Annotated in this window: 107 protein-coding genes and 1 tRNA gene (2 of these 108 running past the window's edge); 67 read left to right on the forward strand and 41 right to left on the reverse strand. The window is 63.8% G+C overall.

The features are described 5' to 3' along the window. Nucleotides 1-1699, forward strand: the 3' portion of a protein-coding gene (locus tag HELO_RS08015; protein ID WP_013332217.1) for a formate--tetrahydrofolate ligase. 56 nt of this gene lie to the left of the window's left edge; the window shows 1699 of its 1755 coding nt (coding positions 57-1755); its start codon lies off the left edge, out of view; the stop codon is at nucleotides 1697-1699. 43 nt (nucleotides 1700-1742) lie between these two features. Here the strand turns inward: HELO_RS08015 and HELO_RS08020 are convergent, their stop codons facing one another. From HELO_RS08020 to xdhA, 5 genes are all read right to left on the reverse strand, one after another. Continuing rightward, nucleotides 1743-2585 (reverse strand): EamA family transporter, encoded by an 843-nt coding sequence (locus tag HELO_RS08020; protein ID WP_013332218.1) that lies wholly within the window; start codon nucleotides 2583-2585, stop codon nucleotides 1743-1745. A gap of 224 nt (nucleotides 2586-2809) precedes the next feature. Beyond that, nucleotides 2810-4162, reverse strand: coding sequence for a guanine deaminase (gene guaD / locus HELO_RS08025; RefSeq protein WP_013332219.1), 1353 nt, complete (start codon nucleotides 4160-4162; stop codon nucleotides 2810-2812). Between the two features lie 155 nt (nucleotides 4163-4317). Beyond that, nucleotides 4318-5199 carry a xanthine dehydrogenase accessory protein XdhC gene (gene xdhC / locus HELO_RS08030; protein ID WP_013332220.1) on the reverse strand — a complete coding sequence of 294 codons (882 nt, stop codon included), beginning with the start codon at nucleotides 5197-5199 and terminating at the stop codon, nucleotides 4318-4320. Beyond that, nucleotides 5186-7615, reverse strand: coding sequence for a xanthine dehydrogenase molybdopterin binding subunit (gene xdhB, locus HELO_RS08035; RefSeq protein WP_013332221.1), 2430 nt, complete (start codon nucleotides 7613-7615; stop codon nucleotides 5186-5188). Before xdhB ends, xdhC begins: the two co-directional genes overlap by 14 nt. Next, nucleotides 7599-9104: a xanthine dehydrogenase small subunit gene (gene xdhA, locus HELO_RS08040; protein ID WP_013332222.1), complete on the reverse strand. Its 1506-nt coding sequence runs from the start codon at nucleotides 9102-9104 to the stop codon at nucleotides 7599-7601. The genes xdhB and xdhA overlap by 17 nt, the downstream gene beginning before the upstream one ends. Nucleotides 9105-9300: 196 nt before the next feature. Here xdhA and HELO_RS08045 point away from each other — a divergent pair, with 196 nt between their 5' ends. Next, nucleotides 9301-9957, forward strand: coding sequence for a TetR/AcrR family transcriptional regulator (locus HELO_RS08045; protein ID WP_013332223.1), 657 nt, complete (start codon nucleotides 9301-9303; stop codon nucleotides 9955-9957). A 210-nt stretch (nucleotides 9958-10167) separates the two neighbouring features. Here the strand turns inward: HELO_RS08045 and HELO_RS08050 are convergent, their stop codons facing one another. Continuing rightward, entirely contained in the window at nucleotides 10168-11541 is a 1374-nt protein-coding gene (locus HELO_RS08050) for an NCS2 family permease (protein WP_013332224.1), read from the reverse strand. A gap of 159 nt (nucleotides 11542-11700) precedes the next feature. On the opposite strand from HELO_RS08050, the gene hrpB reads away from it, so the two are divergent. The 5 genes from hrpB to HELO_RS08075 all read left to right on the forward strand — a co-directional run bounded on the left by hrpB (nucleotide 11701) and on the right by HELO_RS08075 (nucleotide 16379). Beyond that, the gene (gene hrpB / locus HELO_RS08055) at nucleotides 11701-14175 is read left to right on the forward strand and encodes an ATP-dependent helicase HrpB (RefSeq protein WP_013332225.1); all 2475 of its coding nucleotides are present in this window, start codon (nucleotides 11701-11703) and stop codon (nucleotides 14173-14175) included. Nucleotides 14176-14232: 57 nt separating this feature from the next. After that, on the forward strand, nucleotides 14233-14685 hold the full coding sequence (locus HELO_RS08060; RefSeq protein ID WP_013332226.1) for a YchJ family protein: 453 nt from the start codon (nucleotides 14233-14235) through the stop codon (nucleotides 14683-14685). Between the two features lie 55 nt (nucleotides 14686-14740). Continuing rightward, on the forward strand, nucleotides 14741-15088 hold the full coding sequence (locus HELO_RS08065) for a hypothetical protein (protein WP_013332227.1): 348 nt from the start codon (nucleotides 14741-14743) through the stop codon (nucleotides 15086-15088). A 218-nt stretch (nucleotides 15089-15306) separates the two neighbouring features. After that, a complete protein-coding gene (locus HELO_RS08070; RefSeq protein ID WP_013332228.1) occupies nucleotides 15307-15774 on the forward strand; it encodes a copper chaperone PCu(A)C in 468 nt (155 codons plus the stop codon). Between the two features lie 26 nt (nucleotides 15775-15800). Beyond that, nucleotides 15801-16379 (forward strand): SCO family protein, encoded by a 579-nt coding sequence (locus tag HELO_RS08075; protein ID WP_013332229.1) that lies wholly within the window; start codon nucleotides 15801-15803, stop codon nucleotides 16377-16379. 130 nt (nucleotides 16380-16509) lie between these two features. Here HELO_RS08075 and HELO_RS08080 read toward each other — a convergent pair whose 3' ends face one another. From HELO_RS08080 to hutI, 5 genes are all read right to left on the reverse strand, one after another. Further along, entirely contained in the window at nucleotides 16510-17844 is a 1335-nt protein-coding gene (locus tag HELO_RS08080; RefSeq protein WP_013332230.1) for a Na+/H+ antiporter family protein, read from the reverse strand. Nucleotides 17845-17930: 86 nt separating this feature from the next. Then, nucleotides 17931-19469 carry a histidine ammonia-lyase gene (gene hutH / locus HELO_RS08085; protein WP_041602009.1) on the reverse strand — a complete coding sequence of 513 codons (1539 nt, stop codon included), beginning with the start codon at nucleotides 19467-19469 and terminating at the stop codon, nucleotides 17931-17933. A 170-nt stretch (nucleotides 19470-19639) separates the two neighbouring features. Then, a complete protein-coding gene (gene hutU / locus HELO_RS08090; RefSeq protein WP_013332232.1) occupies nucleotides 19640-21319 on the reverse strand; it encodes a urocanate hydratase in 1680 nt (559 codons plus the stop codon). A gap of 44 nt (nucleotides 21320-21363) precedes the next feature. Further along, entirely contained in the window at nucleotides 21364-22305 is a 942-nt protein-coding gene (hutG, locus tag HELO_RS08095; protein WP_013332233.1) for a formimidoylglutamase, read from the reverse strand. Then, the gene (hutI, locus tag HELO_RS08100; protein ID WP_013332234.1) at nucleotides 22295-23521 is read right to left on the reverse strand and encodes an imidazolonepropionase; all 1227 of its coding nucleotides are present in this window, start codon (nucleotides 23519-23521) and stop codon (nucleotides 22295-22297) included. Before hutI ends, hutG begins: the two co-directional genes overlap by 11 nt. 345 nt (nucleotides 23522-23866) lie before the next feature. Here hutI and HELO_RS08105 point away from each other — a divergent pair, with 345 nt between their 5' ends. Next, a complete protein-coding gene (locus HELO_RS08105; RefSeq protein WP_013332235.1) occupies nucleotides 23867-25195 on the forward strand; it encodes a YjiH family protein in 1329 nt (442 codons plus the stop codon). Between the two features lie 17 nt (nucleotides 25196-25212). Here the strand turns inward: HELO_RS08105 and hutC are convergent, their stop codons facing one another. Continuing rightward, nucleotides 25213-25923, reverse strand: a complete 711-nt coding sequence (hutC, locus tag HELO_RS08110; RefSeq protein ID WP_013332236.1) for a histidine utilization repressor — start codon at nucleotides 25921-25923, stop codon at nucleotides 25213-25215. Nucleotides 25924-26032: 109 nt separating this feature from the next. Here hutC and HELO_RS08115 point away from each other — a divergent pair, with 109 nt between their 5' ends. The 3 genes from HELO_RS08115 to HELO_RS08125 all read left to right on the forward strand — a co-directional run bounded on the left by HELO_RS08115 (nucleotide 26033) and on the right by HELO_RS08125 (nucleotide 28483). Beyond that, a complete protein-coding gene (locus tag HELO_RS08115; protein ID WP_041602011.1) occupies nucleotides 26033-26656 on the forward strand; it encodes a DUF938 domain-containing protein in 624 nt (207 codons plus the stop codon). A gap of 70 nt (nucleotides 26657-26726) precedes the next feature. Then, on the forward strand, nucleotides 26727-27677 hold the full coding sequence (locus HELO_RS08120) for a sugar-binding transcriptional regulator (RefSeq protein ID WP_013332238.1): 951 nt from the start codon (nucleotides 26727-26729) through the stop codon (nucleotides 27675-27677). 431 nt (nucleotides 27678-28108) lie between these two features. Continuing rightward, entirely contained in the window at nucleotides 28109-28483 is a 375-nt protein-coding gene (locus HELO_RS08125) for a hypothetical protein (RefSeq protein ID WP_157953408.1), read from the forward strand. A gap of 54 nt (nucleotides 28484-28537) precedes the next feature. Here HELO_RS08125 and HELO_RS08130 read toward each other — a convergent pair whose 3' ends face one another. Continuing rightward, complete coding sequence (locus tag HELO_RS08130) at nucleotides 28538-28858, reverse strand: YrhK family protein (RefSeq protein WP_041602013.1); 321 nt, start codon at nucleotides 28856-28858, stop codon at nucleotides 28538-28540. Nucleotides 28859-28918: 60 nt separating this feature from the next. After that, nucleotides 28919-31198: an FdhF/YdeP family oxidoreductase gene (locus tag HELO_RS08135; protein ID WP_109637405.1), complete on the reverse strand. Its 2280-nt coding sequence runs from the start codon at nucleotides 31196-31198 to the stop codon at nucleotides 28919-28921. Nucleotides 31199-32001: 803 nt separating this feature from the next. Between HELO_RS08135 and HELO_RS08140 the strand changes: the two genes are divergently transcribed. The 10 genes from HELO_RS08140 (at nucleotide 32002) to tal (ending at nucleotide 42659) form a co-directional block, all read left to right on the forward strand. Continuing rightward, entirely contained in the window at nucleotides 32002-33312 is a 1311-nt protein-coding gene (locus HELO_RS08140) for an ABC transporter substrate-binding protein (RefSeq protein WP_013332239.1), read from the forward strand. Nucleotides 33313-33396: 84 nt separating this feature from the next. Beyond that, complete coding sequence (locus HELO_RS08145) at nucleotides 33397-34287, forward strand: carbohydrate ABC transporter permease (RefSeq protein ID WP_013332240.1); 891 nt, start codon at nucleotides 33397-33399, stop codon at nucleotides 34285-34287. Nucleotides 34288-34404: 117 nt separating this feature from the next. Continuing rightward, nucleotides 34405-35193 carry a carbohydrate ABC transporter permease gene (locus HELO_RS08150; protein ID WP_109637630.1) on the forward strand — a complete coding sequence of 263 codons (789 nt, stop codon included), beginning with the start codon at nucleotides 34405-34407 and terminating at the stop codon, nucleotides 35191-35193. A gap of 13 nt (nucleotides 35194-35206) precedes the next feature. After that, nucleotides 35207-36349: an ABC transporter ATP-binding protein gene (locus HELO_RS08155; protein ID WP_013332242.1), complete on the forward strand. Its 1143-nt coding sequence runs from the start codon at nucleotides 35207-35209 to the stop codon at nucleotides 36347-36349. Nucleotides 36350-36358: 9 nt separating this feature from the next. Further along, nucleotides 36359-37036, forward strand: coding sequence for an HAD family hydrolase (locus tag HELO_RS08160; protein WP_013332243.1), 678 nt, complete (start codon nucleotides 36359-36361; stop codon nucleotides 37034-37036). A gap of 22 nt (nucleotides 37037-37058) precedes the next feature. Then, entirely contained in the window at nucleotides 37059-37835 is a 777-nt protein-coding gene (locus tag HELO_RS08165) for an L-iditol 2-dehydrogenase (protein ID WP_013332244.1), read from the forward strand. 181 nt (nucleotides 37836-38016) lie between these two features. Continuing rightward, entirely contained in the window at nucleotides 38017-38649 is a 633-nt protein-coding gene (locus HELO_RS08170) for a nucleoside triphosphate hydrolase (RefSeq protein ID WP_013332245.1), read from the forward strand. Nucleotides 38650-38699: 50 nt separating this feature from the next. Continuing rightward, complete coding sequence (locus HELO_RS08175) at nucleotides 38700-40175, forward strand: mannitol dehydrogenase family protein (RefSeq protein WP_013332246.1); 1476 nt, start codon at nucleotides 38700-38702, stop codon at nucleotides 40173-40175. An 11-nt stretch (nucleotides 40176-40186) separates the two neighbouring features. Continuing rightward, nucleotides 40187-41680, forward strand: a complete 1494-nt coding sequence (gene xylB, locus HELO_RS08180; RefSeq protein WP_013332247.1) for a xylulokinase — start codon at nucleotides 40187-40189, stop codon at nucleotides 41678-41680. 28 nt (nucleotides 41681-41708) lie between these two features. Then, nucleotides 41709-42659 carry a transaldolase gene (gene tal, locus HELO_RS08185; protein ID WP_013332248.1) on the forward strand — a complete coding sequence of 317 codons (951 nt, stop codon included), beginning with the start codon at nucleotides 41709-41711 and terminating at the stop codon, nucleotides 42657-42659. A 36-nt stretch (nucleotides 42660-42695) separates the two neighbouring features. On the opposite strand, the gene HELO_RS08190 is transcribed toward tal, so the two are convergent. After that, nucleotides 42696-42905: a hypothetical protein gene (locus HELO_RS08190; protein WP_013332249.1), complete on the reverse strand. Its 210-nt coding sequence runs from the start codon at nucleotides 42903-42905 to the stop codon at nucleotides 42696-42698. 208 nt (nucleotides 42906-43113) lie between these two features. On the opposite strand from HELO_RS08190, the gene HELO_RS08195 reads away from it, so the two are divergent. The 3 genes from HELO_RS08195 to HELO_RS08205 all read left to right on the forward strand — a co-directional run bounded on the left by HELO_RS08195 (nucleotide 43114) and on the right by HELO_RS08205 (nucleotide 45765). After that, entirely contained in the window at nucleotides 43114-44175 is a 1062-nt protein-coding gene (locus tag HELO_RS08195; RefSeq protein WP_013332250.1) for an HlyD family secretion protein, read from the forward strand. After that, complete coding sequence (locus HELO_RS08200) at nucleotides 44165-45304, forward strand: DUF2955 domain-containing protein (protein ID WP_013332251.1); 1140 nt, start codon at nucleotides 44165-44167, stop codon at nucleotides 45302-45304. The genes HELO_RS08195 and HELO_RS08200 overlap by 11 nt, the downstream gene beginning before the upstream one ends. Before the next feature lie 155 nt (nucleotides 45305-45459). Further along, on the forward strand, nucleotides 45460-45765 hold the full coding sequence (locus HELO_RS08205; protein WP_013332252.1) for a hypothetical protein: 306 nt from the start codon (nucleotides 45460-45462) through the stop codon (nucleotides 45763-45765). Nucleotides 45766-45913: 148 nt separating this feature from the next. On the opposite strand, the gene HELO_RS19140 is transcribed toward HELO_RS08205, so the two are convergent. The 3 genes from HELO_RS19140 to HELO_RS08220 form a co-directional block, all read right to left on the reverse strand. After that, nucleotides 45914-46078, reverse strand: coding sequence for a hypothetical protein (locus tag HELO_RS19140; protein WP_157953409.1), 165 nt, complete (start codon nucleotides 46076-46078; stop codon nucleotides 45914-45916). Nucleotides 46079-46107: 29 nt separating this feature from the next. Further along, entirely contained in the window at nucleotides 46108-46611 is a 504-nt protein-coding gene (locus tag HELO_RS08215; protein WP_157953410.1) for an AAA family ATPase, read from the reverse strand. 160 nt (nucleotides 46612-46771) lie between these two features. After that, nucleotides 46772-49450: a bifunctional acetate--CoA ligase family protein/GNAT family N-acetyltransferase gene (locus tag HELO_RS08220; RefSeq protein ID WP_013332254.1), complete on the reverse strand. Its 2679-nt coding sequence runs from the start codon at nucleotides 49448-49450 to the stop codon at nucleotides 46772-46774. 271 nt (nucleotides 49451-49721) lie between these two features. Between HELO_RS08220 and HELO_RS08225 the strand changes: the two genes are divergently transcribed. After that, nucleotides 49722-50753 (forward strand): zinc-dependent alcohol dehydrogenase family protein, encoded by a 1032-nt coding sequence (locus tag HELO_RS08225; RefSeq protein ID WP_013332255.1) that lies wholly within the window; start codon nucleotides 49722-49724, stop codon nucleotides 50751-50753. A gap of 103 nt (nucleotides 50754-50856) precedes the next feature. On the opposite strand, the gene HELO_RS08230 is transcribed toward HELO_RS08225, so the two are convergent. Continuing rightward, nucleotides 50857-50933, reverse strand: a tRNA-Pro gene (locus HELO_RS08230). Nucleotides 50934-51136: 203 nt separating this feature from the next. Between HELO_RS08230 and HELO_RS08235 the strand changes: the two genes are divergently transcribed. The 7 genes from HELO_RS08235 (at nucleotide 51137) to HELO_RS08265 (ending at nucleotide 56884) form a co-directional block, all read left to right on the forward strand. After that, nucleotides 51137-51511: a CidA/LrgA family protein gene (locus HELO_RS08235; protein ID WP_013332256.1), complete on the forward strand. Its 375-nt coding sequence runs from the start codon at nucleotides 51137-51139 to the stop codon at nucleotides 51509-51511. Continuing rightward, a complete protein-coding gene (locus HELO_RS08240) occupies nucleotides 51508-52239 on the forward strand; it encodes an LrgB family protein (protein WP_013332257.1) in 732 nt (243 codons plus the stop codon). Before HELO_RS08235 ends, HELO_RS08240 begins: the two co-directional genes overlap by 4 nt. Before the next feature lie 83 nt (nucleotides 52240-52322). Further along, entirely contained in the window at nucleotides 52323-52496 is a 174-nt protein-coding gene (locus HELO_RS08245) for a DUF2970 domain-containing protein (protein WP_082995119.1), read from the forward strand. A gap of 120 nt (nucleotides 52497-52616) precedes the next feature. Continuing rightward, nucleotides 52617-53735, forward strand: a complete 1119-nt coding sequence (gene coxB, locus HELO_RS08250; RefSeq protein ID WP_013332258.1) for a cytochrome c oxidase subunit II — start codon at nucleotides 52617-52619, stop codon at nucleotides 53733-53735. Between the two features lie 42 nt (nucleotides 53736-53777). Further along, nucleotides 53778-55415, forward strand: coding sequence for a cytochrome c oxidase subunit I (gene ctaD, locus HELO_RS08255; RefSeq protein WP_013332259.1), 1638 nt, complete (start codon nucleotides 53778-53780; stop codon nucleotides 55413-55415). A gap of 21 nt (nucleotides 55416-55436) precedes the next feature. Continuing rightward, a complete protein-coding gene (locus HELO_RS08260) occupies nucleotides 55437-56024 on the forward strand; it encodes a cytochrome c oxidase assembly protein (protein WP_013332260.1) in 588 nt (195 codons plus the stop codon). Next, nucleotides 56021-56884, forward strand: a complete 864-nt coding sequence (locus HELO_RS08265; RefSeq protein WP_013332261.1) for a cytochrome c oxidase subunit 3 — start codon at nucleotides 56021-56023, stop codon at nucleotides 56882-56884. The genes HELO_RS08260 and HELO_RS08265 overlap by 4 nt, the downstream gene beginning before the upstream one ends. A gap of 22 nt (nucleotides 56885-56906) precedes the next feature. Here the strand turns inward: HELO_RS08265 and HELO_RS08270 are convergent, their stop codons facing one another. Further along, nucleotides 56907-57101, reverse strand: a complete 195-nt coding sequence (locus HELO_RS08270; protein WP_013332262.1) for a DUF2909 domain-containing protein — start codon at nucleotides 57099-57101, stop codon at nucleotides 56907-56909. Between the two features lie 31 nt (nucleotides 57102-57132). Between HELO_RS08270 and HELO_RS08275 the strand changes: the two genes are divergently transcribed. Genes HELO_RS08275 through cyoE form a run of 4 tightly spaced genes read left to right on the forward strand, consistent with a single transcriptional unit; the run spans nucleotide 57133 to nucleotide 60345 of the window. Beyond that, nucleotides 57133-57837, forward strand: coding sequence for an SURF1 family protein (locus HELO_RS08275; protein ID WP_013332263.1), 705 nt, complete (start codon nucleotides 57133-57135; stop codon nucleotides 57835-57837). After that, nucleotides 57834-58370 (forward strand): hypothetical protein, encoded by a 537-nt coding sequence (locus HELO_RS08280; protein ID WP_013332264.1) that lies wholly within the window; start codon nucleotides 57834-57836, stop codon nucleotides 58368-58370. Before HELO_RS08275 ends, HELO_RS08280 begins: the two co-directional genes overlap by 4 nt. Nucleotides 58371-58385: 15 nt before the next feature. Then, complete coding sequence (locus HELO_RS08285; protein WP_013332265.1) at nucleotides 58386-59447, forward strand: COX15/CtaA family protein; 1062 nt, start codon at nucleotides 58386-58388, stop codon at nucleotides 59445-59447. Beyond that, nucleotides 59440-60345 carry a heme o synthase gene (cyoE, locus tag HELO_RS08290; RefSeq protein ID WP_013332266.1) on the forward strand — a complete coding sequence of 302 codons (906 nt, stop codon included), beginning with the start codon at nucleotides 59440-59442 and terminating at the stop codon, nucleotides 60343-60345. The genes HELO_RS08285 and cyoE overlap by 8 nt, the downstream gene beginning before the upstream one ends. A 39-nt stretch (nucleotides 60346-60384) precedes the next feature. Here the strand turns inward: cyoE and HELO_RS08295 are convergent, their stop codons facing one another. Beyond that, nucleotides 60385-61830: an SLC13 family permease gene (locus HELO_RS08295; RefSeq protein WP_013332267.1), complete on the reverse strand. Its 1446-nt coding sequence runs from the start codon at nucleotides 61828-61830 to the stop codon at nucleotides 60385-60387. Nucleotides 61831-62031: 201 nt separating this feature from the next. Here HELO_RS08295 and HELO_RS08300 point away from each other — a divergent pair, with 201 nt between their 5' ends. The 9 genes from HELO_RS08300 (at nucleotide 62032) to ihfA (ending at nucleotide 71067) form a co-directional block, all read left to right on the forward strand. Beyond that, the gene (locus tag HELO_RS08300; RefSeq protein ID WP_013332268.1) at nucleotides 62032-62499 is read left to right on the forward strand and encodes a DUF2489 domain-containing protein; all 468 of its coding nucleotides are present in this window, start codon (nucleotides 62032-62034) and stop codon (nucleotides 62497-62499) included. Nucleotides 62500-62780: 281 nt separating this feature from the next. Beyond that, the gene (locus tag HELO_RS08305; protein WP_013332269.1) at nucleotides 62781-63593 is read left to right on the forward strand and encodes an OmpA family protein; all 813 of its coding nucleotides are present in this window, start codon (nucleotides 62781-62783) and stop codon (nucleotides 63591-63593) included. A gap of 219 nt (nucleotides 63594-63812) precedes the next feature. Next, nucleotides 63813-65711, forward strand: coding sequence for a threonine--tRNA ligase (thrS, locus tag HELO_RS08310; RefSeq protein WP_013332270.1), 1899 nt, complete (start codon nucleotides 63813-63815; stop codon nucleotides 65709-65711). Nucleotides 65712-65745: 34 nt separating this feature from the next. Further along, entirely contained in the window at nucleotides 65746-66285 is a 540-nt protein-coding gene (gene infC, locus HELO_RS08315) for a translation initiation factor IF-3 (protein WP_262982767.1), read from the forward strand. Nucleotides 66286-66370: 85 nt separating this feature from the next. Further along, nucleotides 66371-66565: a 50S ribosomal protein L35 gene (gene rpmI, locus HELO_RS08320; RefSeq protein WP_013332272.1), complete on the forward strand. Its 195-nt coding sequence runs from the start codon at nucleotides 66371-66373 to the stop codon at nucleotides 66563-66565. Between the two features lie 36 nt (nucleotides 66566-66601). Next, the gene (rplT, locus tag HELO_RS08325; RefSeq protein WP_013332273.1) at nucleotides 66602-66955 is read left to right on the forward strand and encodes a 50S ribosomal protein L20; all 354 of its coding nucleotides are present in this window, start codon (nucleotides 66602-66604) and stop codon (nucleotides 66953-66955) included. Between the two features lie 181 nt (nucleotides 66956-67136). After that, a complete protein-coding gene (gene pheS, locus HELO_RS08330) occupies nucleotides 67137-68156 on the forward strand; it encodes a phenylalanine--tRNA ligase subunit alpha (RefSeq protein WP_013332274.1) in 1020 nt (339 codons plus the stop codon). A 167-nt stretch (nucleotides 68157-68323) separates the two neighbouring features. Next, entirely contained in the window at nucleotides 68324-70702 is a 2379-nt protein-coding gene (pheT, locus tag HELO_RS08335; protein WP_013332275.1) for a phenylalanine--tRNA ligase subunit beta, read from the forward strand. A gap of 62 nt (nucleotides 70703-70764) precedes the next feature. Continuing rightward, complete coding sequence (ihfA, locus tag HELO_RS08340) at nucleotides 70765-71067, forward strand: integration host factor subunit alpha (protein WP_041602015.1); 303 nt, start codon at nucleotides 70765-70767, stop codon at nucleotides 71065-71067. A gap of 79 nt (nucleotides 71068-71146) precedes the next feature. Here ihfA and HELO_RS08345 read toward each other — a convergent pair whose 3' ends face one another. Then, entirely contained in the window at nucleotides 71147-71353 is a 207-nt protein-coding gene (locus tag HELO_RS08345) for a DUF2788 domain-containing protein (protein ID WP_013332277.1), read from the reverse strand. Between the two features lie 117 nt (nucleotides 71354-71470). Here HELO_RS08345 and HELO_RS08350 point away from each other — a divergent pair, with 117 nt between their 5' ends. Next, on the forward strand, nucleotides 71471-71935 hold the full coding sequence (locus HELO_RS08350) for a flavodoxin domain-containing protein (protein ID WP_041602016.1): 465 nt from the start codon (nucleotides 71471-71473) through the stop codon (nucleotides 71933-71935). Nucleotides 71936-71937: 2 nt separating this feature from the next. Beyond that, complete coding sequence (locus tag HELO_RS08355) at nucleotides 71938-72312, forward strand: hypothetical protein (protein WP_013332279.1); 375 nt, start codon at nucleotides 71938-71940, stop codon at nucleotides 72310-72312. 81 nt (nucleotides 72313-72393) lie between these two features. Here HELO_RS08355 and ppnN read toward each other — a convergent pair whose 3' ends face one another. Beyond that, nucleotides 72394-73755: a nucleotide 5'-monophosphate nucleosidase PpnN gene (gene ppnN, locus HELO_RS08360; RefSeq protein WP_041602017.1), complete on the reverse strand. Its 1362-nt coding sequence runs from the start codon at nucleotides 73753-73755 to the stop codon at nucleotides 72394-72396. 191 nt (nucleotides 73756-73946) lie between these two features. Between ppnN and HELO_RS08365 the strand changes: the two genes are divergently transcribed. Next, a complete protein-coding gene (locus HELO_RS08365) occupies nucleotides 73947-74894 on the forward strand; it encodes a LysR family transcriptional regulator (protein ID WP_041602018.1) in 948 nt (315 codons plus the stop codon). A gap of 89 nt (nucleotides 74895-74983) precedes the next feature. On the opposite strand, the gene gcvP is transcribed toward HELO_RS08365, so the two are convergent. Continuing rightward, entirely contained in the window at nucleotides 74984-77878 is a 2895-nt protein-coding gene (gcvP, locus tag HELO_RS08370; RefSeq protein WP_013332282.1) for an aminomethyl-transferring glycine dehydrogenase, read from the reverse strand. A 132-nt stretch (nucleotides 77879-78010) separates the two neighbouring features. Beyond that, entirely contained in the window at nucleotides 78011-78403 is a 393-nt protein-coding gene (gene gcvH / locus HELO_RS08375) for a glycine cleavage system protein GcvH (RefSeq protein WP_013332283.1), read from the reverse strand. A gap of 588 nt (nucleotides 78404-78991) precedes the next feature. Here gcvH and HELO_RS08380 point away from each other — a divergent pair. Both HELO_RS08380 and gcvT read left to right on the forward strand, forming a co-directional pair. Beyond that, the gene (locus HELO_RS08380) at nucleotides 78992-80368 is read left to right on the forward strand and encodes an alanine/glycine:cation symporter family protein (RefSeq protein ID WP_013332284.1); all 1377 of its coding nucleotides are present in this window, start codon (nucleotides 78992-78994) and stop codon (nucleotides 80366-80368) included. Between the two features lie 130 nt (nucleotides 80369-80498). Further along, nucleotides 80499-81608 (forward strand): glycine cleavage system aminomethyltransferase GcvT, encoded by a 1110-nt coding sequence (gene gcvT, locus HELO_RS08385; RefSeq protein ID WP_013332285.1) that lies wholly within the window; start codon nucleotides 80499-80501, stop codon nucleotides 81606-81608. Nucleotides 81609-81689: 81 nt separating this feature from the next. Here gcvT and HELO_RS08390 read toward each other — a convergent pair whose 3' ends face one another. From HELO_RS08390 to HELO_RS08420, 7 genes are all read right to left on the reverse strand, one after another. Continuing rightward, nucleotides 81690-82313 carry an alpha-ketoglutarate-dependent dioxygenase AlkB family protein gene (locus HELO_RS08390; protein ID WP_013332286.1) on the reverse strand — a complete coding sequence of 208 codons (624 nt, stop codon included), beginning with the start codon at nucleotides 82311-82313 and terminating at the stop codon, nucleotides 81690-81692. Between the two features lie 24 nt (nucleotides 82314-82337). Continuing rightward, the gene (locus HELO_RS08395) at nucleotides 82338-82880 is read right to left on the reverse strand and encodes a phosphatase PAP2 family protein (RefSeq protein ID WP_013332287.1); all 543 of its coding nucleotides are present in this window, start codon (nucleotides 82878-82880) and stop codon (nucleotides 82338-82340) included. Further along, the gene (locus tag HELO_RS08400) at nucleotides 82852-84009 is read right to left on the reverse strand and encodes a glycosyltransferase family 4 protein (protein ID WP_013332288.1); all 1158 of its coding nucleotides are present in this window, start codon (nucleotides 84007-84009) and stop codon (nucleotides 82852-82854) included. Before HELO_RS08400 ends, HELO_RS08395 begins: the two co-directional genes overlap by 29 nt. Nucleotides 84010-84120: 111 nt before the next feature. Next, nucleotides 84121-85032, reverse strand: a complete 912-nt coding sequence (locus HELO_RS08405) for a LysM peptidoglycan-binding domain-containing protein (protein ID WP_013332289.1) — start codon at nucleotides 85030-85032, stop codon at nucleotides 84121-84123. Beyond that, on the reverse strand, nucleotides 84981-85850 hold the full coding sequence (locus HELO_RS08410) for an acetyltransferase (protein ID WP_041602019.1): 870 nt from the start codon (nucleotides 85848-85850) through the stop codon (nucleotides 84981-84983). The genes HELO_RS08405 and HELO_RS08410 overlap by 52 nt, the downstream gene beginning before the upstream one ends. A gap of 93 nt (nucleotides 85851-85943) precedes the next feature. Continuing rightward, a complete protein-coding gene (locus HELO_RS08415; RefSeq protein ID WP_013332291.1) occupies nucleotides 85944-87893 on the reverse strand; it encodes an acetoacetate--CoA ligase in 1950 nt (649 codons plus the stop codon). Between the two features lie 53 nt (nucleotides 87894-87946). After that, entirely contained in the window at nucleotides 87947-88861 is a 915-nt protein-coding gene (locus tag HELO_RS08420) for a LysR family transcriptional regulator (RefSeq protein ID WP_013332292.1), read from the reverse strand. Between the two features lie 159 nt (nucleotides 88862-89020). On the opposite strand from HELO_RS08420, the gene HELO_RS08425 reads away from it, so the two are divergent. Next, entirely contained in the window at nucleotides 89021-89722 is a 702-nt protein-coding gene (locus tag HELO_RS08425) for a CoA transferase subunit A (RefSeq protein WP_013332293.1), read from the forward strand. Nucleotides 89723-89912: 190 nt separating this feature from the next. Beyond that, nucleotides 89913-90575, forward strand: a complete 663-nt coding sequence (locus HELO_RS08430; protein ID WP_013332294.1) for a CoA transferase subunit B — start codon at nucleotides 89913-89915, stop codon at nucleotides 90573-90575. Between the two features lie 154 nt (nucleotides 90576-90729). Here the strand turns inward: HELO_RS08430 and HELO_RS08435 are convergent, their stop codons facing one another. The 3 genes from HELO_RS08435 to HELO_RS08445 all read right to left on the reverse strand — a co-directional run bounded on the left by HELO_RS08435 (nucleotide 90730) and on the right by HELO_RS08445 (nucleotide 93010). Further along, on the reverse strand, nucleotides 90730-91491 hold the full coding sequence (locus HELO_RS08435) for a VOC family protein (protein WP_013332295.1): 762 nt from the start codon (nucleotides 91489-91491) through the stop codon (nucleotides 90730-90732). A gap of 249 nt (nucleotides 91492-91740) precedes the next feature. Continuing rightward, nucleotides 91741-92013 carry a GrxA family glutaredoxin gene (locus HELO_RS08440; RefSeq protein ID WP_013332296.1) on the reverse strand — a complete coding sequence of 91 codons (273 nt, stop codon included), beginning with the start codon at nucleotides 92011-92013 and terminating at the stop codon, nucleotides 91741-91743. Nucleotides 92014-92188: 175 nt separating this feature from the next. Further along, entirely contained in the window at nucleotides 92189-93010 is an 822-nt protein-coding gene (locus HELO_RS08445; protein WP_013332297.1) for an inositol monophosphatase family protein, read from the reverse strand. Nucleotides 93011-93229: 219 nt separating this feature from the next. On the opposite strand from HELO_RS08445, the gene HELO_RS08450 reads away from it, so the two are divergent. Both HELO_RS08450 and HELO_RS08455 read left to right on the forward strand, forming a co-directional pair. Beyond that, nucleotides 93230-94000, forward strand: a complete 771-nt coding sequence (locus HELO_RS08450; protein WP_013332298.1) for a 3-hydroxybutyrate dehydrogenase — start codon at nucleotides 93230-93232, stop codon at nucleotides 93998-94000. Nucleotides 94001-94006: 6 nt separating this feature from the next. Next, the gene (locus HELO_RS08455; RefSeq protein ID WP_013332299.1) at nucleotides 94007-94768 is read left to right on the forward strand and encodes a TatD family hydrolase; all 762 of its coding nucleotides are present in this window, start codon (nucleotides 94007-94009) and stop codon (nucleotides 94766-94768) included. A gap of 15 nt (nucleotides 94769-94783) precedes the next feature. Here HELO_RS08455 and ygfZ read toward each other — a convergent pair whose 3' ends face one another. Next, nucleotides 94784-95821, reverse strand: a complete 1038-nt coding sequence (gene ygfZ, locus HELO_RS08460; RefSeq protein WP_109637407.1) for a CAF17-like 4Fe-4S cluster assembly/insertion protein YgfZ — start codon at nucleotides 95819-95821, stop codon at nucleotides 94784-94786. A gap of 144 nt (nucleotides 95822-95965) precedes the next feature. Between ygfZ and HELO_RS08465 the strand changes: the two genes are divergently transcribed. The 6 genes from HELO_RS08465 to HELO_RS08490 all read left to right on the forward strand — a co-directional run bounded on the left by HELO_RS08465 (nucleotide 95966) and on the right by HELO_RS08490 (nucleotide 102842). Beyond that, nucleotides 95966-96163, forward strand: coding sequence for a hypothetical protein (locus HELO_RS08465; RefSeq protein WP_041602020.1), 198 nt, complete (start codon nucleotides 95966-95968; stop codon nucleotides 96161-96163). Continuing rightward, nucleotides 96164-96568 (forward strand): OsmC family protein, encoded by a 405-nt coding sequence (locus tag HELO_RS08470; RefSeq protein ID WP_013332301.1) that lies wholly within the window; start codon nucleotides 96164-96166, stop codon nucleotides 96566-96568. 28 nt (nucleotides 96569-96596) lie between these two features. Continuing rightward, a complete protein-coding gene (uvrB, locus tag HELO_RS08475) occupies nucleotides 96597-98618 on the forward strand; it encodes an excinuclease ABC subunit UvrB (protein ID WP_013332302.1) in 2022 nt (673 codons plus the stop codon). 148 nt (nucleotides 98619-98766) lie between these two features. After that, entirely contained in the window at nucleotides 98767-100272 is a 1506-nt protein-coding gene (locus tag HELO_RS08480) for a fumarate hydratase (RefSeq protein WP_013332303.1), read from the forward strand. Between the two features lie 132 nt (nucleotides 100273-100404). Further along, on the forward strand, nucleotides 100405-101823 hold the full coding sequence (gene cls / locus HELO_RS08485; RefSeq protein WP_013332304.1) for a cardiolipin synthase: 1419 nt from the start codon (nucleotides 100405-100407) through the stop codon (nucleotides 101821-101823). 101 nt (nucleotides 101824-101924) lie between these two features. Further along, complete coding sequence (locus HELO_RS08490) at nucleotides 101925-102842, forward strand: LysR substrate-binding domain-containing protein (RefSeq protein WP_013332305.1); 918 nt, start codon at nucleotides 101925-101927, stop codon at nucleotides 102840-102842. Nucleotides 102843-102907: 65 nt separating this feature from the next. Here HELO_RS08490 and HELO_RS08495 read toward each other — a convergent pair whose 3' ends face one another. Then, nucleotides 102908-104002 carry a bifunctional nicotinamide-nucleotide adenylyltransferase/Nudix hydroxylase gene (locus HELO_RS08495; RefSeq protein ID WP_013332306.1) on the reverse strand — a complete coding sequence of 365 codons (1095 nt, stop codon included), beginning with the start codon at nucleotides 104000-104002 and terminating at the stop codon, nucleotides 102908-102910. 144 nt (nucleotides 104003-104146) lie between these two features. Between HELO_RS08495 and HELO_RS08500 the strand changes: the two genes are divergently transcribed. After that, a complete protein-coding gene (locus HELO_RS08500) occupies nucleotides 104147-105229 on the forward strand; it encodes a YihY/virulence factor BrkB family protein (protein WP_013332307.1) in 1083 nt (360 codons plus the stop codon). Between the two features lie 21 nt (nucleotides 105230-105250). Here the strand turns inward: HELO_RS08500 and HELO_RS08505 are convergent, their stop codons facing one another. After that, nucleotides 105251-106288, reverse strand: a complete 1038-nt coding sequence (locus tag HELO_RS08505; RefSeq protein WP_013332308.1) for a Glu/Leu/Phe/Val family dehydrogenase — start codon at nucleotides 106286-106288, stop codon at nucleotides 105251-105253. Between the two features lie 158 nt (nucleotides 106289-106446). Here HELO_RS08505 and HELO_RS08510 point away from each other — a divergent pair, with 158 nt between their 5' ends. Continuing rightward, entirely contained in the window at nucleotides 106447-106719 is a 273-nt protein-coding gene (locus tag HELO_RS08510; protein ID WP_013332309.1) for an acylphosphatase, read from the forward strand. Nucleotides 106720-106725: 6 nt separating this feature from the next. Here HELO_RS08510 and HELO_RS08515 read toward each other — a convergent pair whose 3' ends face one another. The 3 genes from HELO_RS08515 to HELO_RS08525 form a co-directional block, all read right to left on the reverse strand. Further along, entirely contained in the window at nucleotides 106726-107667 is a 942-nt protein-coding gene (locus HELO_RS08515) for a nucleoside hydrolase (RefSeq protein WP_013332310.1), read from the reverse strand. A 171-nt stretch (nucleotides 107668-107838) separates the two neighbouring features. Next, entirely contained in the window at nucleotides 107839-108738 is a 900-nt protein-coding gene (locus HELO_RS08520; RefSeq protein WP_013332311.1) for a ribokinase, read from the reverse strand. A gap of 200 nt (nucleotides 108739-108938) precedes the next feature. Continuing rightward, nucleotides 108939-109865, reverse strand: coding sequence for a D-2-hydroxyacid dehydrogenase (locus HELO_RS08525; RefSeq protein WP_013332312.1), 927 nt, complete (start codon nucleotides 109863-109865; stop codon nucleotides 108939-108941). 205 nt (nucleotides 109866-110070) lie between these two features. Here HELO_RS08525 and HELO_RS08530 point away from each other — a divergent pair, with 205 nt between their 5' ends. The 5 genes from HELO_RS08530 to ruvA all read left to right on the forward strand — a co-directional run. Continuing rightward, a complete protein-coding gene (locus tag HELO_RS08530; RefSeq protein ID WP_041602489.1) occupies nucleotides 110071-110331 on the forward strand; it encodes an FmdB family zinc ribbon protein in 261 nt (86 codons plus the stop codon). A gap of 56 nt (nucleotides 110332-110387) precedes the next feature. After that, the gene (gene aspS, locus HELO_RS08535) at nucleotides 110388-112169 is read left to right on the forward strand and encodes an aspartate--tRNA ligase (RefSeq protein WP_013332314.1); all 1782 of its coding nucleotides are present in this window, start codon (nucleotides 110388-110390) and stop codon (nucleotides 112167-112169) included. Nucleotides 112170-112270: 101 nt separating this feature from the next. Continuing rightward, complete coding sequence (locus tag HELO_RS08540; RefSeq protein WP_013332315.1) at nucleotides 112271-113023, forward strand: YebC/PmpR family DNA-binding transcriptional regulator; 753 nt, start codon at nucleotides 112271-112273, stop codon at nucleotides 113021-113023. A gap of 164 nt (nucleotides 113024-113187) precedes the next feature. After that, on the forward strand, nucleotides 113188-113730 hold the full coding sequence (ruvC, locus tag HELO_RS08545) for a crossover junction endodeoxyribonuclease RuvC (RefSeq protein ID WP_013332316.1): 543 nt from the start codon (nucleotides 113188-113190) through the stop codon (nucleotides 113728-113730). Nucleotides 113731-113864: 134 nt separating this feature from the next. Next, nucleotides 113865-114039, forward strand: the beginning of a protein-coding gene (gene ruvA, locus HELO_RS08550; RefSeq protein ID WP_013332317.1) for a Holliday junction branch migration protein RuvA. It continues 437 nt past the right edge of the window; only the first 175 of its 612 coding nucleotides appear in the window; the start codon lies at nucleotides 113865-113867; its stop codon lies beyond the right edge, outside the window.

Consider the following 114039-nt stretch of genomic DNA (forward strand, 5'->3'; position numbering starts at 1 on the left):
GCTGGAGACATCTTCCCCCGATTGGCCGCCTCCCGGCTCGCCGGATATCGTCATCGCCCGTGCGGTGACACCGCGGCCCATCACCGAGGTGGCCGCTCGGCTCGGCATCGCGCCCTCGGATCTGCTGCCCTATGGCCATACCAAGGCCAAGCTGCCTCACGCCTTCACCGACGACCTGGCCGAGCGCCCCCGGGGCAAGCTGGTGCTGGTCACGTCCATCACCCCGACGCCTGCCGGAGAAGGCAAGACCACCGCTACCGTCGGGCTCGGCGACGGCCTGAACCGGCTTGGTCATCGCGCCGCCATCTGCCTGCGTGAACCCTCTTTGGGCCCCTGTTTCGGCATGAAGGGCGGTGCCGCCGGCGGCGGTCGTTCGCAGGTGATTCCCATGGAGGATATCAACCTGCACTTCACCGGCGATTTCCACGCCATCACCAGCGCCCACAATCTGCTGGCCGCCCTGATCGACAACCACCTCCACTGGGGCAACGAGCTGAACCTGGATCCCGAGCGCATCACCTGGAAGCGGGCGATGGACATGAACGACCGGGCGCTGCGTCACCTGACCGTCGGCCAGGGCGGGCAAAGCGTGCCGCGCAGCGATGGTTTCGACATCACGGCGGCCTCCGAGATCATGGCGATCCTCTGCCTGGCGCATGATCTCGACGATTTGCAGCGGCGCCTCGGCGAGATCGTGGTGGCACGCACCCGCGACGGCGCGCCGGTCCTGGCCCGCGATCTCAAGGCCGACGGCGCCATGGCGGCACTGCTCCGGCAGGCTCTGGCGCCCAACCTGGTGCAGACTCTCGAGCACAACCCGGCCTTCGTCCATGGCGGGCCTTTCGCCAACATCGCCCACGGCTGCAATTCGGTGATGGCCACCCGCTCGGCGCTGGCCCTGGCCGACGTAGTGGTGACCGAGGCCGGTTTCGGAGCCGACCTGGGCGCCGAGAAGTTCTTCAACATCAAGTGTCGCCAGGCCGGCCTGGCGCCCAATGCCGTGGTGGTGGTGGCCACCCTGCGTGCCCTCAAGATGCACGGTGGCGTCGACAAGGAGGCGCTGGATCAGCCCGATCCGCAGGCGGTGCGTCGTGGCACCGCCAATCTGGCCCGTCACGTCGAGAATATTCGCAGCTTTGGCGTGCCGCTGGTCGTGGCGGTCAACCAGTACGATCAGGATTCGGACGAGGAGCACGCCGTGCTGCGCGAGGCCTGCGAGGCGATGGGGGTGGAAATGACGGTCAGCAGCCATTGGCGGGATGGCTCGGCCGGCAGCGAGGCGCTGGCCGAGCGGGTGGCTGCGTTGCTCGATGCGCCGACGACGGCGCCGACACTGACCTATGCGGACGAAACTTCCCTGGTGGACAAGGTGCGCAGCATTGCCACCCGGCTCTATGGGGCCGCGGACATCAGCCTGGAGGACCGGGCTCGCCGCCAGCTCGAGGAATACGAGGCGCTGGGCTACGGCCACCTGCCGGTATGCATCGCCAAGACGCAGTACAGCTTTGCCGCCGACCCCGAACTACGAGGTTTGGTCGAGGGACATGTGCTGCCGATCCGCGAGGCCGAACTGGCTGCCGGGGCCGGTTTCGTGGTGATACTGTGCGGGGCCATCATGCGTATGCCGGGCATGCCGCGCCACCCGGCCAGCGATGGCATGCGGCTGGACGAAGCCGGCGAGATCGAAGGACTTTCCTGATGCGTTCGGCGACTCGATCGCCTCGGGTCGCCGAACGCGCTACTCACCCCCAATGGGTCAGCACCACGCCGGCCAGGATCAACCCTCCGGCCAGCAGGCGTTCCCGGCGCAATGGCTCCTTGAGCCAGATCATTCCGATGGCAATGGCGAACAAAACGCTGGTCTCGCGCAGCGCGGCCACCAGCGCAATCGGCGCCTGGGTCATGGCCCAGATGGTGACGCCATAGGCGCCGAGGGAGAGGGCGCCTCCGATCAGCCCGACCCGCCAGTGGCGACCGAGTTGCGGCAGTGTTCGAGTGCCGTGAAGAGCGACCAGAACCAGCAGCATGCCAAAACCGTCGAGCAGGAACAGCCAGATGACATAGCCGGTAGCATCACCGTTGGCTCGCGCGCCACTGCCATCGGCCAGGGTATAGCCGGCGATGAATGCGGATGTGATCAAGGCATTGACCAGCGAGGCATGCTCGAGCCGGTAGCGGCGCCCTCCAGGGAATGCCATGCACAGGATGCCGAGCACCAGCAGGCCGATGCCGGCATAGCCAAGAGCGGAGGGCTGGTCGCTGAGCAGGCCGATGCCGATCAGCGTGACCAGCAGTGGCGCACAGCCGCGCGCGATGGGGTAGATCTGGCCCAGGTCGCCGACCCGGTAGGAACGGGCGAGAAAGATGTTGTAGCCGATATGCAGGATCACCGAGGCCAGCAGCCAGGGCCAGGCGGCGGCGTTGGGCAGCGGCACGAAGGCTACACCGAACAGCGCGATGATGCCGCAGCCGACCTGGATCAACGAGATGCTCAGCAGGCGGTCCAGCCCGACCTTGACCAATGCATTCCAGCTGGCATGCATCAAGGCGCTGGCCAGCACGGCGAGAAAGACGGGCGTCGTCAATGCATGTCCCTTGCGTCAATGAAGCGGTAATCCCTGGTGCCGGACAACGCGTGCGAAGACGCCATCATCCTTTGCCTCGTTCTACCATGTCACAGAGTCGACACAAAGGTCGATGTCACGCCCTGGATCATCGCGACGGCGAAGCCGCACGAGAGCGAAGGACGCCTGGGGCATCGACGCGCCCTGCAGGACCACCCCGATGTTTCGGGGTGGCTGCGAGTGGGTCAGCTGGCCACCGCTGCTGCCTGGCTGGCGGTGTCGCGTTGGTGAACGCATGCGCCGTTGGCCCAGGTGGCGTGAACGGCACGGTCGTCGCCCAGCATCATCAGTGCGAAGAGACGTTCGGCGAGCGTCCGGCAGCGGGCGGTACGCCGTGCCAGCAGCGGGGTGGCCTCGGGGTCGAGCACCACGATATCGGCTTCGCCGCCTTCGCGCAGCCGGCCGATGTGTTCGTCAAGGTGAAGGGCGCGGGCGTTGCCCAGGGTCAGTCGATAGAAACCCTGCCAGGCGGTCAGCGGTTGATCGAGCAACTGGCCGACCTGATAGGCGGCCTTGAGGGTGCCGAGACCCGAAAGATCGGTGCCGCCACCCACGTCGCTGGCCAGGCTGGTGGCCAGGCCGGCCTCCTGACAGGCCTGACGGTCGAAGAGACCGCTGCCCAGGAAGAGGTTGGAGGTGGGGCAGAAGGCGATATTGGCCCCGGCGTCGGCCAGTCGGCGACGCATCGGCTGGGTAAGGTGGATGCCATGGGCGAAGGTGCTGCGCGGCCCGACCAGGCCGAAACGTTCGTAGACGCCCAGGTAATCCTCACACTCGGGGAAGAGTTCGGCGACCCAGTCGATCTCGCCGAGATTCTCCGAGAGATGTGTCTGCAGGTGCAGGTCGGGGGCATTCCTCAGCACCGCGCCGGTGGCGTCGAGCTGTTCGCGGGTGGAGGTCGGGGCGAAGCGCGGCGTCAGGGTATAACCCAGCCGGTCCCGTCCGTGCCAGTCGGCGATCAGGCGCTCGCTGTCGGCGAGACCGCCGAGGGTATCGTCGAGCAGGCCGTCCGGTGCGTGGCGATCCATCAGCACTTTGCCGGCCAGCATGCGCAGGCCACGGCGACGGGCGGCATGGAAGAAGGCATCGACGGAGCCGGGGTGGGAGGTGCAGAACACCTGGGCGGTGGTGGTGCCGACCCGCAAGGATTCGTCGAGAAAGGCGTCGGCGACGCTCTCGGCGTGGGCGCGTTCGGCGAAGCGGCATTCTTCCGGGAAGGTGTATTCGTTGAGCCAGTCGAGCAGTTGCCGGCCGTAGGAGGCCATGATGTCGAGCTGGACGTAATGCACATGGGTGTCGATGAAGCCCGGCATCATCAGCTTGCCGCTATAGTCGACCACTTCGATGCCGGCGGGCAGTCGAGGGGCCAGCTCGGTGTAGTCGGCGACGGCGCGAATGCGGCCCTCGTCGAGCCAGAGGGCGCCGTCCTCGAGATAGCGTACGCTGCCGGACGCGGGACTGTCGCCATCGCCGGGATCGGCGTCGAAGCTCAGCAGGGGGCCGCGCAGAACGCGCATGGCGGGTCGGGGGTTGGTCATAGAATTCTCCAATCTTCTTGGCATCCGGCAAACGGGGTCTGGCCACCGTCGACAAGCTTTCGCGAGGGCGCTACATCCACCTTCATGGCGGATGAACTTCGCTTCACCTTGTCGCCGGGAAAGCTCATCTTCGCGGATCCGTCTGGGCAATCTGTCTAGTCGCGTGGTGGCGTAAAGGCATCACGCAGCACTTCGGGGGCCACGCCGAGCCGGTCCGGTCGCTGGGTATCCGGCTTGAGCGTGAGCAATTCGGTGGCGGTCGCCAGGGCGATCTCGTAGGGGCGCTTGCCCTTGGCGCCGGGAACGCCGATGGGACAGCGCACGGTGCCAAGGGCCGCGGCATCGTGGCCGGCGTCGGCCAGCCGTCGACGAAAGCTCGCCCACTTGGAGGCCGAGCCGATCAGGCCAAGCGAGGCGCAATCGCCGCGACGCAGCAGCGCATCGACCAGGGCGCGATCCTCGGCGTGATCATGGGTCATCACCAGGGCATGGCAGCCGGAGGGCAACGAGTCCACGGCGCTGGCCACGTCGGGGCCCTCGGAGCCGGCGGCGATGCGTCGGCAACTCAGGCGCTCATGGGACTCGACCCCGCTCGGGAAGGCATCGTCCCGGCTGTCGAACCACAGGACGCGCCAGGGCAGCGGGGCGAGTATCTCGACCAGCGCCCGGCCCACATGCCCGGCGCCGAACAGCGCCACTGTCATCTCGGCGCCGGTGAAGACCTCGATCAGCACGTGCACGTAGCCCCCGCAGCACTGGCCGGAGCGACCACCCAGCGGGAAAGCTTCGAGATGGCTGCCACCCTCGCCGGCGGCCAGGGCGGCGCGGGCGACATCGATCACCTGGAACTCGAAGCTGCCGCCGCCGAGGGTATCGTGGACGGCATCGGGGGTGATCACCATCTTGGCGCCGGGTTCCCGGGGCGTGGAGCCCGCCGTGCCCACCACGCTGGCCAGAGCGTGGGGGCGGGCCTGCCGCTGCAGCCGGTCGAGGGCCGAGTGCCAGGTTCCGGAGGCCTTGGTGTCATGCCGGGGCATGATCGGATCTCCTCGGGCTGGTGGCATCCTCGGCGTGCTGACGTCGCAGGGCCTCGGCGACCATCAGCACGCGCTCGGGCGTGGCCGGGGTGTCCAGCGCCGGGCTTTCACGGTAGTCGACCAGACTGGCCAGGGCGTCGCGCAGCGCCGACCAGACCGAGATGCCGAGCATGAAGGGTGGCTCGCCCACCGCCTTGGAACGATAGATGCTGGCCTGGGAATTGGGATGCCCCTGCAGCAGTTCGACGTTGAAGGTCGGCGGCAGGTCACCGAAGGCCGGGATCTTGTAGGTGGAAGGGCCGTCGGAGACCAGTCGTCCGGCGTCGTTCCACTTGAGCTCCTCGCTGGTCAGCCAACCCATGCCCTGGATGAAGGCGCCTTCGACCTGGCCGATGTCGATGGCCGGGTTAAGCGAGTCGCCGACGTCGTGGAGGATGTCGGCACGGCTCAGTCGATACTCGCCGGAGAGGGTGTCGACCTCGACCTCGGCCACGGCGGCACCATGGGCGAAGTAGTAGAAGGGGCGGCCACGGCCGCTGGCACGGTCATAGTGGATCAGTGGCGTGGCGTAGAAGCCCTTCTCGGAGAGCGAGACGCGGCCCATGTAGGCGGCCTGGATCAATTCGCCCCAGGGAATGCGCTGTTCGCTCTCGCCAATGCCGGCCACCAGGTGACCGTCCTCCAGGCGCATGGCCTCGCGGTCGAGGCCACCGTTTTCACGGTCGAAATGCTCGGCGGCGAAATCGAACAGTCGCTCGCGCAGCTTGCTCGCCGCATCGCGGGCGGCCTGGCCATTGAGATCGGCGCCGCTGGAGGCGGCGGTGGGCGAGGTATTGGGCACCTTGTCGGTGCGCGTGGCGCTGATGCGCACACGTTCCAGGTCGAGTCCGAGTTCCCGGGCCACCACCTGGCAGACCTTGGTGTGCAGGCCCTGGCCCATCTCGGTGCCACCATGGTTGATCATCACGCTGCCGTCGGTATAGACGAGCAACAGGGCACCGGCCTGGTTGAGATGCTGCACGGTGAAGGAGATGCCGAACTTCACCGGGGTCAGCGCCAGGCCTTTCTTGATGATCGGGCTGGTCGCATTGAAGGCGGTGATCTCGCGCCGGCGTTGCCAGTAGTCGCTGCTCGTTTCGAGCTGGTCGATGATGTCGTGCAGCAGGCTCAACTGCTCGACGCGTTGCCCGTAGTGGGTCACATCGCGGGCCGCTCCGCCGTCGTCCGCGGCGCGATAGAGATTGCGCTTGCGGATGGTCAGCGGGTCCTCGCCGAGGTGACGGGCGATGTCGTCCATGGCCCGCTCGATGATCATCATGCCCTGGGGACCACCGAACCCCCGGAAGGCGGTGTTGGAGGCGGTGTTGGTCCGCGCTCGGTGGCCCGTGACCCGGGCATCGCCCAGCGAGTAGGCGTTGTCGGCATGGAACATGGCACGGTCGACCACGGCATCCGAGAGATCCGGCGAATAACCGCAGTCGCCGATGACGGTGATCTCGCCGCCGGCCAGCACGCCACGTTCGTCGAAACCGAGGCGATAGCGGTTGTGAAAGGGGTGGCGCTTGCCGGTGGCGCGGGTGTCCTCGGCGCGAGGCAGGCGCAGTTTGGCGGCTCGTCCGGTGCGCCGGGCGATGATGGCGGCGATGCAGGCCCAGGGCGAGGCCTGGGTTTCCTTGCCGCCGAAGCCGCCGCCCATGCGACGCATCTCCATGGTGACGGCGTGGAAGGGGATGCCGAGCACCTCGGCGACCAGCTTCTGCGTCTCGCTGGGGTGCTGGTTGGAGGTGTAGACCATCACGCCTTCGTCTTCGCTTGGCACCACCAGGCAGGCCTGCCCCTCGAGATAGAAGTGCTCCTGTCCGCCGACGAACTGCTCGCCCTCGAGTCGGTGGGGCGCATCCGCCAGGGCATGCTGCCAGTCGCCGCGCTCCTGGACATGGGTGGGCCGCACGAATTCCTCGCGCTCGGTGGCCGCCACCGGGTCGAGGCAGGCCGGGCGCTCGTCGATCTCGACCACCGCCTCCTTGACGGCCAGTCGCGCGGCCTTGTGGCTCTCGGCGGCGACCGCGAACAGACACTGGCCGACATAGCTGATCTCGTCGCTGGCGAAGATCGGATCGCCAGGGAACACCGGGCCGATGTCGGTATGGCCGGGTACGTCCGCCAGGGTGATGACGTCGACCACGCCGGGAGCGGACCTGACCTTCTCCAGATCCAGGCGATTGAGCCAGCCATGGGCCACCGGCGACAGGCCGAGGGCAACGTGCAGGGTATCGGCCGGCGCCGGCTGGTCGTCGATATAGGCGGCCCGCCCGGTCACGTGCTTGATGGCGCTCTCATGGGCACGGGGCGCGCCGGCCGAGCCCTGGCGCTCGGTGGTGTCGGGTGAGGGGGAAAGCCTAGTGAGCGTACGCATCGAGAGTCACCTTGGTCGCAGGATTGTTGTTGTCACTGTCGTGGTTCGGTGTCGCCTCGGCGGCGTGCATGTCGGCCTCGATCATCAGGCGCAGGCGTTCGAGCATGTTGCCGGCGGCGGTGCGGCGGTATTCGGCACTGCCGCGTACATCGCTCATCGGTGTCAACTCCTCGCCCAGCACCGCGCGGGCGGCGGCGAAGACGGCGGGCTCGGGCGCTCGCCCTTCCAGGGCGGCCTCGGTCTCGGTGGCGCGTCGCGGGATGGCGGCCATGCCACCGAAACCCAGGCGGACGTCACGCATCACGCCATCCTCGAGCCGCCAGGCGAAGGCGGCGAGCACCGCCGAGATGTCGTCCTCTCGGCGTTTGGACAACTTCCATACCTTGAGATTCTGCGCCGGTGTCGGGCGCGGGAGGAAGATGGCGGCGATGAACTCGTTTTCGCCCAGGGCCGTCTTGCGGTAATCGAGGAAGAAATCCGACAGCGGCAGCTCGCGAGCGCCATCCGGGCCGTCCAGGCGCAGCCGGGCATCCAGGGCCAGCAGTACCGGCGGGGTGTCGCCGATGGGGGAGGCGTTGGCGATGTTGCCGCCCAGGGTGCCGCGGTTGCGGATCTGCGACGAGGCGAAGCGGTGCATCAAGTGCTCGAAGGCCGGATAGTGCTCGGCGAGCAGCGGGGTCATGTCGGCGAGGGTCACCGCCGCGCCGATCCACCAGCCGTCCGGGGTCTCGTCGATGGTGGTGAGTTCGGCCACCTGTCGCACATCGATGATGTCGTCGAGTGGCTTGAGCTGCTGCGTGGTTTCCAGCCACAGGTCGGTACCGCCGGCCACCAGGCGTGCCTTCGGGCGTCGACGCTTCAGGTCGCGCAGGGCGGCGATATCCTGGGGTGCGACGTAGTGACCGGCGGTGGTCGGCTCGCCGCCGTCGGGGCGGCGCAGCCAGGCGACATTGCTGCCCAGATGGGGCTCGTCGGCCCAGGCGGGGCGGACGTCGGGATAGTCGGCCATGCTGAGCGCGGCATCGCGGATCGGACGATAGCCGGTGCAGCGACACAGGTTGCCACCCAGCGCCGCCTCGAGGCGCTCCTGGGTCAGCGGGGCGGGGGCGCGGCGCTGTTCTTCATGCAGGGTGAACAGCGACATCACGATGCCCGGCGTGCAGAATCCGCACTGGCTGCCGTGGTGGTCGACCATGGCGGCCTGGGCCGGATGCAACTCGTCGCCTCGCGCCAGCCCTTCCACGGTGACCAGATGGCAGCCGTCGATCTGGTGGGCGGGCAGGATGCAGGCGTTGGCGTTGCGATAGACCAGCTCGCCCAGGGCGTCCGGCTCGCCGATGGCCACGGTGCAGGCGCCGCAGTCACCGGAGGCGCAGCCTTCCTTGGTCCCGGTTCGCCCGAGATGCACGCGCAGCAATTCGAGCAGGCTGGTGTCGGCGGCGACGTCGCTGCAGCGGCGTCGCTCGCCATTCAGGTAGAAGTCGATCATGGCCGGCTCCGTTTGTCGTTGTATCGGATAAAGCACGTGATACTTCAATTCTTGACCATGTGGTCAGCTTTGGCAAGTCCCAGTTCGCTTTTTTCGAGTCTCCCGTTGCGTTTTCCACCCAGGGCGAATTGCCTGCGCTGCGGCTGTCAGGCAAGCTCATGGCCCCAAACACCTGTCGTCGAGCTGATGAGACTTCATGGCCAAGGCAATGCAGTACAGCGAACAAGAGGGCGGCGCCATCCGCCAACGCAACGAGAAGGCGATCATGGCGGCGGCGGAACGCGTTTTCGCGCGGCATGGTTATCGCGGCGCCAGCCTGCAGGAAATCGCCGAGCAGGCCGAGCTTCCCAAGTCCAACGTCCTCTATTACATGGGCAGCAAGCGCAAGCTTTACGTGCGCCTGCTTGAACGCATGATGGCGCGCTGGAACGCCATGCTCGATGACATCTCGGCCGAGGACGATCCCGCCGAGGTGCTCTCTGCCTTCATTCGCTCCAAGATGCAGATGTCGCGGCGTCACCCGGAAGGGTCGCGGCTGTTCGCCAGCGAGATTCTCGGCGGCGCGCCTTTCCTCCAGGAGTACCTGCGTGGCGAGCTGCGCGAATGGGTGCAGAGCCGCGCGGCGGTGTTCCGGGAGTGGGCCGAGCGGGGCCTGATGGACCCGGTCGACCCGGTCTGGCTGATCTTCTTGATCTGGTCGTCCACCCAGCACTACGCGGACTTCGAGGCCCAGGTGCTTGGCATCACCGGGCGCGAGGCGCTGGGTGACGACGATCTCGAGGAGATCACGCGTTTTCTGACCCGGGTGGTTCTGAAGGGCTGTGGGGTGCGCCACCCTGAACCCGTCACTTAGAGGGTGTTTACAAATTACTGCGCTCGACCATACAGCGTTGAAATCCGGCTCGAAGTGCTCATTTAGTGCGGCTAAACTCCGCATTCTCGCCGAATTTCGCCTTGTGACCCACATGGATGTGGGAAATGCGTTGGCCCGCCGGGAGCGGGCCTAGCCCTGGCCATCGCTCGTGACTTTTGTAAACCCCTCTTCGTCAGATGGTTTCTTCGTTTACTGGGTGGTCAGCAGCATCAACACGGCCAGGGCCGCCGTGACCCACATGGCCGGCTTGATCTCGCGCACCTTGCCGGTCAGCGCCTTGATCAGCACGAAGCTCATGAAGCCGAAGGCGATACCCAGGGTGATCGAGTAGGTCAACGGCATCAGGATGATGGCCAGAAAGGCCGGGAAGGCCTGGTCGAAATGGCTCCAGTCGATCTTGCTGATCGGCGTCATCATGAATAGCCCGACCAGCACCAGTGCCGGGGCGGTGGCGATGCCGGGCACCAGCGACAGCAGCGGCGAGAGGAACAGGAAGGGCAGGAAGAGGATCGCGATCACCACCGCCACCAGGCCGGTGCGCCCGCCCTGGGCGACCCCCGCGCCGGATTCGATGAAGGTCTGGGCGGCGCTGGTACCGAGCGGTGCCGCGATCATCGAGGCGAAGGCATCCACGGTCATCGAGCGCTTGAGATTGCGCGGGTTGCCTTCTTCGTCCTTGAGATCGGCGGATTCGGAAAGCGCCATGAAGCAGGACAGGGCATCGAAGAAGTTGGTGAACAGCATCACGAAGATAAACGGCAGGTAAGCGACCTTCAGTGCGCCGATGACGTCGACCTTGAGGACCGCGCCAAAGTCGGGCCAGGCGGCCAGGCCGTTCCAGGCCACCATCACCTCGTCGCCCCAGAACCGGCCCATGGGGGCGGCCATCAGGGTGGTCAGGGCGATGCCCATGATCAGGGCGCCGTTGAAGCGCAGGATCACGAAAATGGCCGTGGCCACCAGGCCGAGGAAGAAGGTGACCAGGCTGGCGTCGATGGTGCCAAGCGATACCAGGGTGGCATCGCTGCCGACGATGAAGCCGGCGTTCTTCAGCCCGATGAAGGTGATGAACAGGCCGATGCCGCAGGTGATGGCGTAACGCAGCGACAGCGGGATGGCCTCGATGACCGCCCGGCGCACGTTGAACAGTGCCAGAGTGGCGAACAGCACCCCGGACCAGAACACGCAGCCCAGCGCCACCTCCCAGGACAGGCCGGCGCCCATCACCAGCGTATAGGTGAACAGCGCATTCATGCCCATGCCCGGTGCCACCAGGATCGGGTTGCGCGCATAGAGGCCCATGGCCAGGCTGCTCATGAAGCTGATCAGCACTGTCGCCGAGAGGGCGGAGGCAAAGGGAATGCCGGCATCGGAAAGGATCGCCGGATTGACCACGATGATATACATGCCGGCCAGGAAGGTGGCGATGCCGGCGAGGATCTCGGTCTTCAGGTTGGAGCCTCGGCGGCTGACGCCGAACCAGCGGTCGAGGGGAGGCAGGTCCTCCCGGTGGGACACGGTCGAGCGCGAGCCCCCGATGGGGCGGGTGGTGGACTGTTGCATACCATTGAACCCTGTTTGTTGTTGTGGGCTGAATGCCAGACTGTCATTTCCTGACCTTTTGGTCAGGATGCCGACAGCCAAGCCTAGAACTGCTGACGCAGCTTGGCAAGTGTGCTTTGCTCGCTCGCCGATTCGTTCAGCGCATCCCAAGGACACGATATGCCGAACACGACGCGCAACGACGCCGACGAATCCACCGCGATGACGCTGCCCATCGAGGCACGGTTGGAAGCGATTCGTGAGGCGTTGCATGACCACCCGAGCGCCATGCTGGTGGCCGAGCCCGGTGCCGGCAAGACCACGCGAGTGCCGCTGGCATTGCTCGATGCAAAATGGTGTCGTGGACAGCGCCTGCTGCTGCTCGAGCCGCGTCGTGTCGCTGCGCGTCTGGCCGCTGCCCGCATGGCCGAGACCCTGTCCGAGCCGGTGGGGCAGACGGTGGGCGTGCGCATGCGCGGCGAATCACGGGTCAGCGAACGGACGCGACTCGAGGTGGTCACCCAGGGCGTGTTGACGCGCATGTTGCAGGAAGATCCGCTCCTGGAAGGTGTTGCAGGCATCATCTTCGACGAATTTCATGAGCGAAGTCTCGATGCCGACCTGGGATTGGCCCTGGCGCTGGATGCCCAGACCGTGCGCGATGACCTGCGCCTGCTGGTGATGTCGGCCACGCTTGACGTCGAGGCGCTGACGGCGGCCCTGGGGGCCGGGACACCGGTGATCGATTGCCCCGGACGCCAGTATCCGGTCGTCACGCGTTATCGGCCGCCCGGCGCCCGCCTCGAGGCGGAGCGTCATCAGGCGGCGGTCGTCGAGGAAGCCCTGGCCAGTGAGGACGGCGACATTCTGGTGATTCTGCCGGGCGTCGGCGAGATTCGGCGTCTGGGACGACGGCTCGCCGAACGCCTGGCGTCGTCGGTCGTGATCCACGAACTGCATGGCCGAATGCCGCTGGCGGCGCAGCGTCAGGCGCTGGTGCCGGATGCCGAAGGGCGTCGCCGGGTGGTGCTGGCCACCGCCATTGCCGAATCCAGCGTGACCGTCGACGGTGTGCGTCAGATCATCGATGCCGGTCGCGAGCGACTGCCGGTTCATCAAGTGCGTACTGGCCTCACGCGACTCGAGACGCGGCGGGTCAATCGAGCCAGCGCCGATCAACGCCGCGGTCGCGCCGGCCGCCAGGCTCCTGGCGTCTGCTATCGCCTGTGGTCGGAAGAACAGCCCCTGGCAGCGGATCGCGAGCCGGAGATTCGCCAGAGCGACCTGATGCCGCTGGCCTTCGAGCTGGCTCGCTGGGGCATCACCGAACCGGCGGCTCTGACCTGGGTGACACCGCCGGCCCCGGCGGCGTTGGCAGCGGGGCGCGCTGGCCTGGTACGGCTCGGCGTGCTGGATGACGCGCATCGCCTGACCCGCTTCGGCAACGCCTGCGCACGCTGGCCGGTGCATCCGCGCATGGCGGTGATGCTGGAAAGGGCCGGGCAACTCGAGGCCAGTGCCCTGGCCTGTGGCCTGGTGGCCCTGCTAGAGGGCGGCGCTGGCGACGACGAACGCGATCTCGGCGAGGCCCTGCAACGCCGCTTCGCCTCGTCGGGAGACCATCGCCGTTGGCGACGCGATGTCGAGCGGCTGGCAACCATCGCCAGGGTGGGCCTGGAGACGCCGGACATGGCAGCGCTCGGCGAGCTGCTGGCCCTGGCCTGGCCGGAACGTATCGCCCAGTGCATCGAACCGGGGCGCTTCCGGTTGGCATCGGGCGGTCAGGCGCGATTGCCCGAGACGCACGCCCTGGCCCACGCGCCGCTGCTGGTGGCGGCGGAACTCGACGGCGAGCAGGGCGGTGGCCGCATCTTCCGCGCCGCCGAGCTCTCGGTTGCCGGCCTCGAGTCGCTATACCCCGAGGCACGGCAATGGCGGGATCACCTGGAATGGTCCGATGCCCGGGGCGAACTCGTTGGAGAGCGTCGTCGCGGCCTGGGAGCCGTGATACTCGAGCGTGGTCCCCTGCATGACAAGCCGCCGGAGGCGGTGCGCCGTGCCTTGCTGGAGGCCCTGGCGCGGCGCGGCGAGCTGCCGTTCGGTGACGAGGCCGAACAGCTGCGCGGCCGGGTGGCGCTGCTGCGTCGTCATCTCGGCGATGCCTGGCCGGATTGGTCCGACGAGACTCTGCTGGCGACGCTGGATACCTGGCTCGGGCCTTACCTGGACGGCATCAAGCGGCTCGATGAGGTGGCGCGGCTGCCGTTCGAGCGGATCCTGCTGGATCGCCTCGACTGGTCGTTGCGGGCCCGGCTGGACGAACTGGCTCCCAGCCGGCTCGAGGTGCCCAGCGGATCACGGATTCGGCTGGATTATCGCGGCGAGACACCGGTTCTGGCGGTGAAGCTGCAGGAAGTGTTCGGCTGGCAGCAGACACCACGACTGGTGGAGGGCCGGGTCGCGCCACGTCTGCATCTGCTGTCGCCGGCGCGGCGTCCCCTGCAGGTGACCGAGGACCTGGCCAGCTTCTGGGCCAATGGTTACCCCGAGGTACGCAAGGAAATGCGCGGTCGCTATCCCAAGCATCCTTGGCCGGAGGATCCGCTGACATCACCCGCCACGGCGCGGACCAAGCGGCACGGCTCCGGACGGTGAGAAAATGAAGCTCGATGGGTATGATGACGCCCTCGATACGAACCGGGAGGCCCGACGATGAACGATTCCCGCTGTCCCTGCGGCACCGGCCGCGCGCTCGCCGAATGCTGCGGGCACTATCATGAGGGCGCTTTGGCGCCGACGCCGGAGGCGCTGATGCGCGCCCGGTTCAGCGCCTTCGCGCTGGGCCGCAACGACTACCTGCTGGCCACCTGGCACCCGGATTTTCGGCCGGCGAGCCTGCCCGATGAAGACCCGACTGAGTGGGTACGCCTGGAGATCGTCGACACCGCGACGCAGGACGATCAGGGGCGCGTGCACTTCCGCGCCACCTTCCGCGAAGGGCGCCGCTGGGGTGTGCTGCAGGAAGATTCCAATTTCAGCCGGCACGAAGGGCAGTGGTGCTATGTCGATGGTGAGCCACGCGTCATGCGTCTCAAACCCGGCCGCAACGATCCCTGTCCCTGTGGCAGCGGGAAGAAGGGCAAACAGTGCTGCATTCGGGGCTGAGTCAATCCGGTGGATGGCGCTTGAGCGGTTCTTCAAGGCGGTTTAGTATCCGCGCATGCCTTATCATCGTGGTTTGATCATCTGCCTTGGCGTTCCGATTGTTTTCCTGCTGCTCCTCGGCGGGCTGATTTTCGGAGGACAAGCCATCTCCGCCGTCAAGCTCGACGGCGAGATCCAGCGTGCGCTGTCGACGACGCTGCCCAACGCGGGGAGTGCGGGGGATATCGAGCTGAAGAACCTGCAAAGGGTCAATAATGGCTACGGCTATTGTGGCCTGTACAAGACCGCATCCTCAGAAAATGGCTACGCCTCGTTTTTCTATAACAAGATCAATGGGCGCGTGACGCTGGATATCGCTTCGGATCGCTATGAATCGAACTGCGGATTGTCGTCGTTCTGCTGATCCTGGCGTGCCTTTCCTTGTGATCCAACCTTCTGCGGAGCCCTTGCCTGGCTCTCATCTTCCCTGAGCAACCCTGCCTTTCCCGCCGCGCCGAGAGCGGACACATTGTCGCAGTGGGTAGGGCGAATGGCGGTGCGCAGGTATTTTGGACGGGTACCGGCTCGAGCGGACAGGGTGTTACCTGGGACATGGGCGTATTCTGGACGGGAGAAGGACTCATGACGAATATCAAGCGGGAACTCAAGCGCCGGATCTCGGCGGTATCGCTGGGCAGCCTTGCGGCATGCTTGCTGTTGGCTCCCTTGGGGGCAAGCGCCGAAGATCTGGAAGTCACGGATGCGCGAATGCGACTGCTGCCCGGGGACATGCCGGCGGCGGGATATTTTCGGCTGCACAATCGGAGCGAGCAGCCCGTGGTGCTGGTCGGAGCGCAGAGCGACGCCTTCGGCAGCATCGAGATGCATCGCAGCATGAATCACGATGGCATGGCCAGCATGGAGGCGGTCCCGCGGCTCGAGCTGTCGCCGGACGAGCACATCGAGTTCGCTCCCCAGGGGTATCATCTGATGCTCATGGATCAGGTGGGCTCGCTTTCCGTCGGCGATTCGGTCGATATCACTCTGGAATTCGAACAGCGAGACCCGCTCACCGTGGGCTTCAAGGCCGTGTCCCCGACCTCCATGTAGGAGGTCAGTCGTTGCAGGAGAGAAGCATGTTGCGCTGGATGTTCCCGCTGGCCCTGTCAGTGATGCTGGCAGGGTGTGTCGATCATAACTGGCAGACCAATGATATTACCGGTGTCATGCCGGCTCTCGAGTTCGACCTCGTCGACGAGAATGGCGAAGACGTGCAGGCCGAGGCGTTCATCGGCAAGCCGACATTGCTGTTCTTTGGCTTCACGCACTGCCCGGATGTTTGCCCGACGACGCTGGCCAAGCTCTCGGCGGCCATCAAGCAGCTCGATGAGTCCTGGCAGGACGACGTACAGGTGCTGTTCGTCTCGGTCGACCCCGCCCGTGATACCCCGGATGTGATGAAGCAATACACCGAGGCATTCGGGCCACAGTTCATCGGCCTGAGTGGCGATCTGGCGAAGATCGATGCCCTGACCAACCGCTACCGGGTGACCTACGAGTACGGGGAGAAAGACGCCCGAGGCCATTACAACGTCTCGCACTCGAGCAGTGTCTTCGCCTTCGACCGCCAGGGTGAGGCCCGTTTCATGTTCAGCGACATCAATTCCCTGGAAGCGCTCGTGGGTGATCTGTCGTATCTCATGGAACACGGCTAGCTGTCTGGCGGCTCCTGTCCATGCGCAGGGCTGAGGTAAACGTCCTGACGCACCTGACGCAAAAGCCCCGCTCGGCTCATCATGCCGGCGGGGCTTTTGTCTTTCACGGCGCGGTCGGCCGTCGGGCGGATCAGAGCGTCATGGCGGCGATCCAGCCGAATGCTACCAGCGGGATGTTGTAGTGCAGGAAGGTCGGCACCACGCTGTCCCAGATGTGGTCGTGCTGGCCGTCGGCATTGAGGCCGGCGGTGGGGCCGAGGGTCGAGTCGGAGGCCGGTGAGCCGGCATCCCCGAGGGCGGCCGCGGCACCCACCAGGGCGATGGTCGCCATGGGCGAGAAACCGAAGTTCAGCGCCAGGGGCACGTAGAGCGAGGCGATGATCGGAATGGTCGAGAACGACGAGCCGATCCCCATGGTGATGAACAGCCCCACCAGCAGCATGATCAGGGCGGCCAGGCCCTTGTTGTCGCCGATCATCTCGGTGGAACTGGTAACCAGCGCCTCGACTTCACCACTGGCCTGCATCACGCTGGCGAAGCCTGCCGCCGAGATCATGATGAAGCCGACCAGCGCCATCATGCGCATGCCTTCGGTGAAGATGTCGTCCTGTTCATGCCAGCGGAACACACCGCTCACCGAGAGCAGGGCGAAGCCGAAGAGCCCGCCGATCACCATCGAACCGGTGAACAGCTGGACCGTGACGGTACCCACCAGCGCCACTGCCAGAACCACCATCTGCCAGGGCTTGAGGTGCTGGGCGGCCTGGCTGGGCGTCTCGTCGCCATGGGCCAGGTCGATGTCCTGGTAGCTACGCTTGCGACGGTAGCTGAACAGCAAGGCGACCACGAGCCCCAGGGCCATGCCGCCGATGGGCACGATCATGGCCATCGGCACCATGCCGGCGGTCACGTCCAGGCCATTCTCGTTGAGGTTGGTCAGCAGGATGTCGTGAAGGAAGATCGAGCCGAACCCGACCGGCAGCAGCATATAGGGCGCGGTGATGCCGAAAGTGATTACGCAGGCAACGGCCCGGCGATCGAGCTGCAGGTGGTTCATCAGCTTGAGCAGCGGTGGCACCAGCACCGGGATGAAGGCGATATGCACCGGAATCAGGTTCTGGGAGCTCACTGCCGCGGCCAGCAGCACGCCGAGCAGGGTGAAGACGATCAACTGGCGGTTGGGAATCCCGTCGTCCAGTCCCAGCCTGGCGATGGCCTTGTTGGAGAGCAGCTGGGTGATGCCCGAACGTGACAGGGCCACGGCGAAGGCGCCCAGCACGGCGTAGGAGATGGCTACCTTGGCGCCGTTGCCCAGCCCGTCGTTGAAGGCGGAGAGGATCTCGCCCAGCGGCATTCCCGCGTAAAGACCGCCGACCAGGGCGGCGGCGATCAGCGCGAACACGACGGACACGCGCATCAGGCTGAGGGTGACCATGACCAGGATGGCCAGGACGACTGCGTTCATGTCTTGCCCCTTGTAGAAGGTCGATTGTTGTTGGTGTCGCCCCTGCTGGTTCGGGCCGGCAGGGGCGACGAGGTTGCGTTGCCTGGTCAGTTCACCTGGCTGGGCAACAGGTCGGCGGGCGCCAGACGACTGAGGTGGCGTTTCGAGAGGAGTTCGCTGGCGGCGTCGATGTCCGGCGCGAAGAAACGGTCCTTGTCGTAGTAGGCGACACGCTCGCGCAGTACCCGGCGAGCCTCTTCCAGGGTGTCGGTGGTCTTGAGGCCTTCGCGGAAATCCAGCCCCTGACAGGCAGCCAGCCACTCGATGGCGAGGATGCCTCGTACGTTATCGGCCATTTCCCATAGCCGCTTGCCGGCGGCCGGCGCCATGGAGACATGGTCCTCCTGGTTGGCCGAGGTCGGCAGGCTGTCGACGCTGTGCGGATGCGCGAGCGCCTTGTTCTCGCTGGCGAGCCCGGCCGCCGTCACCTGCGCGATCATGAAGCCCGAGTTGACGCCGCCATGCTCCACCAGGAAGGGCGGGAGCTGGGACATGTGCTTGTCCATCATCAAGGAAACGCGGCGCTCGGTGAGCGAGCCGATCTCGGCGATGGCCAGCGCCAGATTGTCGGCCGCCATGGCCACCGGCTCGGCATGGAAATTGCCGCCGGAGATGATATCACCCTGTTCGGCGAACACCAGGGGATTGTCCGAGACGGCATTGATCTCGATGCCCAGGACCTCGGCGGCCTGGCGAAGCTGGGTGAGGGCGGCGCCCATCACCTGGGGCTGGCAGCGCAGGGAATAGGGATCCTGGACCTTGCCGCAATCGACGTGGGAGTCGCTGATCTCGCTGCGCTCGCCGAGCAGGTGCCGATAGGCAGCGGCGGCATCGATCTGGCCACGCTGGCCGCGCACCTCATGGATGCGGGGATCGAAGGGGGAGCGCGAGCTCAGGGTGGCTTCCACGGTGAGCGAGCCGCAGACCGTGGCGGCGGCGAACAGGTCCTCGGCCTCGAACAGTCCCTTGAGGGCGTAGGCGGTGGAGACCTGGGTACCGTTGAGCAGGGCCAGGCCTTCCTTGGGTGCCAGAGAGAGCGGCTCGAGGCCGGCGATCTCGAGGGCCTTGGCGGCCGGCAGCCATTCGCCCCGGTAGCGGGCCTGGCCTTCGCCGAGCAGCACCACGCTCATGTGCGCCAGCGGGGCCAGGTCACCGGAGGCTCCCACCGAGCCCTTGAGCGGGATCTGCGGATAGACTTCGGCGTTGATCAGCGCCACCAGGGCATCCAGGACCTCGCGGCGAATGCCGGAATAGCCCCGGGCCAGGCTGTTGACCTTGAGCACCATGATCAGGCGTACCAGGGCGTCCTCCATGGCACCGCCGACGCCGGTGGCGTGGGACAGCACCAGGGAGCGCTGCAGGTCTTCGAGCTGGTCCTTCTCGATGCGGGTCTGGGCCAGCAGGCCGAAGCCGGTGTTGACGCCATAGACGGTACGATCTTCCTCGACCACGCGATTGACGCAGTCGACACCGGCACCGATATCGGCATCGGCGCTCGCCGGCAGAGTGACTTGCAGAGGGGCCTCGAAGACCCGGCGCGCCTGCGCCAGGCTCATCTTGCCGGGTTGGATTTCGAGATGGTTCATGAAATGGCTCTCCTGAGAGGGCGGCGAAGAGCGATGAGCTATCCCGGCGACAAGTCTCCACGAGGGCGCTGTGAACCCATCCCTGGGCGCTACCTTTGCCATTCATGGCAAAGGACCCTCGCTTCGACTTGTCCCCGGCGTACATCGCGCCGGACGTTTGTTGAGGCGTTCTACTCGTTAATCATCGGCAGGTCGAGGCCGTTCTCTCGGGCGCACTCCTTGGCGATGTCATAGCCGGCATCGGCATGGCGCATCACCCCGGTGCCCGGGTCGTTGCGCAGCACGCGTCCCAGACGCACATGGGCATCCTCGCTGCCGTCGCAGACGATCACCACGCCGGCGTGCTGGGAATAGCCCATGCCCACGCCGCCGCCATGGTGCAGCGAGACCCAGCTGGCACCGCCGGCGGTGTTGAGCAGGGCGTTGAGCAGCGGCCAGTCGGAAACGGCATCGGAGCCATCCATCATCGACTCGGTCTCGCGATTGGGGCTGGCCACCGAGCCGGAGTCCAGATGATCGCGACCGATGACCACCGGCGCCTTGAGTTCGCCGTTTCTGACCATCTCGTTGAAGGCCTGGCCGAGGCGGGCGCGGTCCTTGAGGCCGACCCAGCAGATGCGCGCCGGCAGGCCCTGGAAAGCGATACGTTCGCGGGCCATGTCCAGCCAGTTGTGCAGGTGCGGATCGTCCGGGATCAGTTCCTTGACCTTCTGGTCGGTCTTGTAGATGTCCTCGGGGTCGCCGGACAACGCCGCCCAGCGGAAGGGGCCGATGCCCTGGCAGAACAGCGGGCGGATATAGGCCGGCACGAAGCCAGGGAAGTCGAAGGCATTGTCGACGCCTTCTTCCTGGGCCATCTGGCGGATGTTGTTGCCGTAGTCGAAGGTCGGGATGCCTTGCTGCTGGAAGTCGAGCATGGCGCGCACGTGCACCGCCATGGACTGCTTGGCCGCCTTGACGACTGCCTCGGGCTCGGTCTTGCCACGTGCGACATACTTATCCCAGCTCCAGCCGGCCGGCAGGTAGCCATGCAACGGATCGTGGGCGCTGGTCTGGTCGGTGACCATGTCCGGGCGCACACCGCGCTCGACCAGTGCCGGCAGTACATCGGCGGCGTTGGCGCACAGGCCGATGGATACCGCCTTGCCTTCGCTGGTGTAACGTTCGATACGTGCCAGGGCGTCGTCCAGGTCCTCGGCCTGTTCGTCGAGGTAGCGCGTGCGCAGGCGGAAGTCGAGGCGCGACTGCTGGCATTCGATGTTGAGCGAGCAGGCGCCGGCCAGGGTGGCGGCCAGCGGCTGGGCTCCACCCATGCCGCCGAGGCCGGCGGTCAGGATCCAGCGTCCCTTGAGATCGCCGTCGTAGTGCTGGCGGCCGGCTTCGACGAAGGTTTCGTAGGTACCCTGGACGATGCCCTGGGAGCCGATGTAGATCCAGGACCCGGCGGTCATCTGGCCGTACATCATCAGGCCCTTCTTATCGAGCTCGTTGAAGTGCTCCCAGTTGGCCCAGGCCGGCACCAGGTTGGAGTTGGCGATCAGCACCCGGGGAGCGTCCTTGTGGGTCTCGAACACGCCGACCGGCTTGCCGGACTGGATCAGCAGCGACTGGTTGTCCTCCAGGCGCTGCAGGGTCTCGACGATCTTGTCGAAGCATTCCCAGTCGCGGGCGGCACGGCCGATACCGCCGTAGACCACCAGGTCCTCGGGGCGCTCGGCGACATCCGGGTGCAGGTTGTTCATCAGCATGCGCAGCGGTGCTTCGGTGAGCCAGCTCTTGCAGGTCAGCTCGGTACCGGTGGGGGCGCCGATACGGCGGCTGGGGTCGTGACGCTTGTCGGTCTGGGACATGGGGTACTTCCTCATGGTCAAGAGTCTGATGGCCGATGTGCGGGTCAGCCGTTCAGGGTCAGTAGATGGACGAGGCGCGCGGCCACTCGGGCGGTGCGGCCATCGATGTCATGGTCGGGGTTCAGCTCGGCGATATCGGCCAGGCACAGCTTGCCGCTGTCGCGTACCGCCTCGATCAAGGGCTCGAGCAGCGCCATGGGTACGCCGCGTGCCGCCGGTGCACTGACGCCGGGGGCCTCGGATGCCGGCAGCACGTCGAGATCGATGGTCAGGTAGAGCCGGTCGCAGCGGGCGATGAAGCGCTCGAGGTCACGCTGGACGCCATCGAGTTCCGTGTGCGTGATGTCGCGGTCCTCGCGGAACAGCACGCCGAGTTCGTTGGCACGTCGGAACAGGGCGCGGGTGTTGGCGGCACGGCTGACGCCAAGGCAGGCGTAGCGGAATGGCCAGCCCCGGGCGTGGCAGTCCTCGGCAATCTGTGCGAAGGGAGTACCGGAGGAGCGCACGTGACGCGGGTCGCGCAGGTCGAAATGGGCATCGAGGTTGATGATGCCGACGCGCGGTCGCGTCTCGCGAGGGGCGAGGTGGCGGGCGAGTCCGCACCAACTGGCGTAGGCGATCTCATGGCCGCCGCCGAGCACGATGGGCAGGTGGCCGGCGTCGAGCAACGGTGCCAGGCGCTCGGCCAGTGCCTGCTGGGCGGCTTCCAGGGCGTCTGCCTCGCAGGTCACGTCGCCGGCGTCGAAGGCGGGCGCCTCGCGGTGCCAGGCGAGCGGGGCGAGGGCACGTCGGATCGCTGCCGGGCCGGCCGCGGCACCGACCCGCCCCTGGTTGCGCGCCACGCCGGCATCGCTGGCGAAACCGAGCAGGGCGCACCCGGGCGGCGCTTTCTCGGAGAGGGGGGCGATGCGCTGGTGCCAGCGGTCGCTATCGGGTTCCGGGTCGCGGCGACCCTGCCAGAGGCGCATGTCGATCTCATTGGCCATGGGCGAGCTCCTCCACGGGTTGGCCGGCGACGACGCGTTGACGCAGCCGCCCGGGCTGGACGGCATAGGCGAGTTCCGCCGGGGAGTCGATGTTCCAGAGGCACAGGTCGGCGGGTGCGCCTTCATGCAGCCTGCCGAGTTCGGGCATTCCCAGAGCGCGTGCGCCATGTGCGGTCATTCCGGTCAGCGCCTCCCGAGGGGTGAGACGGAACAGGGTGCAGGCCAGATTGAGCATCAGGGTCGGCATGAACAGCGGCGAACTGCCGGGATTGGCGTCGGTGGCGACGGCCATCGGCACGCCGGCCTCGCGCAGCCCGGCGATGGGGGGGCGCTGTGTCTCGCGCAGCGTGTGGAAGGCGCCCGGCAGGATCACCGCCACGCTGCCGGCATCGCGCATGGCAGCGATTCCCGCGTCGTCGAGGTACTCGATATGGTCAGCCGACAAGGCGCCGTGGCGGGCGGCCATGGCAGAGCCCCCAAGATTGGAGAGCTGCTCGGCATGGGCCTTGATCGGCAGGCCGTGGGCCTGGGCCGCCTCGAAGACGCGTTCGCACTGGGCCACCGAGAAGGCGATCTTCTCGCAGAAGACGTCGACGGCGTCGGCCAGGCCCTCGGCGGCGGCAGCGGGGATCATCGCCTGACAGACCAGGTCGATGTAGCCATCGCTGTCGTCCCGGTATTCCGGCGGCAGGGCGTGGGCGCCAAGGAGGGACGTGACGACGCGCACCGGCCGGGCCTCGCCGAGGCGACGGGCGACACGCAGCATCTTGAGTTCGTTTTCCACGTCGAGGCCATAGCCTGACTTGATCTCGACGGTGGTCACGCCATCGGCGAGCAGGGCATCGAGACGCGGCAGGGCGGCGGCGAACAACTCCTCCTCGCTGGCTTCGCGTGTGTCGCGCACGGTGCTGATGATGCCACCACCACGGCGGGCGATCTCTTCGTAGCTTGCGCCTTCCAGGCGTGCCTCGAATTCGTCGGCGCGACCGCCCCCGAACACCAGATGGGTATGGCAATCGACCAGCCCGGGGGTCATCACCCCGCCGCTGCCCATGAGCCGGCAGGTCTCGGCATGCTCGGACGAGAGTTCCCGCATCGGTATCAGGGACTGGATGCGGTCGTCCTCGACGATCACCGCCATGGCGTCGGGCAGGGTCTCCTGGCCGTCGAAGACGGTAACGTCCTGCCAGAGTAGGCGAGTCCGGGGATGGGTCATGCTGACGCCTCCTGATATCTTTGTATATACAAATAAGTTAGCGCATTCCTGTGTTGCCGTCACCCCGTCGGTCGTGCCTTCGGCGAGGCCTTTATATTCGATCTCTGGCCCAGGGGATCTCTTATTTTGTGCTTATTTATTAAATAGATACTCTCGTATTTCTTTTGCTGACGAATAAGCTTGGATGAATGTTTTAGACCAAAGTATCAGAGGTGTGTCCGAGATGTGCGTGGCATGGATACTTTGCGTGTTGTATATACAAAGTGTGCTGTTTCCAGGGTGACGTACCGGCAACACCTTCGTAACGGCAATTCCATTCTCACAATGACAATCCAGGAGCCTCTCATGGCGAACTCCCCATCCGACGCGTCCCGACGTCGGGGGCCTTCGGCGACCACCGTATTCAAGCTATTCGTGCCCAGCCTCGTCGGGGTGTTGATCTTCTTCGTGCCCATTACCCTCGGTGGCAAGACGACCATACCGCTGGATCACATGGTGACCGCGGCCCGGAGCCTGCTGGGCGAGGGCAGTGGCTTTTATGCCCTGGCGTTGATCGTCGCCGGGGCGCTCTATCCCCTGGTCAGGGGGACCTGGCGGCGCAGCCTGACGGAGCGTGTGTTCAGCGTGCTCAAGCTGGCCGGTGTGGCGGCGGCGGTGATGGCGTTGACCGGCTGGGGGCCGGCCTTCCTGCATGAGCCGGACATGCTGCCCTTTCTGTTCGACAAGCTGGTGATTCCGGTAGGGCTGATCGTACCGATCGGGGCCATCTTCCTGGCACTGTTGATCAGCTTCGGCCTGCTCGAGCTGATCGGCGTGCTGGTTCAGCCGGTGATGCGGCCGGTGTGGCGTACGCCGGGGCGCAGCGCGATCGATGCCGTGGCGTCCTTCGTCGGCAGCTATTCCATCGGTTTGTTAATCACCAACCGGGTCTACCAGGCAGGGCAGTATTCGGCCCGGGAAGCGGCGATCATCGCCACCGGCTTCTCCACGGTGTCGGCGACCTTCATGATCATCGTCGCCAAGACACTGGAGCTGATGGCGTTCTGGAATCTCTATTTCTGGCTGACGCTGGTCATCACCTTCGTGGTGACGGCAATCACGGTGCGGATTCCGCCTCTGTCGAGCATGGATGACAGCAAGCGGGATGGTGAACCGGAGGCCGTACCGGGGCGCCGCCTGGCCACGGCCTGGCGTACCGGACTCGAGGTGGCGGAGCGGGCGCCGAGCCTGCCGTCCAGTGTGGCGCTGAATTTCCGCGAGGGATTGCTGATGGCGATCAGCATCCTGCCGTCGATCATGTCGGTCGGACTGGCCGGGTTGCTGCTGGCCAAGTACACGCCGCTGTTCGAATGGCTCGGTTGGGCCTTCTATCCCTTCGTGGCCGTCTGGGGACTGGACGAGGCCGCCGCTCTGGCCCAGGCCTCGGCAGCGGGGCTCGCCGAGATGTTCCTGCCGGCACTGCTGATGGGCGATGCCGGACTGGCGGCGCGCTTCGCCGCCGGGGTGGTGTCGGTCTCCGCAGTACTGTTCTTCTCGGCCTCGATTCCCTGCATCCTGTCGACCAGCATTCCGTTGTCGGTCGGACGCATCGTGGTCGTATGGTTCCTGCGGGTGGCCTTGAGCCTGCTGCTGGCGGTACCGGCGGGTTACCTGGTGCAAGCTCTGGCCGGTTGATCGGCGTCAGGGCCGCGTCAGTTGGTATGCAACGAGGAGCGTAGCTTGTAGCGGTCGCCGGGGTGGATCAGGCGGGCGTAGCTGATCAGGTGATCTCCCGACCAGGTGCGCCGGATCATTCGCAGGCAGGGTTCGTGGGGGGCGATGTCGAGGCGTTGCGCGGTGTCGGCGTCGACCAGCACGGCCTCGACCACGTGCTCCACGTCGTTGATCGGGCAGGCTGCCACCAGAACCTCGTTGGGCGTGTGCTGCGTGAAGTCCGTCTCGAGGTAGTGGGGTACCCGGCTGGGGTTGACGTAGCGATCCTCAAGCTGGATGGGCACGCCGTCTTCGCGATGCACGATCAGGGTGTGAAAGACCCGGGCACCGTTGCGGACCCCCAGATACACCGAGATCTCGTCGTCGGCTTCCAGCGCTTCGGCACGCAGGACTTCGCTGGTATAGGCGTGGTCACGGCTGCGGACTTCCTCGGCGATATTGTGCACCTCGATCAACGAGGACTCGGCCTTGCGGTCGGTGACGAAGGTGCCGACCCCCGGCTGGCGTGTCAGATACCCTTTCTGTACCAGGTCGCGGATGGCCTTGTTGGCGGTCATGCGGCTGACGCCGAACTCCTCGGCCAGACGTTCCTCGGGGGGAATCCGATATTGCGGTGGCCAGTCGCCGCCATGAATCTTCTCCAGCAGGTGCCGTTGTATCTTGAGGTAGAGAGGCAGGGAGCCGGCCATGCGTTATCCTGTGTGTCCATTCCGGTGGAAACGGGAAAACCAAGAGGGGGCGGCGACACCCGCCGACCCGCCGTTCCAGGCACTTTCGGACAATGCCCAGGAGACCATGATGTCACGAACCGATCACCGGGGCACATCCCCGGCGTGTCTCAAGAGCCCTGCTGCCGCGCGCAATCGCGAGCCGATCCTCGCGGTGCTCGAGGAGGTATTGCCGGCGCGAGCCCGGGTGCTCGAGCTGGCCAGCGGCAGTGGGGAGCATGCGCTCCACTTTGCCACGGCAATGCCGGGCTGGCAGTGGCAGCCAAGTGACGTCGATTCGCACTCCCTGGCGTCGATCGAGGCCTGGCGCGAGGCGTCGGGCCCGGACAATCTGCTGGCGCCGATACGTCTCGATGCCACGGCTGCCTGGCCTGACGGGACGTTCGATGCCATCGTTGCCATTAACCTGATACACATTTCGCCCTGGGAAGTGACCGAAGCGCTGATGGCCCTGGCCGGCGAGCGTCTGGCGGCCGGGGGAGTGCTTTATCTGTATGGCCCCTATCGGCGCGAGGGTCGACATACGGCGCCGAGCAACGCCGCCTTCGATGAGGACCTGAAGCGACGCGATGCACGCTGGGGCGTGCGCGACCTGGAAACGGTGGTCGAGGCGGCCAATTCCCGTGGGTTGGTGCTCGAGACGGTCGTCGAGATGCCGGCCAACAATCTCAGCGTGGTGCTGCGCCGCCAATGAACGGAGATTGTGCAACCCCGGCAGCCTTGCGATGATGCCGGGCATGTCGATCAGCCAGTGAGTCGAGAGAGTGGACAAGTTCGAGGTGAAACTGGACCAGGCGGCGCGGGCGGCCTGGCTCTCCCATGTCGGAGGCTGTACCCAGGACGAGATCGCCGCCCAGCTGGGGGTCTCCCGCCCCGGCGTGCAGCGCCTGCTGGCGCTGGCGCGCCAGGAGGGCCTGGTCAAGGTCCACATCGATCATCCCATCGCGCAGTGCACGGCGTTGTCCCAGGCGATTCGTGATGCCTTCGACCTGGCGTTCTGCGATGTGGTGCCGGCCGATGCCGAGGCAGGGGAGGACAGTGCCCACTATCTGGCGGTGGCCGGCGCCGAACGACTCGCGCGCCTGCTCGAACGTTCCGAACCGTTGACTCTGTCGCTAGGTACGGGACGCTCGGTGCGGGCCACGGTGGAGGCGCTGAGACGATTCGATCGTCCGCAGCATCGCATCGTCTCGCTGGTGGGCAATATTGCCCGGGATGGCTCTGCCAACCGTTATGACGGTGTCATGGTGCTCGCCGACAAGACCGGCAGTGAACGCTTCCTGCTGCCCGCGCCTGTGGTGGCGGGCTCGGTGTCCGAAAAGGAGGCGCTGCTGGGACAGCCCCTGTTCCAGGCCATTGCCGAGGTGGCGCGTCAGGCCCAGGCGGCGTTCATCGGTGTGGGGCGTATCGATCGCCAGGCGACCCTGTTTCGGGATCACTTCATCAGCGAAGCCGAGCTGGATGAGCTGCTGTCACGGGAGGCGGTCGGCGAGTTGCTCGGCTGGCCGATGAATGCCGAGGGCGAACTGATCGATTGCTCGACCAGCCGGCGCGTCACAAGCCTGCCGTTGTCGATGTTCCGCGACCAGGAAATGGTGGCCCTGGCCGGAGGGCGGGGCAAGGCGCCGGCGATTCTCGCGGCCTTGCGTGGAGGCTGGTTGAAGAGTCTGGTGACCGACGAACAAGCCGCAAAATATATCGTCGAACACTTGTAGAGTGGCGAGCTACGAGATGCGAAACCCAAGTCTGTCCTTGACCTGGATCTCCGGCTCGACGTCACACTCCCGCATCCCACTGACCTTCTCCCCAGAAACCGGTCCACCCCAATATCGCCATACCGAAGAGCAGATCCACTGCCAGACCGCACAGTTCGCTGAGCTATATTCCACCTATAGCGTATGCCGAGCAGTGCACATGGAAAAGCGGTGTCTCACATTGAAAACGGGTTTAAATCGAGGGGGAAGATCAACTCGAAGAGCCTTTTGGCAGTGATGAAAATGATCGTCCAATAAATGCTCTGGTGAGAGCAATAGGGTGCAATATATTGTTCTCTCTTGGAGAGGGCAGCTTAACCCCTGTAAATGATATACTGTATTATAAATGATCAGCTAGCCCATCATGCATCTCAAGAAGATGGAGGAATGCAATGGCAGGCCTGAAAGGTGAAATATGGGACGTAATGCGTGCAGCAAGTGCAACACACCATCATCTGAGGAGCCGGTTGATGGCGGTCATGCAGGCCACCATTGTTGTCGATATCGCTGCCAGCATTGCCTTCTTCTTTCTAGAAAGAAACATGCCTAACACAGGCATACATAGCTTATGGGATGCTTTTTACTGGACAACCTCTCAGCTTTTGACCATCTCATCCACCATGCCTAATCCGGTCACTACCACAGGTGAGATCATATGTTTGATACTGGACATATATGCCATTACAGTAGTGTCAACGCTAGCCGGAATGTTTAGTGCATTCTTCTACCGCAGAGGAGAAGAGAGAGACCCATTGCACAAGAAATAAATGTTTGACATTGGGCGGAAAGCGGGTCTCCCTCTACGTTAATGCCTCTTGATATCAATAATCATAGCCTTCATCCACGACATCATGGCTGTTAACACTAGGGCGATAACGTGACAAATGAACTTTCCGAGTTAATCTGATGACTGGGCGAATCATCATCTCAATGCTGCCGATCAAAAATAGCCATGTTGCTGTGAAAGTTAGGGAAGGGTAGAAGAAGAATATGCTGCCAATAATAAACCACGTCCCTATCAGGATGTCATTGGCAATGCTTAATACTTCATATCGCTGCCTTATTATCAGCTCATCATGACCAATGTGAAATATCGCGACATCCGACTTTTGTTTGGAATCTTGATTGATTTTGCTGCTCATAAACACCTCGTTATTTCATGTAATATGTAGTCTCAAGCATGATAGGATAAGGCTGAGATATCATGCTGGAGATTCCCCGGCACGACGTACTCGAACAGGAATTGATTTATAAGACGGTGTTCCGCTGTCCTTGTCAATATAGTCAAGTGGGACAAGTCTGTTAGCTTCTGGGTAATAAGCAGCAATTGTTCCAGGAGCAATGCTATATTCAATCGCTGTCAGCCCATCATAATGAAGGGCTTCCCCATCCGATACAGTTTCGATGTTAACTAGATCACCTTGCTGGAGCCCTCTGTCCTGCAAGTCACTTTTGCTCATGAACAATACATCTCGCCGTCCAAATACGCCTCTGTATCGATCATCCATCGCATATATGGTCGTGTTGTACTGATCATGACTACGTATCGTTACTAATCGAAGGACATCATCTCCATGAACCTTTTTGTCAGCTCGTAAGCCATCGAATACATAAAATTCGGCCTTTCCAGAAGGAGTCTCCCACTTACGTTCAGTAGGTGGTAGGGGCATACGAAATCCGCCGGGAACACGGATGCGATCATTGTAATCATCAAACCCTGGAATTGTCTTTTCAATCAGGTCACGAATGTTATCGTAATCCGCCACCAGATCATTCCAAGGAACGTTACTTTCCGGTAAGGCATTAGCTGCTATTCCGGCCACAATAGCGGGTTCCGATTTCAAGTGCTCTGATGCAGGCTGAAGTTTTCCCGCTGAGGCATGTACCATTGACATCGAGTCCTCAACAGTGACGGACTGCGGGCCGGATCTCTGAATATCCTGCTCCGTTCTCCCCAAGCAAGGGAAAAGGTATGTCTCTTTGCCCACTAACAAGTGAGAACGATTGAGTTTCGTCGCAACATGTACGCTCAGATCAAGCGCCCTCATAGCTTGATAACTTTGAGCGGGGTCTGGTAAAGCAACAGCGAAGTTTCCCCCTAAACAGAAAAGGGCTTTTGAGTCTCTACGCACCATAGACTGCATAGCCTGGACAGCATCATGGCCCTGTTTTTTGGGTGCTTCAAAACCAAAGACGTGCTCAAGATTTTCAAGAAAAGATGCATCGGGCCTTTCCGTAATGCCGACTGTTCTATTTCCCTGAACATTCGAGTGTCCACGTAAAGGACAAATGCCCGCACCGGGTTTTCCAAAATTTCCCCGCAACATCAGCAAATCACAAATCAATCTGACATTGGCAGTCCCTTGATTATGCTGTGTTACCCCCATACCATAGCTCACAATAGTAGCGGACGACTTGGCATAAGCGGCTGCTACCATCTCAAGATCACTGCGACCTATACCGCTGACCGCTTCAATGTCAGACCATTTGGTAGCAGCTAGGTCGTCAACCAGTTCATCGAAACCTACAGTATGCCTATTAATAAAGTCATGATCGAGAACATCACCAACGGACTCCTCCATCTCCAGAAGAGATTTCATGATACCTTTGATAGCCGCAGCGTCACCTCCCGCCTTTACCTGAAAGTATGATGACGCTATGCGGGTCGATCCGTATGTAGCCATCTCAATCATGTTTTGAGGATCGGCGAACCGCTCAAGTGCACGCTCTCGAAGCGGGTTAAAGACCATTATCGGAACTTTGCGTCTTGATGCTTCATGAAGAGTCCCCATCATTCGGGGATGATTGGTTCCAGGGTTGTGGCCTATGGCAATGATAAGTTCACACTCATCAAAGTCATCTAATGATACGGTCCCTTTACCTATACCAATAGAGCGAGGCAAGCCAACGCTGGTTGCTTCATGGCACATGTTGGAGCAATCAGGGAAGTTGTTTGTTCCGTATTCCCTGGCAAACAGTTGGTAGAGGAAGGCCGCCTCATTCGAGGCTCTGCCAGACGTATAAAACTCTACGGCATCGGGAGGAAGTTTACGAAGTATTTCCCCAATCCTGTGAAAAGCATCTTGCCATTCAATGGCACGAAAGGTATCCGTTTCTTTATCATAAGCTAATGGATGTGTGAGTCTCCCCAAGTTTTCAAGCTCATAGTCAGAATACTCTAAGAGAGAAGTCACTGTATGAGATTCAAAGAAGTCCGGGCGAACTCGTTTTGATGTCGCTTCCCAAGTAACTGCTTTTGCGCCATTCTCGCAAAATTGGAAGGTCGACCGATGCTCTTTATCTGGCCATGCGCAACCGGGACAATCAAATCCATCTGGCTGATTCGTGCGTAGCAAAGTTAGGGGAGGTTTAATGGTCTCCATTTGCTCACGAACTGCAGTTGCTGTAGCTTTTAGTGCCCCCCAGCCCCCGGCCGGCCCTCTATAGTTTTTAATTCCTGGAATTTTTCGCTTGCCAACCATGATTTCTCCTCCTATATAATTCTATATAGCACTAGCAGGCTTAGAATATATATCCGGCTGTCGGTCAGCATTTTTTCTTATATTGTCGCCTTCATAACCCCAGTGCATCATGCTTTCCTGGCGGTCTTTATACCCATCAGCCTGGATAAGGGTAGTTGCCTTATGCGATGGGGTTCGACGCATTTGTTTAACGACATATGAATATAGATTCATATTTTTGGCTTGGGTGTGCCTTTATCCCATTGATAAAATAGCAGGATCTCATGGAATTATAAATATGATTATATTTTCATATTTATAATATTTTTCTTTTTGTTATGAAATTACATCGAGTATTCAGTCAGTTGCATCCATTTTATGGAGTCATCTCCATTACCCGCTTTCCCCTATTCATTCCTATCGGAACCTTCACGCTCCGTGATCTTCTCCCCAGAAACCGGCCCACCCCAATATCGCCATACCGCAGAGCAGATCTACTGCCAGGCCGCACAGCTCGTTGGGCTATATGCCACCCTGTAGCGTATGCCGAGCAGGGCGCATGAAGCAGCGGTGGCTAAATTGATAACGGACCCAAATTAGGAAAAAATCCTCGCATCCCGCATCCCGCATCCCGCATCCCGCATCCCGCATCTCGCCTAAAGTCTAAGCCTCCAGGCTTTGCGTTTTTGTCGACGCTATCCGATCATTTGATCAGTCGTTGATTTCATTGATCGGCAGTAAGCGGAAGGGCATCGGGGCTTCCCGTCGCCCGGAGACAACAACAATTCCTCCCCCGGGAGGCATCAACGCAACAGGAGCACGCCATGCAGCGTCATCGTCTACTTCCCCTGGCCGCCGTCGCGGCGCTGGGTGCCACGGCAGCCCAGGCCGAGACCATCACGGTGGCCACCGTCAACAACAACGACATGGTCATCATGCAAGGGCTGACCGAGGCCTTCGAGAAGTCGCATCCCGATATCACCCTGGACTGGGTGGTGCTCGAAGAGAACGTGCTGCGTCAGCGCATGACCACCGATATCGCCACCAACGGCGGCCAGTTCGACGTCATGACCATCGGCAGCTACGAGGTACCGATCTGGGCCGAGCGCGGCTGGCTCGAGCCCCTCGATGATCTGCCCGAGTCCTACCATGCCGAAGACCTGCTCAAGCCGGTTCGCGATGGCCTCAGCCATGACGGTACTCTCCATGCGCTGCCGTTCTACGCCGAGAGCTCGATGATGTATTACCGCAAGGACCTGTTCGAGCAGGCCGGCATCGAGATGAGTGAGCAGCCGACCTGGAGCGAGGTGCGGGAATGGGCCGGCAAGCTCCATGATCCCGACAACGAAGTGGCCGGCATCTGCCTGCGCGGCAAGCCGGGGTGGGGCGAGAACATGGCTTTCGTCTCGACCCTGGTGAATACCTACGGGGGCCGTTGGTTCGACATGGACTGGAATCCCGAGATCGACAGCCAGGCCTGGCAGAAGGCGATCTCCTTCTACGTCGATCTGCTCAATGATTACGGCCCCTCCGGGGCGAGTTCCAACGGCTTCAACGAGAACCTTGCGCTCTTCTCGCGGGGCAACTGTGCCATGTGGGTCGATGCCACCTCGGCGGCCGGCAAGCTGTTCAATGCCGATGAGTCCCAAGTTGCCGACCAGCTCGGCTTCGCGCCTGCACCGGTGGCCGAGACGCCGAAGGGCTCGCATTGGCTGTGGTCCTGGGCGCTGGCGATTCCGAGCTCTTCCGAGTCTCCGGAAGCGGCCAAGACCTTCATTCAATGGGCGACCTCGCAGGAATACGTCGAGCTGGTCGGCGAGCGCGAAGGCTGGACCAGCGTACCGCCTGGCACTCGCGAATCCACCTATGCCGATGAACGCTACCAGCAGGCAGCGCCCTTCGCCGACTTCGTGGTCGATGCGATTCGCGACGCCGATCCCCTGGATTCCACCCTCGAACCCAATCCCTATGTGGGCGTGCAGTTCGTCGGCATTCCCGAGTTCCAGTCGATCGGCACCCAGGTTGGGCAGATGATTGCGTCGGCCCTGACCGGGGAAACCAGTGTCGAGCAGGCGCTTCAAGCCGCACAACGTGCCACCGAACGCACCATGCAGCGTTCCGGCTATCTCGACTGACGCACCGGCACCATCCATGGCGGCGCACTCGCGCCGCCTCGGTCCAGTGCCGTTTGCGGTGTTCCAACCGACGAGTGACGACCCATGAACAAGACCCGAGCCTCCGGCCGCACTGTCGGGGGGCTGCGCACGCTGTCGCTGCAGGCTCCCGCGGTGACCCTGCTGTTGCTGTGGATGCTGGTGCCGCTGGGCATGACCCTGTGGTTCTCCTTCCAGCGCTACAACCTGCTGATGCCTGGCATGAAAGGTTTTGCCGGCTTCGAGAATTACCAATATCTGCTGACCGATCCCGCCTTGTGGTCGGCCATGGGGACGACCTTGCTGCTGGTGGGCTGGGTCCTGGCGATCACCGTGGTAGGTGGCACCCTGCTGGCGGTGCTGTTCCAGCAGGATTTCTTCGGGCGCGGCATCGCCCGTGTGCTGGCCATCTCGCCGTTCTTCGTCATGCCCACGGTCAGCGCCCTGGTGTGGAAGAACATGATGATGCACCCGGCCAACGGCGTGCTGGCCTGGCTCGCTGAGTCCCTGGGCCTGCCGGCGCTGGACTGGTTCTCCAGCCTGCCCTTGACCTCGATCATCATCATCGTCTCCTGGCAGTGGCTGCCGTTCGCGCTGCTGATCCTGCTGACCGCCATGCAGTCGCTGGACGACGATCAGGTCGAGGCTGCGCGCATGGATGGGGCCGGGCCGGTGGCAATCTTCTTCTTCATCACGCTGCCGCACCTCAAGAGGGCGATCAGTGTGGTGATCATGATCGAGATGATCTTCCTGCTGACCGTCTTCGCCGAGATCTTCGTCACGACCTCCGGCGGGCCAGGGCTGGCCACTACCAACCTGGCTTACCTGATCTATATCCGTGCCCTGCTCGACTTCGATGTCGGCACGGCGTCCGCCGGCGGGGTGATCGCCATCATCCTGGCCAACATCGTTGCCATCTTCCTGGTCCGCATGGTGGCCAAGAACCTGGAAGAGTAAGCCAGGCACGCTGAGGAGACGATTCCCATGACGACGACTCTGTCGACCAAAGACACGCCGGTGACCTCGGCCCGGGGGGATGCCGCGGCCCGAGCCAGGCGACTGCGCGGCTTCGGCATGGCGGTGCTCGGCTGGACGGTGGCCCTGGTCATCTTCTTCCCGATCTTCTGGATGATCCTGACCGGCTTCAAGACCGAGGCCGAGGCCATTGCCGAGCCGAGCCTGATTTTCACGCCGACCCTGGACAGCTATGTCGAGGTGCAGAACCGGGCCGACTACTTCAAGTTTGCCTGGAACAGCGTGGTGGTCGCCTTCGGCTCGACCCTGCTGGCGCTGCTGATCGCCATTCCATCGGCCTATTCGATGGCGTTTCTGCCGACCAAGCGTACCAAGGGCACGCTGCTGTGGATGCTGTCGACCAAGATGCTGCCGCCGGTCGGCGTTCTGGTGCCGATCTATCTGCTGTTCCGCGACATGGGGCTGCTGGACACCCTGACCGGCCTGACCATCGTCTACATGCTGATGAACCTGCCGATCGTGGTGTGGATGCTCTACACCTTCTTCAAGGATCTGCCCCGGGACATTCTCGAGGCGGGGCGCATGGACGGGGCGAGCACCCTGCAGGAGATCGCTTACCTGCTGTTGCCGCTGACGTTGCCGGGGATCGCTTCCACCGGCTTGCTGTCGGTAATCCTGAGCTGGAACGAGTCCTTCTGGAGCCTCAACCTGACAACCTCCCAGGCGGCGCCGCTGACCGCCTACATTGCCTCCTTCTCGAGCCCCGAGGGCCTGTTCTGGGCCAAGCTGTCCGCCGCCTCGACCATGGCCATCGCGCCGATCCTGGTGTTCGGCTGGCTCACCCAAAAACAAATGGTTCGTGGCCTGACCTTCGGCGCCGTCAAATAAAGAGGACAACGACATGGCAACCCTGCAACTCAACAGCGTCGTCAAGCGCTTCGATGAAACCCAGGTCATCCAGGGCGTCGACCTGGAGGTCAAGGACCAGGAGTTCGTGGTCTTCGTCGGTCCGTCCGGCTGCGGCAAGTCGACCCTGCTGCGCATGATCGCCGGACTCGAGAGCACCACCTCCGGGGATATCGTCATCGAAGGCCAGCGGGTCAACGACCTGGGGCCGGCGGAACGCGGCCTGGCCATGGTGTTCCAGAGCTATGCCCTCTATCCGCACATGACGGTGGAGGACAACATGGGCTTCAGCCTGCGCCTGGCCGGCGTGGACAAGGAGCAACGGCACCAGAAAGTGCTCGAGGCGGCCCGTATCCTGCAACTGGAACCGCTGCTGGACCGCAAGCCGAAGGCCCTGTCCGGCGGCCAGCGCCAGCGGGTGGCGATCGGCCGGGCCATCGTGCGCAATCCCAGCATCTTCCTGTTCGATGAGCCGCTGTCGAACCTGGACGCGGCCCTGCGCGTGCAGATGCGCATCGAACTGGCGCGTCTGCACGAGGAACTCAAGGCGACCATGATCTATGTCACCCACGACCAGATCGAGGCCATGACCATGGCCGACAAGATCGTGGTACTGCAGGGCGGGGTGGTGGAGCAGGTCGGCTCGCCCATGGAGCTCTATCACCATCCCCGCAACCGCTTCGTGGCCGGTTTCATCGGCTCGCCGAAAATGAACTTCCTGCCGGTGAGCGTGGTATCGGCGGGCAGCGATGGCGTGGAAGTCCGCCTGCCCGGCGGTGACACCACCCGAGTGCCGGTCGATGGGCGGACCTGCGGAGCGGATCAGGCGCTGACGCTCGGGATTCGCCCGGAACACCTGACGCTGGATGAAACGGGGCCCCTGCGGGGGCGCATCCAGGTCATCGAGCGCCTCGGCGGACAGACCTCGCTCTACGTGGAAATGGGCGATGACCTTCTGACGCTGATGGTGGATGGCGACGTGACCCATGGCGTGGGCGATGAGATCCGCTTCAACTTCGAGCCGCGGCGAGGGCACCTGTTCACCGATGACGATCTCGCGCTCGAGAGTCTCGAGCGCCATCCGCTGGCCTATCTGACGCGCCGGGACAATCGCGCCGCCAGTGATGCCGAGGCTTGAGGAGAGGATATGGAACGACTGATCTTCGATTGCGACGGTGTGCTGGTCGACAGCGAGGCGATCGCCGAGGCGACGCTGGTCGAGCGGTTGTCGGCATGGCTGCCCGACATCGATATCCAGGCGCGGCTCAGTGAAGCCCTCGGCTTGACCACCGAGGCGATTCTCGAGCGTCTCGAAACGCTCAGTCGCCATGCGTTGCCGGGGGATGCCCTGGGAGCCATCGACCAGGAGATCGAGCGGCGTCTGGCGAAGGAACTGCATGCCATCGATGGCGTCGCCGAGGTCATCGAGCGGTTGGGCATGCCGATGGCGGTGGTATCCAACAGTCACCGCGGGCGGGTACGTGACTCGCTGGCACATACCGGGCTGGATGCCCTGCTGGACGGGGCGCCGATCTTCTGTGCCGAGCAGGTGGCGCACCCCAAGCCGGATCCGGCCATCTATCGACTGGCCGCCGAGACGCTGGAGGCTTCAGCGGAGCACTGCCTGGTGGTGGAGGACAGTGTGGCCGGTGCCAGTGCCGCTCGGGCGGCGGGCATGACCGTGATCGGCTTCACCGGCGCCAGTCATGTGCCACCGGGCCAGGCCAAGCGTCTGCTCGACGCCGGTGCCTGGCGCGTGATGGGGCATATGCATGAATTGCCGTCGCTGGTGACGGCCTGGCGCAAGCAACGCCTTTCCGGTTGAACGAACACAAGGAGACAGCGTGATGAAGCTCGCCGACAAAGTGGCGGTGGTGACCGGTGGGGCGCGAGGCATTGGCCTGGCGATCGCCCGGCGTTACGTGGAGGAAGGTGCTCGGGTTGTAGTTGCCGATGTCGATGACAAGGCCATCGACGCAGGGCTGGCATCGCTGGATGCCGGGGAAAGGACCATCGGGCTGCGGCTGGATGTACGCGACAGGGCATCGATCGATGCCATGGTCGCGACGGTCATGGAGCGCTTCGGTGGCATCGACATCCTGGTCAACAACGCCGCGGTCTTCGATATGGCGCCGGTGCTGGAGGTGACCGAGGAAAGCTTCGACCGGCAGTTCGAGGTCAACGTCAAGGGGCTTTTCTTCACGCTCCAGGCGGTGGCGGCGGCGATGGTCGAACAGGGCCGGGGCGAAGCCATCATCAACATGACCTCCCAGGCCGGTCGACGTGGCGAGGCGCTTGTCAGTACCTACTGTGCCACCAAGGCGGCGGTGATCAGCCTGACGCAATCCTGCGGGCTGGATCTGGTCCGGTACGGCATTCGGGTCAACGCCATCGCTCCGGGGGTGGTCGATACGCCGATGTGGGAAGAAGTGGATGCCTTGTTCGCGCGTTACGAAGGACGGCCGCTCGGCGAGAAGAAACGGCTGGTCGGCGAGGCGGTGCCGATGGGGCGCATGGGCCGCCCGGAGGACTATGCCGGGGCGGCGGTCTTTCTGGCCAGTGAGGATAGCGATTATGTCCTGGCTCAGACGTTGAATGTGGATGGCGGTAACTGGATGAGCTGAAGACTTACCCGAAAACTGGCTGCGCTTGTCCATACGGCGTTAAAAATCGACTCAAACTGCTCATTTACAACACGTAAACTCCGCTTTTTCGTCGATTTTTGCCTTGTCTGGCCATCGCTCGCCGAGTTTTCGGACAAGTCTTGCTACTAGCTACACGAAGGTAGGTAGGAGACAAGCCGAAATGACTCCCAACATCCATGAGGTGACGACACGGGTGCTGGAGGCGGCGGGGGAGAGCCGGCGCTTCATCGTGGCCCTGGCGGGGCCGCCTGCCGCTGGAAAGTCCTTCCTGTCGGGCTGGCTGTGCCGCGAGCTGAATGCCCGTCAGGCGGGCTGTGCGGCGGTGGTGCCCATGGACGGTTATCACTACGACAACGCCGTGCTCGAGCCCCGGGGGCTGGTTCCCGTTAAAGGCGCGCCGGAGACCTTCGATTGCGCGGGGCTCAAGCACGATCTGCAGCGTATCCGTCGAACCGATGGCAGCGTCGCCGTGCCGGTGTTCGACCGTGCCCTGGACCTGGCGCGGGCCGGTGGTCGGTTGATCACGCTCGAGCACCGCATCGTCATCGTCGAGGGCAACTATCTGCTGCTCGACGAAGGTCCCTGGCCGGCGCTGCGTGATGACTTCGATTTCAGCCTGTTTCTCGAGGTGCCCGACGAGGTGCTAGAGGCCCGCCTGATCGAGCGCTGGCTGGGCATGGGGCAGGACCAGGCCGGTGCCGTCGAACGCGCGCGGCACAAGGACATGCTCAATGCCCATCTGATCAAGTCGCGCTCGGTGGCCGCCGATCTGCACTGGGCCGCGAGCGACTGAGCCCTCTTTTTTTACACGATGCCACCGTCAAGAGCGGCAGGAGACCCTTCATGACACGACTCAACAATGCCAACCTGGACCGGCTGGATGCCGGGATCGATATACCCGACTATGCGCGTGAGCGGGTCACGCCGGGTATCGTGCATATCGGCGTGGGGGGCTTTCATCGTGCCCATCAGGCGATGTATCTGGACGCCTTGATGCGGCGTGGCGAGGCGCTGGACTGGGGAATCATCGGCGTTGGCGTGATGCCCGGCGACCGCCGCATGCAGCAGGCGCTGGCCGCTCAGGATCATCTGTATACCCTGGTGGTGAAACATCCCGACGGTAGCCTCGAGCCGCGGGTTATCGGTTCGATGATCGATTATCGGTTCGCGCCGGAGGATCCGGCGGCAGTGGTCGAGGCCATGGCCGATCCGGCCATTCGCATCGTCTCGCTGACGGTGACCGAGGGCGGTTACAACGTCCATCCGGTGAGCGGCGATTTCGACCTCGATGATCCCGACGTACGCCATGACCTGGCCGAGCCCGAAGCGCCACGTACCGCCTTCGGCCTGGTGGTCGAGGCCCTCTATCGGCGTCGGCAGCGGGGCCTGGCGCCGTTCACGGTCATGTCCTGCGACAACATTCAGGGCAATGGCGATGTGGCACGGCGCATGTTCGGGGCCTTCGCGAAAGCTCGCGACCCCGGGCTGGGTGCCTGGGTCGAGGCCGAGGTGCCATTTCCCAACTCCATGGTCGATCGCATCACGCCGGTGACCACGCCGGCCGACATCGAGGAGTTGTCGAGCCGTTTCGCGCTCGAGGATGCCTGGCCGGTGGTCTGCGAGCCTTTCACCCAATGGGTGCTGGAGGATCGCTTCGCGGTGGGGCGGCCGAGTGTCGATCGGGTCGGTGTGCAACTGGTCGAAGATGTCGAGCCCTATGAGTTGATGAAGCTGCGCTTGCTCAACGCCAGCCATCAGGCGCTGTGCTACTTCGGCTATCTGGCCGGTTACCGCTATGCCCACGAGGTCTGCCGGGATCCGTTGTTCGTCGACTTCCTGCTGGATTACATGGTGAACGAGGCCACGCCGACACTGGCGCCATTGCCCGGCGTCGACCTGGAAACGTACCGGCGGACCCTGATCGAGCGTTTTGCCAATCCCGAGATCAAGGACACCCTGGCACGCCTGTGCGCCGAGAGCTCCGATCGCATTCCCAAATGGCTGTTGCCGGTCATTCGCGAACAGCTGGATCGGGGTGGTGACGTGCATCGGGCAGCGGCGGTCGTCGCCAGCTGGGCACGTTATGCCGAGGGGGTGGACGAGAGCGGCGAACCCATCGAGGTGGTGGATCGTCTCAAGGACTCTCTGATGGCAGTGGCCGAGGCGAATCGCGAATGCCCGACGGCCTTTATCGAACAGCGCGAGCTGTTCGGCGAGCTGGCCGATCAGCCACGCTTTCGTGATGCCTATCGGCGAGCGCTCGAGAGTCTGCACGAGCGGGGCGCACGCGCTACCCTTGAGGCGCTGGTTCGAGCTTGAGGGAGAACGGGATGTACATCGGCGTGGATTGCGGTACCCAGAGTACCAAGGTAGTGGTGGTGGACGTGGAGGCCGGGCGCCTGCTCGGCGAGGCGAGTCGTCCCCATCGACTCGACGAGGGCGAGAACGGTCGCCGTGAGCAGCGCCCCGAAGACTGGATCGCCGCTTTCCGCGGTGCCTTCCAGGCCGCCGTGGCCGAGGCGCGCATCGACCCCCGTGACGTTCGCGCCATCGGTGTTTCCGGACAGCAGCACGGCATGGTGGCGCTGGACGATACCGGCGAGCCGCTGTACCCGGCCAAACTGTGGTGCGACACCGAAACCGCCGCTCAGAATGATGCCCTGATCGAGCGGCTCGGCGGCGAGGCCGGTTGCCTGGACAAGCTCGGTCTGGTGCTGCAGACCGGCTATACCGCCTCCAAGGTGGCCTGGCTGCGTGAAACCCGGCCGGAGGTCTACCGTCGTATTGCCACCCTGTTGTTGCCCCATGACTATCTCAACTTCTGGCTCACCGGTGAACGGGTGGCCGAAGCAGGAGATGCCTCGGGGACCGGCTATTTCGATACTCACCGCCGGTGCTGGCGACATGACGTCTTCGCCGAGATCGCCCCGGAGCTCGATGCCGAGCGAGTGCTGCCGCGGCTGATCGAGTCCGACGAACCGGCCGGCGTGGTGCGACCGGCATTGGCCCGTGAGCTGGGGCTTTCCGAGGGTGTGCTGGTAGCCAGTGGGGGAGGCGACAACATGCTCGGCGCCATCGGCACCGGCAATATCGCCCCGGGCCTGGTGACCCTGAGCCTGGGCACGTCCGGTACGGTATGCGCCTATTCGGATGAACCCGTGCCCGTGGAAGATGCCATGGTGGCCAACTTCTGTGCCAGCAGCGGTGGCTGGTTGCCGTTGATCTGCACCATGAACGTGACCTCGGCGACCAATCGGGTGCGCGAACTCTTCGGGCTCGATCTGGTGGGGTTCAATGACCAGCTCCATCGGGCGCCGATCGGCGCCGAAGGCGTGACGACCCTGCCGTTCTTCAACGGCGAACGGGTGCCGCCGTTGCCCCAGGCGTCGGCCAGTTTCCTGGGGTTGACCAGCGTCAATACCACGCCGGCCAACCTCTGTCGGGCAGTGGTCGAGAGCGCCACCTTCGGTATGCGCTATGGCCTCGAGCGGCTCGGCAAGCTGGCGGCGGGGGCCAGTCAGATCCGCCTGATCGGCGGTGGCGCACGGAGCCCCGTGTGGCGACAGATCGTCGCCGATGTGACGGGCACGCCGGTGGTCTGTCCGCAGGTGACCGACGCGGCGGCGCTGGGGGCGGCATTGCAGGCGGCCTGGTGCGACCGACGGCAGACGACCAGTCTCGCCTCCCTGTGCGAGCGGCTGGTGCACCTCGATCAGGCGGCGGCCGCCGAGCCGCGGCCGGCGAACGTCGAGGCCTATCATCAGGCGTATGGTCGCTACCGCGAGGCCCTGCAGCGGCACCACGGCATTCCCGCTACTCCCTGATTCCCGATATCTCATGAGGAGAAACGACATGACCTCGCGACTCGATGCCCTGAAAGAACACTCCCTGGTGGTGGCCGATACCGGCGACCTCGAGGCGATTCGTCGCTATCGCCCTCAGGATGCGACCACCAATCCCTCACTGTTGCTCAAGGCGTTCGACATGGACGCCTACCAGTCGTTGATCGATGAGGAGCTGGCTGCCATCGAGGGCCGCGACGACGCGGCCGTGGCGCGGGCGGTGGATCGGCTCGCCGTGGCCAAGGGCTGCGAGATCGCCAGACTGATTCCGGGGCGCGTTTCCACCGAGGTGCCGGCGTCCTTGTCCTTCGATACCGAGGCCAGCGTGCGCAAGGCGCATGAGCTGATCGAGGCCTACGACGCGCGTGGAGTGGGTCGCGAACGCATCCTCATCAAGCTGGCCTCGACCTGGGAAGGCATTCGTGCCGCCGAGCGCCTGGAGCGGGAGGGCATCAACTGCAACCTGACCCTGCTGTTCAGCGATGCCCAGGCGCGGGCCTGCTTCGATGCCGGCGTGACGCTGGTCTCGCCCTTCGTGGGGCGCGTCACCGACTGGTACAAGCAGGCGACCGGTCGCGATTATGGGCCCGAGGAAGATCCCGGCGTGCGATTCGTGCGCGGTGTCTGTCGCCGCGTGGTGGAAGGCGGCTTCGATACCGTGGTGATGGGGGCGAGTTTCCGCACCGTCGACCAGGTGCTGGCACTGGCCGGTTGCCCGCGTCTGACCATCTCGCCGGCATTGCTCGAGGAACTGGCATCGAGCGAGGGCGAGGTGGAACCGGCGGTCACGATGGATGGCGAGGCCGGTGCTCGCCCGACGCCGATCGACGAACCGAGGTTCCGCTGGGAACACAACGCCGACGCCATGGCCAACGACAAGCTGGCCGAGGGCATCCGCCGTTTCGCCGAGGACCACGATGCCCTGGCGAAGCGTATCGCCGAGCGGCTTAACGCTGCGTGACATCCTGTCGAGCCGGAGAGCTCCGGCTCCCTCATCTCAATCCCGACGGTCTTCGGGCACCTCGCCGGGTACGCGATAGCGCGGCCCTTCCTGCTGGCGTTCCTGTTCGGTCTTGGTTTCGTCCTCGGCGGGCACGCCCCACACCGTTTCGCGGCTGCCGTCCGGCCAGGAATAGGTAGTGCAGCCGCTCACCAGCACGGTTGCCAGCATGAGCGAGGCGAGCAGTGAGGATTTCGCGAGTTTCATGGGAGTCTCCTGAAGACGGCCCCGGAGGGGCGAGACAAGGCGTATATCGTCGATCTTAAAGGACACTAACGCTGGCGAATACTGTTCCGCGATGATATCGATGGCAAAGATGTTTTTAGCAGGCTAATAAATCTGCTAGCATTACCGCCCTTTAAAACGCCGGTGGTTCTGACCGACCGGGGTAGCTAGTGCTTACAGGAATCCATTGATGTCTCCAGATCAGCGTTTTGCACGCTGGGTCCGCGCCGCGGTCGTGGCCTTTTGCGTGCTGTTCGTCTATTTCGTGCTCGCCGACACCTACATGCCGATGACCCCTGAAGCGCGGGTGTTGCGTCCGGTGGTGCAGGTCGCTCCCGAGGTTGGAGGTCGCGTTCAAGCCGTGGCCGTGGAGAACAACCAGCGTGTCGAACAGGGCGATGTGCTGTTCGGAATCGATCGCGATCCTTATGAGCTGGCGCTGCATGAGGCGCGCCTGGCGCGGGAAGCGGCCAGGCGCGACAATGCCTTGATCGAGGCCGATCTGGCTGAGGCCCGGGCCAACCTCGAGTCGGCCCAGTCGACCGCCGAGGAATTGACTTCCGAACGCAAGCGAGCCGAGTCGCTGCTCGAGCGACATGGCATTTCGCGCCAGGAGTTCGATCGTATCGCCGCCGATGAGCGCGAAGCCCGGGCCTCGGTGAAGGCGGCACAGGCCCGTATCCGTTATCTGACGGTGCAGCTCGGTGATCGTGGCGCGGGGAACCTGCAACTGCGCCAGGCGGATAATGCCATCGAGCAGGCCGAACTCGACTTGTCGCGTACCCTGGTGCGTGCCGAAAGAGGTGGGGTGGTGTCCAACCTGCAGTTGCGCGAAGGCGACTATGCCACTCAGGGGCAGCCGGCGCTGGCGCTGGTGGGGGAGCAGCTCGACCTGGTCGCCGATCTCCGCGAGAAGAGCCTGCGCCATGTGCGGGAAGGTGAGCCGGCGCGGGTGGTGTTCGATGCCTTGCCGGGCAAAGTCTTCAAGGCGCGGGTGGCGTCCAGGGATGCGGGGGTGAAAGCAGGGCAGCTCGCGGCTGACGGCAGCCTGGCGGATATGCCGGCCACGGATCGCTGGGTGCGTGATGCCCAACGGGTGCGCCTGCACCTGGAGGTCGAAGACCCGCCCGAGCCCCTGCCGGTCAGCGGCGCCCGGGCCACGGTGCAGCTGTTGCCTGAGGCCAACCCCCTGGCGGGCCTGCTCGGCGGGTTGCAGATTCGTCTGATGTCCTGGTTGCATCATGTCTACTGAGCCGCGGCCAGGCACGACCCTCGCAGGGCTCGGCCATGGCGTGCGTCGCCTGTTGGCTCGCTCGGTGGGACTGGTGATGCCGCATCGCGGCGATGGGCCGGGCCTTGAGCAGGGGGAATCGCGCTTCAGCGCCAATGATCTGCGTCAATGCCTGCGCATCGCCTGCGGCGGGGCCATCGGCTTTGTGATCAGCCATCTGATGGACTGGAACTACGGGGTCTTCTTCACCGTCTTTCCGATGTTCATGCTGGGCATCATTCCGGCGTTCAATGCGCATGTCGTGCGTCAGTTCCTCGGCAATGCCTGTCTCAACGTGGTCGAAGTGAGCCTGGTGGTCGGGCTGACGCAGCATATGCCCGTGGTCATGACGGGGATCGTGTTCCTGCTGTTCTATGCGCGTTTCCGGCTGATGGCCAAGGGGCCGCTGTTCGTGTTCGGCGCCAACGGCGTTCTGACCCTGAGCGTGCTGATGCACTTCGCCAGCTATCCGACGCTCGATCTTGCCGATCTGCTGGCCAGCAATCTGGTGGCCAGCGTGCTGGCCGTGCTGATTGCCGCCGTGATGTACTGGGTGTTTCCCGACGTCGCGCCGCGCCAACGGCCAACGGCGGTCGAGAAGTCGGCGGCTCTGGTGCGCCACCAGACGTTGATCGGTGCGATCACGGCAACGCTTTCCTTCGTGGTATTCCAGACGTTCGATCTGCGCGACTCCCTGTCGGCGCAGATGGCAACCATCCTGATCCTGTTCTCGCTGGGCTATCACGGTGCGCGGGTGTCCGCCGTCAAGCGCGCCGTGGGCACCCTGCTGGGCTGCAACATGGCGATCATCCTGCAACTGGTGCTGTTCACCCAGAGCGATCATCTGCTGCTGGTGCTGGTCAGTTACTGGATCGGCCTGATGCTTTTCGCCCGGGTGCACCTGCTCGAGGGCGGAGGTTCCGGGGTAGGCTTCGGCGGCCTGACGACGCTGGGCATTCTCTATGGCCAATACCTGGGACCCAACCAGGACTTTTTCTACGATGCCCTGTACCGCTTCAGTTCGATGAGCGTGGCACTGGTCGCCACCCTGGTGGTAATGGCGGCGCTGCATCGCCTGCTGAATGCGTCGTCACTGACCCGGGCGCACTGAGCGTCAGCCGGATACGGCCAGCCAGAGCGGCACATGGACCACCATAGACGGCTCGATGAGAATGGCGAGTGGGACGGACGCGGGCCATCGCGGGCTTATCCTTCATCATGTCCTGGAATGGCCCGGGATCATGGAATGACAGAAGGAATCATGGAATGGATATGACGCTCGTCGAGCACATGTGGATCGCCGTCGTCGTACAGCTTGGGCTGGCGTTTTTTCTAGGGCTTAGAGGGGCGGGAGTGGCGGCCGTGATGGTGTTTCTCGGCAGGGAAATCGCCCAGAACGAATATGAGGCCTTGCGGCTTCCCGAGTTCGCCGACATGAACCTGGCCACTCTGCCCTGGTGGGCGGGACTACGGCATGGCTGGGGGCTGGGATCGGTGCTGGACGTCGCCGCCCCGGCGCTGGCCTGTAGCCTGGTGCTCGTTCTGTGGCGTGCATGGCGGAAGTGGCGCTAGGTGGCGCTCGGAGGGGCCTTCCTACGACGGATATTCCACGACTTTGTCACCAGGTGTCGCTATCTTGCCACAGGGCACGGGCCTTTCGACTTGCTACCATGGGGGCATCATCCTCTGTTGGAGACCCCTTATGCGCGCATTGTCACTGTTATTCGGCGCTATCGTCATCGCCGGCCTGGCGGGTTGTAGTTATCAGCCCGCCCGCCTTACCCCGGAACCCCTGATAGAGATTGGGGATGGCGGCCACCACCATGGTGGCCATGGTCGAGGTTTCTGTCCTCCTGGCCAGGCCAAGAAAGGACGTTGCTGACACGCCAGGGCGCCAAGCACGATACGATCGATTTACCCTTGAGCCAGGCCCAGCGAGTCGCAGACTTGCTGGGCAAGCATGTCAGGTTCCTGTATAGACTCGATTGCTAGAACTGGACATGAGCGTTCGGCCAGCCAGGCGTTGTGCCGAGCCAGGCTCCTGCCCTCCATTCCACCGTCATCATACTGGGCGGCCCATTCGAGAAATGCTGGATCGACAGCTCCGAATTGCTGGATGTCCCGGTGCTTGATGCGCTCCAGACGTGTCCGGGCAGGAGCGGTGAGAAAGACGATCGCATCAAAGGCGTCCTCGATGTCTTCTCCCCAGGACATGACCGATCCTGCAACGACGAGAAAATTGGCATCGCGGATAGTCTCGCTCATCATTTCCCGACGTTTTTCCTCCGAGCGCTTTTTTTGAAAAGGGGGAGTCGTGTCGAGCCAGTAGATGTCGTCGGCTTCCTGAAACACAGCGCCAAGTCGGGTCGCGAGCAATCTTCCCAGTGTCGAAGTTCCGGACCCGGCGGCACCGGTCACGAGTATCCTCATGGCTATTGCCCTATAACGTGGTCAAGATGTGGCCTTTCTGGCGCCAGTCCCGAGACAGCATTCGAGTGATGCACTCATCAATATGCCGGGTCTATACGATTCCGGCCGGGAATCTATCGGGAGAGTCGCCAGGTTGTATGGATGAGTTTTATTCGGCGAGATCCAGCGTCATGGTGACCATGGGGGGATCGCTGGAGTTGTCCTTTGGCTCGATCGCAAAGCCCAGCTCCTCGGCCATTTTGACCATCCGGTGATTTTCACGCAGCACATCGGCAAAGACATGCCGGATACCTGTACTGCGGGCATAGTCAAGGATCTTCTCCATCAGGCAATAGCCCAGACCACTCCCTTTCATGTCACTGCGCACCATAATGGCCAACTCGGCATCTTCCTTGTCGGGGGTGGCTAACAGGCGAACGACTCCGACGATACTTGCTTCACCGGGTGGCATCGCGACAAAAGCCATCTCTCTGTCATAGTCGATCTGGGTCAGGCGGGCCGCAAAGGCATGGTCGAAGTTCTGGATGGTGTTGAAGAAGCGTAGTCGTACATCCTCCTTGGATGATCGACGAAGCATATCGACCAGAGCGTTTTCATCCTCGGGCCGAATAGGCCGCAAGTCGTAGCGCCCGCCATGCTGGGTCTCGATTTCTTGTTCCAGCTGATATGGGTAGGGGCGAATGGCAAGTGGGCGTCGATGGGCGCGCTCGGCCCGCACGACAATACGGGCATCCAGGGCAATGACCCCAGAGGGATCGGCGAGAAGCGGATTGATGTCCAGTTCGACGACCCGTTCTAGCCCACATACCAGATGAGACAGCTTGATGAGCGTCAGTGTGATCGCCTCGAGGTCGGCCGCCGGACGATCCCGATAGCCACGCAGCAGGCGTGAGATCCGCGATTCCTGGATCATCTCGCGCGCCAGCAGTTGGTTGAGCGGTGGCAGGCCGACAACGCGATCACCGATGACCTCGACAGCCGTGCCACCTTGCCCGAACAGGATGAGCGGCCCGAACACACTGTCTTCGGCGACGCCCACGATCAGTTCATGCGCGTCCGGACGGTGAATCATCGACTGTACGTTGAAGCCATCGATGCGCGCTTTGGGGGCGATGCTCTGGATGCTGGCGAGCATATCCTCGGCTGCCTGGAGCACGGCACCGGGGGAGGCCAGATTCAACTGCACTCCGCCCACATCGGACTTGTGGGAAATATCGCGGGACAGGATCTTCACCACGACCGGAAAGCCCAATTGCTGCGCCGCCTGGCTGGCTTCTTCTGGTGTCCGTGCCGTAATGGCCGGGGCTGTCGGGATGTCGTAAGCGGCGAGTATCGCGGTGGCCTCGGGTTCCGTCAGGACGCTGCGCCCATCTTCCAGGACTCCGTCGATGATCGACTCCGCCTTGGCCTGATCGATCGTGATGGCATCGGAAACCGCCGGCGGTGTTTCCATCAACGACTGTTGATTTCGCCAATAACTGGATAAGTGTCGAAGGGCCCGGATGGCCTGTTCCGGGGTCTCGTAGGTTGGAATTCGCCGGGAGGCAAACAAACGACGCGCCTCGGTAGGCGACTTTTCACCCAGCCAGCAAGTCAGCACGGGAGGTCGTCGCGAACCGAGGGTTTCGACGACAGCCTGGGCGGCATCCAGACTGTCGGCGACCGCCACGGGACAGTTCATGACAAAGATGGCGTCGATATCGGGTTCATCGAGCAGTGCATCGAGTGCTCCCGCGTAACGTTGTCCCGGCGCATCACCGAGGATGTCCACGGGGTTCGCGTGTGACCAGTCCTTCGGCAGCAAGGCATCCAGGCGCTTCAACGTCGCCTCGGAAAGCTCGGCTAATTGACCGTGCATGTCGGCCAGCTCATCGACAGCGAGAACGCCGACTCCTCCACCGTTGGTGAGGATGGCGAGTCGATCCCCCTTGACGCGAATGCCGGTCGCCAGTGTTCCTGCCGCTTGAAAGAGCTCATCGAGTGTGCGGACTCGCAACATCCCCGCGCGACGGAAGGCTGCGTCGTAGACGGCATCGGCGCCGGCAAGCGCTCCGGTATGCGACAGCGCAGCTTTGGCACCGGCAGTGCTGCGTCCCGCCTTGACGACCACGACAGGCTTGTTGCGTGACGCCATCCGGGCTGCCGAGAGAAACTTGCGTGCTTCAGTAACAGCTTCGGCGTAGAGCAGAATGGAATGTGTCTTGGGATCGAGCGCCAGATAATCGAGCATATCGCCGAAGTCGACATCGCTCATGGAGCCGAGAGAGGCGACATGAGAGAAGCCGATACCTCGGGCCGAGGCCCAATCGAGGATCGATGTCGCCACCGCACCCGATTGGGTGACGAAAGCGATATCGCCCTTCGCTGGGGTGAGGTGCGCAAAGCTGGCATTGATGCCCACGTGTGGTGACAGAATGCCCAGACAATTGGGACCGACAATTCTCATTAGAAAAGGCTTGGCGGCCTCCAGCATTGCTTTCTTCAGTGCATCGCCATCTTCATTCTCGCCCTCGCCAAAGCCAGCCGAGATCACGACCGCGGCGCGACAGCCTCGCGTACCGAGCTCATGAATCAACTCCGGCACGGTAGCGGCAGGGGTGGCAATGATCGCCAGGTCGGGGGCTAGCGGTAGTTCGCTTATTGTTTGGTAGTTCAGGGTCGAGCGGATAGCTCGTTCCCTGGGGTTTACGGTGAGAATCGGACCGGCGAAGCCTGCTCCGTAGAGATTTCTGGCCAGCACTGCCCCCACCGATCCAGGGCGATTGCTGGCACCGATCAGGGCAATCGTGGAGGGTGAGAACAATGCATCAAGATTGCGAATCGACATCAATGCCCTCCAAAAGCATTGCCGCCTTGAGTTGTCCCGTCAGAGCCCCTGCAACCTGCTGTCATCATACGTCTAAATGGACGGGTCGGGCATTACCTTCTGCCATCAGGGTCTTGACCTTGATCATGTTGCAGGTTCAGGCATCTGCTATGCTGCTTTTGCCTATCATGAGGCGTAGCTGCGAGAAGAGGCTTCTCGGTCGGCCGGGCTAAGCATAGCAGCTAATTTAGTATGGTCCCGTGGGTAGTGACTCTCGTGGAGTACGACAACGATGAAAGCGCTTGTATATGAAGGGGTGGGTCAACGTGCCTGGAAAGACAAGCCGAAGCCGGCGATCGAGGCCCCTACTGATGCTGTGGTAAGGATTACCCATACCACGATCTGCGGTACAGACCTGCATATCCTGAAAGGGGATGTCCCTGCTGTGGAGTCCGGCAGGACCCTGGGGCACGAAGGCATAGGCGTCGTCGAAGAAATAGGCGAGGGCGTGGCCAATCTGAAGAAAGGCGATCAGGTTCTCATTTCCTGTATCACGTCCTGCGGTCGTTGCGATTACTGCAAACAGGCAATGTATTCCCACTGTCGTGATGGAGGCTGGATCCTCGGCCATTTGATCGATGGTACGCAGGCCGAATATGTCCGCATTCCACATGCCGACAATAGTCTCTATCGCTTACCGTCCGGACTCGAGCCTGCGGCGGCGCTCATGCTGAGTGATATCCTGCCTACCGGACATGAAATCGGTGCGCTCAATGGCGAGGTCCACCTGGGGGATACCATCGCTATCATTGGGGCTGGCCCCATAGGCCTGGCTGCCTTGCTGACGTCTCGCTTCTATTCGCCGGCACGCATCATCGTGATCGATCCCGACGAGAACCGCCTGGCCGTGGCACGCCAGTTCGGAGCTACCGATACCATTGCCGTTGACCCCGTGGAAACCGTATTGAAGATGACCGACGGCGAGGGTGTGGATGTCGCCATGGAAGCGGTGGGTATCCCGGAGACCTTCGATGTGTGTCAGCGAATCCTGCGCCCCGGCGGCCGCCTCGCCAACATGGGGGTCCACGGCCACAGTGTCGAGTTTCATCTCGAGGATCTTTGGATAAAGAACGTCACCATCCGTACGGGACTGGTGAATACCAATACCATCCCTGTGCTGATGCGTTTCCTGGAATCCGGCGGCATCGATGCCGAAGGCTTGGTCACCCACCGGTTTGCGCTCGACGACATCGAGCAGGCCTATGACGTGTTCTCGCGAGCGGCGTCTGAAAAAGCCATCAAGATGCTGCTCACCGCCGAATAGGGGGCCTCGGCGCGCGGGTTCTGACGTGATGTTGGCATTTTTTTAACGCAACGAAAAACCGTCACCCGGCATGACCCGTGAGTGGCGGTTTCTCTGATGTTTCTGGTCGGAGCGACTGGATTCGAACCAGCGACCTTTGCAACCCCATTGCAACGCGCTACCAAGCTGCGCCACGCTCCGACTCCATTCCCTGGTCGACCCTTGTGCGTCTTAGGCCTCCCCGAGAACGAGGCGTATACTAGCGCGTTCGTGAGCAAATGAAAAGCCCCTTTTGCGCTTTTGTTTCAATTGCTTGGCCAATGAAGCCAGTGATGGTGTCCGGCTGCCGGGCTTTGCCACAATACCGCATGTCGAAAAGGGCGATGAGATGAACGGGGGGCGAGATGCCATTGATCATGGGGATGAGCATGCTGCTGGCATGCCAGATGCTGGGCGAGCTGGTGACACGGGGGCTGACGTTGCCGGTACCTGGGCCGGTGATCGGCATGGTGATCCTGCTGGCGGCCTTGATAGTGCGGGGCAAGGTGCCGTCGAGCCTCAGGATGACCGGTGAGGGGCTGCTGCGTTACTTGACGTTGCTGTTTGTGCCGGCGGGTGTCGGCTTGATGGTCCATGGTGCCCTGATCGGTGCCGATCTGCTGTCGATCGCCGTGACGCTGGTGGGCTCCACGGCCATGACCCTGGCGGTGACCGCTTGGGTGTTGTCATATCTGCAACGACGAGGCGAGGGCAAGGCTGACGGCGAGGATGGCGCATGAATGTAGCGGCTCTTGATCAGTTGTGGGTCTATCTTTCCGGTAACCCATTGCTGTCGTTGTTGGTGACACTGCTGGCCTTCATGATCGCGGTACGCCTCAATCGCGCCCTGGGCGGTACGCCGCTGCTGCACCCGGTCACCCTGTCCATCGCCATCCTGATCGGCTTCCTGCTGCTGGTCGACATGGATTACGCCACCTATTTCGAAGGGGCGCAGTTCATCCACTTCCTGCTGGGACCGGCCACGGTCGCCCTGGCGATTCCCCTATATGACCATCGCGAGCGCGTCCGGCGCCTGCTGGGGCCGCTGCTGTTGGCCTGTATCGCGGGCATCCTGACCGCGGTGACCAGCACCGTCGGCCTGGCGCTGCTGTTCGGGGTGCGCCAGGAAACCTTGCTGTCGTTGGCGCCGCGCTCGGTCACCTCGCCCATTGCCATGGGCATCGCCGAGCAGATCGGGGGGATTCCCTCGCTGGCGGCGGGGCTGGTGCTGCTGACGGGTTCCATCGGCTGTGCCCTCGGTCCTGCCATCTTCCGCCTGCTGAAGATCACCGATCCGGCGGTACAAGGCTTCACCATGGGGCTGTCGGCCCATGGGTTCGGTACGGCTCATTCCTTCGCTCGCCTGGGGGCAGTGGCGGGGGCCTTTTCGGGCCTTTCGATGGGGCTGACGGGCCTGCTGACCGCCTTCCTCCTGCCGCTGATCACGCGGCTTCTTGGCCTGAGTTGACGCCTGCCGCTTTGACATCATCGGGGCTTCGGCGCGTGCATGGTCTAGGTTCAAGGAACAGGATGCGTCGAAGGAGCATGGCAATGTGGCGAGTGATCAAGTCGGTTCTGGCGGCCTTCTTCGGGGTGCAGAAGGAGAGCCGTCGACACGAGGATTTTTCTCGCGGGCGGGCTTCGCACTTCATCATTGCCGGCATCCTGATGGGGGCAGGGCTGGTGCTGTTGATTGCTTTGGTCGCCTCGTTGGCCGCGCGTTAGTGCCGATCGTTGAGAGTGGCGTTTATGAACCTGCGGCCGGTCAGGCCGTGACGAATGGCGAGGCTCTTCTATACTCGATCAAGTAGCGGCTAATACAACAACAATGTTCAGGAGGAGGCGATGCGCAAACGGCTCGTGCGGACAGCGGGATTGGTCGCCTGCTCGGGGCTGTCGGGAAGTGCGCTGGCCAATGGCTGGAACATGCCGGTCGGTGTCACCGATGTCAGTCGCGAGATCCATTCCCTGCACATGATCATCTTCTGGATATGCGTGGCCATCGGCGTCGTCGTCTTCGGCGTGATGTTCTACTCGCTGTTCCGCTATCGCCGTTCGCGTGGCGCCAAGGCCGCCAACTTCCATGAACACACCGCCGTGGAAGTCATTTGGACCCTGATCCCGCTCCTGATTCTGGTCGCCATGGCGATCCCCGCCACCGCAACGCTCAAGACGATGTACGACGCCTCCGAGGCCGACCTGGATGTCATGATCACCGGTCAGCAGTGGCGCTGGCGCTATTCCTATCTCGGCGAGGAGGTGGCTTTCACCTCCAACCTGGCGACATCGCGTTCCCAGGTCAGCGGGGAGAGCGAGAAAGGCGAGAACTACCTGCTCGAGGTCGATGAACCCCTGGTGTTGCCGGTGGATCGCAAGGTACGCCTGCTGATGACTTCGGACGACGTCATTCACTCCTGGTGGGTGCCGGACCTGGCCGTCAAGCAGGATGCCGTGCCGGGCTTCGTCAACGAGAACTGGGTGCGCATCAACGAGCCGGGGATCTATCGCGGTCAGTGCGCCGAGCTGTGCGGGCGTGATCATGCCTTCATGCCGGTGGTGGTGAAGGCCGTGGAACCCGAACGATTCGATGCCTGGCTGGCCGAGCGCAAGGAAGCCGCCGCCCAGGAAGCGCTGGGCGTGGACCGCGAGTGGGAGCTGGGCGAATTGATGGAGCGCGGCGAGCAGGTCTACGGCAGTATCTGCGCTTCCTGCCACCAGCCCGATGGTTCGGGCAGTCCGCCGGCCTTCCCGGCATTGGCCGGCAATCAAAAGATACTGGACGATCCCGACTATCACATCGACACCGTGGTCAACGGCGTGTCCGGCACGGCGATGCCGGCCTTCCGCAGTACGCTGAATCCTGTGGAGCTGGCCGCGGTGATCACCTATGAGCGCAATGCCTGGGGCAACGAGACCGGCGATGCCGTACAGCCGGCCGATATTGCCGAGCTACTGGACGAGTAGGACACAGCGCTTTTCGACGACGGATACCGAGGGGGATAGATCATGGCTTCGCACCTGCCTCCCAGACCCACCGCCCAGCAGAGTCAGGCCGACGCCGGCGGCATGGCGGCGGACGAGCACCATCATTATGGGCCGCGGGGCCTTAAGCGCTGGTTGCTGACCACCAATCACAAGGAGATCGGTACCCTGTATCTGATCTTCTCGCTGACGATGTTCTTCATTGGCGGCATCTTCGCCATGGTGGTCCGGGCGGAACTGTTCCAGCCGGGCCTGCAACTGGTCCAGCCCGAATTCTTCAATCAGATGACCACCATGCATGGCCTGATCATGGTGTTCGGGGCGGTCATGCCGGCTTTCGTCGGTCTGGCCAACTGGATGGTGCCGCTGCAGATCGGTGCCCCCGACATGGCGCTGCCGCGCCTCAACAACTTCAGTTTCTGGCTGCTGCCGGTGGCCTTCGCCTTGCTGCTTTCCACCCTGGTGATGCCGGGGGGCGCGCCCAATTTCGGCTGGACCTTCTATGCGCCGCTCTCGACCACCTATGCACCGCCTTCCACGACCTTTTTCATCTTCTCGCTGCACCTGGCGGGCATCAGTTCGATCCTCGGCGCGATCAACATCATCGCAACCATCCTCAACCTGCGGACACCGGGCATGCGCCTGATGGACATGTCGCTGTTCGTCTGGACCTGGTTGATCACCGCCTTCCTGCTGATTGCCGTGATGCCGGTACTGGCCGGGGTGATCACCATGATGCTGCTGGACATCAACTTCGGTACCAGTTTCTTCAATGCCGCCGGTGGCGGGGATCCCGTGCTTTTCCAGCACCTGTTCTGGTTCTTCGGGCATCCCGAGGTCTACATCATGATCCTGCCGGCCTTCGGCATCGTCTCGGTGATCATTCCGACCTTCGCCCGCAAGCGCCTGTTCGGCTATGCCTCCATGGTGTATGCCACGGCATCCATCGCGATCCTCTCGTTTCTGGTCTGGGCTCACCACATGTTCGTCGTCGGCCTGCCGTTGGTGGCGGAGCTGTTCTTCATGTACAGCACCATGCTGATCGCGGTGCCCACCGGGGTGAAGGTCTTCAACTGGATCACCACTCTATTCCGCGGTTCTCTCACCTTCGAACCGCCGATGCTGTTTGCCCTGGCCTTCGTGGTGCTGTTCACCATCGGGGGCTTCTCGGGCCTGATGCTGGCCATCTCGCCGGCTGACTTTCAGTACCACGATACCTATTTCGTGGTCGCGCATTTCCACTATGTGCTGGTGCCCGGGGCGGTGTTCGCCATCATGGCGGCCGTCTACTACTGGTTGCCCAAGTGGACCGGCCACTACCCGCATACACGGCTTTCACAGTGGCATTTCTGGCTGTCGGTGATCGGGGTGAACCTGACCTTCTTCCCCATGCACTTTGCCGGGCTGGCCGGCATGCCGAGGCGGATTCCGGATTACGCCCTGCAGTTCGCCGACTTCAACATGGTCACCAGCATCGGGGCGTTCATGTTCGGCGCCTCGCAGTTGCTCTTCGTGGCCGTGGTGGTGCTCTGTGTGCGCGGCGGCGAGAAGGCGCCGGCCAAGGCCTGGGATGGTGCCGAGGATCTCGAGTGGACGGTTCCCAGCCCGGCGCCGCTGCACACCTTCGAGACACCACCGCACTTCGAGCCGCATCGGCATTGATGGCGAAGCCGGGAGGCAGGCATGACAGAGCGGCATACCGACGACACACGCAGGGGCGTCAGACGTACCGTGGCCAGGACCCTGGTGGCGCTGGCCGGGATGTTCGTCTTCGCTTTCGCCCTGGTGCCGCTGTACGACGTGTTCTGTCAGGTCACCGGGCTCAACGGCAAGACCTCTAACCAGGCTCAGGCCTTGGTTCACGAGGACGCCGACGAAGGCCGGGTGGTGACCATGCAGTTCATCACCCGGGGCAGCCCCGGCTTGCCCTGGTCGCTGGAAGCGCATACCCGGCAGGTTCGCGTGCATCCAGGGCAGAGCGCCGAGGTCGAGTTTACCTTCGAGAACATGGGTGATGAGGTCAGCGTGGCCCGGGCCGTACCCAGCGTGACGCCTTCGCAGGCCTCGCTGCATCTTCGCAAGCTGGCATGTTTCTGCTTTCAGAATCAACGCCTGGCGCCGGGCGAGCGTTTCGAGGCCCCCCTGGTCTTTCAGTTGACGCGCGACCTGCCGGAGGACATCCAGACGGTCACGCTGGTTTATACCCTGTACCGGCAGGACGCGGCACCGTCCCCGGGGAGCGGGGATCAGGTGCGAGGAGGTGACGCATGAGTGGTGGCAGCTATTACGTACCCGCATCGAGCAAGTGGCCGGCGCTGGGATCCCTGGCACTGGGGATCATGATGGTCGGTACCGGCATGGTGCTGGTGCACGGCAATTCGGGCGCGCCGATCATGGTGATAGGTCTGGTCGGGATACTGGCGGTGATGGCGTTGTGGTTCCGCGATGTCATCCATGAGTCCCGCAAGGGGCTCTACGATGACCAGATGGACCGCTCCTTCCGCTGGGGGATGGGCTGGTTCATCTTCTCCGAGGTCATGTTCTTCGCCGCCTTCTTCGGTGCACTGTTCTATATCCGCACCTTCGCGCTGCCGTGGCTGGATGGTGAAGGCGCCAAGGGCGTGGCCGCGCTGCTGTGGCCCGACTTCACGGCTTCCTGGCCGTTGCTGGAACCGCCGGATGCGGCCATTCAGGGGCCGCATCAGACCTTCAGCCCCTGGCACTTGCCGCTGGTCAACACCCTGATCCTGGTGGGCTCGAGCATCACGCTGACGGTGGCGCACGAGGGCCTGAAGGAAGGGCGGCGCACCACGGCGCGCCACTGGTTGACGCTTACCGTGCTGCTGGGGCTGTGCTTCATCGCGATTCAGGGTATCGAGTATCGGGAGGCCTATGTCCATTACGGCATCACCCTGCAGGCGGGTATCTACGGTGCGACCTTCTTCCTGTTGACGGGCTTTCACGGCGCCCATGTGATCGTCGGCACCCTGATCCTGATCGCCATCCTGGCGCGGGTCTGGAAAGGGCATTTCTCCGCAGACGATCATTTTGGATTCGAGGCGGCGGCCTGGTACTGGCACTTCGTCGACGTGGTGTGGATCGGGCTTTTCACCTTCGTCTATGTCTTCTGAGCCAGATGGAGCTCGTTCGGCCTCAGCCGCCGAGGCCGCCGGCATAAAAGCCGTACAGGAGCAGTATCAGCAGCAGGGCGGCCAGGCAGACGCGCAGCTTGAGGGAAATGAGCACACGTCGCGAGCGGCCGCCATCCTTGAGCAAAAAGCCGGCGCCAGCGGCGAGGCTTGCGACCATGGCAATGAAGACGAGGGCAATCAGGACCTTGAGAAGCATGTCGGACTCCATGACGAGGTTTGCCACACGGATGCGGTCCAGCCGTCGCCTGATGCTGTGGTTCGGGTTCTGGGCCTGCCTGGTGGTTCTCGGACTCGGACTTGGACTATGGCAGTGGGAACGTGCCGCCGACAAGCGCGAGTTGCTGGCGCGTTACGACTCAGCTCCTCGGCTGGTGGCCCCCGAGTCCGCACCGCCCGACGGCGCGCGGATCAGCGTGTCGGGAGAGTTCCTGGCGAAAGAAACCCTGTTTCTCGACAACCGCATTCATGGAGAGCGGCTCGGCGTGGCGGCCCTGACCCCGCTGCGTGGTGATGACGGTCGTCTGTGGCTGGTGGAACGGGGGTTCCTGCCCACCGGACCGAGCCGAGACACGCCGCGGGTGTCGACGCCGGAGGGCCGGGTGAGCGTGGCGGGACGTTGGCAGGTGGCCGGAGACTCGGCACCACTCTTCGGCCCCAATCGCGAAGGCAAGCGCCTGCAGCACATCGCGCTCGACGCCTGGGAGGGCCTGGGGGGATTCGCCCATGCTGGCTGGTTGCACCAGGAGGAAGGGGGCGGCCACTTGGCTTCCTGGTGGCAGCCCAATGTGTTGCCGCCGTCGCGTCATCTCGGCTATGCCGCCCAGTGGTGGGGACTGGCGCTGACGGCGCTGGTGGTGATGATTGTCGGTGCCCGCCGCCTGAGCCGTGATCGATCTCGGCATACGCCCAATGACAAGGAGACACGTCCATGACCGATGCCCGTATCGCCCGTTCGCGGTTCAAGCTGCTGGCGTTGTTCGCCGTGTTCGCCCTGCCCATGGTGATGGCCTGGGGCATGGTCGAGTGGCGATTGGGCATTCCCGATGAGCGTACCGCCCATGGCACGCTGGAACCCGAGCTTCCGCAGCTGGCCGACTGGCCGCTGGGCGAGGTGTCCAAGGAGGGGGCCGACGATTGGCTGATGGCCTTCGACTGCACGGATGACTGTGCCGAGTCGGCGGACCGCTGGTGGCGGGTGCACCGTGCCCTGGGACGTGACGCCCACCGGGTCAGCAGGCTGCGCATCGGCGGGACGCAGAGCGAGGCTCTGCCCGGCGAAGCGGTCGTGACATGGCAAGGTGCGCCGGAGTGGCGGGAACCCGGCACTCTCTGGATCATCGACCCCGAGGGGCGGGCGGTGCTGAGCTACGGCGAGGGCGTCGAAGCGTCGAACGTGCTGGAGGACATCGAACGCTTGCTGGAGCTGAATCCCGAGCCACCTCTGGCGCGCCTGCACGACGAGTGATGGGAGGGCTGGCGGATGCATATGCGAGATCGGCAATACCGGGCCAGGTTGAACGGACTGCGCTGGTTGAGTCTGCTGGGGGGGCTGCTTGCCGCTCTGGTGGTGCTGGCCGGTGCCTGGACCCGGCTGGTGGATGCCGGCCTGGGATGCCCGGACTGGCCCGGGTGCTATGGGCAATGGGTGGTGCCGGACTCGACCCGCGCCCTGATGCATTCGCCTGATGTGCCACTCGATGCATCCAAGGCGTGGATGGAAATGCTGCATCGCTATCTGGCCTCGTCACTGGGATTGCTGGCCATTGCCGTGGTGGTGCTGGGCCGACGTCTTAGGCACCACGAAGGGTACCCATGGCGATTCTCCCTGGGACTGCTGACGCTGATCCTGGTACAGGGCGCCTTCGGTGCCTTCACCGTGACGCTGCGTCTATGGCCTCAGGTGGTGACCCTGCATCTGCTGGGTGGCATGGCCGTGATGGGTAGCTTCCTGTGGTTGTATCTACGATTCCGGCGCCTGGCGGTGCCGGGAGTGGCGCGCCGGCGGCCGCGCCGTTTGACACCGCTATGGGGACTGGCGCTGGTCCTGCTGGTGCTGCAGCTGGGGCTGGGGGGCTGGACCTCGAGCAATTATGCCGGCCTCGCCTGTCAGGGATTTCCCACCTGCAATGCCCAGTGGTGGCCGAACATGGATTGGGGGGAAGGCTTCCACCTGACCCAGACGGTGGGGCCCAACTATCTGCATGGGCAACTGCACGGCGAGGCGCGCAGTGCAATCCAGATGGGGCATCGTCTGGGTGGGGTAGCACTGTTCCTGTGCCTGCTGGGACTCGGTCTGCGTCATCGTCGGGATCGCGGCGTGTCGCCCTGGCTCGGAGCGATGGGGGGCGCCTGCCTGCTGCAGGCGGCTCTGGGTATTGCCAATGTCCTGTTCTGGCTGCCGCTCTGGCTGGCCTTGTTGCATACGGCGGGCGCGGCCGTACTGGTGACGGCGACGCTGCTGGCGGTCTGGCACTGGCGATGGGGAGACACTGTGGCCCGCTCATCGCCATCGGTGGCGGCAAGGGAGTTGATGCATGCATGATGCTCGGTCGATGGCTCAGCAAGCCGTCATGCCGCTATGGCGCGATCTCGTGACCCTCGGCAAGCCGCGGGTGGTGGCAGTGATGCTGGTCTGCAGCCTGGTGGGTATGCTGCTGGCCCGGCCGGTACCACCGTTCGACAAGCTGGTGCTGGGGCTGGTGGGCATCGGGCTGGCCGCCAGCGGAGCCGCGGCGTTCAATCATGTCGTGGATCGTCGGCTGGATGCGATGATGCTGCGCACGGCGTCGCGCCCCCTGGCGACGAGGCGACTGTCGATACCGCTGGCCCTGGGCTGGGCAAGCCTGTTGTCGGTGATGGGAATCGGCCTGTTGTACGTTGGGGTCAACGCCTTGACGGCCTGGCTCACCTTCGGCTCGCTGATCGGCTATGCCCTGATCTACACCGCCTTTCTCAAGCGAGCCACACCCCAGAACATCGTGATCGGCGGTGTGGCTGGCGCCGCTCCGCCACTGCTGGGCTGGACGTCGGTGAGTGACCAGCTCGGGCCCGAGCCGTTGCTGTTGGTGTTGATCGTCTTCGCCTGGACGCCGCCGCATTTCTGGGCCCTGGCGATCCACAAGCGCGAGGAATACGAACGGGCTGAAGTCCCGATGCTGCCGGTGACCCACGGCGAAGCCTTCACGCGCCTGCAGGTATGGCTCTATGGCTGGTTGACGGTTGCGGTGACGCTGCTGCCCTTTGTCATCGGCATGAGCGGCTGGCTCTACCTGGCGGGCGTGACGGCGCTGAACGTACGCTTCATGTGGTGGAACGGGAAGGTCTGGCGGGGGCGGGACCCGAAGGCGCCGCTTGCGGCCTTCTGGTTTTCCATTCGTTATATTCTGGGTGTTTTCGTCGTCCTGCTGCTGGACAGCTATGCCACGCTCTGGTGGTCTTGAGTGGCGGCGGTGGCATCCCATTACCACCGCCGCCCGGGATCACCAGAACAGCATCAGCAGCGGATAGGCCAGCAGCGTGACCAGCACGGTGCTGATCAGGTTGAGCACGAAGCCGGCGCGGATCATAGACTGGATCTTCATGTGTCCGGTGGCGAACACGATGGCATTGGGCGGCGTGGCGACCGGCATCATGAAGGCACAGCTCGCGGCGATGGCCGCCGGTACGGTGACCAACAGCGGCGAGATGTCCAGAGACAGCGCCAGGGCGCCGAGCAGTGGCAGGAAAGCAGCGGCCGTGGCGGTGTTGGAGGTCACCTCGGTGAGGAAGATGATCACCAGGACCACGACGCCGATCAGCGCCAGCACCGGGAAGGCGCCGAAGATACCGAGGTGTTGGGCGATCCACTCGGCGAGGCCCGAGCGGCTGATGCCGCCGGCCAGCGCCAGGCCGCCTCCGAACAACAGCAGAATGCCCCATGGCAGGTTCTGGGCATCCTCCCAGCGCATCAGGCGCTGGCCCCGTTCGTTACCGGAGGGGAGCAGGAACAGGAGGATGCCGGCGGCGATGGCGATGCCCGTATCCGACAGCCAGTCGAGTCCGTGCTGGTTGAGCAACGGGCGAACGACCCAGGCCAGGGCGGCCAGCAGGAATATCACGCCGACCCGGCGTTCGGCGGACGACATCGTGCCGAGCCGAGCTAATTCGCGATCGACCATGGCAGCGCCATCCTCGCCGGTATCGAGGGCGAAGCCACGGCGCGTCAACCACCACCAGGCGCAGACCATCATGGCGAGACTGATCGGCAAGCCCACCAGCATCCATTGCGCGAAGCCGAGGTCAATGCCACGACTGTCGGCCAGGTAGCCGGCCAACAGGGCGTTGGGAGGCGTGCCGATCAAGGTGGCAACGCCACCGATGCTGGCGGAATAGGCGATGGCCAGCAGCAGGGCGGTCGCGTAGCGACGTAATTCCTCGGGATCGCTGTCGTCGAGCAGGCTGACCACCGACATGCCGATGGGGAGCATCATGATGGCGGTGGCGGTATTCGACACCCACATGCTGAGAAAACCGGTGGCGATCATGAAGCCACCGATCTGTCGCCGCGGACGCTGGCCGACGACCTTCAGGACATGCAGGGCGATGCGTCGGTGCAGATTCCACCGCTGCATGGCGATGCCCAGCAGAAAGCCGCCCAGGAAGAGATAGATGATGGGATTGGCGTAGCTCACCGCGGTATCGCCCATGCCTTCGATACCAAGTGCCGGCATCAGCACCAGCGGTAACAGGGACGTGGCGGGAATGGGAATGGCCTCGGTCGACCACCAGGTGGCCATCAGCAACGCCAGCCCGACGCAGGCCCAGGCGGATTCCGGCATGCCGGCCGGAGCGGGCGACAGCCAGGTCAAGACCAGCCAGAGTGGCCCGAGCCACAAGCCGATACGTGCAGCGAGAGCAGGAGGTGGGGAGGCAGGGCTCGAAGACATGATCTCTCCTTGGACATCGTGACAGGTGTCGAATGATGCGACGTTCGGAGGGGGATTCTATCCGAGCGAGCGCCAGCGTGCAGCGAGAGCTAATACTTGTTCTCGTGTCCCGCTGGCGGAGATCGATGACTTGGGCCGGCCACCTTGACCGGTATAGAATGCAGCCCGCTCCAAGTCACTCGTCGACAGGAATCCAGATTGATGTCCACCACTATCGCCTTGATCCTGCTGGGCCTTGGCCTGGCCATCGTGGCAGGCCTCGGCGTTTATGCCTATGTGTTATGGCGGGAAGTCCGTCGTCGGCAGGCATTTCGCGAGGAGGAATTACGTCGGGCACACGATAACTGCCTGGAGAATCTCGAGCTGGTGGCCAATGCCTTGCAGCAGGGGCAAGTCGATATTACCGAAGGCGCCTGGCGCTGCAAGACGCTTCTGGACATCCTCGATCCATCATTGGTTTCGCGGCCGGAATTCCTCGCATTTGCCGAGGTTCATGAGCGAACTCGTCATCTGCATACGCATTCGGCGCGGCAGGCTCTGACCCCCAGGGCGCGCTTCCAGGAGGATCGTGAACGCTTGAAAGTAGAGGACGAATGGCGTGACGAGGTCATCAAAGCAGCCTCGCATGCCCTGGTGTTTCGACGCGGCTGGCCGGATTCTTTGCATTGATTTGAATGACCTAAACAAAACAATGTATTACACTTTTCAGTGCGTTTTTCGATTGAAAGGTGACTCAGTCTCCGGCAAGCTGCTAATCGCGACGTAGATGACTGATAAGTGGATGGAGTCCCGGTCATTACGTGCCGTTGATTGGCCGAGATCGCGATTTCGTGCTTTCTTGGTCGGTGTGGGCGGACAAGATCCGTCTCCGGTTGGCCATACCATCGGACTCGCTGGATGGCTAAGCCCTATGCTGGCCCCGCTAGATTTGTGTCAAGAAGGAGTCTTACATGAAAAAATCAACGACTGGCTTGTTGCTCGGTTCCGCGCTGGTGGTCGGTCTTTCCGGCTGCGCCAGTTCGGCGTCTCAATCCTCCGGCATGGGCGACAGCTCGACGTCTGATCGTGCCTGGTACAAGCATCCTGCTGTGTGCAGCGTTGCAGGCGGCCTGATCGGTGCCGGTATCGGCTACGGTGTCTCCGATGACGACGACGAGGACACTGGCGCCTATGTCGGCGGTACTGTCGGTGCCACGGCGGCCGCGCTGCTGTGCGCCGAGCCGAACAAGGGTCCGGCCCCTGTCGGCGACAGCGATGGCGATGGCGTGCCGGACGACAAGGACCAGTGCCCGGGTACCCCGGCCGGTGTCGCCGTTGACGCCGTCGGCTGCCCGCTGGATTCCGATGGTGACGGCGTGCCGGACTATCAGGACCAGTGCCCGGGTACCCCGGCCGGTGCCGAGGTCAATGCCCTGGGTTGTGTCGAGGACCTGGTGCTGCAGGACGTCAACTTCGAGTTTGACTCCGCTCAGCTGACTATGGGCGCCGAGTCCGTGCTGACTGATGTGGCTTCCAAGCTGCGCGCCAACGAGAACGTCCGTGTGCGTATCGAAGGTCACACCGACTCCGTCGGTCCGGCCCAGTACAACAAGGACCTGTCTCAGCGTCGTGCCGATTCCGTGGCAAGCTTCCTGGCCAGCCAGGGCATTGCCGCCAATCGCATGACCACCATCGGTTATGGCGAAGAGCAGCCGGTGGCCAGCAACGACACCAAGGCGGGTCGTGCCGAGAACCGTCGTGTCGAGCTTGGCGAGTGGGAGTGATCCTCTCCTGAGTCGACCTCACAGCGCCCCGGCCTTGCGTCGGGGCGCCGAATAGAGTCGGAAAGGCGCCTTCGGGCGCCTTTTTCATTGTTGATTCGGCCTGACCATGGCGCTGTCGGTAGGGCGTCTGGTAGGCTAATGCCGCTCAAGGCAACCCATCTTCTCGCGACATGTGATCCTTGGTATGGATCACCACTGTGCACAAGGAATCGCTTCATCATGCCCATCGTGACCCTGCCGGACGGCAGTCAGAGATCCTTCGACGAGCCCCTCTCCATCATGCAACTGGCCGAGAGCATCGGTACCGGCCTGGCCAAGGCCTGTGTGGCCGGTCGTATCGATGGCGAGCTGGTGGACGCAGCGGACATCATCGATCATGACGCCGAAGTGGCGATCATCACTGCCCGTGACCCCGAGGGGCTGGACATCATTCGTCACTCCTGCGCCCACTTGATCGGTCATGCGGTCAAGCAACTCTACCCGGATGCCAAGATGGCCATTGGCCCGGTGATCGAAGACGGGTTCTACTACGATATCGACTTCGGTCGCTCGATCACTCCCGAGGATCTCGAGGCGATCGAAGCACGCATGAAGTCGCTGATCGAGACCGGTTACGATGTCGTGCGCGAATACGTCGACCGCGACCGCGCCATGCTGACCTTCCTGCATCGCGACGAGCCCTACAAGCAGGAGATCGTGCGCGAGATCCCCGAAGGGGAGACGATCCGCCTCTATCATCACCAGGAATACACCGACATGTGTCGGGGGCCTCACGTCCCCAATACCCGTCATCTCAAGGCCTTCAAGCTGACCAAGCTGGCCGGCGCCTACTGGCGCGGGGATGCCGAACGGCCCATGCTGACGCGCATCTACGGCACCGCCTGGGGCGACAAGAAGCAGCTCAAGGCCTACCTCAAGCGTCTCGAGGAGGCCGAGAAGCGGGACCATCGCAAACTGGCGCGCAAGCTCGATCTCTTCCATATGCAGGAGGAAGCGCCGGGCATGGTGTTCTGGCATCCGCGTGGCTGGACACTGTGGCAGGTTGTCGAGCAGTACATGCGCCAAGTGTACAAGGATGGCGGTTATCAGGAGATCCGCTGTCCGCAGGTGATGGATGTGTCGCTGTGGAAGAAATCAGGTCACTGGGACAACTATGCCGACGGCATGTTCTTCACCGAGTCGGAGAAGCGTGAATACGCGCTCAAGCCGATGAACTGCCCGGGGCACGTGCAGGTCTTCAACTCGGGCCTGCGCAGCTACCGCGAACTGCCGGTGCGTTATGGCGAGTTCGGCGGCTGCCACCGCAACGAGCCTTCCGGTGCCCTGCATGGCATCATGCGCGTGCGTGCCTTTACCCAGGACGACGGCCACGTCTTCTGCACTGAAGAGCAGATCGAGCCCGAGGTCACCAGCTTTCACCGCCAGGCCCTGCAGGTCTATCGTGACTTCGGCTTCGAGGACATTGCCGTCAAGATCGCCCTGCGTCCTGAAAAGCGCCTCGGCGACGACGCCGTCTGGGACCGTGCCGAAGAAGCGCTGCGTGGCGCTCTGCGGACCTGCGACGTCGACTGGGATGAATTGCCGGGCGAGGGCGCCTTCTATGGTCCCAAGATCGAATACCATATGAAGGACTGCCTGGGCCGCGAGTGGCAGGTGGGCACCATGCAGGTCGACTTCATGATGCCGGTGCGCCTCGGCGCCCAGTATGTGGCCGAGGACGGGGAGCGACGCTCGCCGGTGATGCTGCACCGGGCCATCGTCGGCTCGATGGAACGCTTCATCGGTATCCTCATCGAGCACTATGCCGGCGCCATGCCGCTGTGGCTGGCACCGCAGCAGGCTGTGGTGTTGACGATCACCGATGCACAGCGCGATTATGCCACTTACCTCGAGCAGCGCTTGCAGAAAAAGGGCTTGCGAGTCAAGGCGGACTTGAGGAATGAGAAGATCGGCTTTAAAATCCGCGAGCATACGTTGCAGAAGGTCCCCTATCTCCTGGTGGTGGGAGATAAGGAAGTCGAAGCCGACTCGGTGGCCGTGCGCTCGCGCAGTGGCGAGGATCTCGGCACCATGACGGTGGATGCCTTCATTGACCGGATTCAGGCCGAGCGGCGCTAGCGACATCTTCCAAGACTAAAGTGGAGACGGAACCATCAAGAGAAGCAACCCCAGAGGACGCCCGCAGGAAAAGCGTCCCCCGATGAACGAGAGAATCACCGACGAGCAGGTGCGCCTGATCGATAGCGACGGCGAGCAGCTGGGCATCATGCCCACTCGCGATGCGCTGGAGCGCGCCGAGGCGGCGGGGATGGATCTCGTGCAGATTTCCAATGCCGATCCGATCGTCTGCAAGATCATGGATTACGGCAAGTTCGTCTTCGAGCAGAAGAAGCAGAAGGCGGCACAGAAGAAAAAGCAGAAGCAGATCCAGGTCAAGGAAGTCAAGTTCCGGCCTGGCACTGACGAGGGCGACTATCAGGTCAAGATGAAGAACCTGACGCGCTTCCTCGAAAGTGGCGACAAGGGCAAGGTCACGTTGCGTTTCCGCGGTCGCGAGATGGCCCACCAGGACATCGGCCGCAAGCTGATGGAGCGCATCGCCGCCGATCTCGAAGAGATCGGTACTGTCGAGTCCTTCCCCAAGATGGAAGGTCGTCAGATGATCATGATCATTGCCCCCAAGAAGAAGTGATCCGGCGGCCAGTCAAACGGGTGGCGGGTGTGATGCCCGCCATCGGCCCCGGGTTTTCTCAAAAACCTCGAGCGGAGTTCAACTCATGCCGAAAATCAAGAGCAACAGCGGCGCTGCCAAGCGCTTCAAGAAGACGGCCAACGGCTTCAAGCACAAGCAGTCGTTTCGTAGCCACATCCTGACCAAGAAGTCCACCAAGCGTAAGCGTCACCTGCGTGGTATGAAGCAGATTCACGACGCCGACAAGCCGCTCGTGCAGCGTATGCTGCCGAACCTGTAACCCTTGGTTGTCATTCTTCAACGTCAGGAGTAAGCCATGACTCGTGTCAAGCGTGGTGTCGTCGCACGTCGTCGTCACAAGAAAATCCTCAAGCAGGCCAAGGGTTACTACGGTGCCCGTTCGCGCGTCTTTCGCGTGGCCAAGCAGGCTGTCATCAAGGCCGGTCAGTATGCCTATCGTGACCGTCGCCAGCGTAAGCGCCAGTTCCGCGCCCTGTGGATCCAGCGCATCAACGCCGGTGCCCGTCAGCACGGCCTGTCCTACAGCCGCTTCGTCGGTGGCCTGAAGAAGGCCGGGATCGAGATCGACCGCAAGGTGCTGGCCGACCTGGCCGTCAACGAGAAGGCAGCGTTTGCCGCTATCGTCGAGAAGGCCAAGGCTGCCCAGTAACGGGGATCGAGAGGGTGCGGTGCCCGCCGAGCGCGAAGCGCCGCCCCGATGATCGTCACAGGGGAAGAGCAGCCGCTCTTCCCCTGTTTTTTTTGCATGCGACACCCGATCGCGTCGACGAAAACCGCCTGGCGGAATATCGATCGGCGATGACCGGACCAAGAATTCGGAGCATCAACGGATGGACCACCTTCCCACTCTGGTCGCCGAGGCCCGCGATGCCATCCAGGCCGCTGAAAGCATGGCCGCATTGGATGAGCTGCGCGTGCGCTACCTCGGCAAGAAGGGCGAGATCACCGCGCTGCTCAAGGGCCTGGGCCAGCTACCGGCGGAAGAGCGTCCGGCCGCAGGGGAGCGAATCAACCAGGCCAAGCAGGCGTTGTCCGCCGATCTCGAAGAGCGCAAGCAGGCGCTCGAGAAGGCCGACCTCGAAGCGCGGCTGGCCGCCGAAACACTGGATGTGACACTGCCGGGGCGCGGCCAGCCCAGCGGCGGCCTGCATCCGGTGACCCGGACCCTGGAGCGCATCGAGGGGCTGTTCACCCATGTCGGGTTCGACGTGGCGGTCGGGCCCGAGATCGAGGACGACTACCATAACTTCGAGGCCCTCAACATTCCCGCTCATCATCCGGCGCGGGGCATGGCCGACACCTTTTACTTCGACGCCACCCGGCTGCTGCGTACCCACACCTCGCCGGTACAGGTGCGCACCATGAAGAGCACCGAGCCGCCGATCCGCATCGTCTGCCCGGGGCGTGTCTACCGTAGCGATTCCGACCTGACGCATACACCGATGTTCCACCAGGTGGAAGGGCTGCTGGTTGACGAGGACGTGCGCTTCTCCGACCTGAAGGGCACCATTCAGGACTTCCTGCATGCCTTCTTCGAGCGGGACGATCTGGCCGTGCGCTTTCGTCCCTCCTATTTCCCCTTCACCGAGCCCTCGGCGGAGGTCGATATCCAGTGCGTGATGTGCGACGGGGCAGGGTGCCGGGTCTGCTCACACAGCGGTTGGCTGGAAGTCATGGGCTGCGGCATGGTGCATCCGGAAGTATTCCGCCACTCGGGTATCGACAGCGAGCGCTATACCGGCTTCGCTTTCGGCATGGGGGCCGAGCGGTTGGCCATGCTGCGTTATGGCGTCAACGACCTGCGGCTGTTCTTCGATAATGACCTGCGCTTCCTGCAGCAGTTTGCCTGATTGTCACCAGTACACAGCCAGGGAGTATTGTCGTCAGGCTTGATGCACGGGGCGGGGGCAGGTAGCGCCCGGGGAAGGGGCTCAGCGCTTCCTCGTAGACCTGTCGACGACCCGTCTCCGTGTCGCCGACTGCGATACTCCTAGAGAGCACAGCGATAGGATTTGTCATGAAATTTTCCGAACAGTGGCTGCGTGAATGGGTCTCTCCGGCGTTGGCGACTCAGGCGCTGGCCGATCAGATCACCATGGCCGGCCTCGAGGTGGATGGCATCGAGCCCGTGGCCGCGGCCTTCGATGGCGTGGTAGTGGCCGAGGTGATCGAGCGGGCGCCGCATCCCGATGCCGACAAGCTCAACGTCTGCCAGGTCGACGACGGTGTCGAGCGGCTGCAGGTCGTCTGCGGTGCCCCCAATGTCGCCGAGGGCCAGAAAGTGGCCTTCGCCCGGGTCGGTGCCGTGCTGCCCGGTGACTTCAAGATCAAGAAGGCCAAGCTGCGCGGCGTCGAATCCCGCGGCATGATCTGCTCCGCCTCCGAGCTGGGGCTGGAAGAGGAAACCTCCGCCGGTATCCTCGAGCTGCCGTCGGCGGCGCCGGTCGGCGAGGACTTCCGCACCTACATGACCCTCGACGACAGCACCATCGAGGTGGACCTGACGCCCAACCGGGGCGACTGCCTGAGCATCAAGGGCATGGCGCGCGAGGTCGGCGTGCTCAATCGCCTGCCCGTCGAGGGGCCGAGTGTTGCCCCGGTGGCATCCGTGCACGAGGAAACCTTCCCGGTGCGGGTCGAGGACACCGAGGGCTGTCCGCGCTACCTGGGGCGGGTGATCAAGGGCGTCGACGTGACGGCCGAGACGCCGCTGTGGATGGTCGAGCGCCTGCGCCGCAGTGGCATTCGCTCCATCGATCCGGTAGTCGATATCACCAACTACGTGATGCTCGAACTCGGCCAGCCCCTGCACGCCTTCGATCGGGCCAATCTCGACGGTGCCGTGGTAGTGCGTCGGGCCCGCCAGGGCGAACAGCTGGTGCTGCTCGATGGCCAGACCATCACGCTGAACGGCGATACCCTGATCATCGCCGACGAGCGTGGTCCTCTGGCCATCGGCGGTGTCATGGGGGGAGAGCACTCGGGAGTGAGTGTCGACACCCGCGACATCTTCCTCGAAGCCGCGCACTTCTCGCCGCTGGCCGTGGCCGGCCAGGCTCGCGCCTACGGCCTGCACACCGATGCGTCGCACCGTTTCGAGCGTGGCGTCGACCCGCGGCTCGCCCGGGAGGCCGCTGAGCGTGCCACCGCCTTGCTGCTGGAGATCACCGGCGGCGAAGCCGGTCCGCTGATCGAAGCGGCCGACGAATCTAAGCTGCCCGACGACCGTGAGGTGGTGCTGCGGCGCACGCGGCTCGACCAGGCCCTGGACAAGGTGTTGCCTGACGACGAGGTCGGCGAGATTCTCGAACGCCTGGGCATGAGTGTCGAGCGCGTCGATGAAGGCTGGCGGGCCAGGGTGCCGAGCTGGCGGTTCGATATCGCCATCGAGGAAGACCTGATCGAGGAAGTGGCGCGCATCCACGGCTACAACCAGTTGCCGGCGCGTCATCCTCGGGCTCTTCTTGGTCCGCGTCCGGATAACGAAGCGCGCACGCCGCTTTCCGCCCTGCGTCAGCGCATGGTCTCGCGGGGTTACTTCGAAGCGGTGACCTACAGCTTCGTGGCGCCTGACCTGCAGGAGACGTTGCTGCCCGAAGCCGTGTCGCCGGTGCTGGCCAACCCCATTTCCAGCGATCTGTCGGTGATGCGTGCCAGTCTTTTCCCCGGCCTGGTGCGGGCGCTCGAGCACAACCTCAACCGTCAGCAGAATCGCGTCCGGCTGTTCGAGACAGGCCTGGTATTCCGCGGCGAGCTCGACGATCTCGACCAGGTGCCGATGCTCGGCGCGCTGATCTGTGGCAGTCGCGAGCCGGAGGGCTGGAGCGGCGGCAAGGAGCAGGTCGACTTCTTCGATCTCAAGGGCGATCTCGAGAGCCTGATCGAGATGGGCGGCGAGGCCGAGGCCTGGCGCTTCGAGCCTGGTGCACATCCTGCCTTGCATCCCGGGCAGTGCGCGCGGGTGATGTATCGTGGTCAGGAAGCCGGCTGGATCGGCACCCTGCATCCGGCGGTACGTGCCCGGCTGGGCCTCAAGACCGACGCCTTGCTCTTCGAGGTTCGCCTGGATGCTCTGACCCATGGCCGGGTGCCGGCGTTCAAGCCCTTGTCGCGTTATCCGGAGGTGCGACGCGACCTGGCCTTCCTGGTCGACGCGGAACAACCGGTGCAGGCCCTGCTGGATACCCTGAGAGCCCAGGCCGGTGAATGGCTGGTCGAGGCGCACCTGTTCGATGTCTATCAAGGCAAGGGCGTACCGGAAGGGCGAAAGAGCGTAGCCTTGGGCTTGACCTGGCAGCATCCTTCGCGCACGCTAAATGACGATGAAATCAATCAGTTGGTCGATGCCATCGTCGAGGAATCGCGTTTGCACCTGGGTGCCGAGTTGCGCGCATGAAGCCCTCGGGACGGCTCTGGAGGCAAGAATTGGCTCGACCACCACAGCGTGAGGAAAGCGACATGGGGGCGTTGACCAAGGCCGAGCTGGCCGAACACCTGCACGCCGAGCTTGGCCTCTCCAAGCGCGAGGCCAAGTCCATGGTGGAGTCCTTCTTCGAGGAGATCCGGGGCTGCCTGCGCGAGAACGAGCAGGTCAAGCTGTCTGGATTCGGCAATTTCGACCTGCGCGACAAGCGTGAGCGACCGGGGCGCAACCCCAAGACGGGTGAGGAGATTCCGATTTCCGCCCGTCGGGTCGTGACCTTTCGTCCTGGCCAGAAGCTCAAGTCGCAGGTCGAGGCATACACCGGCGACCAGAGCTGAATCTCCACCACGCCGCATCGAGCCACGAGACAGGCGCCGCCATTTCCCCGGGAAGTGGCGGCGTCGTCGTATTCGAGACTCAGAGTACGCCGTGCTCCAGTGACCAGCCGATCACGACCTTGATCAGGTAGGCCAGCATGCCGGCGCCAAGCACCACGAACAGCATGACGGTGCCGAAGCGTCCCGCGCCGGACTTGCGTGCCAGGTCCCAGATGATGAACCCCATGAACAGCATCAAGCCGCCGATCATGAAAGGGGTGATCCAGGTGTCGATGGCGTCTTGCATGTCTCCTCCTTTGAGTCGCGGGCCCGGTGCATCTCGGTGATCCCCGGGCGCCGGGATGTGCGGCGGCGGGGCGCACGTGTTAATATCCGACTGAATTTCTCAGGCAATATCCGCGACATGCCCATGCTCAAGATCTTCGTAGGAACCGTATATGGCGGTGCCCTTGATGTGGCCGAACAGGTTGCGCCACTGTTCGAACAGGCCGGTTACGAGGTATCGATCTTCGATCAGCCGACGCTGGATGACCTGATCGGCTCGCCGACCGATCTGGCCTTATTTTGCACCTCGACCACCGGCAGTGGCGACTATCCCGGCAATCTCGTTGCTTTCGTGCGCGAGCTGGAAGCGAAGAGCCCGGGGCTCGTCGGCCTGAAGTACGGCCTGATCGCCATGGGCGACAGCTCCTACGTGGATTCCTTCTGTGGCGCCGGTCGCAGCCTCGACGAGGTGTTGCAGGGGCAGGGGGCCGAGCGTCTCGGCGAGCGCCTCGAGGTGGACGCCATGGAAACCTTCATGGCCGACGATGCAGCCTTGCCCTGGGTCGACGACTGGATCGAGTCCCAGCAGCTCAAGGTGGCCTGAGCGTGGCCGCCTCATCTGAGCGTTGCAGCCTGCTGGCCGGGCTGTTGATTCTGATGGCGGCCAGCGTGCCGCGTTACCTGGCCGGTGGCCATGATACCCATCTGGCCCTGCTGGCGATTGCCGGCGTGGCCGTGGCGGCGCTCGCCGTTTTCCAGTGGTGGCTGTTGCCCGTTGCGTCGCGTGCCGCGCTGCCTGCCCTGATGCGCCGTCTCGTCGCTTGCCTGGTGATCGGGCTGCTGGCCACGGGGATCTGGCATGCACTGTTCGGTGCCTGGAGTGGCTGGCCGCTGCTGGTGTCGCATGGTGCAGCCCTGGGGTTGCTGTTGCACGCCCTGGGCTTGTGGTGGAAACCCGCCGCGAAGAAGGGCAAGGAATAACACCTGAGGCTCCAGGCCAGACCCTGGAGCCAGCTTGTCTTTCCTTCCCTTTCCCCCTCGTTTCTTTCCTCTTGTTCCTTCTTATTCCAAGGTGTAACAGGGCTCGTATTTGCCGGTGAGCTTCATGCGGCCCTGGGCGACGAAGGAATTCAGCAAGTCATCGAGACGGGCCATCAGCTCGGGTTCCGCATTGAGGCGGAAGGGGCCGTTGGCTTCGATGAGGCGGATGCCGCGTTCCTTGACGTTGCCGGCGACGATGCCGGAAAAGGCTCGTCGAAGGTTGGCCGCCAGTTCATGCACCGGCTGGTGTCGGTGCAGGGCCAGGGCCGCCATGGCTTCGTGAGTGGGATCGAAGGGTTCCTGGAAATCCCGGGCCACGGTGAGCCGCCAGTTGAAATAGAAGGCATCCTGCCGCGCACGACGATACTCGCCGACATTGTCGATGCCCTTGCGCATGACCCGGGCGACCTCGACGGGGTCGTCGATGATGATGCGGTAGAGCTGCCGTACCGATTCGCCGAGGGTATAGACCAGAAATTCGTCGATGCGCTTGAAGTAGTCGGCAGAGTCGGCGGGGCCGGTGAGGATGACCGGCAGCTCCATGTCGTCATTGTCCGGGTGCAGCAGGATGCCGAGCAGATAGAGGATCTCCTCGGCGGTGCCGACGCCGCCGGGGAAGACGATGATGCCGTGTCCCAGGCGGACGAAGGCCTCCAGACGCTTCTCGATGTCGGGCATCACCACCAGTTCGTTGACGATCGGATTGGGCGCTTCGGCGGCGATGATACCGGGCTCGGAAATGCCGAGATAGCGGCCCTCGCTGCGACGCTGCTTGGCGTGGGCGACGTTGGCGCCCTTCATCGGCCCCTTCATGGCGCCCGGACCGCAGCCGGTGCAGATATCGAGTTCACGCAGCCCCAGGTGGTAGCCCACGTGCTTGGTGTAGTCGTACTCCTCGCGCGAAATCGAGTGGCCGCCCCAGCAGACCACGATGCTCGGATCGCGGCTGGGCTTGAGAGTGCCGGCCTTGCGCAGAATGTGGAAGACGGCGTTGGTGGTGCCGTCGGCGCTGTCCAGATCGAAGCGCCGGCGCGTCTGGATTTCGTTGTAGACATAGACGATGTCGCGCAGCACCGAGGAAAGGTGCTCGCGAATGCCGCGAATCATGCGGCCATCGACGAAGGCCTCGGCGGGCGCATTGGTCAATTTCAGGCGTACGCCGCGATCCTGCTGGATGACTTCGATATCGAAATCCGGATAGGTTTCCATCAACGCCAGGCCGTCGTCGGTGGGATTGCCGGAGTTGAGGACGGCCAGCGCACAGCTGCGCAACAGCTCGTGCAGTCCGCTGCGCGAGGTGTCGTGCAGGCGGTTGACTTCCTGCTGGGAGAGGATTTCCAGGCTGCCTTCCGGCGAGATGGTGCTGGAGATGGTATCGGCCATTCGGAGCGTCCGTGTCGCGGAGATGAAAGAGGGAGTCTGCCGGGGCATCTCCCCGGCTTCGCCGGTCGTGGCGAAGCCAGACTGCATGCCATGGATGCTACCACGGCCGTGCGGGATGCGCAGCGCTGCGGGCATGTCCGCCAACTGGTAGAATGGGCTCGCCGGTTCCCTGTACAGCGATGCGACGCGCCATGTTCAACGCCCAATATTTCCGCACCTTCATCACCTTGGTCGAGACGGGCAGTTTCACGCGGACGGCGCGTCGCCTGGAAATGACCCAGCCTGGGGTCAGCCAGCATGTACGCAAGCTCGAGCAGTACCTGGGACGCTCCCTGCTCGAGCGCCAGGGGCGACGTTTCGCGCTGACCGAGGCCGGTCGGCGAGCCTATGACTATGCCCTCAAGCTGTTTGCCGAGCACGAGCAGTTCCGCCACTCCCTGGACGACGAGAGCCTCGACAGCGGCGAGTGCCGACTGGCTTCGCCCGGCAGCGTCGGTTTGATGCTCTATCCCTTCATCCTCGGCCAGCAGCAGATGCACACGGGATTGACGGTCAGCTACAGCTTCGCCTTCAACCACGAGATCGTCAGTGACGTACTCGCCGGGCGTCACGACCTCGGAATCGTCACCGAGGCGGTGCGCCACCCCGAGGTGGACTGCGAGGTCTGGCATCAGGAACCGTTGTGCCTGGTGGTGCCGGCGGATTTCGCCGGTACCGGCCTGGCGGATCTGATGGGCATCGGCTTCATCAGCTATTCGGACGGCGTCAACCACGCCGACACTCTGCTGCGCTGCAACTTCCCGCAGGAATTCCGCTCCATGAGCCACTTCCCGCGTCAGGGCTTCACCAATGAGGTGAGCATGGTGTTGGATGCCGTGGCACGTGGCCTGGGCTTCACCGTGGTGTCGCGGCTGGTACTCGAGACGTCGCCCTGGCAGCGCCAGGTCAAGGAGCTGTCGTTGCCGCAGCCGGTTCACGAGACCCTGCATCTGGTGACCCGGCGGGGGAGCCGCATGCCGCGGCGTTATGCCCGGCTGCTGGATGCTTTCCGCGAACATCGCCGCCATGAGCGCTACGGGCATGGCGAGCCGTCGATGGAGAGCGTCGGTGCCGTGGAAAGCGGCGAAGGAACGAGCTGAGCGGGAGCGATGCCCGGAAGCCCTCCTGACACTGTCCTGCTGAAACGACAACGCCCCGCACATGGCGGGGCGTCGTGTTGCAGGCCTTCTCAATCCCGGTAGGCGTCGATGCTCGGACAGGAGCAGATCAACTGACGGTCGCCCTGGACATTGTCGACCCGGTTGACGGCGGGCCAGTACTTGGCTGCCTTGACTGCCTGGGTGGGGAAGGCGCCGGTTTCTCGGGAATAGGGGCGCTCCCAGGCGTCATCCATCAGGTCGGCCATGGTGTGCGGCGCTCTGACCAGAGGGTTGTTGTCCGCCGGCCATTCGCCGGACTCGACCCGGGCGATCTCTTCACGAATGCTGATCATGGCATCGCAGAACCGGTCCAGCTCATAGAGGGATTCCGACTCGGTGGGTTCGATCATCAGGGTGCCGGGCACCGGGAACGACATGGTCGGCGCATGGAAGCCGTAGTCCATCAGTCGCTTGGCGATGTCCTCTTCGCTGATGCCCGAGTCGGCCTTGAGCGAGCGGATATCGATGATGCATTCGTGGGCCACGGTGCCGTTGGCGCCCTTGTAGAGCACCGGATAATGCTCGCCCAGTCGATGGGCGATGTAGTTGGCGCCGAGGATGGCCAGCTCGGTGGCCTCGCGCAGTCCCCGGGCGCCCATCATCTTGATGTAGGCCCAGGAGATCGGCAGGATCGAGGCGCTGCCGAAGGGGGCCGCCGCCACTGCACCGGAGTCGGCCTCGACGCCTTCCAGAGTGCGCACGCTGTGATTGGGAACGTGGGGCGCCAGGTGGGCCTTGACGCCGATCGGTCCCATGCCGGGGCCGCCCCCGCCGTGCGGGATGCAGAAGGTCTTGTGCAGGTTGAGGTGGGAGACGTCGCCGCCGAAATCGCCGGGGCGCGCCAGGCCCACCTGGGCGTTCATGTTGGCGCCGTCGATATAGACCTGGCCGCCATGCTCATGAACGATGTCGCAGGCTTCGCGCACTCCTTCCTCGAAGACCCCGTGGGTGGAAGGGTAGGTGAGCATGATCGCCGACAGCTTGTCGCGGTGTTGCTCGGCCTTGGCGCGCAGATCGGCCAGGTCGATGTTGCCGTTGGCGTCGCACTCGACCACCACGACCTTCATGTGGGCCATGGCCGCCGAGGCTGGGTTGGTGCCGTGGGCCGAACTGGGAATCAGACAGACATCACGATGTCCCTCGCCCTGGGTCGCCTGATAGCGGCGGATGGCCACCAGGCCGGCATATTCGCCCTGGGCGCCGGAATTGGGCTGCATGGCGATGTGGTCGTAGCCGGTGATCTCTTCCAGAAAGGCGGCCAGCTCGTCGATGATCTGCTTGTAGCCGGCCACCTGATCCTTGGGCGCGAAGGGGTGGATGCGCGCCAGCTCGGGCCAGGTGATGGGTATCATCTCGGCGGTGGCGTTGAGCTTCATGGTGCACGAGCCGAGCGGAATCATGGCATGTGCCAGCGACAGGTCCTTGTTTTCCAGGCGCTTGAGATAGCGCAGCATCTCGGTTTCGCTGTGATAGCGCTGGAAGGTCGGATGCGTGAGGAAGTCGGACTCGCGCTGGCAGCCTTGGGGAATACCGCTGGTGCCCGCTGAGACGATCTCGGCATCCAGAACCGATACGGACAGGCCGTGTTCCTCGCCGAGCAGCACATCGAAGAGCAGTGCCACGTCATGGGCGGTGGTGGTCTGGTCGAGGCTCAGGCCGACGTCGCCGTTCGCGAAGTAGCGCAGGTTGACGTCATGGGCCATGGCGCGGCCGTGAATCTTGCCGGCATCCACGCCGGTCAGACGCAGGGTATCGAACCAGCTGTCGTGGGCCAGGCTGATGCCCGCGCGGCGCAGTCCCTCGGCGAGGATGGTGGTCAGGCGGTGGATGCGGCCGGCGATGGTGCGCAATCCTTCGGCGCCGTGATAGACGGCATAGAAGCCGGCGATGTTGGCCAGCAGTGCCTGAGCGGTGCAGATGTTGGAAGTGGCCTTCTCGCGGCGGATGTGCTGCTCGCGGGTCTGCATGGCCATGCGCAGGGCGGTGTGCCCGCGCTCGTCCCGGGAAACGCCGATGATGCGACCGGGGATCGAGCGCTTGAGCTTGTCCGAGGTGGCGAAGAAGGCGGCATGGGGGCCGCCGAAGCCCATGGGCACGCCGAAGCGCTGGGCGGAGCCGACCACCATGTCGGCCCCCAGTGCCCCCGGCTCCTTGAGCAGCACCAGCGACATGATATCGGCGGCCACGCAGGTCATGATGCCCTTTTTCCGGGCGCTGGCCAGCAGGGGAGCGAGGTCGCGGACCTGGCCGCTGTCGCCGGGATATTGCAGCAAGGCGCCGAAGACATCGTGCTCGGCCAGTTGCTCGGCGGGGGCGACGATCAATTCGAAGTCGAAGTAGTGCGCCCGTGTACGGACGACATCCAGCGTCTGCGGGAAGACATCCTCGGCGACGAAGAAGGCGTTGGTCTTGGCCTTCTTGTTGGCGCGCCGACACAGCGCCATGGCTTCGGCGGCGGCGGTGGCCTCGTCGAGCAGCGAGGCGTTGGCCAGGCTCATGCCGGTGAGGTCCATGACCATCTGCTGGAAATTCAGCAGGCCTTCCAGGCGACCCTGGGATATCTCGGGCTGATAGGGCGTGTAGGCGGTGTACCAGCCGGGATTCTCGAGCACGTTGCGCTGGATCACTGCCGGCAGCAGGGTGTCGTAATAGCCTTGTCCGATATAGCTCTTGGCGACGCGGTTCTGGCGCGCCAGTCGATAGAGGTAGTCCAGGGCTTCGGCTTCGCTGCGCGGTGGATCCAGTTCCAGTTCGCGTCCGAGGCGAATGCCCGCCGGGACGGTGCGATCGATGAGACTGCCCATGCTGTCGATATCCAGTGTCTCCAGCATGGCGGCCACATCCTCGGCATTGGGGCCATTGTGGCGCTGGAGGAAGGCATCGTGGTTGGCCAGCTCGGCCAGGCGGCGATTGTCGAAAGCCATGACATACCTATTGGTGAGGTGGTGGCACTCGGGTGCCGGATACGCAGGAAAGGAGCGGGGTGTGTCCGAAACGTGCCTGCACTCATCGACTCTTCGGACAAGGCCCGGCCGCAGTCGGCCGGGCCGACGAGATCACTCCTCGGCGTCGGCGATGGCCTGGTAGGCATCGGCGTCGAGCAGGTCCTCCAGATCGCTGCCGTCCTCGAGGCGTACCTTCATGATCCAGGCATCCTCGTAGGGCGATTCGTTGATGGACTCGGGAGCGTCTTCCAGGGACTCGTTGACTTCGACCACTTCCCCGGAGACCGGAGCGTACAGATCCGAGGCGGCCTTGACCGATTCGACCACGCCGAACTCGTCGCCCTTGGCGAGTGACGCTCCGACTTCGGGCAATTCGACGAACACCACGTCACCCAGGGACTGCTGGGCATGGTCGGTGATGCCGATGGTCACCGTTCCGTCACCATTGTCCTGAATCCACTCGTGGCTCTCGGCGTAGCGCAGATTGGGAGGAATAGAGCTCATGATGTTTTTCCTATAAGAAAAGTTTTTCTGAGTTGGGGAGAATCCTAACGCCATCGAAGTCGTTTGGCGAGCCCCGAAGGGGTAGATCTCCACCGTGCGTGGGATACGCCCATCCCCATCTTAGAAAACCCCCGGACAAATGCCCATGAACGTCAGCATTTCATGGTCATGCTCGTCATTGCGTCCGGCGCTGCGGGAGCGGCGTGGCCCTGACGGTTCGTTGGTTCGGGAGCGAGTGGGGGCCGAAGTGGGCGGCAATATGGGCGTGGCCTGCTTGTTCGAACCGGTCGCTACCGCTAGAGTGTTGGAATGTTTCTTATGGGAAACATGTTTCTCGTGCCGAGCAATGAGCGAATTCGATCGGCCACTGAAGGCGGCTTGCCGCGGGGGACCCCGAACGCGAGATCTGCCGGGCCGATGACTATACTTTGTTCTGTGCGGGGGAGAAATCCCGAGATTTTCCAATAGGAGACTGGAGCACCAACGGAAGGATTCGCTATGGTACGCCTGTTCGTATCATCGCGGTCCAGGCTGCCCATGAAAGCCATGCACGCTGGTGCATAACAAGAAATCCTAGGGAGACGAAACGTGGAAACCTTGACCAATATATTGACGACAATCGAAGGCGTCGTCTGGGGCCCGCTGATGCTGTTGCTGCTGCTGGGCGTCGGCCTCTACCTGCAACTTGGCCTCAAACTGTTGCCCATCCGCAAGCTGGGGATGGGCTTCAAGCTGCTGTGGGGCGGTCGCAGCACGACCTCAGGCGATGAGAAGGAAGGCGAGGTGTCGCCCTTCAACGCGCTGATGACCTCGCTGTCGGCGACCATCGGGACCGGTAACATCGCCGGGGTGGCGACAGCCATCTTCCTGGGTGGTCCCGGTGCGGTCTTCTGGATGTGGATCACCGCCCTGGTCGGCATGGCGACCAAGTTTTCCGAGGCGGTGCTGGCGGTGCGTTATCGCCAGGTCGACGAGGCCGGCGAGCATGTCGGCGGCCCCATGTACTATATCCGCAATGGCCTCGGCAAGAAGTGGGCCTGGCTGGGCGGGCTCTTCGCCCTGTTCGGCGCCGTGGCGGCCTTCGGCATCGGCAACACCGTGCAGTCCAACTCTGTGGCCGATGGCCTCGGCGAGTCGATCGGCCTGCCGCACTGGGTTACCGGCCTGGTGATCATGGTGCTGGCCGGCGCGGTCATCCTCGGCGGCATCAAGCGTATCGCCAAGGTGGCGGGCAAGCTGGTGCCGGTGATGGCGGTGGCCTACATCATCTGCGGCCTGCTGGTGCTGATCATCAACGCCGATCAGATCGGCTCGGCACTGGGCATGATCTTCGGTCACGCCTTCACGCCGATCTCCGCGGCAGGGGGCTTTGCCGGCGCGGCGGTGGCCAAGGCCATCCAGTTCGGTGTGGCGCGCGGGGTGTTCTCCAACGAAGCGGGGCTCGGTAGTGCGCCCATCGCCCATGCCGCTGCGCAGACCAAGAACCCGGTGCGCCAGGGCCTGATCGCCATGCTGGGTACCTTCATCGACACCATCGTAGTGTGCTCCATCACTGCCCTGGCGATCCTGACCACTGCCTGGACCTCCGGCGAGACCGGGGCGGCGTTGACCTCCCTGGCGTTCGAGGCCGCCCTGCCGGGAATCGGGCAATACGTGGTGTCCTTCGCCCTGGCGGTGTTCGCCTTCACGACCACCCTGGGCTGGGCGTTCTACGGCGAGAAGTGCTTCGAGTACCTGTTCGGTGTGGGCGCCATCAAGTTCTACCGGGTGATCTACATCCTGGCGATCTTCGCCGGGGCCGTGTTGCCGCTGAACTTCGTGTGGCTGCTGGCCAGCGTCTTCAACGCCATGATGGCGATCCCCAACCTGATCGCCCTGGCGCTGCTGTCGCCGGTGGTCTTCAAGCTGACGAAGGACTATTTCGACGGCAAGGAAGTGCTGCCAGGCGAAGATCTCGACAAGTAAGCGGTGATGGAATGGCCGGCCGTGTGCCGGCCATTCGGGTAATGCGGAATAAATACCTGAGCTTCACGACGCTCGGCAATTTATTCGGTGTTTCCTGAACTCGATTTTCATGGGAAAGGTTAGCGAACCGATGAACGAACAACGCAAGACGCCGCTCTTCGACCTGCATGTGGAACTGGGGGCACGGATGGTGCCCTTTGCGGGCTATTCGATGCCCGTGCAATACGAGCTGGGCGTCAAGAAGGAACACGAGCATACCCGTCGTGCCTGCGGGCTGTTCGACGTCTCCCACATGGGGCAGGTGCTGTTGCGCGGGCCGAATCCGGCCGAAGCGCTGGAGACACTGGTGCCGGCGGATCTTGTCGGCCTGCCGGAAGGCCGGCAGCGTTATGGCCTGTTCACTGCCGAGGATGGCGGCATTCTCGATGACCTGATGATCGTCAATGCCGGCGATCATCTCTATCTGGTGGTGAATGCTGCCTGCAAGGAACAGGACATCGCGCACCTGCGTCGTGGCTTGCCCGATCATGAACTCGAGGTGCTGGATCGCGGCCTGCTGGCGTTGCAGGGGCCTGAAGCCGCGACGGTGATGCAACGGCTGTGTCCCGAGGCTTGCGAGATGGTGTTCATGCAGCATGGTCGCTTCACCATCGAAGGCATTGAGGTGTGGATCAGCCGCAGCGGTTATACCGGCGAGGACGGTTTCGAGATTTCCGTGCCCGCCGAGCAGACCGAAGCTCTGGCACGACGCCTGCTGGCCGAGGAAGAAGTCGAGGCAATCGGCCTGGGCGCCCGGGACTCCCTGCGTCTCGAGGCCGGTCTGTGCCTCTACGGTCACGATATCGACACCACGACGACCCCGGTGGAGGCTGGTCTGATCTGGGCCATCGGCAAGCCGCGTCGTCGTGATGGCGAGCGTCCCGGAGGATTCCCCGGCGCCGATCTCATTCTCCATCAGGTTGCCGAGAAGGATCACCAGCGCAAGCGGGTGGGACTACTGGGCGAGGGCCGTGCGCCGGTCAGAGAGGGCGTCGAGCTGTATGATGGCGACGGCAATGCGATCGGAGCCGTGTGTTCCGGTGGCTTCGGCCCCAGCGTGGGACGTCCGGTGGCCATGGGCTACGTATCCATCGACCAGGCAGCCATCGACACCGTGGTCTACGCGGAGGTGCGCGGCAAGCGCCTGCCGATGACGGTGACGAAGATGCCCTTCGTACAGCCGGGCTATCATCGCGGTTGATCTTATACCGTTATCTTGCTTGTCTGGCATATGAGAACGGCCACCTTCGAGGGTGGCCGTTTTTTTGTGCCCGAAATGTTCTCAGTCAGTCGCCAGTGGGGTGATCCAGCGGAAGGTCAGGCTGATCCGCAGGCCCTGGCGTTGCCGTGAGGGCAGGCTGTGCTCGAGTCGTGCCTGCACGCCGGCGCCCATCAGCAGCAGGCTGTCGTGGGGCTGATCGACGTTGAAGGCCGGGGCGTGGCGATCCTTCCAGCGGAAGCGCAGGGGGCGGTCGTTGCCCAGGCTCACGGCAGCGATCAAGGGTGAATCGCCGAGCTCGGGTTCATCATCGCTGTGCCAGCCCATGCGATCCCGGCCATCGGCGTAACGGTTGAGCAGCACGCTGTTGAAGCGTGTCCCGACACCGCTGTCGGCCAGGCGACGCTGTACGGCGTCGCGAATCGCCAGGACACAGGGATGCCAGGGATCCGGCGCGAAGCGCCGGCCCGAGTAACGGTAGCCGACGTCGCCCATCCAGACCTGCTGACGCGGTATCGGATGCTCGCGTCCATACAGCCGCAGGCTGGGACGCTGCCAATCGAGTTCGGCGTCGAGGCGATCCAGGATGGCCGTGGCTTCGGTGTTGCCCAGCAGTGCGGAATAGCGGATCAGCGGCGGCGAAGCCAGCAGGACCTCGCCGCCGTCGTCGTGGGTGAAGAGTGACATGCGCTCAGCATGCCATGCCGTGTCCTAGCCGGCCAGATACAGGCTGCCCAGTGCAAAGACGTAGCCGATGGCTGCACCCGCGATGACATCGCTGATGTAGTGCAGGCCGAGCCCGACGCGCGAAATGGCGATCAGGATGACCGCCGGCAGCAGCCAGGGGGCGAGCCAGGGTGCATGCACGAGGGTCAGCGTCAGAAACATCACCGCGTGCATGGTGTGGCCGCTGGGAAAGCTGTAGCGGTCCCGGGCCGGCTCATTGCAGATGATGGTGTGGAAGGTGATGAACGGGCGCTCCCGGCATAGCCGGGTCTTGACCAGCCGATAGAAGGCGATGGCCACCAGGGCCGTGATGGCGTATTGCACCATCAGGCGCCAGCCCGTCGCCGTATCGTGGAGCAGGGGTTGTAGCAGGATCAGCCCCACCCAGAGGGGCCAGTCCCCGGCGCGGCTGGCCAGGCGCAGGGTGGCCAGCCAGCGGCGATAGATGCTGAAGCCGGCCATCCATTGGCAGAGCTGCCATTCCAGCAGGTCGAGTCGTTCAAACACGGCAGGGACGCGTGGTTTCATCGGACACCTCCTGAGCGAGGTTCAGGGCAGCGAGGAAGTCGTCGGTGATGGCGGGCCAACGGTACTGCAGTGCCCGCTCGCGGGCTGCTCGGCCCAGCCGGCCGTAGCGCGCCGGCTGCTGGCTGAGGGCCACAGCGGCGTCGCGGAAACCGTCCTCGTCGCCGACGGCCAGGCTGACGCCGTTGATGTCGTTGTCGATCAGTTCGGCCCCGGCGGCATGGCGAAAGGCGACGACGGCCAGGCCGCTGGCCATGGCCTCGAGCACTACATTGCCCCAGGTCTCGGAAATCGACGGAAAGATGAAAAGATCGGCGCTGGCATAGTGTCTAGCCAGGCTTTGCGGGTCGACGAAGCCGGTGAAACGGACATCCGGCAAGGCCTTTTCCAGGCTGCTGCGGCCCGGGCCGTCGCCGACCACCACGATGCTCATTTCGGGGCGAGCCGCCAGCATGGCGGAGAAGGTATCGCGCAGCAGGTCGAGGTTCTTCTCCGGTGCCAGCCGGCCGACGTAGAGCGCCACGGGGCGGTGTTCGTCGCTGTCCCAGCTTTCGCGCAACTCGGGACTGCGATGTGCCGGTGAAAAGGCATCGCCATCGATGCCGCGGGCCATGACGCGCACCTTCTTGAAGCCCTTGGCCGTCAGTTCCTCGGCCTGCTGGCGGGTGGGCACCAGGGTCCCGGCACAGCGATTATGGAAGTGGCGCAGGCGTTGGGTGACCAGCGGAGTGAGCCAGCCGATGCCGTAGTCGCGGCAGTAATGATCGAAATTGGTATGCCAGCCGCTGACCACCGGAATCCCGAGTTTCTCGGCGACGCGCAACGCCGACCAACCCAGGGGCCCTTCGGTGGCCACATAGATGGCATCGGGACGCTCTTCCGACCAGAGGCGTTTAAGGCGACGACCCGCCGGCAGGCCAAGGCGAACTTCGCGGTAACCGGGCATCGAGAACCCCCTGACCTGCAGCTCGGCGCTCATGCCGTCGGCCCGATGCGCCTGGCCGGCGGGGCGCGGGCGCACCAGCTGCAGGGTCGAGTTTCGCCGCAACAGCTCGCTGCTAAGCTGCTTCAGGGTATGGGCGACACCGTTGATATCCGGTGACCAGGTTTCGCTGACCAGGCAGATGCGCATGTCGATCCTCGTGTCGGCCGGCGCCGGAATGACGCCTTTTGACACTGACCATGCCCGGCATCGATGACAGCGGGACGACAGCGCGATGAAGAGCCGATGACGTAACGGCCTTCAGCGCAACACGGTCAGAGGATCCATCGGCTTGCCGCCATGACGCATGTCGAACAACAGCTCGTGGCGGCCATTCGACGCCGTCCCCACGACACACAGCGGCGTGCCGCGCTCGACACGTTGGCCGCTGTCGACCAGCAGGCGTGCGCAGCGGGCGTAGACGCTCTGCAGATTGTCCGGGTGGTGGACGATGACGACCTGGCCGAGCTGGCGCATGCTGTCGGCGAAACGCACCTGGCCGCCGGCCACGGCCTTGGCGCGCGCTCCCTTGCCGGTGGTGAGCAGCATGGGCTGCAGGGTGCCATGGGCATCCTTGCCGAAACGCCTGGCCACGTCATAGTCGTCGAGCGGCCAGGGCCATCCCTTGGCATCGCCGGGTAGCGTGCCGGGATCGGGCAGGCGGGTCGGGCGCGGGGTTGAGCCGCTCGAGGCCGTACTGCTGCCCGAGGAAGCACTGCCGCCGAGGGGGACCTTGATCAGTTGACCGACCTTGAGGTCGGTCGCCGTGACACCGGGGTTCGCCGCGACCACTCGGCTCGGGTCGGCGCCGAAGCGACGGGCCACCGAAGTGAAGGTGTCGCCGGGGCGTATCTGATAGCGGTAGGGTCCCCCGGAGGGCGCACGTTCCTGTTGGCTGGGCACCAGGACACGCTGGCCGACGGCGAGCCCGCGGGGCTCGATGCCGGGGTTGAAGCGCTGCAGTCGGATCAAGGGGACGTTCGCGCGGTGGGCGATGTCACCAAGGGTGTCGCCACGGCGAATGGACACCCAACTGCCGGAGGTGCCGGCAGCCGCGTCAGAGGAGCCGTTCGGTGTCGAAGGCTGGCCGGCGCAACCGGTCAGCAGGGCGAGCAGCAGTATCAGCGCGAGTCGAGGGCAGCGTCCTTTGCCTGCCACAGGGCGTTCAGCCATGAATGGAAGCGTTCCTTGTAGTTCGGGTCTTGATGGTAATCGCCGGCTCGCATCCAGTCGGGCACTGGCAGATGACGTGCCCGGAGGTGGATGACCCCCTCCTGGCCGCAGAGGAATCGCCAGAAATGCGGGGCGGGGGTGTCGTAGCTCAAGGTCACGTCGAGGATGCCGCCGAGCCGGTCGCCGAGCAAGCCGACGACCTGGGCGATGCCGCCCGCCCGGGGCGGCAGCAGGTGTCGGTAGGGGCTTTGGCGGGCGGCGTGCTTGGCGGGCGTGAACCGGGTGCCTTCGACGAAGTTGTAGATGGCGATGGGACGCTCCCGGGCATGGCGGCACATGCGTTCGGTAGCCTCGCGATCACGGCGTGCCAGGTGGGGGTGTCGCTCGCGTTGTTCGCGGGTCAGGCGTCTGAGCATGGGGAATTCCAGGGCCCAGAAGGCCAGCCCGACGACCGGAATCCAGATCAACTGGCGCTTGACGAAGAAATGGGGCATGGGAATACGGCGGTGCAACACCAGCAGCAGCACGAAGATATCGGTCCAGCTGCGATGGTTGGAGAGCACCAGCCACCAGTCATCGCGACTCAGGCCATCGGGCAGTTCCAGGTCGAGTCGCGGTGACAGCCAATGACGCATCCACCAGAGGTTGATGTCCAGCCACCAGCGGGCAATGGCGTTGAGTCCCGTGAGCACCCGGCGGCGCAGGGGGCGCCCGGGGGTGACGAGCTTGAGCAGGGTGAGCGCGATCAGCGGCACTGCCCAGAACAGGGTGTTGAGAGTCAGCAACAGCAGGCTGACGAGCCCCTTCAGGGTCGACATGCCGGCCTCCTTGATGATCGTGATGAGCCGCAATGCTAATGGAGAATGTGCCTGGTCGCCAGACGACATTCTCCGCATGCAGTGAAGCCGGGCTCAGTCACGCAATTCGGGCAGGTCCTCGAACAGCGACAGCGCCTCGGGGTTGGCCAGGGCCTCGCGGTTCTTCACCGGCTGGCCATGCACCACGTTGCGCACCGCCAGCTCGACGAGCTTGCCCGAAAGGGTGCGCGGTAGATCCTTGACCTGGAGGATGCGGGCCGGCACATGGCGCGGGGTGGTGTTGGCGCGAATGGTGGCCTTGATCTCGTCGCGCAGGGCGTCGTCGAGAACGCGGCCGTCCTTCAGGCGAACGAACAGGACCACGCGCACGTCGTCGCCCCATTCCTGGCCGATGCACAGTGACTCCAGAACGCCCTCGACCTTCTCGACCTGGCGATAGATCTCGGCGGTACCGATTCTGACCCCGCCGGGGTTGAGCACGGCATCGGAGCGGCCGTGGATGATCAGGCCATCCTCGGGGGTGATCTCGGCATAATCGCCATGGGCCCAGATGCCGGGGAAGGTGGCGAAGTAGGCGTCGTGGTAGCGCTCACTGTCGGGATCGTTCCAGAAGCCGATCGGCATCGAGGGGAAGGGGCGGGTGCAGACGAGTTCGCCTTTCTCGCCGCGCAGCGGCCGGCCATCGTCGTCGAAGACATCCACGGCCATGCCCAGGCCGCGGCATTGCAACTGGCCGCGATAGACGGGGCGGATCGGGCACCCCAGGGCGAAGCAGGAGACGATATCGGTGCCCCCGGAAATGGAAGCCAGCAGCAGGTCGTCCTTGATGTCGCGGTAGACATAGTCGAAGGATTCGTGGGACAGCGCCGAGCCGGTGGAGAGGACGGCACGCAGTGGTGTCAGGTCGTGATCTCGTCCGGGGACGAGCCCTTCCTTTTCACAGGCGGCCAGGTAGCGGGCGCTGGTGCCGAACACCGTGATGCCCTCGCGTTCGGCGATGCGCCAGAGCACGCTGGAGTCGGGGGCGAAGGCGGCGCCGTCGAACAGCACCAGGGTCGCGCCGCTGGCCAGGCCGGAAACCAGCCAGTTCCACATCATCCAGCCGCAGGTGGTGTAGTAGAAGAGGGTGTCCACGGCGGAGAGGTCGGTGTGCAGACGGTGCTCCTTGAGGTGCTGGAGCAGGGTGCCGCCGGCACTGTGGACGATGCACTTGGGCGTGCCGGTGGTGCCCGATGAATAGAGGATGTAGAGCGGATGGTCGAAGGGCTGGGGACGGAAGTCGATGTCCTCGGCCGGGTTGTCGAGGTAGTCGTCCCAGGCCACCGCGCCGGGAATCTCGTCCAGTGATGGTGCGTCGTCGAGGAAGGGGAACACCACCAGAGTCTCGAGCCCATCGAGAGCGCGGGCGATCTCGGCCAGCCGGGAGCGAGTGTCGATGGGCTTGCCGTTCCAGGTGTAGCCGTCGGCGGCGATCAGCACCTTGGGCGTGATCTGGCCGAAACGGTCGAGGACGCCCTGGAAGCCGAAGTCCGGTGAGCAGGAGGACCAGACGGCGCCGAGACTCGCCGTTGCCAGCATGGCGATCACTGCATGCTCGCTGTTGGGAACGAAGCCGGCGACCCGGTCGCCCGCTTCGACGCCATCGTCGCGCAGTGCGCGGGACAGCCTGGCGACGCGCCGATACAGTTCGGCGTGGCTGAGTTCGCGCCGGCGTCCGCGTTCGTCGTGGGCGATCAGGGCCGGTGCCGCGTCGCGGCGGCGCAGCAGGTTGGCGGCAAAGTTGAGCCGAGCCTCGGGGAACCAACGCGCTCCCGGCATGGCGTCGGGCGCTTCGAGCACCGGCCCGCCGCGCTGTTCGGCGACGATCTCGAAGTCGTCCCAGAGCAGAGACCAGAAGCGCTCGGGATTGTCGACGCTCCAGGCATGCAGGTCAGCGTAATCGTGCAGCTGCGCGCCATGCTCGGCCTCGATGCGACGCATCAGCGACGCCATCTGCGTGGCGGCAATGGTCTCGGGGGAAGGTTGCCAGAGTGGAGCGGTCATGTCGTTCCTCTCATCGGGTCTCGGTCGGGGTATTGCGGGCGGCAGGCACCCATTTACAGCCTAGCATCGGAAGGTGCCAATGCGGGCGGCGCAACGCCGTCGCGCAGCACGTCACGCAGTGCCTGGGCGGCCATCGAGAGTTCGCCGGTTCCGGGCGAGAGCACGCCGACCGTGCGTTCGATGATCGGCGAATGCAGCGGCAGGCAGCGTGCGCCGAGTTCGTGCATCTGCTCGATGCACAGCGACGGCACGGCACTCACGCCCAGGCCGTCGGCGACCATGCGTCCCACCGTGGTCAACTGATGGCTCTCGAAGGCCACTGCCAGCGAAATGCCGGCATCGCCGAGGCGTCGTTCGAGCATTCGCCGCACCGTGGAGGGACGTTGCAGGGTGATGAAATCCTGCGTCAATAGCCGGGGCCAGTCGAGGTCCCGGTAGTCGGCAAGCTCGGAATCGGCGGGCACCACGGCGACGAAGCGGTCCATGAACAGTGGGTCGACCTGCAGCGTTTCGCTGGCTTCGGGTTCGAAGGCGATGCCCAGTTCGACGCGCCCCTGGCGCACCATGTCGATGACCTCCTCGTTGATGACATCGTGCACGGTGACATTGATGCCGGGATGGCGTCGCCGAAAGCTGGCCAGCAGGGAGGGTAGCTGGTTGCCGGCGAAGGAGGGCATGGCGGCCACGGCAACGCTGCCGAGTTGCAGCGTGAAGCGCTGGCGCAGCATTTCTTCGGTGTTGTCCCAGTCGGCCAGCAGGCGCTTGGCCAGCGGTAACAGGGACTCGCCTTCCGGAGTCAGGCGAACGCTGCGCGTGCTGCGATTGAGCAAGCGTCCGCCGAGGGCTTCTTCGAGCCCCTTGATGGTCAGGCTGAGCGCCGGCTGAGAGAGGTGCAGCCGTTCGCAGGCCTGGGTGAAGCTGAGGGTCTGGGCAACGGCGAGAAAGGCCCGAAGCTGCTTGACGGTCATGCTGGGCGTCTCATGGCGACTAGATTTATTTGTTTTTACAAAAAAACGATAAGAAAAACAAACTTAACAAATAGATGGTCGGGCCATGACACTGCAGGACAAGCTCCCGCGATGGTGGAGCGCCGACAACAATTTCCTGGCAATCATTGAGGCACCAGTATGGCCGGATTCGACAAGCGAGTGGATTCCTATGAGGCGGCGATGGCCGGCCTCGAGAGCGGCATGACGATCATTGCCGGTGGCTTCGGGCTGTGTGGCATCCCGGAGAACCTGATCGGCGAGATCAAGCGGCGCGGGGTCAAGGACCTGACCATCTATTCCAACAATTGTGGCGTCGACGGTTTCGGTCTCGGTGTCTTGCTCGAGGATCGGCAGATCCGTGCCATCCATGCGTCCTACGTGGGCGAGAACGCGCTCTTCGAACAGCAGATGCTGGAAGGCGAGATCGAGGTGGTGCTCACGCCCCAGGGGACCCTGGCCGAGAAGATGCGTGCCGGGGGAGCGGGGATTCCCGCCTTCTACACCGCCACCGGCTATGGCACGCCCATCGGCGAGGGCAAGGAGGTCCGCGAGTTCAACGGGCGCTCCTACATTCTCGAGGAATCCGTGGTCGGCGACTTCGCCATCGTCAAGGGCTGGAAGGCCGATCGATACGGCAATGTCGTCTACCGCGACACCGCCCAGAACTTCAACCCGCTGGCCGCCACCGCCGGTCGTGTCACCGTGGTCGAGGTGGAAGAAATCGTCGAGCCCGGCGAGTTGCGTCCCGATCAGATTCACACGCCGGGGATCTATGTCGACCGGATCATCCAGGGCACCTTCGAGAAGCGCATCGAAAAGCGCACCGTGCACGAGGGCTAAGAGCTCCTTCGACCGATCAAGAATGAGCTTTTCCGGCGACAAGCCTTCGCGAGGGCGCTGTAAACCCATCCTTGGGCGCTACTTTTGCCATCCATGGCAAAAGACCCCTCGCTCCGCCTTGTCCCCGGCGCTCATCCAGCCCGAGGCCGAGGAACTCCCTCATCCCTGACAAGATACAAGAGGCATCAAGATGGCACTGACTCGCGAACAGATGGCAATGCGCGTGGCGCGCGAACTCGAGGACGGTTTCTACGTCAACCTGGGCATCGGCATCCCGACCCTGGTGGCCAACTATGTCCCCGACGATATCGATGTGATGCTGCAGTCCGAGAACGGTCTGCTCGGCATGGGGCGCTTCCCCACCGAGGACGAACTCGACCCGGACATGATCAATGCCGGCAAGCAGACCGTCACGGCGCGATCCGGCGCGGCGATCTTCTCCTCGGCGGAGTCCTTCGCGATGATTCGCGGCGGCCACGTCGATCTCACCGTACTCGGCGCCTTCGAGATCGACCAGCACGGCAACATCGCCTCCTGGATGATTCCCGGCAAGCTGATCAAGGGCATGGGCGGGGCCATGGACCTGGTGGCCGGGGCCGAGAACATCATCTGTACCATGACCCATGCGTCCAAGCATGGTGAATCGAAACTGCTCGAGCAGTGCAACCTGCCGCTGACCGGTGCCGGCTGCATCAATCGCGTGCTCACCGACCTGGCGTATCTGGAGATCGAGGATGGTGCCTTCGTGCTCAAGGAGCGCGCCCCGGGGGTCAGCGTCGAGGAGATCAAGGCAAAGACGGCCGGTCGCCTGGTGGTGCCCGAGCACGTGCCGGAGATGACCTTCGCCCCTTGAGCGGGCCGTCGGCCTGTCGAAAATCTGACCATTTCGTGTCAGGGGGCATTGGCTAGCCGCTTGCGCGCGGTTCTACCGAGCCGATTCACAGCGTTATCCACAGAAACTGTGGATGGTCATGATGCATTGCATCGAATGCCGGTCGGCTCGGCTCTCAACCCAGCTCGCAACGGGTATGGTGGGGAAGCAGCAGCTCGACACAGCGTTCCTGGTTGGCACTGACCTGCTTCTGGACCAGCGCCAGGCCGCCGAGGGGAACGCGATGCAGGTCGCCGTCGGCGAAGGGCAGGCGCTGCGAATGGGTGGCGTAGAAGCGATAATCGAGCAACGGCGAGATGGGAAAGACCCCGCGATGGCGATCGGCGTCGCCGGCAAAGCCGGCCTGGTGCAAGCGCTCGTCGAGGTGCCCGATGTCGTCGCCGAGATGGCCGCAATCGAATCCCGCATGATGGACACGTGTGCCCATCACCGCCAGCCAGCCTGCCAGGGGATGAGCTTCCGCCAGGGTTCGGTAGTCGTCCCAGCTCGGCATGGGCCAGGGGCGCCCTCCGCAGGGCAGCGAGGCGGGGCTGGTGTCGGCGCTATCGACGAGCCGCCGCAGCCGATCCCGGGGCCGGCGCTGCAGGGTTCCGAGCTGCAACTCGGCGAGTACCAGCCAGGGTGCGTCATGGTCGTCCGTGGCCAGCAGGGTGACCAGCAGGCCACGATCGGCCATGGCATAACGATGGCGAGGCTGGTAGCCGCATTGTGCGAGCAGCGGCAACAGCGCATCCATCGCCCAGGGGCCATGATTGAGCGTGAGCAGTGTCAGGTACTCCGCTCTTGCCGTTACCGGCCACAGGCGCAGCCCGCCGATATCCGGTTGATGGTGGATGTAATCCAGCCACAATTGCTGGATAAACGCTTCCCGTTGCATCCTTGATCCTTCTGCCGATCCGACGACGTCCAATGCCATTGCGAAAGCGCCGCGGCCCGCTATCGAATGTTCGTAAACACCAGGGCGCTTTCTCGTACTCGATCATGAGGATTGTAAACGGCCTGGGTGTGGGCAGATTCAACGAGGGCGCAAGCGAGGCATTCGGGCGGGGTTCGGCGAGGGAGTCAACGAAAAAAAACCGCCTGTCGGCGGCTTTTTGGGGCGTCAGCAAAGCGCTGAATGAGTCGTTCACTGAGCCGTGGTGGCCAACAGCCCTTGCTCGGTGACCCACTGGTCGAATTCGGTGAAACCACCGATGTGCGTCTGGTCGGCGAAGATCTGCGGCACGGTTTGCACCGGCTTGCCGATGGTCTTCTCCAGGTCGGCCTTGGTGATGCCTTCTTCGTGGATGTCCACGTAGCGGAAGCCTTCGATGGCGCCGGCGCTTTCCAGCTTCTCGGCGAGCGCCTGGGCACGAACGCAGAACGGGCAGGCGGGGCGGCCGAATATGACGACGAACATCAGCTGTCTCCTTGTATTTCGGAATGCATGAATGGCCAGGGTCTGTACGAAAAGGGCCTTCGCTCGTCGACTGTTCGCACAAGACCCGGGAAATGGCGCGATATTGTGACCGAGCGGCTGGCGTTTGGCCAATAGGCGCCGCCCAAAGGCCATCATTGTGTCAGCCTATCAGGCGTCACCAGGAAGAGATTTCGCTGGCGTCGGCGCGTCGCAGCAGGTCTCCCAGTTCGTCATGCAGGCCGGGACTACTGACCAGCAGGTTTTCGCCGTAAAGGTCCTCGGGGATACCGCCCGGACCGGGGTAGAGGTGGCCGGTACGGGCGCCGGCTTCCCGGGCGATCAGCAGCCCGGCGGCGAAGTCCCAGGGCGAGACGCTTTCGTAATAGGCGTCCAGTCGACCACAGGCGACATCGCAGAGATCCAGGGCGGCCGAGCCGTTGCGGCGAATATCCTGGCAATGGGTCAGGATGGCCATCAGCCGGCGCATCAGGGGAGGGCGGCTGTCACGCCGGTAGGGGAAACCGGTACCCACCAGGGCGCGCTCGAGTTGCGGTGCCGGGCTGGTCTGGATCGGTTCGCCGTTGCACCAGGCGCCATGGCCGGCCAGCGCCGTGTAGGTCTCGTCGAGGAAGGGAGCGTGCACCACACCGAGGCGCAGATGCCCTTCGCTGGCCCAACCGATGGAAACGGCCACATGGCGAAGCCCATGGGCGAAATTCACGGTACCGTCGATGGGGTCGACGATCCATAGCGCCTTGGGAGTTTCCAGGGCTTCTCGGTCCGGCGCCAGTTCCTCGCTGAGGCGTTGCTCGTCGGGGAAGTCCGTCTGCAGCCGTTCGCTGATGTAGGTGTCGACCTCGACATCGGCGTCGGTCACCAATTCCTGCCCGTCCTTGTAGCGCTGGCCGAAATCCTGGCCCGTACGTGCGTCGCGGATCATGCGGCCGGCCTGCCGGGCGATGTCCTCGGCGATTTCCAGTCGTTGCTCGGGGGTCATGGTGGCTGGCTCCTCGGCGTTGGGGTCTCGTTGCAAGCAGTGTCCTGTATCACGATCCGGCTGTCGAATGTGGTGGCCGTGGGCATAGGCAACGCAATGGGCTTTACCCTATGCTGATGACGTCGCCAGGCCATGCCACCGCGCTTTTGCAAAGCTTTCAAAACATTTTTTTACGGTTCTTGTTGGCCGTCCTTCTTACAGTTCTCCGAGGAGTCGTTCATGAATGCCAATGCCGCCAAGCCCCGTGTCGCCCTGGTCACCGGCACCAGCAGTGGTATCGGTGAGGCCGTGGTCCGCCACTTCTGCGAGCAGGGACACCAGGTCCTGGCCGTGGACTTCAACCCGGCCGGGGAGGAGGTCGCCGAACGTGCCGGCGCCGCCTTCCATCAGGCCGATCTCACCAATGGCGATGCCTGCCGGGCGGCGGTGCAGGATGCGCTCCAGCGTTTCGGACATCTCGATATCCTGGTCAACAACGCCGGCATCCAGCATGTCTCGCCGATCGAGACCTTTCCCGAGGAAAAGTGGCGCCACATCATCGACCTGATGCTGACGGCTCCCTTCCTGCTGACCCAGGCGGCCTGGCCCTCCATGCGTGAAAATGGCTGGGGGCGTATCGTCAACATCGCCTCGGTGCACGCCCAGGTCGCTTCGCCCGGCAAGGCGGCCTATGTCAGCGCCAAGCACGGCATGATCGGCCTGACCAAGACGGCTGCACTCGAGGGAGGCGATCAGGGCATCACGGCGAATGCCCTGTGCCCGGCCTACGTCAAGACGCCGCTGGTCGACAATCAGATCGCCGATCAGGCCCGGATGCACGGCATGGACGAGCAGGAGGTCATCGAGCAGGTCATGCTCAAGAACGCCGCCGTGAAGCGGCTGATCGACCCCGACGAAGTGGCCGCGCTGGTCGGCTATCTGGCATCCGATGCCGCCGGTGCCGTTACCGGCGCCAGTTGGAACATCGACCTGGGCTGGACGGCCCAGTAGTTGCCGATGCTCGTCGACGCGCATTGTCATCTGGATTTCCCCGACTTTTCCGCCGACCGGGAACGGGTGTTGGCCCGGGCCCGGGCGGCGGGTGTCGAACGCTTTGTGGTGCCGGCCACGACCCGGGAGCGATGGGGCGAGGTGCTGGCGCTGGGCGAGTGCCAGGGGATTGCAGTATGTCTCGGGCTGCATCCCTGCTTTCTCGACCGGCATGGCGACGAGGACATCGAGGCACTGGAGGAAGCGCTCGATGCCAATCCTGGCGTCGTCGCGGTGGGCGAGTGCGGTATCGATGCGCGCTTTGCCGATTCGCTGGAAGCGCAGTGGCGGCTGTTCGATGCCCAGGTACGACTGGCGCGACGGCACAATCTGCCTCTGGTCGTGCACTGCGTGCGAGCCAACGACCAGGTGGCCAAGCGGCTGCGCCAACTGGCGCCACCGGCCGGCGGGCTGATCCATGCCTTTGCCGGTTCTCCCGAACAGGCGGAAGCCTTTCGCCGACTGGGGTTCGTGGTGGGCCTGGGAGGTGCCGTGACGCATGAGCGCGCCAAGCGACTGCAGCGTGCCGTGGCGGCCTTGCCCGATGACGGCTATGTGCTGGAGACCGACAGCCCCGACATGCCGCTTGCCGGCCACCAGGGCGAGCGCAACGAGCCGGCGCGGGTAGCGGAGGTGTGTCGGGTGGTGGCCGAGCTGCGCGGCCAGTCATTCGACCGGGTGGCGGCGGACAGCTCGGCGACGGCGAACCGGCTATTCGGTTCGACCTGAGAATGTCCGCCCGGGTCAGTGTTTCTCCGCTAACTGCTCCGGATCCAGACGCTCAAGAGGATAAGGAAGCTTGAGCAGCTTGAGCTTCTGCCCGGCCACGCTCAATGGCTCCTTGGGCTCCCGCGTACTCATCACCGCCAGGATCTCGGCCTGCCCATAGGCGTCGAGTTCGGCGCTGAGAACCTCACCGAGGCGCTTGTCGGCGGCGTCGAGGACGGCGCTGCCCGGCTCGGGCAATTGCTCGCCCTCGAGCTGGGCGCGCATCAGGCGCTTCTTGACCTGGCCACGGAAGTGCGCCCGGGCAACGACTTCCTGGCCGGTGTAGCAGCCCTTCTTGAAGCTGATGCCGCCCAACGCCTCCCAGTTGATCATCTGCGGCAGATAGCTGTCGCGCTGGCTGGCGTCGAGCCAGACCAGCCCGGCCTGGATGTCGTGCAGGCGCCATGTGGCGCTGTCGACCGGCGTGACCTGGGCGGCCAGGCGCGACCAGGTGGCTTCGGCGTCCGCTGTCGGCAGGCAGAGCAGCATCCGGGTGACCGGGCCGGGATGCCCCACGACCTGGAGGGCCTCCCGCTCGACCTGCCGCCAGGCACCGGGGGGCTCCACGTCGAGCAGGGCCTCGGCCACGGCGGGGGCCTCATGGCCGAACAGGCCGATCAGGGCGAGATCGTCGCGCGGCGTCAGCTCGACCCGATAGAAGGGCGCAAACTTGGCCAGATGCTCGGCGAGGGAGGCGACCAGCTCGTGGTGCGTCAGCAAGCGGTAGTGATTCGGCGCCACGCGCCACAACTGGACGTTGGCGAGAACGCGGCCCTTGGGCGTGCAGAAGCAACCCAGCGGTGCGAACTCACCGTCGACCAGCGAGAGCTGGGCGCTGGTCTGGCCCTGGAGGAAACGTTCGGCACCATCGCCCACGACATCGAGGATGCCGAGGTGGACGAGCGGGGACATCACCGGCCCCTCCAGGGCCCGGCGAGCGGGTTCGGGAGTGTCGAAGACGACACGCGCGCCGTCTTCGAGGCGACCGCCGATTCGCGCGATCCAGTCGTTCATGTCGGGATCCTTGTCATCTGCCTTGGCGGAATGTGGAAGCAACATGCGGGCGAGGCGGCGGGAATGCAAGTGTCGCGGGCCAGTCGAGCGGGCGTCGTGCTAGACTCGAGGATCCGATGTTCGCTGCCGAATGGAGCTGCCTGCATGGCGCAATTGTCTCTACAGTTCAAGGGCGTCGAGGACGCCGATCAGGTCAATCGCATCACCACCGCCTTGATGATGCTGGATGGTGTCGAGAGTGTCGAGGTGGGACGCCATGGCGCCGATGTGGATGGTAACGTGCGTCGCCAGGCGCTGATAAAGGCGGTCCAGGCGCTCGGTCTGGGTATCGAGGTATCCTGAATGAGTATTCGGCTGCGCAGCGAACGCAACGGCCGGTTGCGTGAACGGGCCACCATCGACGGCTTCGAGGATCTGCTCGTCGACGTGCCCGAGGAATACGGGGGCGATGGCCTGGCGCCGGACCCGCATGACTACTTCGATCTCTCGCTGGGCGCCTGCAAGGCGATCACCGCCCGGATGTACGCGCGTCGCAAGGGCTGGCCCCTGGAGAGCGTCGAGGTGACGGTCAATCGCGATGAACGCGACGAGGCGCGGGGTGTCTATCGCCTCGAGGTGATCATGCAGTTTCATGGCGACCTGGACGAGACGCAGCGGGCGCGGCTCGAGGAGATCAGCGACAAGTGTCCCATCCACCGCCTGATGACGACATCCGAGGTCGAGATCACCACGCGCCGGTCGACATAGCCGCATGTCGCGACAGCAGGGAGAACCGATGAGCAAGCCGTTTCGTCTGGAATCGAAGTTCAAGCCCGCCGGGGATCAGCCCTCGGCCATCGAGGGGCTGGTGAAGGGGCTCGAAGCCGGCCTGGCCCACCAGACGCTGCTGGGGGTGACCGGCTCGGGCAAGACCTTCACCATGGCCAACGTCGTCGAGCGCCTGCAGCGTCCGACCATCGTCATGGCGCCGAACAAGACCCTGGCCGCCCAGCTCTATGGCGAGTTCAAGTCGTTCTTCCCCGAAAATGCCGTCGAGTACTTCGTTTCCTACTACGACTATTATCAGCCCGAGGCCTATGTGCCTTCCTCGGACACCTTCATCGAGAAGGACGCCTCGATCAACGATCACATCGAGCAGATGCGGCTGTCCGCCACCAAGGCGCTGCTCGAGCGTCGCGATGCGCTGATCGTGGTCTCGGTGTCGGCGATCTACGGTCTCGGCGATCCGGACCTCTACCTGAAGATGCGCCTGCACTTCAATCGTGGCGAGCTCATCGACCAGCGCGCCTTCCTGCGACGCCTGGCCGAGTTGCAGTACACCCGCAACGACATGGACTTCAAGCGCGGGACCTACCGGGTACGCGGCGATGTCATCGATATCTTCCCGGCCGACGCCGAGGACGAGGCCGTGCGCGTCGAGCTGTTCGACGACGAGATCGACCAGATCAGCCTGTTCGATCCGCTGACCGGCGAAGTGCGGGGCAAGGTGCCGCGCATGACCATCTATCCCAAGACGCACTATGTGACGCCGCGGGAAACCATCATGGGCGCCATCGACTCGATCAAGGAAGAGCTGGCGGAGCGGCTGGCCTGGATGCGCCAGCACGACAAGCTGGTCGAGGCGCAGCGGCTGGAGCAGCGTTCGCTCTACGACATCGAGATGATGCTGGAACTCGGCTACTGCAACGGCATCGAGAACTATTCCCGCTACCTCTCGGGGCGGGCGCCCGGCGAGCCGCCGCCCACCTTTTTCGATTACCTGCCGGCGGATGCCCTGCTGTTCATCGACGAGTCCCACGTCAGCGTTCCCCAGGTCGGGGGCATGTACAAGGGTGACCGTTCGCGCAAGGAGACGCTGGTGGAATACGGCTTCCGGCTGCCCTCGGCACTGGACAACCGCCCCATGACGTTCCAGGAATGGGAGCGCATCTGCCCTCAGGCGGTGTTCGTCTCGGCGACGCCCGGCCCCTATGAAGCCGAGCACGCCGGGCAGGTGGTGGAGCAGGTGGTGCGTCCCACCGGCCTGCTCGATCCCGAGATCGAGGTGCGCCCGGCCTCCACCCAGGTCGACGATCTGTTGTCGGAAGTCCGTGCACGCAGCGCGGTGGACGAGCGCGTGCTGGTCACCACCCTGACCAAGCGCATGGCCGAGGACCTGACCGAGTACCTGGATGAGCACGACGTCAGGGTGCGATACCTGCACTCCGACATCGATACCGTCGAGCGCGTGGAGATCATCCGTGATCTTCGACTCGGCAAGTTCGATGTCCTGGTGGGCATCAACCTGCTGCGCGAGGGCCTGGACATTCCCGAGGTTTCGCTGGTGGCGATCCTCGATGCCGACAAGGAAGGCTTCCTGCGCAACGAGCGCTCGCTGATTCAGACCATCGGCCGGGCGGCGCGCAATGCCCATGGCAAGGCAGTGCTCTATGGCGATCGGGTCACCGATTCCATGCGCCGTGCCATCGACGAGACCGAACGTCGACGCGCCAAGCAGATCGCTCATAACGAGGAGCATGGCATCACGCCCGAAACCGTGTCCCGTTCGGTGGCGGATATCCTCGAGTCGGCCGAGACCCCGGGACGCAAGGGCAAGGGGCGCAAGAGCGAACGCAAGGTGGCCGAGGGCGCGGCGATCTACGATCCCGATTCCCTGTCGCCGGCGGAGATACAGAAGGAGCTGACGCGGCTCGAGGATGCCATGGTCGAGGCGGCGCAGAATCTCGAGTTCGAGGAAGCCGCGCGACTGCGGGATCGCCTGCATGAGCTCAAGGAGCGCCAACTGGCGGTGGGCTGAACCGGTGGCTTGAGCCGATGATTCCTGCGGTGTCAAGCTGCCGGAAGGCAAGCGATTACGGTATGATAACCGCTCCTTGAAGCCCGCCGCCGGCGTTTCGGGTCGGTACAGAAGCGGGCGCGTCGACCCACAAAGGAGCGACTTGCTCATGACCGTGATCCGCCAGGACGACCTCATCCAGAGTGTCGCCGACGCCCTGCAGTATATCTCCTACTATCATCCCAAGGACTTCATCGATGCCATGGCGGAGGCCTACGAGCGGGAGGAGAATCCTGCCGCCAGGGACGCCATCGCCCAGATCCTGATCAATTCCCGGATGTGTGCCACCGGTCATCGCCCGATCTGTCAGGATACCGGCATCGTCACCGTCTTCGTGCACGTCGGCATGAACGTGCGCTTCGAGACGGACATGAGCCTGGATGACATGATCAACGAGGGGGTGCGTCGGGCCTATCTGCTGCCCGATAACGTGCTGCGTGCCTCGGTGCTGGCCGACCCGGACGGCAAGCGTGCCAATACCCGTGACAACACGCCGGCGGTGATTCACCACAAGCTGGTGCCCGGCGACACCGTCGAGGTGCATGTGGCCGCCAAGGGCGGCGGCAGCGAGGCCAAGTCGAAGTTCGCCATGCTCAATCCCTCCGATAGCGTGGTCGACTGGGTGCTCGAGCAATTGCCGAAGATGGGCGCCGGCTGGTGCCCGCCGGGGATGCTCGGCATCGGCATCGGCGGTACCGCCGAGAAAGCCATGGAGCTGGCCAAGGAATCGTTGCTCGATCCCATCGACATCCAGGAACTCCAGGCTCGCGGGGCTTCGAACCGCGCCGAGGAGCTGCGTCTCGAGCTCTACGACAAGGTCAATCGGACCGGCATCGGTGCCCAGGGCCTGGGCGGGTTGACCACGGTGCTCGACATCAAGGTCAAGGACTATCCGACCCATGCTGCCAACAAGCCGGTGGCGATCATTCCCAACTGCGCGGCGACGCGTCACGCCCACTTCACCCTGGACGGTTCCGGCGCGGCCGCGCTGCCGGCGCCCAAGCTCGAGGACTGGCCGGAGATCACCCGCGAGGCCGGCGACAACGTCAAGCGCGTCGATCTCGATGCGATCACCGCCGAGGAGATTCGCACCTGGCAGCCCGGGGACACCCTGCTGCTCAATGGCAAGCTGCTCACCGGCCGTGACGCCGCCCACAAGCGCATGGTCGACATGATCGCCAAGGGCGAGCCGCTGCCCGTGGACCTGAAGGGGCGCTTCATCTACTACGTGGGCCCGGTGGATCCGGTCGGTGACGAAGTGGTGGGGCCGGCCGGTCCGACCACGGCGACCCGGATGGACAAGTTCACGCGGACCATGCTGGAGCAGACCGGCCTGTTGGGCATGGTCGGCAAGGCCGAGCGTGGCGAAGCGGCCATCGAGGCGATTCGCGACAATCAGGCCGTCTACCTGATGGCGGTCGGCGGCTCCGCCTACCTGGTGGCCCAGGCAATCAAGCAGGCGCGAGTGGTCGGCTTCGAGGACCTGGGCATGGAAGCGATCTATGAGTTCGAGGTCGAGGACATGCCGGTGACCGTGGCGGTGGACAGCGCGGGCACTTCGGTACATCAGACCGGGCCGGCAAAGTGGAAGGAGATCATCGCCGAGCGCGCCTGATCCGTTACAGAGTAGCGTCCGCGACTGCGCATGACGGCCCCGTCGACTGGCGGGGCCGTCGTCGTTGCGCGTATGCTATGGCCCGTCGATCATCGACGACCCGCGTCTTTATCCCACGGAAAGGGTGTGAGCATGGCTTCCTGGTTGTTCGGCGTGCTGATTCCGACGATTCATCTGCTCGGCATTCTGTCGGCGGTACAGGCCTTGATGTCCAGCCGTACGTCCCAGGGGGCTATCGCCTGGATCATCTCGCTGGTGACCGTTCCTTATCTGGCGGTGCCGGCCTACTGGGTGTTCGGCAGGCCGAGATTCTATGGCTATGTATCGGCGCGCGGCGAGCGCGATTCCGTGCTGCGTCGGGTGCTGGCGCGCTACCGCAACCTGGTCGAGCCTTACCTGGCCGGCGCCAAGGAAGCCGACGTGCTGGCCGTGGAAAAGCTGGCGATGATGCCGCTGACCAGTGGCAACCGCGCGGAGCTGCTGGTGGATGGCGAAGCGACCTTCGAAAGCCTGTTTGCGGGCATCGACCGTGCCGAGCAGTATGTTCTGGTGCAGTTCTTCATCGTGCGCGACGACGCCCTCGGCCACGAGCTCAAGCAGCGCCTGAAGAATGCTGTCGCGAGAGATGTACGCGTCTATTTCCTCTATGACGAGATCGGCTGTCACAAGCTGCCGGAGCGTTACCTGCGCGATCTGCGTGGGGCCGGCGTGGCGGTCAGCGCCTTTCACTCCTCCCGCGGCGTGAGACACCGCTTCCAGCTCAACTTCCGCAATCACCGCAAGATCCTGGTGGTCGACGGTCGCGAAGGCTGGGTTGGCGGGTTCAATGTCGGCGTCGAGTATCTGGGCCAGAACCCCAAGCATGGCCATTGGCGCGATACCCATCTGCGCCTGGCGGGCCCCAGCGTGCTCGGCCTCCAGGAAGCCTTCTGGGAGGACTGGCACTGGGCGACGGGTGAGGTGGCCAGCCTGACCTGGACGCCACAGGTCACCTGCGAGGAAAGCCAGAATGTGGTGATCGTGCCCTCGGGACCGGCGGATCCGCAGGAAACCGCCAGCCTGCTGGTGCAACATGCCATCCACAGTGCCCACGAGCGCCTCTGGGTGACCAGCCCCTATTTCGTGCCGGACCACAGTGTCCAGGATGCCCTGAGACTGGCCGCCATGCGCGGGGTGGACGTGCGTATCATGATGCCGGAGCGCCCGGATCATCTGCTGGTCTTCCTCTCGGCCTTTTCCTTCTTGCCCGACATGCTGCGTGCCGGCGTGAGGGTGTATCGCTACCAGCCGGGCTTTCTGCACCAGAAGGTCATCCTGATCGATGACGTGGCGGCCAGCGTCGGCACCGTGAATCTCGACAATCGCTCCTTCCGGCTCAATTTCGAGATCACGGCGGTGGTGCCGGACCGGCGTTTCGCCGCCGAGGTGCACGAAATGCTCGTGCACGATTTCACTGCCTGTCGGGAAGTCACGCTCGAGGAGATCCAGTCCCGGGCGCTGTGGCGCAAGTTGTTGTCCCGTGCTGCCTATCTGCTCTCTCCGGTGCAGTGATTCGCTTGGGATGGGCGAGCGGCTGAGGTAAATTACGCTCACGCCGAGCATACCGACCGACTCCGGAAGAGTCGTCCATGTATCAGTGATCGGGAGTCGTGGTGAACCTCGAGACCAAGTGGCTGGAAGATTTCGTCGCCCTGGCCAACACGCGTAGTTTTTCTGGATCGGCGCGACAGCGCCACGTCACTCAACCGGCCTTCAGCCGGCGCATCCGTTCGCTGGAGCAGGCGGTGGGCGTCACCCTGGTCGATCGCTCCACCACGCCGGTGGATCTCACCCCGGAAGGGCAGTTGTTCCTGGTGACCGCGCGCAGCATGGTCGAGCAGCTCAACGAGAGCCTTGGCCACTTGCGGGGGCTTTCCATGGCCAACGAAGCCCTGGACATCGTGGCCGCGCACTCCCTGGCATTGAGCTTCTATCCGCAGTGGATCTCCCGCCTGCAGAAGGGCGTCGGCGAATTGCCGACCCGCCTGGTGGCCATGAACGTGGGCGATGCCATTCATGTGCTGCGCGAAGGCAACTGCGACCTGATGCTGGCGTACTATGATCCCTATGCCAGCATGCAGCTCGACGCCGAGGTCTTTCCCTCCTTTTCCATCGGCCAGGTCAAGATGCTGCCGGTCTGTCTGCCGGATACCCGGGGGCGGCCGCGTTTCTCGCTGGACAGCGGCGAGGCGATTCCCTATCTCTCCTACACCCAGGGGGCCTTCCTGGGGCGCAGCGTGCGCATGCTGCTGAAGAATGACCCGCTGCGCATGCGCCTGCGGACCGTCTACGAGACCGCCATGGCCGAAGGGCTCAAGGGCATGGTCATGCAGGGTGTGGGCATGGCCTGGATCCCGGACTTCTGCATCCGCCAGGAACTCAACGATGGCCGGCTGGTGCGGGCGGGCGGCGAGCAGAACGATGTGCCGCTGGAGATCCGCCTGTATCGTTGCTCGCTGGTGCACAAGCCTGGCGTGGAGAAACTCTGGCGGCAGATGATGAAGCTGCCGAGGGATTTCCTCCAGGCCTGAACATAGCGTGATTGCCTGCTGTGCCCGACACGGAAATTCCTGTCCCCTGGGCCGGACCCTTCCCGTCAGGGACTGCTGAAGTCGGCGGGCAGGCCCAGAAAGTTCTGGATGATAAAGAAGTGGTCTTCGAACAGGGTATCCGGCTCGAGGTCGGCCAGCGGGACCCAGCGCGCATGGTCGCCACCCTTGACCGGCTTCAGGCGGGGTAGCTGCTGGTCCGGACGCAGGGCGAAGTAGAAGGCCTCGGCCAGGGTTCGGCCACGCCAGCTTCGGTGCGGCTCGTCGAAAAGCCGCTGGCCGCGCAACGAGCCCTTGAGCACGGGTTCCGGCACCTTGAGGCGTACCCGTTCGCGAAGTTCACGCAGGCAGGCATCCAGCAGGCGTTCCTGCGGATTGATGAAGCCTCCGGGCAGGGCAAGGAGCCCCTTGCCCGGTGCCGCGGTGCGCTTGACCAGCAGGATGTGGCCGGATTGCACTACCACCGCGCTGACGGTGACGAAGATCGGCGGGTAGGGCGCCTGTGCCCAGGCACGCCGGTATTGATCCAGCAGGCCCTGCTCCTCGACCAGCTGTTGATAGGCCTCGGTCTCGAGGAATTGCTTGATGCCGTCGATCACGCCGGGCGGGAGCTCATGGGAGGCGCCGGCGCTGGCGTAATCGGCGGCGGCGATCGGTGAGCGGAACAGCCGCTCGCGGATCTGGCTGGCCGAGATGCCCTCGACCATCGGCACGCTGACCGACTCCCATTGGGGGAAGAGCGAAAGATAGTAGCTCGATTGGCCGCGACTGGCGCCGATCAGGCCGATGCGCGGCAGTCGGGCATGGCTGGGAGAGGCGATGTCGCGCACCTTGCGCTGCACATCACGAACCCAGACATCGTTGTTGTAGAGGGCGTCAAGCAGCGGCACGATCTCGAGGCGTTCGTTGTCCTCGTCGTCGAAGGCGCTGCGCAGCATGCGGCGGCGTTCGTCGAAGCGCCAGGGGTTGCGCAGCGAGCGGGCCTGCCAGGCGGAGCCGATCAGCACGATGACCTGGCGGGCACGCTTGAGGGCCTGGTGGATGACCGCCAGATGGCCGAGATGCGTGGGCTGGAAACGGCCGATGAAGACCAGACAGTCGAAATCGTATTCGTGGGGTTCGGCGTCTGGCGTCGCGGTCATGGCATCGCTCCAGGCAGGCAAAGGCCCATTATGGTGACCCGTCTTTGAGCACGCAATTCTCTGTCCGTGCCGCGGCTTGCCCCTGCACCTCGGTGACAGGCTTCGGTATGCTGTCAGGTCTGCAAGGGAATGTGAGGAACTGTCGTGATCAAGCAAAGCGTGATGACTGTCTGGACCCTGGTTCGCGATTTCGTCCTGTTCTGGTGGACGGTGGTACGTGATGCGGTAAAGCTCTGGCTGGAGCGCAATGCCTTCAGCTATGCCGGCTCGCTGGCGTTCTATACGCTGTTCTCGCTGGCGCCGACGGTCATCATCGCGGTGACCGTGATCGGCCTGGTGCTGGGCGAGGACGCGGCCCAGGGGCAGATCGTCGCCCAGCTCGAGGGCACCATGGGAGCGAGCGCCGCCGAGCTGGTGCAGAACGCCGTGGCCCAGTCGCGCATCCAGGAATCCGGACTGATGCCGACCCTGCTCGGCCTGGGCGCCCTGGTGGTCGGTGCGACCACGGTGTTCGGCCAGATGCAGTTCTCGTTGAATACGCTATGGGGCGTCACTGCGCGCCCGAGCAGCAACAGCCTGTGGATCTTCATCAAGAACCGGACCCTGTCGCTGACCGTGGTGCTGTCGATCGGCTTCATACTGCTGGTGTCGCTGGCGCTCGGGGTGATGGTCAAGGCGATGCTCAAGGCCGCCGATGGGCTGCTGCCGTTCGTCGGTTTCCTGACCAATGGCGCGGAATTCCTGGTGTCGCTGGCCCTGGTCTCGGCGCTGTTCGCGACCATCTTCAAGGTCCTGCCTGATGTGGTGCTGCGCTGGCGCGATGTACTGGTGGGCGCGGTCGTCACCGCCTTGCTGTTCGCCGTGGGGCGTACAGCTATCTCCGTCTATCTGGCCTACACGGCCACGGCTTCCGCATATGGCGCTGCCGGCTCGGTGGTGGTGGTGTTGCTGTGGGTCTATTACTCCTCGCTGATCCTGTTGTTCGGCGCGGCCTTCACCAAGTGTCATCTGGTGGCCAAGGGGCAGGAGGTGATACCGCGCAACAGTGCCGTGCTGGTCAAGCGCGAACTGCTCGATGAAGCGCGTGAAGAGCGGGGCAAGCGCCTGAAGATGCCTTCCTGGCCAGGCAGGCGCAGGAAAGCGAGCGAAGCGTCTGCAACCGATGACGCTCAGCGCCCGGCTCAGGACGAAGCCTCGCCCGAGTCGACGGCCCGGAATTCAGACTGACGCCCGGGCCGTCGGCTGCCGTCAGCCGCGGAAGCGTTCCCGGGCCAGGGCATCGGCCACGCTGTTGGGGTCGCTGTCTTCCCGGCGGGCGCGCTCGAAGATTTCGTCCAGGGTGGTCTCGATACCGGCAATATGCGCCATGACGGCGTCCCGTCGATAATCGTGGCGTCGCTGCCAGGCGATCTCGATCACGCCGCCGGCATTGGCGACATAATCCGGGGTGTAGAGAATGCCGCGAGCCTTCAACAGGTCGGCGATGTCCGGACTGGCCAACTGATTGTTGGCCGCACCGCACACCACCCGGGCCTTGAGCCGCTCGACCACGGAAGCTGAAAGGGCGGCGCCCATGGCGCAGGGCGCGAAGACGTCGACATCCGCTTCGGCGATGGCCTCGGGCGTGGTGATGTCCGCCTCTAGGGACGCAGCGAGCTGGCCCAGGGCATCACGGTCGACGTCGGTGAGGATCAGGCGAGCCCCGGCCTCGTGGAGCTGTCGCGCCAGTTGGGCGCCGACATGGCCGACGCCCTGAATGCCCACGCGTAGTCCATCGAAATCATCGCGACCCAGGCCGTGGCGCACGGCGCTGCGCATGGCGCAGAAGACGCCCTTGGCGGTGAAGGGCGAAGGGTCGCCGGAAACGCCATCGTGGCCGAGGCCGCCGACATGCTCGGTGGTTTCCGCAATCACCCGCATATCGGCCTCGCTCGAACCGGAATCCTCGGCGGTGATGTAGTCGCCGTTCAGCGAATCGACCAGGCGGCCCATGGCGCGCAGCAGTTCCGGGGTCTTGTCGCGACGCGGGTCGGCGATGATCACGGCCTTGCCACCGCCCAGGGGCAGATCGGCCAGTGCCGACTTGTAGGTCATGCCGCGTGACAGGCGCAGCACATCGGTCAGTGCCTCATCGTCGCTGGCGTAGGGGTAGATGCGCAGGCCGCCCAGTGCAGGGCCTCGCCGGGTATTGTGGATGGCGATGATGGCACGCAGACCGCTCGCGGCATCGGCGCCGAAGACGATACGCTGGTGATGGTCGAAGTCGGGGTGAGAGAAGACCGTCATGATGAAGACTCCCTTTTGAGGATGATTGTTGTGGGCTCGCCGTCCGGGTAGGACGAGCGCGGCATCGCGGTGGCTTTTGGCCGGGCGATGTCCTTGTGTCATCTTAAAGACTAGTCTCTCGAATCAGTAGCGGATTATTCGACGCGGGAGGAGACAGCATGGAAAGGCGCTGCGTGAAGGCCCTGGTGACCGGCAAGGTCCAGGGTGTCTGGTACCGACGCGCGACCCAGGAGAAGGCGCTGCAGCTCGGCGTGACCGGTCATGCGCGCAATCTGCCCGATGGGCGTGTCGAGGTGCTGATGTGTGGTCGTGCCGAGGCAGTGCGCGAGCTTGGCGAATGGCTCTGGACGGGGCCACCCGATGCCCGGGTGACCCATGTCGAACTGGAAGGGGTGGAAGCGCATGAGCCGGATACCTTCACGACCGGCTGACCTCCATCAGGCGAGGGTTTCGGTGATCCACTCGACGACGGCGGCGCCGTCGACACCGAGACAGACATCGGCCAGCGGGGTCTGCGACCAGCGCGGTTCGATGTAGCCGCGATTTTCCGGCGCGAAGATGGTCTGGCCCTCGGCCTCGCCTTCGGTGGCCACGTTGAGATGGCCGCGATGGGTGGTGAACAGCTCCGGTCGTACCAGCCAGGCCAGGGCACAGCTGTCGTGAGGGCAGCAGCCGTCGATGCCCAGCATCTCCTGGTAGAAGTCGCGATAGAAGGCATAGCTGCCGGCCAGCACCTTGCCGAGCTTGCCTTGGCCGGCCTCGATGCGTGCCATGTGAGAAGGCGAGAGCACGCAGCGGTGGGTCACGTCGAGGCCCACCATGACCAGCGGCCAGCCGGCGGTCAGCACCCGGGCGGCGGCATGAGGGTCGTTGAAGATATTGGCTTCGGCCACGGGCGTGACATTACCGCCTTCCCTGATCGAGCCGCCCATCACCACCACCTGCTTGACCTTGTCGACCAGCATGGGGTCGAGCTGCAGGGCAGCGGCCAGATTGCCGAGCGGGCCGACGGCGACCAGCGAGACTTCGCCAGGGCGCGCGTTGACGGTGTCGACGATGAACTGGGCGGCACTGCGCGATTCGGCCTGCCCCTGCAGGCTCGGCAGCTCGATGTCGCCGAGGCCATTGGCACCGTGGATGTGGGCCGGCGCCGGGTGGCGGGGCTTGACCAGCGGTGCTGCCGCCCCCTGGGCCACCGGAATCGACTTGTCGGCCAGTTGAGCCAGCAGCAGGGCGTTGTGGGTCGCGGTGCTGACATCCACGTTGCCATAGGTCGTGGTCATGCCCAGCAGTTCGATCTCCGGATGCGCCAGGGCGATGGCGATCGCCTGGGCGTCGTCCACGCCCGGATCGGTATCGAAGATGATCGGATGTGTCATGGTGGCTCCTTGTCCGGGTTGAGGAGACTTTCAAAACCCAATGGGGCTTTTCGGCGACAAGCCCCGAAGTGTCGGGCCATCGCTAGGGCGCTGTGAACCCTTCCCTGGGCGAGAACCTTCGCTTCGTCTTATCCCCGTCGCCCACTGTCATTGAAAGCCTGGAAATGCGCTCTAAGTGTCCTGTTCAAGCAGGGCTTCGACATCGGCAAGCTCAGGGATGCTCTCGGTGGCGCCGAGGCGCTGGACGCCGATGGCGGCAGCAGTGGCGGCGCGCGCGAGGCAGGTTTCGACCGGCAACTCGGCCTGCCGGGCGGCGAGATAATAACCGATGAAGGTATCGCCGGCGGCCGTGGTGTCGCGCGGCGTGACCGGCAGGGGCGGCTGGAAGAGTCGCGTCTCGCCATGCTGATACCAGGCGCCTTCACCGCCCAGGGTCAGCACCGTTTCCGTGTCCGGCAGACGCTCGGTCAGGGCGTCGAGCAGCTCGCTCGCCGCAGCCCCTTCCGGCAGTCCGGTAAGTTCCTCGGCTTCGCCGCGATTGACGAACAGCAGCCGACACAGTTCCAGCGGCAGGGCGGCCACATCCTCGGTCATCGGAGCCGGGTTGAAGGCGATGTTCAAGCCTCTGGCGTGGGCGAGTTCCAGTGCCTTGGCCAGCGCATTGCATTCGTTCTGGGCGAGCAGCCAGTCGCCCGGATCGGCGGCTTCGATCAGCTCGCTCAGCCCCGCTTCGCTGAAGCCATGGTTGGCGCCGGGGAAGAGCAGAATGGCGTTCTCGCCATGGTCGTCGACCTGGATGATGGCATGGCCGCCGGGTTCGTCGACGAGCGCAATGCTGTCGGTGTCCACTCCCGCCTGCTCCAGCAGTTCCTTGGCCCAGGCATCATGTCGGCCGAGGCGCCCCCAGTGCCGCACCTTCCCTCCGGCGCGGGCCATGGCCAGCGACTGGTTGGCTCCCTTGCCGCCGAGGCCGACGCGGTAGTCGTGCCCGGCAAGGGTTTCCCCCGGACGAACCAGATGAGGGACACGATAGAAGTGGTCGAGGTTGATCGAGCCGAAATTATGCAGCATGCCGACGTCCGAATGTGATGTCAGGAATTTGAGGGGAGGCGTTCATGGGACACGAGTATCCAAGCCCGAAAGGAGGGGCGCAAGTTGTACACTCTTCCCGTATCGATTTTATACCGTTATCCTCCTTCAAGATCACAGCTCGACTCCCTGCCGTGAAGAAACCAGGGCCGGGAGCGAAGCAGCCTCCGTCTCTCAAGAGATCAGGCCGGATCCACAAGATTCTGCGCTGTCAGTTCTACGATGCGCTGACGGGCCTCGGGGGTGATCCAGGCGTTGTGGGGTGTCACGATCAAATTCAGCGGTTCGGCGAGGGCGTCCAGCAGGGGATGGCCGTCCCGGGGCGGCTCCTCGGGCAGCACATCGACTCCAAGGCCTCCCAAGCGGCCTTCGCGGAGCGCGGCCAGGGCGGCGTCCTCATCGATGATACCGCCGCGGGCACAGTTGATCAGCAGTGCGGAGGACTTGAAGCGGTCGAGCATGGTCGCGTCGATCAAGTGACGGGTGGCCTCGGTAAGCGGGCAGTGAAGGCTGACCACATCGGCCGATGGCACCAGGTCGGCAAGGCCTGGGCGGTGATCGTCCTCGGCACCCGGTCGTGCGGCGAAGCTCACCTGCATGCCCAGCCCCTCGGCCAGCTTGGCCACCCGGTTGCCGAGTTCTCCCTGGCCGACGATCACCAGATGCTTGCCTTCGAGTTGCAGGGTTCGGTGCTCCAGCAGGCAGAAGAAGGGGCTCGTGTTCCAGCGCCCGCGGACGACATCGTCCTGATAGCGTGGCAACTGAGCGGCGAGGGCGAGGATCATCATCAGGCTGTGCTGGGCCACGCTGGCCGTGCCATAGGCGGTGACGTTGCGTACCGGGATACCCAGGCGCTCGGCGGCACTCATGTCGATGTTGTTGGTGCCAGTGGCCAGCACGCAGATCAGGCGCAGCCGGGGCAGGGCCTTTAGGGTCTCGGCGTCGAGCTTCACCTTGTTGACGATGGCGACATCGGCCTCGGCGAGCCGTTCGGCGGCCTCGTCGGCGGATGTGAAGTCGTGGCGCGTCAGGCGGCTGACCCGGTTCTCGATAGGCGAGAGGTCGACGTCCGGTCCGAGACTGGCGGCATCGAGAATGACTGCGTGCATGGCGTGATCCTTGTGTCGACGACAGTGGCGGGGCGCTTCCCGGGGCTGGGCCTCGGGGCGTCCAACGGGCTATAATGTTCGGCCTTCGCGTCAGGCTTGGATTATCCGCGGGCCGACCCTATATCGCACAACGATGCATAACGCGCATCGCGACCGCGCACCGTCGCGGCGCTCATGGGACATCGTTACCGGGAGAATCATGACCATGCCCATCTACGAATATGAGTGCAAGGCCTGCGGCCATCGTCTGGAAAAGTTGCAGAAGCTCAGTGCCGCTCCGCTGACCGACTGTCCGGCCTGCGAGCGGGCCGAACTGGGTCGGCTGGTATCCGCCGCAGGCTTCCGTCTGGCCGGCGGTGGCTGGTACGAGACCGATTTCAAGACCGGCAGCAAGAAGAATCTGGCCGGTGGCAACGAGAGCGGCAAGACCGCCGAGACATCGAGCAAGGACGGTACGGCGGCCTGAGCCGTGCCGATTTGCCGTTTCACTCTACTCACGGAACACGAAAAACAGGATACGACATGCGCAGCCATTATTGCGGCCAGTTGAACGAGACCATGGTGGACCAGACGGTCACCCTGTGCGGTTGGGTGCATCGCCGCCGTGACCACGGTGGAGTGATCTTCCTCGACATGCGCGACCGTGACGGTATCGCCCAGGTCGTGGTCGATCCCGATACCGCCGAGGCCTTTGCCAACGCCGACCGTGCTCGCAACGAATATGTGCTGCGCATCGTCGGTCGAATCCGCCTGCGCCCGGAAGGTACCCAGAACCCCAACATGCCGACGGGCATGATCGAGGTGCTGGCCAAGGACGTCGAGGTGCTCAACACGGCGGCGACGCCTCCCTTCCAGCTCGACGAGCACGGCAAGGTCGGCGAGGAGATTCGCCTCAAGCACCGCTACATCGACCTGCGCCGCCCCGAGATGATCGACAAGCTGCGCCTGCGCTCGCGGATCTCGCACACCGTGCGGGCCTATCTCGAGAACCAGGGATTCCTGGATATCGAGACGCCGATCCTGACCCGGGCGACCCCGGAAGGCGCGCGGGACTACCTGGTGCCCAGCCGCACCCATGCGGGCAGCTTCTTCGCGCTGCCGCAATCGCCGCAGCTTTTCAAGCAGCTGCTGATGGTGTCCGGCTTCGACCGCTACTACCAGATCGCCAAGTGCTTCCGGGACGAGGACCTGCGCGCCGATCGTCAGCCGGAATTCACCCAGATCGACATCGAGGCTTCCTTCGTCGAGGAAGACGACATCATGGCCATCACCGAAGGGATGATTCGCCAGTTGTTCCAGGAAGTGCTGGATGTCGAATTGCCCGAGTTCCCGCGCATGCCCTATGCGGAGGCCATGCAGCGCTTCGGTTCCGACAAGCCGGACCTGCGCATCCCGCTGGAACTTGTCGATGTCGATGACCTGATGAAGGATGTCGACTTCAAGGTGTTCTCCGGCCCGGCCAACGCCGATGACGGTCGCGTCGCGGCGCTCAAGGTCAAGGGTGGCGCTTCGCTGTCGCGCAAGGAGATCGACGACTACACCAACTTCGTCGGCATCTATGGGGCTCGCGGCCTGGCCTGGATCAAGGTCAACGATCGGGCCAGCGGCATCGAAGGGCTGCAGTCGCCCATCGTCAAGTTCATGGACGGCGTGATCGAGCCGCTGCTGGATCGGGTCGGTGCCGAGGACGGCGACATCATCTTCTTCGGCGCCGACAAGGCACGCATCGTCAACGAGGCGCTGGGCGCGCTGCGCGTGCGTCTGGGCGAGGATCTCGACCTCTACACCGCCGAGTGGTCGCCGCTCTGGGTGGTCGATTTCCCGATGTTCGAAGAAGACGACAACGGCCGCCTGCAGGCACTGCACCATCCGTTCACCGCGCCGTCCTGCGATGTCGAGACGCTCAAGCAGCGGCCCGCCGAGGCGCTGTCCCGCGCCTATGACATGGTGCTCAACGGCACCGAGCTCGGCGGCGGTTCGATCCGTATCCACGATCAGACGATGCAGCAGGCCGTGTTGGCATCCCTGGGTATCGGCGAAGAAGAGGCCCGGGAGAAGTTCGGCTTCCTGCTCGACGCCCTGCAGTACGGCGCACCGCCCCATGGCGGCCTGGCATTCGGCCTGGACCGCCTGGTCATGCTGATGGGCGGGGCGCGCACGATTCGTGAAGTGATCGCCTTCCCGAAGACCCAGAGCGCCGCCTGCCTGATGACCGACGCACCGGGCGAGGTCAGCGGCCAGCAGCTCAAGGAGCTGAACATTCGCCTGCGGCAGAAGGCCAAGACGGAGAATGCCGGCGACTGACGGCGCCGAGACTTTCATCGTCATCATGCGAACCGGCGCCCCAGAGGCGCCGGTGTCGTATGCAAGTGACGTGAATTCACCATCTTGAATGAGGGAGTTCCATGGCAGGTCACAGCAAGTGGGCCAACATCAAGCATCGCAAGGCCGCCCAGGATGCCAAGCGGGGCAAGATCTTCACCAAGTTGATCCGTGAGCTGACCGTGGCCGCGCGTCATGGCGGTGGAGAGCCGAACGACAACCCCCGTCTGCGTGCCGCCATCGACAAGGCCCTGGCCAACAACATGACCAAGGACACCATCCAGCGCGCGGTGGATCGGGGGGCCGGCAACAGCGAAGGCGACGACATGGAAGAAGTCGTCTACGAGGGCTATGGTCCCGAGGGCGTCGCCGTGATGGTCGAGGCGATGACCGATAACCGTAACCGGACCGTCTCCGAGGTGCGACATGCCTTCAACAAGCAGGGTGGCAATCTCGGCACTACTGGTTCGGTGGCCTTCATGTTCCATCGGCAGGGCCGTCTGACGTTGCCTGAGGGCGCAACCGAGGAGGCCGCCATGGAGGCGACACTGGAGGCCGAGCCCGAGGAAATCGAAACCCTCGAGGACGGTCGCCTGGAGGTGGTGACCTCGCCGGACAGCTTCGGTGCGGTCAAGGATGCCCTGGTCGAGGCGGGACTCGAGCCGACGGCCAGTGATGTCGGCCTGTATCCGGATAACTACGCCAGAATCGAGGATGTCGAGCTGGGCCAGCGCATCATCAAGCTGGTGGATCGGCTCGAGGACCTGGATGATGTGCAGAATGTTTACACCAATGCCGACTTTGCCGATGCCATCATGGATGAGTTGCAGGATTGAAACCGTGCGCCAGGGCGCTCTCGATGCATCGATGATGCACGCCTCGAGTCCGAGTCACTGCATGAGGAGTAAAGAGTGAACATGAGGAATCGTGGCTCGGTGGTGCATGCCGTCGACAGGATGTCGCGAGGGCGCTGTCGCCTCATTCAGCCGGGAGGTCGACGATGCTGATCCTGGGGATCGATCCGGGATCGCGGATCACCGGTTACGGCGTGCTGGATGTCACCACCCCCACGCCGCGTTACGTGGCCAGTGGTTGCATTCGCACCCGGGGCGATGACCTGGCACAGCGCCTGGCGCAGGTCTATGCCGGTATCAGCGAGTTGATCGGCATGCATGGTCCCGGCGAGTTCGCCATTGAGCAGGTGTTCATGGCCAAGAACGCCGATTCCGCCCTCAAGCTCGGCCAGGCCAGGGGCACCGCCATCGTCTGTGCGGCCAATCATGGCCTGCCGGTCAGCGAGTACGGGCCGCGCCAGATCAAGCAGGCCGTGACCGGCGGCGGCGGGGCGGACAAGCGCCAGGTTCAGCATATGGTGACGGCTGTCCTGGGACTGGACGGCTCGCCCCAGGCCGATGCGGCGGATGCCCTGGCGATTGCCTTGACCCATGCCCACGCGCGCCTGGGGCTGATCAATCGAGGCAGTTACGGCGGTGGCCGCCGCCGGGGAAAGGGGACGTCATGGCGGGATTTTCGTCCCTCCTGATGTCGCCGCATGGCGACGTTCGGAAGGATTATCGAACGCCGTTCAAGCGGGCTGGCAAGCCGGCTGGGGGACCAGTATAGTGGTCGCGGCGCGCGCCGCCACGACGGATTCATGACCAAGGATTGTGACACACCATGATCGGACGCCTGAGAGGCACACTGCTGGAAAAACAGCCGCCCTGGCTGGTGGTGGACGTGGCCGGAGTCGGCTACGAACTCGAAGCCTCGATGACCACACTGGTGGCACTACCCGGCTGCGGGGAAGACGTGTCGCTGTACACCCATCTCAGCGTTCGTGACGATGCCCATC

The sequence above is a fragment of the Halomonas elongata DSM 2581 genome, assembly GCF_000196875.2.
Taxonomy (GTDB): domain Bacteria; phylum Pseudomonadota; class Gammaproteobacteria; order Pseudomonadales; family Halomonadaceae; genus Halomonas; species Halomonas elongata.

Coding starts and splice junctions, on each gene's coding strand:
- HELO_RS08435 (WP_013332295.1), bottom strand. CDS start 91,491: ATGCAACGGGAAGCGTTTATCCAGCAATTGTGGCTGGATTACATCCAC.
- coxB (WP_013332258.1), top strand. CDS start 52,617: ATGCGCAAACGGCTCGTGCGGACAGCGGGATTGGTCGCCTGCTCGGGG.
- ygfZ (WP_109637407.1), bottom strand. CDS start 95,821: ATGAACGACTGGATCGCGCGAATCGGCGGTCGCCTCGAAGACGGCGCG.
- HELO_RS08525 (WP_013332312.1), bottom strand. CDS start 109,865: ATGCACGCAGTCATTCTCGATGCCGCCAGTCTCGGACCGGACGTCGAC.
- HELO_RS08065 (WP_013332227.1), top strand. CDS start 14,741: ATGCCTTATCATCGTGGTTTGATCATCTGCCTTGGCGTTCCGATTGTT.
- HELO_RS08220 (WP_013332254.1), bottom strand. CDS start 49,450: ATGTCGATTCGCAATCTTGATGCATTGTTCTCACCCTCCACGATTGCC.
- HELO_RS08240 (WP_013332257.1), top strand. CDS start 51,508: ATGAATGTAGCGGCTCTTGATCAGTTGTGGGTCTATCTTTCCGGTAAC.
- xdhB (WP_013332221.1), bottom strand. CDS start 7,615: ATGCGTACGCTCACTAGGCTTTCCCCCTCACCCGACACCACCGAGCGC.
- HELO_RS08155 (WP_013332242.1), top strand. CDS start 35,207: ATGGCAACCCTGCAACTCAACAGCGTCGTCAAGCGCTTCGATGAAACC.
- HELO_RS08080 (WP_013332230.1), bottom strand. CDS start 17,844: ATGAACGCAGTCGTCCTGGCCATCCTGGTCATGGTCACCCTCAGCCTG.
- xdhC (WP_013332220.1), bottom strand. CDS start 5,199: ATGCCCCGGCATGACACCAAGGCCTCCGGAACCTGGCACTCGGCCCTC.
- ruvC (WP_013332316.1), top strand. CDS start 113,188: ATGCTGATCCTGGGGATCGATCCGGGATCGCGGATCACCGGTTACGGC.
- HELO_RS08205 (WP_013332252.1), top strand. CDS start 45,460: ATGGATATGACGCTCGTCGAGCACATGTGGATCGCCGTCGTCGTACAG.
- HELO_RS08175 (WP_013332246.1), top strand. CDS start 38,700: ATGACACGACTCAACAATGCCAACCTGGACCGGCTGGATGCCGGGATC.
- HELO_RS08135 (WP_109637405.1), bottom strand. CDS start 31,198: ATGGTTGGCAAGCGAAAAATTCCAGGAATTAAAAACTATAGAGGGCCG.
- HELO_RS08140 (WP_013332239.1), top strand. CDS start 32,002: ATGCAGCGTCATCGTCTACTTCCCCTGGCCGCCGTCGCGGCGCTGGGT.
- gcvH (WP_013332283.1), bottom strand. CDS start 78,403: ATGAGCTCTATTCCTCCCAATCTGCGCTACGCCGAGAGCCACGAGTGG.
- HELO_RS08075 (WP_013332229.1), top strand. CDS start 15,801: ATGTTGCGCTGGATGTTCCCGCTGGCCCTGTCAGTGATGCTGGCAGGG.
- HELO_RS08300 (WP_013332268.1), top strand. CDS start 62,032: ATGTCCACCACTATCGCCTTGATCCTGCTGGGCCTTGGCCTGGCCATC.
- HELO_RS08505 (WP_013332308.1), bottom strand. CDS start 106,288: ATGACGGTCTTCTCTCACCCCGACTTCGACCATCACCAGCGTATCGTC.
- hrpB (WP_013332225.1), top strand. CDS start 11,701: ATGCCGAACACGACGCGCAACGACGCCGACGAATCCACCGCGATGACG.
- guaD (WP_013332219.1), bottom strand. CDS start 4,162: ATGACCAACCCCCGACCCGCCATGCGCGTTCTGCGCGGCCCCCTGCTG.
- hutH (WP_041602009.1), bottom strand. CDS start 19,469: ATGAACCATCTCGAAATCCAACCCGGCAAGATGAGCCTGGCGCAGGCG.
- HELO_RS08270 (WP_013332262.1), bottom strand. CDS start 57,101: ATGCTTCTCAAGGTCCTGATTGCCCTCGTCTTCATTGCCATGGTCGCA.
- uvrB (WP_013332302.1), top strand. CDS start 96,597: ATGAGCAAGCCGTTTCGTCTGGAATCGAAGTTCAAGCCCGCCGGGGAT.
- HELO_RS08520 (WP_013332311.1), bottom strand. CDS start 108,738: ATGCTGCATAATTTCGGCTCGATCAACCTCGACCACTTCTATCGTGTC.
- HELO_RS08450 (WP_013332298.1), top strand. CDS start 93,230: ATGAATGCCAATGCCGCCAAGCCCCGTGTCGCCCTGGTCACCGGCACC.
- rplT (WP_013332273.1), top strand. CDS start 66,602: ATGACTCGTGTCAAGCGTGGTGTCGTCGCACGTCGTCGTCACAAGAAA.
- hutG (WP_013332233.1), bottom strand. CDS start 22,305: ATGGCCAATGAGATCGACATGCGCCTCTGGCAGGGTCGCCGCGACCCG.
- HELO_RS08060 (WP_013332226.1), top strand. CDS start 14,233: ATGAACGATTCCCGCTGTCCCTGCGGCACCGGCCGCGCGCTCGCCGAA.
- HELO_RS08415 (WP_013332291.1), bottom strand. CDS start 87,893: ATGACCGCTCCACTCTGGCAACCTTCCCCCGAGACCATTGCCGCCACG.
- HELO_RS08125 (WP_157953408.1), top strand. CDS start 28,109: ATGGCAGGCCTGAAAGGTGAAATATGGGACGTAATGCGTGCAGCAAGT.
- HELO_RS08465 (WP_041602020.1), top strand. CDS start 95,966: ATGGCGCAATTGTCTCTACAGTTCAAGGGCGTCGAGGACGCCGATCAG.
- HELO_RS08050 (WP_013332224.1), bottom strand. CDS start 11,541: ATGCAACAGTCCACCACCCGCCCCATCGGGGGCTCGCGCTCGACCGTG.
- cyoE (WP_013332266.1), top strand. CDS start 59,440: ATGCATGATGCTCGGTCGATGGCTCAGCAAGCCGTCATGCCGCTATGG.
- HELO_RS08115 (WP_041602011.1), top strand. CDS start 26,033: ATGTCACGAACCGATCACCGGGGCACATCCCCGGCGTGTCTCAAGAGC.
- hutU (WP_013332232.1), bottom strand. CDS start 21,319: ATGTCCCAGACCGACAAGCGTCACGACCCCAGCCGCCGTATCGGCGCC.
- xdhA (WP_013332222.1), bottom strand. CDS start 9,104: ATGATCGACTTCTACCTGAATGGCGAGCGACGCCGCTGCAGCGACGTC.
- HELO_RS08470 (WP_013332301.1), top strand. CDS start 96,164: ATGAGTATTCGGCTGCGCAGCGAACGCAACGGCCGGTTGCGTGAACGG.
- HELO_RS08190 (WP_013332249.1), bottom strand. CDS start 42,905: ATGAAACTCGCGAAATCCTCACTGCTCGCCTCGCTCATGCTGGCAACC.
- HELO_RS08495 (WP_013332306.1), bottom strand. CDS start 104,002: ATGACCGCGACGCCAGACGCCGAACCCCACGAATACGATTTCGACTGT.
- HELO_RS08395 (WP_013332287.1), bottom strand. CDS start 82,880: ATGAAACCACGCGTCCCTGCCGTGTTTGAACGACTCGACCTGCTGGAA.
- HELO_RS08130 (WP_041602013.1), bottom strand. CDS start 28,858: ATGAGCAGCAAAATCAATCAAGATTCCAAACAAAAGTCGGATGTCGCG.
- HELO_RS08530 (WP_041602489.1), top strand. CDS start 110,071: ATGCCCATCTACGAATATGAGTGCAAGGCCTGCGGCCATCGTCTGGAA.
- HELO_RS08540 (WP_013332315.1), top strand. CDS start 112,271: ATGGCAGGTCACAGCAAGTGGGCCAACATCAAGCATCGCAAGGCCGCC.
- HELO_RS08045 (WP_013332223.1), top strand. CDS start 9,301: ATGGCCAAGGCAATGCAGTACAGCGAACAAGAGGGCGGCGCCATCCGC.
- ihfA (WP_041602015.1), top strand. CDS start 70,765: ATGGGGGCGTTGACCAAGGCCGAGCTGGCCGAACACCTGCACGCCGAG.
- HELO_RS08440 (WP_013332296.1), bottom strand. CDS start 92,013: ATGTTCGTCGTCATATTCGGCCGCCCCGCCTGCCCGTTCTGCGTTCGT.
- HELO_RS08280 (WP_013332264.1), top strand. CDS start 57,834: ATGACCGATGCCCGTATCGCCCGTTCGCGGTTCAAGCTGCTGGCGTTG.
- HELO_RS08160 (WP_013332243.1), top strand. CDS start 36,359: ATGGAACGACTGATCTTCGATTGCGACGGTGTGCTGGTCGACAGCGAG.
- ppnN (WP_041602017.1), bottom strand. CDS start 73,755: ATGGCCGATACCATCTCCAGCACCATCTCGCCGGAAGGCAGCCTGGAA.
- thrS (WP_013332270.1), top strand. CDS start 63,813: ATGCCCATCGTGACCCTGCCGGACGGCAGTCAGAGATCCTTCGACGAG.
- HELO_RS08405 (WP_013332289.1), bottom strand. CDS start 85,032: ATGGCTGAACGCCCTGTGGCAGGCAAAGGACGCTGCCCTCGACTCGCG.
- hutC (WP_013332236.1), bottom strand. CDS start 25,923: ATGGCCGGCTCCCTGCCTCTCTACCTCAAGATACAACGGCACCTGCTG.
- HELO_RS08400 (WP_013332288.1), bottom strand. CDS start 84,009: ATGCGCATCTGCCTGGTCAGCGAAACCTGGTCACCGGATATCAACGGT.
- HELO_RS08455 (WP_013332299.1), top strand. CDS start 94,007: ATGCTCGTCGACGCGCATTGTCATCTGGATTTCCCCGACTTTTCCGCC.
- HELO_RS08170 (WP_013332245.1), top strand. CDS start 38,017: ATGACTCCCAACATCCATGAGGTGACGACACGGGTGCTGGAGGCGGCG.
- pheS (WP_013332274.1), top strand. CDS start 67,137: ATGGACCACCTTCCCACTCTGGTCGCCGAGGCCCGCGATGCCATCCAG.
- pheT (WP_013332275.1), top strand. CDS start 68,324: ATGAAATTTTCCGAACAGTGGCTGCGTGAATGGGTCTCTCCGGCGTTG.
- HELO_RS08275 (WP_013332263.1), top strand. CDS start 57,133: ATGCGGTCCAGCCGTCGCCTGATGCTGTGGTTCGGGTTCTGGGCCTGC.
- HELO_RS08510 (WP_013332309.1), top strand. CDS start 106,447: ATGGAAAGGCGCTGCGTGAAGGCCCTGGTGACCGGCAAGGTCCAGGGT.
- HELO_RS08245 (WP_082995119.1), top strand. CDS start 52,323: ATGTGGCGAGTGATCAAGTCGGTTCTGGCGGCCTTCTTCGGGGTGCAG.
- HELO_RS08390 (WP_013332286.1), bottom strand. CDS start 82,313: ATGTCACTCTTCACCCACGACGACGGCGGCGAGGTCCTGCTGGCTTCG.
- cls (WP_013332304.1), top strand. CDS start 100,405: ATGGCTTCCTGGTTGTTCGGCGTGCTGATTCCGACGATTCATCTGCTC.
- HELO_RS08285 (WP_013332265.1), top strand. CDS start 58,386: ATGCATATGCGAGATCGGCAATACCGGGCCAGGTTGAACGGACTGCGC.
- HELO_RS08425 (WP_013332293.1), top strand. CDS start 89,021: ATGGCCGGATTCGACAAGCGAGTGGATTCCTATGAGGCGGCGATGGCC.
- tal (WP_013332248.1), top strand. CDS start 41,709: ATGACCTCGCGACTCGATGCCCTGAAAGAACACTCCCTGGTGGTGGCC.
- HELO_RS08295 (WP_013332267.1), bottom strand. CDS start 61,830: ATGTCTTCGAGCCCTGCCTCCCCACCTCCTGCTCTCGCTGCACGTATC.
- HELO_RS08145 (WP_013332240.1), top strand. CDS start 33,397: ATGAACAAGACCCGAGCCTCCGGCCGCACTGTCGGGGGGCTGCGCACG.
- HELO_RS08515 (WP_013332310.1), bottom strand. CDS start 107,667: ATGACACATCCGATCATCTTCGATACCGATCCGGGCGTGGACGACGCC.
- HELO_RS08305 (WP_013332269.1), top strand. CDS start 62,781: ATGAAAAAATCAACGACTGGCTTGTTGCTCGGTTCCGCGCTGGTGGTC.
- HELO_RS08265 (WP_013332261.1), top strand. CDS start 56,021: ATGAGTGGTGGCAGCTATTACGTACCCGCATCGAGCAAGTGGCCGGCG.
- HELO_RS08070 (WP_013332228.1), top strand. CDS start 15,307: ATGACGAATATCAAGCGGGAACTCAAGCGCCGGATCTCGGCGGTATCG.
- HELO_RS08200 (WP_013332251.1), top strand. CDS start 44,165: ATGTCTACTGAGCCGCGGCCAGGCACGACCCTCGCAGGGCTCGGCCAT.
- HELO_RS08345 (WP_013332277.1), bottom strand. CDS start 71,353: ATGCAAGACGCCATCGACACCTGGATCACCCCTTTCATGATCGGCGGC.
- ctaD (WP_013332259.1), top strand. CDS start 53,778: ATGGCTTCGCACCTGCCTCCCAGACCCACCGCCCAGCAGAGTCAGGCC.
- HELO_RS08445 (WP_013332297.1), bottom strand. CDS start 93,010: ATGACCCCCGAGCAACGACTGGAAATCGCCGAGGACATCGCCCGGCAG.
- HELO_RS08260 (WP_013332260.1), top strand. CDS start 55,437: ATGACAGAGCGGCATACCGACGACACACGCAGGGGCGTCAGACGTACC.
- HELO_RS08350 (WP_041602016.1), top strand. CDS start 71,471: ATGCCCATGCTCAAGATCTTCGTAGGAACCGTATATGGCGGTGCCCTT.
- HELO_RS08150 (WP_109637630.1), top strand. CDS start 34,405: ATGGCGGTGCTCGGCTGGACGGTGGCCCTGGTCATCTTCTTCCCGATC.
- HELO_RS08225 (WP_013332255.1), top strand. CDS start 49,722: ATGAAAGCGCTTGTATATGAAGGGGTGGGTCAACGTGCCTGGAAAGAC.
- HELO_RS08410 (WP_041602019.1), bottom strand. CDS start 85,850: ATGTCGACCCTGAAGGGGCTCGTCAGCCTGCTGTTGCTGACTCTCAAC.
- hutI (WP_013332234.1), bottom strand. CDS start 23,521: ATGACCCATCCCCGGACTCGCCTACTCTGGCAGGACGTTACCGTCTTC.
- gcvP (WP_013332282.1), bottom strand. CDS start 77,878: ATGGCTTTCGACAATCGCCGCCTGGCCGAGCTGGCCAACCACGATGCC.
- HELO_RS08420 (WP_013332292.1), bottom strand. CDS start 88,861: ATGACCGTCAAGCAGCTTCGGGCCTTTCTCGCCGTTGCCCAGACCCTC.
- HELO_RS08195 (WP_013332250.1), top strand. CDS start 43,114: ATGTCTCCAGATCAGCGTTTTGCACGCTGGGTCCGCGCCGCGGTCGTG.
- xylB (WP_013332247.1), top strand. CDS start 40,187: ATGTACATCGGCGTGGATTGCGGTACCCAGAGTACCAAGGTAGTGGTG.
- aspS (WP_013332314.1), top strand. CDS start 110,388: ATGCGCAGCCATTATTGCGGCCAGTTGAACGAGACCATGGTGGACCAG.
- HELO_RS08165 (WP_013332244.1), top strand. CDS start 37,059: ATGAAGCTCGCCGACAAAGTGGCGGTGGTGACCGGTGGGGCGCGAGGC.
- rpmI (WP_013332272.1), top strand. CDS start 66,371: ATGCCGAAAATCAAGAGCAACAGCGGCGCTGCCAAGCGCTTCAAGAAG.
- HELO_RS08430 (WP_013332294.1), top strand. CDS start 89,913: ATGGCACTGACTCGCGAACAGATGGCAATGCGCGTGGCGCGCGAACTC.
- HELO_RS08480 (WP_013332303.1), top strand. CDS start 98,767: ATGACCGTGATCCGCCAGGACGACCTCATCCAGAGTGTCGCCGACGCC.
- gcvT (WP_013332285.1), top strand. CDS start 80,499: ATGAACGAACAACGCAAGACGCCGCTCTTCGACCTGCATGTGGAACTG.
- HELO_RS08105 (WP_013332235.1), top strand. CDS start 23,867: ATGGCGAACTCCCCATCCGACGCGTCCCGACGTCGGGGGCCTTCGGCG.
- HELO_RS08365 (WP_041602018.1), top strand. CDS start 73,947: ATGTTCAACGCCCAATATTTCCGCACCTTCATCACCTTGGTCGAGACG.
- HELO_RS08235 (WP_013332256.1), top strand. CDS start 51,137: ATGCCATTGATCATGGGGATGAGCATGCTGCTGGCATGCCAGATGCTG.